The 112,305-nt window shown below is 52.5% G+C and carries 126 protein-coding genes, 1 tRNA gene and 1 pseudogene (1 of these 128 cut by a window edge); 42 read left to right on the forward strand and 86 right to left on the reverse strand.

Going from position 1 to position 112,305, the window contains the following annotated elements; genetic code table 11:
- Positions 1–41, reverse strand: partial view of an NADH-quinone oxidoreductase subunit A gene (locus EDC52_RS03275; protein ID WP_131863888.1) — the 5' portion only. Its footprint begins 403 nt before the window's first position; 41 of the gene's 444 nt are visible here — the first part of the coding sequence; the start codon lies at positions 39–41; its stop codon lies beyond the left edge, outside the window.
- A 656-nt stretch (positions 42–697) separates the two neighbouring features.
- Positions 698–1,633, reverse strand: a complete 936-nt coding sequence (gene lrhA, locus EDC52_RS03280) for a transcriptional regulator LrhA (RefSeq protein ID WP_131863889.1) — start codon at positions 1,631–1,633, stop codon at positions 698–700.
- A 1,037-nt stretch (positions 1,634–2,670) separates the two neighbouring features.
- On the opposite strand from lrhA, the gene EDC52_RS03285 reads away from it, so the two are divergent.
- From EDC52_RS03285 to EDC52_RS19830, 3 genes are all read left to right on the forward strand, one after another.
- Positions 2,671–3,882, forward strand: coding sequence for a pyridoxal phosphate-dependent aminotransferase (locus EDC52_RS03285; protein WP_131864093.1), 1,212 nt, complete (start codon positions 2,671–2,673; stop codon positions 3,880–3,882).
- A gap of 139 nt (positions 3,883–4,021) precedes the next feature.
- A complete protein-coding gene (yfbR, locus tag EDC52_RS03290; RefSeq protein WP_131863890.1) occupies positions 4,022–4,621 on the forward strand; it encodes a 5'-deoxynucleotidase in 600 nt (199 codons plus the stop codon).
- Positions 4,622–4,646: 25 nt separating this feature from the next.
- Positions 4,647–4,805, forward strand: a complete 159-nt coding sequence (locus tag EDC52_RS19830; protein WP_165911640.1) for a hypothetical protein — start codon at positions 4,647–4,649, stop codon at positions 4,803–4,805.
- Positions 4,806–4,879: 74 nt separating this feature from the next.
- On the opposite strand, the gene EDC52_RS03295 is transcribed toward EDC52_RS19830, so the two are convergent.
- The 4 genes from EDC52_RS03295 to yfbV form a co-directional block, all read right to left on the reverse strand.
- The gene (locus EDC52_RS03295; protein ID WP_165911641.1) at positions 4,880–6,712 is read right to left on the reverse strand and encodes an SLC13 family permease; all 1,833 of its coding nucleotides are present in this window, start codon (positions 6,710–6,712) and stop codon (positions 4,880–4,882) included.
- Positions 6,713–6,822: 110 nt separating this feature from the next.
- A complete protein-coding gene (locus EDC52_RS03300) occupies positions 6,823–7,476 on the reverse strand; it encodes a sugar phosphatase (RefSeq protein WP_131863892.1) in 654 nt (217 codons plus the stop codon).
- 17 nt (positions 7,477–7,493) lie between these two features.
- Complete coding sequence (locus tag EDC52_RS03305; RefSeq protein ID WP_131863893.1) at positions 7,494–7,988, reverse strand: YfbU family protein; 495 nt, start codon at positions 7,986–7,988, stop codon at positions 7,494–7,496.
- A gap of 159 nt (positions 7,989–8,147) precedes the next feature.
- The gene (yfbV, locus tag EDC52_RS03310) at positions 8,148–8,603 is read right to left on the reverse strand and encodes a terminus macrodomain insulation protein YfbV (RefSeq protein ID WP_131863894.1); all 456 of its coding nucleotides are present in this window, start codon (positions 8,601–8,603) and stop codon (positions 8,148–8,150) included.
- A 352-nt stretch (positions 8,604–8,955) separates the two neighbouring features.
- On the opposite strand from yfbV, the gene ackA reads away from it, so the two are divergent.
- Both ackA and pta read left to right on the forward strand, forming a co-directional pair.
- Positions 8,956–10,158 carry an acetate kinase gene (ackA, locus tag EDC52_RS03315; RefSeq protein WP_131863895.1) on the forward strand — a complete coding sequence of 401 codons (1,203 nt, stop codon included), beginning with the start codon at positions 8,956–8,958 and terminating at the stop codon, positions 10,156–10,158.
- Between the two features lie 76 nt (positions 10,159–10,234).
- The gene (gene pta, locus EDC52_RS03320) at positions 10,235–12,385 is read left to right on the forward strand and encodes a phosphate acetyltransferase (RefSeq protein WP_131863896.1); all 2,151 of its coding nucleotides are present in this window, start codon (positions 10,235–10,237) and stop codon (positions 12,383–12,385) included.
- A gap of 286 nt (positions 12,386–12,671) precedes the next feature.
- Here pta and yfcD read toward each other — a convergent pair whose 3' ends face one another.
- Positions 12,672–13,244, reverse strand: coding sequence for an NUDIX hydrolase YfcD (gene yfcD, locus EDC52_RS03325; RefSeq protein WP_131863897.1), 573 nt, complete (start codon positions 13,242–13,244; stop codon positions 12,672–12,674).
- Between the two features lie 288 nt (positions 13,245–13,532).
- Positions 13,533–14,990: a PhoPQ-activated protein PqaA family protein gene (locus EDC52_RS03330; protein ID WP_230467933.1), complete on the reverse strand. Its 1,458-nt coding sequence runs from the start codon at positions 14,988–14,990 to the stop codon at positions 13,533–13,535.
- Positions 14,991–15,225: 235 nt separating this feature from the next.
- On the opposite strand from EDC52_RS03330, the gene EDC52_RS03335 reads away from it, so the two are divergent.
- Complete coding sequence (locus EDC52_RS03335; RefSeq protein ID WP_131863899.1) at positions 15,226–16,128, forward strand: TIGR01777 family oxidoreductase; 903 nt, start codon at positions 15,226–15,228, stop codon at positions 16,126–16,128.
- Positions 16,129–16,165: 37 nt separating this feature from the next.
- Here EDC52_RS03335 and hisP read toward each other — a convergent pair whose 3' ends face one another.
- The 14 genes from hisP to pdxB form a co-directional block, all read right to left on the reverse strand.
- Positions 16,166–16,939, reverse strand: a complete 774-nt coding sequence (gene hisP / locus EDC52_RS03340) for a histidine ABC transporter ATP-binding protein HisP (protein ID WP_165911642.1) — start codon at positions 16,937–16,939, stop codon at positions 16,166–16,168.
- 23 nt (positions 16,940–16,962) lie between these two features.
- Positions 16,963–17,670 carry an ABC transporter permease gene (locus EDC52_RS03345; protein WP_131863901.1) on the reverse strand — a complete coding sequence of 236 codons (708 nt, stop codon included), beginning with the start codon at positions 17,668–17,670 and terminating at the stop codon, positions 16,963–16,965.
- The gene (locus tag EDC52_RS03350; protein WP_131863902.1) at positions 17,667–18,353 is read right to left on the reverse strand and encodes a histidine ABC transporter permease HisQ; all 687 of its coding nucleotides are present in this window, start codon (positions 18,351–18,353) and stop codon (positions 17,667–17,669) included. Before EDC52_RS03350 ends, EDC52_RS03345 begins: the two co-directional genes overlap by 4 nt.
- A gap of 77 nt (positions 18,354–18,430) precedes the next feature.
- Positions 18,431–19,213, reverse strand: a complete 783-nt coding sequence (gene hisJ / locus EDC52_RS03355; protein ID WP_131863903.1) for a histidine ABC transporter substrate-binding protein HisJ — start codon at positions 19,211–19,213, stop codon at positions 18,431–18,433.
- Positions 19,214–19,475: 262 nt separating this feature from the next.
- On the reverse strand, positions 19,476–20,060 hold the full coding sequence (locus EDC52_RS03360; protein ID WP_131863904.1) for a UbiX family flavin prenyltransferase: 585 nt from the start codon (positions 20,058–20,060) through the stop codon (positions 19,476–19,478).
- A 136-nt stretch (positions 20,061–20,196) separates the two neighbouring features.
- Positions 20,197–21,714 (reverse strand): amidophosphoribosyltransferase, encoded by a 1,518-nt coding sequence (gene purF / locus EDC52_RS03365; RefSeq protein ID WP_131863905.1) that lies wholly within the window; start codon positions 21,712–21,714, stop codon positions 20,197–20,199.
- A gap of 37 nt (positions 21,715–21,751) precedes the next feature.
- Positions 21,752–22,237: a colicin V production protein gene (gene cvpA / locus EDC52_RS03370; RefSeq protein WP_131863906.1), complete on the reverse strand. Its 486-nt coding sequence runs from the start codon at positions 22,235–22,237 to the stop codon at positions 21,752–21,754.
- Between the two features lie 174 nt (positions 22,238–22,411).
- The gene (gene dedD, locus EDC52_RS03375; protein ID WP_131863907.1) at positions 22,412–23,212 is read right to left on the reverse strand and encodes a cell division protein DedD; all 801 of its coding nucleotides are present in this window, start codon (positions 23,210–23,212) and stop codon (positions 22,412–22,414) included.
- Position 23,213: 1 nt separating this feature from the next.
- Positions 23,214–24,470, reverse strand: a complete 1,257-nt coding sequence (gene folC, locus EDC52_RS03380) for a bifunctional tetrahydrofolate synthase/dihydrofolate synthase (protein ID WP_131863908.1) — start codon at positions 24,468–24,470, stop codon at positions 23,214–23,216.
- Positions 24,471–24,546: 76 nt separating this feature from the next.
- Positions 24,547–25,467 (reverse strand): acetyl-CoA carboxylase, carboxyltransferase subunit beta, encoded by a 921-nt coding sequence (gene accD, locus EDC52_RS03385; protein ID WP_131863909.1) that lies wholly within the window; start codon positions 25,465–25,467, stop codon positions 24,547–24,549.
- A gap of 204 nt (positions 25,468–25,671) precedes the next feature.
- Complete coding sequence (locus EDC52_RS03390; protein WP_131863910.1) at positions 25,672–26,334, reverse strand: DedA family protein; 663 nt, start codon at positions 26,332–26,334, stop codon at positions 25,672–25,674.
- Between the two features lie 43 nt (positions 26,335–26,377).
- Positions 26,378–27,199 (reverse strand): tRNA pseudouridine(38-40) synthase TruA, encoded by an 822-nt coding sequence (gene truA / locus EDC52_RS03395; RefSeq protein ID WP_131863911.1) that lies wholly within the window; start codon positions 27,197–27,199, stop codon positions 26,378–26,380.
- Positions 27,199–28,209: an aspartate-semialdehyde dehydrogenase gene (locus tag EDC52_RS03400; RefSeq protein WP_131863912.1), complete on the reverse strand. Its 1,011-nt coding sequence runs from the start codon at positions 28,207–28,209 to the stop codon at positions 27,199–27,201. Before EDC52_RS03400 ends, truA begins: the two co-directional genes overlap by 1 nt.
- 71 nt (positions 28,210–28,280) lie before the next feature.
- Complete coding sequence (gene pdxB / locus EDC52_RS03405; RefSeq protein ID WP_131863913.1) at positions 28,281–29,417, reverse strand: 4-phosphoerythronate dehydrogenase PdxB; 1,137 nt, start codon at positions 29,415–29,417, stop codon at positions 28,281–28,283.
- Positions 29,418–29,652: 235 nt separating this feature from the next.
- Here pdxB and EDC52_RS03410 point away from each other — a divergent pair, with 235 nt between their 5' ends.
- Both EDC52_RS03410 and flk read left to right on the forward strand, forming a co-directional pair.
- Positions 29,653–30,552, forward strand: a complete 900-nt coding sequence (locus EDC52_RS03410; RefSeq protein ID WP_131863914.1) for a DMT family transporter — start codon at positions 29,653–29,655, stop codon at positions 30,550–30,552.
- Positions 30,553–30,672: 120 nt separating this feature from the next.
- Positions 30,673–31,746 carry a flagella biosynthesis regulator Flk gene (flk, locus tag EDC52_RS03415; RefSeq protein ID WP_131863915.1) on the forward strand — a complete coding sequence of 358 codons (1,074 nt, stop codon included), beginning with the start codon at positions 30,673–30,675 and terminating at the stop codon, positions 31,744–31,746.
- A 98-nt stretch (positions 31,747–31,844) separates the two neighbouring features.
- On the opposite strand, the gene fabB is transcribed toward flk, so the two are convergent.
- Entirely contained in the window at positions 31,845–33,056 is a 1,212-nt protein-coding gene (gene fabB / locus EDC52_RS03420) for a beta-ketoacyl-ACP synthase I (protein ID WP_131863916.1), read from the reverse strand.
- 155 nt (positions 33,057–33,211) lie between these two features.
- On the opposite strand from fabB, the gene mnmC reads away from it, so the two are divergent.
- Positions 33,212–35,248 carry a bifunctional tRNA (5-methylaminomethyl-2-thiouridine)(34)-methyltransferase MnmD/FAD-dependent 5-carboxymethylaminomethyl-2-thiouridine(34) oxidoreductase MnmC gene (gene mnmC / locus EDC52_RS03425; RefSeq protein WP_131863917.1) on the forward strand — a complete coding sequence of 679 codons (2,037 nt, stop codon included), beginning with the start codon at positions 33,212–33,214 and terminating at the stop codon, positions 35,246–35,248.
- 138 nt (positions 35,249–35,386) lie between these two features.
- Here the strand turns inward: mnmC and EDC52_RS03430 are convergent, their stop codons facing one another.
- From EDC52_RS03430 to prmB, 6 genes are all read right to left on the reverse strand, one after another.
- Positions 35,387–35,665 carry a YfcL family protein gene (locus EDC52_RS03430; RefSeq protein ID WP_131863918.1) on the reverse strand — a complete coding sequence of 93 codons (279 nt, stop codon included), beginning with the start codon at positions 35,663–35,665 and terminating at the stop codon, positions 35,387–35,389.
- Positions 35,666–35,695: 30 nt separating this feature from the next.
- A complete protein-coding gene (locus EDC52_RS03435; protein WP_131863919.1) occupies positions 35,696–36,244 on the reverse strand; it encodes an elongation factor P hydroxylase in 549 nt (182 codons plus the stop codon).
- Between the two features lie 15 nt (positions 36,245–36,259).
- Positions 36,260–37,063, reverse strand: coding sequence for a sulfite exporter TauE/SafE family protein (locus tag EDC52_RS03440; protein ID WP_131863920.1), 804 nt, complete (start codon positions 37,061–37,063; stop codon positions 36,260–36,262).
- Positions 37,064–37,153: 90 nt separating this feature from the next.
- On the reverse strand, positions 37,154–37,987 hold the full coding sequence (mepA, locus tag EDC52_RS03445; protein WP_131863921.1) for a penicillin-insensitive murein endopeptidase: 834 nt from the start codon (positions 37,985–37,987) through the stop codon (positions 37,154–37,156).
- A gap of 4 nt (positions 37,988–37,991) precedes the next feature.
- Entirely contained in the window at positions 37,992–39,077 is a 1,086-nt protein-coding gene (gene aroC / locus EDC52_RS03450; protein ID WP_131863922.1) for a chorismate synthase, read from the reverse strand.
- 95 nt (positions 39,078–39,172) lie between these two features.
- The gene (prmB, locus tag EDC52_RS03455; RefSeq protein ID WP_131863923.1) at positions 39,173–40,105 is read right to left on the reverse strand and encodes a 50S ribosomal protein L3 N(5)-glutamine methyltransferase; all 933 of its coding nucleotides are present in this window, start codon (positions 40,103–40,105) and stop codon (positions 39,173–39,175) included.
- A gap of 182 nt (positions 40,106–40,287) precedes the next feature.
- On the opposite strand from prmB, the gene smrB reads away from it, so the two are divergent.
- Positions 40,288–40,818, forward strand: coding sequence for an endonuclease SmrB (gene smrB, locus EDC52_RS03460; RefSeq protein WP_131863924.1), 531 nt, complete (start codon positions 40,288–40,290; stop codon positions 40,816–40,818).
- Between the two features lie 2 nt (positions 40,819–40,820).
- On the opposite strand, the gene sixA is transcribed toward smrB, so the two are convergent.
- The 12 genes from sixA to ccmA form a co-directional block, all read right to left on the reverse strand.
- Positions 40,821–41,303: a phosphohistidine phosphatase SixA gene (gene sixA / locus EDC52_RS03465; protein ID WP_131863925.1), complete on the reverse strand. Its 483-nt coding sequence runs from the start codon at positions 41,301–41,303 to the stop codon at positions 40,821–40,823.
- 422 nt (positions 41,304–41,725) lie between these two features.
- On the reverse strand, positions 41,726–42,022 hold the full coding sequence (locus tag EDC52_RS03475) for a YfcZ/YiiS family protein (RefSeq protein WP_131863927.1): 297 nt from the start codon (positions 42,020–42,022) through the stop codon (positions 41,726–41,728).
- 260 nt (positions 42,023–42,282) lie between these two features.
- Entirely contained in the window at positions 42,283–43,041 is a 759-nt protein-coding gene (gene mlaA / locus EDC52_RS03480; RefSeq protein WP_131863928.1) for a phospholipid-binding lipoprotein MlaA, read from the reverse strand.
- A gap of 31 nt (positions 43,042–43,072) precedes the next feature.
- Positions 43,073–44,293, reverse strand: coding sequence for a c-type cytochrome biogenesis protein CcmI (gene ccmI / locus EDC52_RS03485; RefSeq protein WP_131863929.1), 1,221 nt, complete (start codon positions 44,291–44,293; stop codon positions 43,073–43,075).
- On the reverse strand, positions 44,290–44,763 hold the full coding sequence (locus tag EDC52_RS03490) for a cytochrome c-type biogenesis protein (protein ID WP_131863930.1): 474 nt from the start codon (positions 44,761–44,763) through the stop codon (positions 44,290–44,292). The genes ccmI and EDC52_RS03490 overlap by 4 nt, the downstream gene beginning before the upstream one ends.
- Entirely contained in the window at positions 44,760–45,317 is a 558-nt protein-coding gene (locus EDC52_RS03495; protein ID WP_131863931.1) for a DsbE family thiol:disulfide interchange protein, read from the reverse strand. Before EDC52_RS03495 ends, EDC52_RS03490 begins: the two co-directional genes overlap by 4 nt.
- Positions 45,314–47,281 (reverse strand): heme lyase CcmF/NrfE family subunit, encoded by a 1,968-nt coding sequence (locus tag EDC52_RS03500; RefSeq protein WP_131863932.1) that lies wholly within the window; start codon positions 47,279–47,281, stop codon positions 45,314–45,316. The genes EDC52_RS03495 and EDC52_RS03500 overlap by 4 nt, the downstream gene beginning before the upstream one ends.
- On the reverse strand, positions 47,278–47,766 hold the full coding sequence (ccmE, locus tag EDC52_RS03505) for a cytochrome c maturation protein CcmE (protein ID WP_131863933.1): 489 nt from the start codon (positions 47,764–47,766) through the stop codon (positions 47,278–47,280). Before ccmE ends, EDC52_RS03500 begins: the two co-directional genes overlap by 4 nt.
- The gene (gene ccmD / locus EDC52_RS03510; protein ID WP_131863934.1) at positions 47,763–48,008 is read right to left on the reverse strand and encodes a heme exporter protein CcmD; all 246 of its coding nucleotides are present in this window, start codon (positions 48,006–48,008) and stop codon (positions 47,763–47,765) included. The genes ccmE and ccmD overlap by 4 nt, the downstream gene beginning before the upstream one ends.
- A complete protein-coding gene (locus EDC52_RS03515) occupies positions 48,005–48,742 on the reverse strand; it encodes a heme ABC transporter permease (protein WP_131863935.1) in 738 nt (245 codons plus the stop codon). Before EDC52_RS03515 ends, ccmD begins: the two co-directional genes overlap by 4 nt.
- A gap of 51 nt (positions 48,743–48,793) precedes the next feature.
- Positions 48,794–49,453 carry a heme exporter protein CcmB gene (gene ccmB / locus EDC52_RS03520; RefSeq protein WP_131863936.1) on the reverse strand — a complete coding sequence of 220 codons (660 nt, stop codon included), beginning with the start codon at positions 49,451–49,453 and terminating at the stop codon, positions 48,794–48,796.
- Positions 49,441–50,082 (reverse strand): cytochrome c biogenesis heme-transporting ATPase CcmA, encoded by a 642-nt coding sequence (gene ccmA / locus EDC52_RS03525; protein WP_131863937.1) that lies wholly within the window; start codon positions 50,080–50,082, stop codon positions 49,441–49,443. The genes ccmB and ccmA overlap by 13 nt, the downstream gene beginning before the upstream one ends.
- 295 nt (positions 50,083–50,377) lie before the next feature.
- Here ccmA and EDC52_RS03530 point away from each other — a divergent pair, with 295 nt between their 5' ends.
- From EDC52_RS03530 to EDC52_RS03545, 4 genes are all read left to right on the forward strand, one after another.
- Positions 50,378–51,325: a formate/nitrite transporter family protein gene (locus tag EDC52_RS03530; RefSeq protein WP_131863938.1), complete on the forward strand. Its 948-nt coding sequence runs from the start codon at positions 50,378–50,380 to the stop codon at positions 51,323–51,325.
- A 150-nt stretch (positions 51,326–51,475) separates the two neighbouring features.
- Positions 51,476–51,550: transfer RNA gene (locus EDC52_RS03535), tRNA-Arg, on the forward strand.
- Between the two features lie 164 nt (positions 51,551–51,714).
- Positions 51,715–52,884 (forward strand): tyrosine-type recombinase/integrase, encoded by a 1,170-nt coding sequence (locus EDC52_RS03540; RefSeq protein WP_131863939.1) that lies wholly within the window; start codon positions 51,715–51,717, stop codon positions 52,882–52,884.
- A gap of 73 nt (positions 52,885–52,957) precedes the next feature.
- Positions 52,958–53,665, forward strand: a complete 708-nt coding sequence (locus EDC52_RS03545; RefSeq protein WP_131863940.1) for an SOS response-associated peptidase family protein — start codon at positions 52,958–52,960, stop codon at positions 53,663–53,665.
- Positions 53,666–53,676: 11 nt separating this feature from the next.
- On the opposite strand, the gene EDC52_RS03550 is transcribed toward EDC52_RS03545, so the two are convergent.
- The 29 genes and pseudogenes from EDC52_RS03550 to EDC52_RS03695 all read right to left on the reverse strand — a co-directional run bounded on the left by EDC52_RS03550 (position 53,677) and on the right by EDC52_RS03695 (position 78,239).
- A complete protein-coding gene (locus EDC52_RS03550; RefSeq protein ID WP_131863941.1) occupies positions 53,677–54,438 on the reverse strand; it encodes a hypothetical protein in 762 nt (253 codons plus the stop codon).
- 11 nt (positions 54,439–54,449) lie between these two features.
- Positions 54,450–56,345 (reverse strand): SGNH/GDSL hydrolase family protein, encoded by a 1,896-nt coding sequence (locus EDC52_RS03555; protein WP_131863942.1) that lies wholly within the window; start codon positions 56,343–56,345, stop codon positions 54,450–54,452.
- The gene (locus EDC52_RS03560) at positions 56,345–58,543 is read right to left on the reverse strand and encodes a host specificity factor TipJ family phage tail protein (RefSeq protein WP_456236571.1); all 2,199 of its coding nucleotides are present in this window, start codon (positions 58,541–58,543) and stop codon (positions 56,345–56,347) included. Before EDC52_RS03560 ends, EDC52_RS03555 begins: the two co-directional genes overlap by 1 nt.
- A 43-nt stretch (positions 58,544–58,586) precedes the next feature.
- A pseudogene (locus EDC52_RS20510) lies at positions 58,587–58,868 on the reverse strand (NlpC/P60 family protein); the annotation flags it as partial.
- Positions 58,861–59,334, reverse strand: coding sequence for a DUF1833 family protein (locus EDC52_RS03570; RefSeq protein ID WP_131863944.1), 474 nt, complete (start codon positions 59,332–59,334; stop codon positions 58,861–58,863). The pseudogene EDC52_RS20510 and the gene EDC52_RS03570, both read right to left, overlap by 8 nt.
- The gene (locus tag EDC52_RS03575; RefSeq protein WP_407924189.1) at positions 59,334–59,804 is read right to left on the reverse strand and encodes a hypothetical protein; all 471 of its coding nucleotides are present in this window, start codon (positions 59,802–59,804) and stop codon (positions 59,334–59,336) included. Before EDC52_RS03575 ends, EDC52_RS03570 begins: the two co-directional genes overlap by 1 nt.
- Positions 59,804–63,235, reverse strand: coding sequence for a tape measure protein (locus EDC52_RS03580; protein WP_131863946.1), 3,432 nt, complete (start codon positions 63,233–63,235; stop codon positions 59,804–59,806). Before EDC52_RS03580 ends, EDC52_RS03575 begins: the two co-directional genes overlap by 1 nt.
- Before the next feature lie 61 nt (positions 63,236–63,296).
- Positions 63,297–63,620, reverse strand: coding sequence for a hypothetical protein (locus EDC52_RS03585; protein ID WP_131863947.1), 324 nt, complete (start codon positions 63,618–63,620; stop codon positions 63,297–63,299).
- Positions 63,621–63,632: 12 nt separating this feature from the next.
- Positions 63,633–64,019 (reverse strand): outer membrane protein assembly factor BamD, encoded by a 387-nt coding sequence (locus tag EDC52_RS03590; protein WP_131863948.1) that lies wholly within the window; start codon positions 64,017–64,019, stop codon positions 63,633–63,635.
- 448 nt (positions 64,020–64,467) lie between these two features.
- The gene (locus EDC52_RS03595; RefSeq protein WP_131863949.1) at positions 64,468–65,139 is read right to left on the reverse strand and encodes a DUF6246 family protein; all 672 of its coding nucleotides are present in this window, start codon (positions 65,137–65,139) and stop codon (positions 64,468–64,470) included.
- 352 nt (positions 65,140–65,491) lie between these two features.
- A complete protein-coding gene (locus EDC52_RS03600) occupies positions 65,492–66,247 on the reverse strand; it encodes an Ig-like domain-containing protein (RefSeq protein ID WP_131863950.1) in 756 nt (251 codons plus the stop codon).
- Between the two features lie 58 nt (positions 66,248–66,305).
- The gene (locus EDC52_RS03605; protein WP_131863951.1) at positions 66,306–66,695 is read right to left on the reverse strand and encodes a phage tail termination protein; all 390 of its coding nucleotides are present in this window, start codon (positions 66,693–66,695) and stop codon (positions 66,306–66,308) included.
- The gene (locus EDC52_RS03610; protein WP_131863952.1) at positions 66,692–67,063 is read right to left on the reverse strand and encodes an HK97 gp10 family phage protein; all 372 of its coding nucleotides are present in this window, start codon (positions 67,061–67,063) and stop codon (positions 66,692–66,694) included. Before EDC52_RS03610 ends, EDC52_RS03605 begins: the two co-directional genes overlap by 4 nt.
- 1 nt (position 67,064) lies before the next feature.
- The gene (locus EDC52_RS03615; protein WP_131863953.1) at positions 67,065–67,412 is read right to left on the reverse strand and encodes a hypothetical protein; all 348 of its coding nucleotides are present in this window, start codon (positions 67,410–67,412) and stop codon (positions 67,065–67,067) included.
- Positions 67,413–67,509: 97 nt separating this feature from the next.
- The gene (locus EDC52_RS03620) at positions 67,510–67,911 is read right to left on the reverse strand and encodes a DUF7370 family protein (RefSeq protein WP_131863954.1); all 402 of its coding nucleotides are present in this window, start codon (positions 67,909–67,911) and stop codon (positions 67,510–67,512) included.
- A gap of 60 nt (positions 67,912–67,971) precedes the next feature.
- Complete coding sequence (locus tag EDC52_RS03625; RefSeq protein WP_131863955.1) at positions 67,972–68,199, reverse strand: glycoprotein; 228 nt, start codon at positions 68,197–68,199, stop codon at positions 67,972–67,974.
- A 10-nt stretch (positions 68,200–68,209) separates the two neighbouring features.
- Complete coding sequence (locus EDC52_RS03630) at positions 68,210–69,313, reverse strand: major capsid protein (protein WP_131863956.1); 1,104 nt, start codon at positions 69,311–69,313, stop codon at positions 68,210–68,212.
- An 11-nt stretch (positions 69,314–69,324) separates the two neighbouring features.
- Positions 69,325–69,765 (reverse strand): hypothetical protein, encoded by a 441-nt coding sequence (locus tag EDC52_RS03635; protein WP_131863957.1) that lies wholly within the window; start codon positions 69,763–69,765, stop codon positions 69,325–69,327.
- Positions 69,765–71,027, reverse strand: coding sequence for a hypothetical protein (locus tag EDC52_RS03640; protein WP_131864095.1), 1,263 nt, complete (start codon positions 71,025–71,027; stop codon positions 69,765–69,767). The genes EDC52_RS03635 and EDC52_RS03640 overlap by 1 nt, the downstream gene beginning before the upstream one ends.
- Before the next feature lie 11 nt (positions 71,028–71,038).
- On the reverse strand, positions 71,039–71,959 hold the full coding sequence (locus tag EDC52_RS03645; RefSeq protein ID WP_230467935.1) for a phage minor head protein: 921 nt from the start codon (positions 71,957–71,959) through the stop codon (positions 71,039–71,041).
- Entirely contained in the window at positions 71,916–73,286 is a 1,371-nt protein-coding gene (locus tag EDC52_RS03650; protein ID WP_131863959.1) for a DUF1073 domain-containing protein, read from the reverse strand. Before EDC52_RS03650 ends, EDC52_RS03645 begins: the two co-directional genes overlap by 44 nt.
- A 28-nt stretch (positions 73,287–73,314) precedes the next feature.
- Positions 73,315–74,790 carry a phage terminase large subunit family protein gene (locus tag EDC52_RS03655; RefSeq protein ID WP_131863960.1) on the reverse strand — a complete coding sequence of 492 codons (1,476 nt, stop codon included), beginning with the start codon at positions 74,788–74,790 and terminating at the stop codon, positions 73,315–73,317.
- Positions 74,777–75,349 carry a terminase small subunit gene (locus EDC52_RS03660; RefSeq protein WP_131863961.1) on the reverse strand — a complete coding sequence of 191 codons (573 nt, stop codon included), beginning with the start codon at positions 75,347–75,349 and terminating at the stop codon, positions 74,777–74,779. Before EDC52_RS03660 ends, EDC52_RS03655 begins: the two co-directional genes overlap by 14 nt.
- 221 nt (positions 75,350–75,570) lie before the next feature.
- Entirely contained in the window at positions 75,571–75,867 is a 297-nt protein-coding gene (locus tag EDC52_RS03665; RefSeq protein WP_131863962.1) for a hypothetical protein, read from the reverse strand.
- Positions 75,868–76,359: 492 nt separating this feature from the next.
- The gene (locus EDC52_RS03675) at positions 76,360–76,656 is read right to left on the reverse strand and encodes a hypothetical protein (protein ID WP_131863964.1); all 297 of its coding nucleotides are present in this window, start codon (positions 76,654–76,656) and stop codon (positions 76,360–76,362) included.
- Positions 76,643–76,909: a hypothetical protein gene (locus tag EDC52_RS03680; protein WP_131863965.1), complete on the reverse strand. Its 267-nt coding sequence runs from the start codon at positions 76,907–76,909 to the stop codon at positions 76,643–76,645. The genes EDC52_RS03675 and EDC52_RS03680 overlap by 14 nt, the downstream gene beginning before the upstream one ends.
- Positions 76,909–77,451, reverse strand: coding sequence for a glycoside hydrolase family 108 protein (locus EDC52_RS03685; protein ID WP_131863966.1), 543 nt, complete (start codon positions 77,449–77,451; stop codon positions 76,909–76,911). Before EDC52_RS03685 ends, EDC52_RS03680 begins: the two co-directional genes overlap by 1 nt.
- On the reverse strand, positions 77,448–77,891 hold the full coding sequence (locus tag EDC52_RS03690) for a hypothetical protein (RefSeq protein WP_131863967.1): 444 nt from the start codon (positions 77,889–77,891) through the stop codon (positions 77,448–77,450). Before EDC52_RS03690 ends, EDC52_RS03685 begins: the two co-directional genes overlap by 4 nt.
- 27 nt (positions 77,892–77,918) lie before the next feature.
- Positions 77,919–78,239, reverse strand: a complete 321-nt coding sequence (locus EDC52_RS03695; protein WP_329955542.1) for a phage holin family protein — start codon at positions 78,237–78,239, stop codon at positions 77,919–77,921.
- Between the two features lie 303 nt (positions 78,240–78,542).
- Here EDC52_RS03695 and EDC52_RS03700 point away from each other — a divergent pair, with 303 nt between their 5' ends.
- A complete protein-coding gene (locus EDC52_RS03700; protein ID WP_131863969.1) occupies positions 78,543–78,764 on the forward strand; it encodes a hypothetical protein in 222 nt (73 codons plus the stop codon).
- A gap of 282 nt (positions 78,765–79,046) precedes the next feature.
- Here the strand turns inward: EDC52_RS03700 and EDC52_RS03705 are convergent, their stop codons facing one another.
- The 13 genes from EDC52_RS03705 to EDC52_RS03770 all read right to left on the reverse strand — a co-directional run bounded on the left by EDC52_RS03705 (position 79,047) and on the right by EDC52_RS03770 (position 86,301).
- Complete coding sequence (locus EDC52_RS03705) at positions 79,047–79,742, reverse strand: hypothetical protein (RefSeq protein WP_329955543.1); 696 nt, start codon at positions 79,740–79,742, stop codon at positions 79,047–79,049.
- Positions 79,739–80,344 (reverse strand): recombination protein NinG, encoded by a 606-nt coding sequence (locus EDC52_RS03710; protein WP_131863970.1) that lies wholly within the window; start codon positions 80,342–80,344, stop codon positions 79,739–79,741. The genes EDC52_RS03705 and EDC52_RS03710 overlap by 4 nt, the downstream gene beginning before the upstream one ends.
- Positions 80,322–80,744 (reverse strand): hypothetical protein, encoded by a 423-nt coding sequence (locus tag EDC52_RS03715; RefSeq protein WP_131863971.1) that lies wholly within the window; start codon positions 80,742–80,744, stop codon positions 80,322–80,324. Before EDC52_RS03715 ends, EDC52_RS03710 begins: the two co-directional genes overlap by 23 nt.
- A gap of 166 nt (positions 80,745–80,910) precedes the next feature.
- Positions 80,911–81,213, reverse strand: coding sequence for a hypothetical protein (locus EDC52_RS03720; protein ID WP_131863972.1), 303 nt, complete (start codon positions 81,211–81,213; stop codon positions 80,911–80,913).
- A gap of 9 nt (positions 81,214–81,222) precedes the next feature.
- Positions 81,223–81,672, reverse strand: coding sequence for a DUF1367 family protein (locus EDC52_RS03725; protein ID WP_131863973.1), 450 nt, complete (start codon positions 81,670–81,672; stop codon positions 81,223–81,225).
- Complete coding sequence (locus EDC52_RS03730) at positions 81,673–81,876, reverse strand: hypothetical protein (RefSeq protein ID WP_131863974.1); 204 nt, start codon at positions 81,874–81,876, stop codon at positions 81,673–81,675.
- Complete coding sequence (locus EDC52_RS03735) at positions 81,876–82,220, reverse strand: hypothetical protein (RefSeq protein ID WP_131863975.1); 345 nt, start codon at positions 82,218–82,220, stop codon at positions 81,876–81,878. The genes EDC52_RS03730 and EDC52_RS03735 overlap by 1 nt, the downstream gene beginning before the upstream one ends.
- Positions 82,220–83,629 carry a DnaB-like helicase C-terminal domain-containing protein gene (locus EDC52_RS03740; protein ID WP_131863976.1) on the reverse strand — a complete coding sequence of 470 codons (1,410 nt, stop codon included), beginning with the start codon at positions 83,627–83,629 and terminating at the stop codon, positions 82,220–82,222. The genes EDC52_RS03735 and EDC52_RS03740 overlap by 1 nt, the downstream gene beginning before the upstream one ends.
- A complete protein-coding gene (locus EDC52_RS03745; protein ID WP_230467936.1) occupies positions 83,619–84,503 on the reverse strand; it encodes a DNA replication protein in 885 nt (294 codons plus the stop codon). The genes EDC52_RS03740 and EDC52_RS03745 overlap by 11 nt, the downstream gene beginning before the upstream one ends.
- Positions 84,496–84,636: a DUF2740 family protein gene (locus EDC52_RS03750; protein ID WP_131863977.1), complete on the reverse strand. Its 141-nt coding sequence runs from the start codon at positions 84,634–84,636 to the stop codon at positions 84,496–84,498. The genes EDC52_RS03745 and EDC52_RS03750 overlap by 8 nt, the downstream gene beginning before the upstream one ends.
- Complete coding sequence (locus EDC52_RS03755; RefSeq protein ID WP_131863978.1) at positions 84,633–85,382, reverse strand: hypothetical protein; 750 nt, start codon at positions 85,380–85,382, stop codon at positions 84,633–84,635. Before EDC52_RS03755 ends, EDC52_RS03750 begins: the two co-directional genes overlap by 4 nt.
- A 337-nt stretch (positions 85,383–85,719) precedes the next feature.
- Positions 85,720–86,013, reverse strand: coding sequence for a CII family transcriptional regulator (locus tag EDC52_RS03765; RefSeq protein WP_131863979.1), 294 nt, complete (start codon positions 86,011–86,013; stop codon positions 85,720–85,722).
- Between the two features lie 54 nt (positions 86,014–86,067).
- Positions 86,068–86,301: a transcriptional regulator gene (locus EDC52_RS03770; RefSeq protein ID WP_131863980.1), complete on the reverse strand. Its 234-nt coding sequence runs from the start codon at positions 86,299–86,301 to the stop codon at positions 86,068–86,070.
- 117 nt (positions 86,302–86,418) lie between these two features.
- Between EDC52_RS03770 and EDC52_RS03775 the strand changes: the two genes are divergently transcribed.
- From EDC52_RS03775 to sugE, 23 genes are all read left to right on the forward strand, one after another.
- Entirely contained in the window at positions 86,419–87,090 is a 672-nt protein-coding gene (locus EDC52_RS03775; RefSeq protein WP_131863981.1) for a LexA family protein, read from the forward strand.
- Positions 87,091–87,149: 59 nt separating this feature from the next.
- The gene (locus EDC52_RS03780) at positions 87,150–87,623 is read left to right on the forward strand and encodes a DUF6932 family protein (protein WP_131863982.1); all 474 of its coding nucleotides are present in this window, start codon (positions 87,150–87,152) and stop codon (positions 87,621–87,623) included.
- Positions 87,620–88,552, forward strand: a complete 933-nt coding sequence (locus EDC52_RS03785) for a hypothetical protein (protein ID WP_131863983.1) — start codon at positions 87,620–87,622, stop codon at positions 88,550–88,552. Before EDC52_RS03780 ends, EDC52_RS03785 begins: the two co-directional genes overlap by 4 nt.
- A gap of 744 nt (positions 88,553–89,296) precedes the next feature.
- Positions 89,297–89,581: a transcriptional antitermination N peptide gene (locus EDC52_RS03790; RefSeq protein WP_131863984.1), complete on the forward strand. Its 285-nt coding sequence runs from the start codon at positions 89,297–89,299 to the stop codon at positions 89,579–89,581.
- A gap of 39 nt (positions 89,582–89,620) precedes the next feature.
- Positions 89,621–90,205: a hypothetical protein gene (locus EDC52_RS03795; protein ID WP_131863985.1), complete on the forward strand. Its 585-nt coding sequence runs from the start codon at positions 89,621–89,623 to the stop codon at positions 90,203–90,205.
- A 578-nt stretch (positions 90,206–90,783) separates the two neighbouring features.
- Positions 90,784–91,098, forward strand: a complete 315-nt coding sequence (locus tag EDC52_RS03800) for a hypothetical protein (protein ID WP_131863986.1) — start codon at positions 90,784–90,786, stop codon at positions 91,096–91,098.
- On the forward strand, positions 91,095–91,229 hold the full coding sequence (locus EDC52_RS20225) for a hypothetical protein (protein ID WP_268990337.1): 135 nt from the start codon (positions 91,095–91,097) through the stop codon (positions 91,227–91,229). The genes EDC52_RS03800 and EDC52_RS20225 overlap by 4 nt, the downstream gene beginning before the upstream one ends.
- A 159-nt stretch (positions 91,230–91,388) precedes the next feature.
- Positions 91,389–91,550, forward strand: coding sequence for a hypothetical protein (locus EDC52_RS19835; protein WP_165911643.1), 162 nt, complete (start codon positions 91,389–91,391; stop codon positions 91,548–91,550).
- The gene (locus EDC52_RS03805; protein ID WP_131863987.1) at positions 91,550–91,843 is read left to right on the forward strand and encodes a hypothetical protein; all 294 of its coding nucleotides are present in this window, start codon (positions 91,550–91,552) and stop codon (positions 91,841–91,843) included. Before EDC52_RS19835 ends, EDC52_RS03805 begins: the two co-directional genes overlap by 1 nt.
- Positions 91,843–92,673, forward strand: coding sequence for a phage recombination protein Bet (gene bet / locus EDC52_RS03810; RefSeq protein WP_131863988.1), 831 nt, complete (start codon positions 91,843–91,845; stop codon positions 92,671–92,673). The genes EDC52_RS03805 and bet overlap by 1 nt, the downstream gene beginning before the upstream one ends.
- Positions 92,660–94,252 (forward strand): YqaJ viral recombinase family protein, encoded by a 1,593-nt coding sequence (locus tag EDC52_RS03815; protein ID WP_131863989.1) that lies wholly within the window; start codon positions 92,660–92,662, stop codon positions 94,250–94,252. The genes bet and EDC52_RS03815 overlap by 14 nt, the downstream gene beginning before the upstream one ends.
- Before the next feature lie 42 nt (positions 94,253–94,294).
- The gene (locus EDC52_RS03820) at positions 94,295–94,573 is read left to right on the forward strand and encodes a hypothetical protein (RefSeq protein WP_131863990.1); all 279 of its coding nucleotides are present in this window, start codon (positions 94,295–94,297) and stop codon (positions 94,571–94,573) included.
- Entirely contained in the window at positions 94,560–95,078 is a 519-nt protein-coding gene (locus tag EDC52_RS03825; RefSeq protein WP_131863991.1) for a hypothetical protein, read from the forward strand. The genes EDC52_RS03820 and EDC52_RS03825 overlap by 14 nt, the downstream gene beginning before the upstream one ends.
- Positions 95,071–95,376, forward strand: coding sequence for a hypothetical protein (locus tag EDC52_RS03830; protein WP_131863992.1), 306 nt, complete (start codon positions 95,071–95,073; stop codon positions 95,374–95,376). Before EDC52_RS03825 ends, EDC52_RS03830 begins: the two co-directional genes overlap by 8 nt.
- Positions 95,369–96,148, forward strand: coding sequence for a hypothetical protein (locus EDC52_RS03835; protein ID WP_131863993.1), 780 nt, complete (start codon positions 95,369–95,371; stop codon positions 96,146–96,148). The genes EDC52_RS03830 and EDC52_RS03835 overlap by 8 nt, the downstream gene beginning before the upstream one ends.
- Positions 96,145–96,762 (forward strand): hypothetical protein, encoded by a 618-nt coding sequence (locus EDC52_RS03840; RefSeq protein ID WP_131863994.1) that lies wholly within the window; start codon positions 96,145–96,147, stop codon positions 96,760–96,762. Before EDC52_RS03835 ends, EDC52_RS03840 begins: the two co-directional genes overlap by 4 nt.
- A 52-nt stretch (positions 96,763–96,814) precedes the next feature.
- A complete protein-coding gene (locus tag EDC52_RS03845; RefSeq protein WP_131863995.1) occupies positions 96,815–97,045 on the forward strand; it encodes a DNA polymerase V in 231 nt (76 codons plus the stop codon).
- A 275-nt stretch (positions 97,046–97,320) separates the two neighbouring features.
- Positions 97,321–98,112, forward strand: coding sequence for a chromosome partitioning protein ParB (locus EDC52_RS03855; RefSeq protein WP_131863997.1), 792 nt, complete (start codon positions 97,321–97,323; stop codon positions 98,110–98,112).
- Positions 98,109–98,699 (forward strand): MT-A70 family methyltransferase, encoded by a 591-nt coding sequence (locus tag EDC52_RS03860; protein WP_131863998.1) that lies wholly within the window; start codon positions 98,109–98,111, stop codon positions 98,697–98,699. Before EDC52_RS03855 ends, EDC52_RS03860 begins: the two co-directional genes overlap by 4 nt.
- Positions 98,689–98,919 carry a hypothetical protein gene (locus tag EDC52_RS03865; protein WP_131863999.1) on the forward strand — a complete coding sequence of 77 codons (231 nt, stop codon included), beginning with the start codon at positions 98,689–98,691 and terminating at the stop codon, positions 98,917–98,919. Before EDC52_RS03860 ends, EDC52_RS03865 begins: the two co-directional genes overlap by 11 nt.
- Positions 98,920–99,865: 946 nt before the next feature.
- Positions 99,866–100,618: a glycosyltransferase family 25 protein gene (locus tag EDC52_RS03875; RefSeq protein WP_131864001.1), complete on the forward strand. Its 753-nt coding sequence runs from the start codon at positions 99,866–99,868 to the stop codon at positions 100,616–100,618.
- Positions 100,619–100,986: 368 nt separating this feature from the next.
- Positions 100,987–101,451 carry a hypothetical protein gene (locus EDC52_RS03880; protein WP_131864002.1) on the forward strand — a complete coding sequence of 155 codons (465 nt, stop codon included), beginning with the start codon at positions 100,987–100,989 and terminating at the stop codon, positions 101,449–101,451.
- A gap of 677 nt (positions 101,452–102,128) precedes the next feature.
- The gene (gene sugE, locus EDC52_RS03885) at positions 102,129–102,446 is read left to right on the forward strand and encodes a quaternary ammonium compound efflux SMR transporter SugE (protein WP_131864003.1); all 318 of its coding nucleotides are present in this window, start codon (positions 102,129–102,131) and stop codon (positions 102,444–102,446) included.
- A gap of 203 nt (positions 102,447–102,649) precedes the next feature.
- On the opposite strand, the gene alaC is transcribed toward sugE, so the two are convergent.
- Positions 102,650–103,873 carry an alanine transaminase gene (gene alaC / locus EDC52_RS03890; protein WP_131864004.1) on the reverse strand — a complete coding sequence of 408 codons (1,224 nt, stop codon included), beginning with the start codon at positions 103,871–103,873 and terminating at the stop codon, positions 102,650–102,652.
- A 659-nt stretch (positions 103,874–104,532) separates the two neighbouring features.
- Between alaC and EDC52_RS03895 the strand changes: the two genes are divergently transcribed.
- Both EDC52_RS03895 and EDC52_RS03900 read left to right on the forward strand, forming a co-directional pair.
- Positions 104,533–106,209: a sensor histidine kinase gene (locus tag EDC52_RS03895; RefSeq protein WP_131864005.1), complete on the forward strand. Its 1,677-nt coding sequence runs from the start codon at positions 104,533–104,535 to the stop codon at positions 106,207–106,209.
- 72 nt (positions 106,210–106,281) lie between these two features.
- Positions 106,282–107,022 carry a LytR/AlgR family response regulator transcription factor gene (locus EDC52_RS03900; protein ID WP_131864006.1) on the forward strand — a complete coding sequence of 247 codons (741 nt, stop codon included), beginning with the start codon at positions 106,282–106,284 and terminating at the stop codon, positions 107,020–107,022.
- 37 nt (positions 107,023–107,059) lie between these two features.
- Here the strand turns inward: EDC52_RS03900 and glk are convergent, their stop codons facing one another.
- Complete coding sequence (gene glk, locus EDC52_RS03905; protein ID WP_131864007.1) at positions 107,060–108,025, reverse strand: glucokinase; 966 nt, start codon at positions 108,023–108,025, stop codon at positions 107,060–107,062.
- Between the two features lie 222 nt (positions 108,026–108,247).
- Here glk and mgrA point away from each other — a divergent pair, with 222 nt between their 5' ends.
- Positions 108,248–109,237, forward strand: a complete 990-nt coding sequence (gene mgrA / locus EDC52_RS03910) for an L-glyceraldehyde 3-phosphate reductase (RefSeq protein WP_131864008.1) — start codon at positions 108,248–108,250, stop codon at positions 109,235–109,237.
- 55 nt (positions 109,238–109,292) lie between these two features.
- Here the strand turns inward: mgrA and EDC52_RS03915 are convergent, their stop codons facing one another.
- Complete coding sequence (locus tag EDC52_RS03915; protein ID WP_131864009.1) at positions 109,293–110,531, reverse strand: Nramp family divalent metal transporter; 1,239 nt, start codon at positions 110,529–110,531, stop codon at positions 109,293–109,295.
- Between the two features lie 376 nt (positions 110,532–110,907).
- Between EDC52_RS03915 and EDC52_RS03920 the strand changes: the two genes are divergently transcribed.
- On the forward strand, positions 110,908–112,092 hold the full coding sequence (locus tag EDC52_RS03920; protein ID WP_131864010.1) for a NupC/NupG family nucleoside CNT transporter: 1,185 nt from the start codon (positions 110,908–110,910) through the stop codon (positions 112,090–112,092).
- The last annotated feature ends 213 nt before the right edge of the window (positions 112,093–112,305 follow it).

Consider the following 112,305-nt stretch of genomic DNA (forward strand, 5'->3'; position numbering starts at 1 on the left):
CAGTTATGGGCAGTAACTTCAGTGGCTATTGACATTGTCATTGCTTACTCGTCAAAAGTAGCGTTCGGCACCCTGCTCTTATCTCGGCAGTTGGCCACGCCACATCGATTCACAGGAAGGAAAGTAAAATAACCGCACTTGGCTGATACTACAGCTATACACAGCCATTATGTGGGGTTTTTTACTCCTTTTCATAACCTTTTGTCAATCAAGACAAAAGAAACATCATGGTAATTTACATCTCTGTTAACTGATTAACATATGATGCGGACGGCCTAAGCTTAATCGTGTCAGTTTAAGGGGAGCTCAAACCCTGAGCCCATAAGGTTTTAGCCTTTGGCGCGGTTAATTATAACATCGACATCGTAAATCGGACGATTCCCCGTTATCGGTAAGGATATTTTTTGATCCAGCACACAGTTTAGGGACATTTCAGCACGGATCGAGCGAATTTGCTGTTTGATATTTAGCCTATTTATATTGAAACGCCATTTCATTTATTCAATAGGGCTCGATGTACTGTGAGCTCGAGGCGAGCCCATCTCAGAAAAAATAAAGTGGGATGTAAGCGGATGTAAATATGCAGTTAATGGCGTTTTTCACGGCTTGATAGATGAGTTACTCATGAAGTGTGCCAAATAAACACTTAAAAGAAATAAGCCACTCATAATAGTGGCTTATTACCTTAGGCTTATTTTCACTTATCCACTGCCAGTGAACTCTCGCCCTCACCCTCGACTGATGGGGGCTGCTGCTGGTTGTAAGGATCATTGCCCGACTGCACGGCGCTGAAAATGGCCATGGCCAGCTCATTTTCACAGTGAGGATTTTTACTCAGCACATATTGTGTATCGGGAACCGCAGGCATGCCTTCATTGCGGCCTAACACCCTAAGCTCAGGACTCATCATTTCAACCGGACGCAGAGTAATACCCATCCCTGATTTTACCGCGGCACGTATTGCTGAAAGCGTAGAGGCTATATAGGCAATGCGCCACGGCAGGCCAGCAGCTTCCAGGTATTCAATCGCCAGTGTTCTGAACGGACTCGGCTCATCCAGCACCACCAGAGGAATTATTTCACCAGGAATGAAACGGTAATCCGCTGCGCAGTACCATAGGGTAGGCGAAGTACGTAATGTGACATAGGGATGCTGCTGCAAATTAAGCGTGGTAATCGCCAGATCCACCTCGCCTTTAGTCAGCATGTCTAACATCTGGGGACTGCGTTTTACACAGACATCGACCGAGAGCTTGGGATAGACACGTGTAACACGATTAAGCAAGTAAGGCAGGATAGTATCGGCGGTATCATCAGAAGCGCCGATAGTCAGTACTCCCTGAATGTTGCTGTACATGAGTGAGGTGCAAGCTTCATCATTATAGAGCAAAATTTTCCGGGCATAACCGAGTAATTGTATGCCGTGTTCAGTCAATAGTTTGTTTCGACCATGACGGGCAAACAATTCTTTTCCAACAAGCTGTTCTAATCGTTGCATTTGCTGGCTGACTGCTGACTGTGTACGGCAAACAGAAGCCGCTGCGGCAGCAAAAGTGTTAAGGTCAGCGACGGCAACAAACGTTCTCAATAAATCCAAATCAAGATTGAGCACGGGACGATTTGCATTGGTCATATATTGTCTTCACTTTATGAATTCTAATTACAAACTACTGCCCTGGTGTTTCAAAAAACATGCAACCAAGCAATACTGCTATGAGCCTGGAACCTGCAAGCATGGCGATGCCGTGCCTGGCAATCCGCTATGCTGATATGCGCTTTAATCTGGCGTTAACGCCGCGCTAATCCCCATTCAAGGCTCAACATATATAAAACCTAGCCAGTGTTGTCACAACCCAGCACTTATCATCCGCAAAGTGCTAAATTTCGTAAGGATATCATCCGACCAGCGAGTGGTGAAAATTGAGAACGGCTTTTGTAACGTCCGATTCTTAAATGTCATTAATTGAATTTCACACTAAAAAAAAGACTCGAGACTGAATATTCGAGGCAAATGGATATTCCGCAATTCAGCTTTACTTAATAACATAAGAATTTCTTAACTATTGTTTCTAAACCTAAATTATTACTTTGATGAGAAATGGACTCACAGCTAAATTTATACCATAAATAACTACCATAAACGAAACAACAATAATTTTGAAGGGGCAAATTATTGCGTTAATTATTAAACACCTTACTTTATACAGGTGTTTATTAATACAGGGCATGGCCTGATTCCCTGTTGAATGAGGGTGACAGGCCTTTAACGGCATTACCATAGCCAATAGTGCTATTGGTGCCGCGTTTGCAGTATTCCGCAGAGCACATAGCCTGATTTTTTATGGGGCTATACCTTGGCCGGCCGATAACTCTGTCATTCAGTAGATTATTATTTCCGCTAATAGTTCAAAAAACGACCTGCTCGTTCACTCAGGATCATCTATGTTGCAAAGAGCCATAATGAACATCTGTCATGGTTGGCGCCATCGATAGTCCGGCTCAACCCATGTCCTAAAAGTCCGCCTGCCCCCTTTTCATTTCCTTGGCGGTGATTTGTCGTCAAAGCGGTTTAGCCTCCTTCAAAAACGGCAACGAGAAGAGTACATTAGGCGCATTGCGCGATTCCATGGTGGGAATACGCTGGCTCTTATAAGGCTCAATATCGTGACAATCCCAGTAGAGAAATCCAGTAAGCTTGAAAATGTGTGTTATGACATTCGCGGACCGGTGCTGAAGCAAGCCAAGCGTCTGGAAGAGGAAGGCAATAAAGTCATTAAGCTGAATATCGGCAACCCTGCGCCGTTTGGTTTTGATGCGCCGGATGAGATTCTGGTCGATGTTATCCGTAATCTTCCGACCGCCCAGGGTTACTGTGACTCGAAGGGCTTGTATTCGGCGCGTAAGGCGATTATGCAGCATTACCAGGCGCGTGATATGCATGATATCACCGTCGAGGATGTGTATATCGGCAATGGCGTTTCCGAGCTTATTCTGCAGTCGATGCAGGCGCTGCTGAACAGCGGGGATGAGATGCTGATTCCAGCGCCTGACTATCCGCTGTGGACCGCCTCGGTGGTGCTTTCCGGCGGCAGTGCAGTGCACTACCTCTGTGATGAGGAAGCGGGCTGGTTTCCGGACCTGGCTGACATTCGCAGCAAGATCACGCCGCGTACCCGCGGGCTGGTGATTATCAACCCGAATAATCCTACCGGTGCGGTGTACAGTAAAGAGGTGCTGCTGGAACTGGTGGAGATCGCTCGTCAACATAATCTGATTATTTTCTCCGATGAGATTTATGACAAAATTCTGTATGACGCTGCAGAGCATCATTCTATTGCTGCGTTGGCACCGGATTTGCTGACCGTGACATTTAACGGGCTATCCAAAACGTATCGGGTGGCGGGTTTTCGTCAGGGCTGGATGGTGCTGAATGGCCCCAAAAAACATGCCCGCGGCTATATTGAGGGGCTGGAAATGCTGGCGTCGATGCGGCTTTGCGCTAATGTGCCGATGCAGCATGCGATCCAGACAGCGTTGGGAGGCTATCAGAGCATCAGTGAGTTCATCCATCCGGGCGGACGGCTCTATGAACAGCGTAATCGCGCCTGGGAACTGATTAATGAGATTCCTGGCGTGAGCTGTGTCAAGCCAAGCGGCGCGCTGTATATGTTCCCCCGCGTTGATGCCCGTAAATTCAATATCCTTGATGATCAAAAAATGGTGCTCGACTTGCTGTTGCAAGAAAAGGTACTGCTGGTGCAGGGCAGTGCGTTTAACTGGCCGTGGCCGGATCATTTGCGGATCGTGACGCTGCCGCGAGTTGATGAGCTGGATGTGGCGATCGGCCGGTTTGCGCGTTTTCTGGAAAAATATCATCAGTGAGAGCGGGTCTCCCTTCAACACGCGCGCAGTTCGGCATCGGCGCTGGGCGTTGTTGATGATGGCGGGGGCTTATCGGTTTGCATTCCGCTGGTGTGTTGCCCACAATAGTGTTTCTGCCTTTCAGCTGTAAGGATTCGCTATGTCCCAGAGCCATTTTTTCGCTCATCTCTCCCGTATGAAATTAATTAATCGCTGGCCGCTGATGCGTAATGTTCGCACTGAGAATGTGTCTGAGCATAGTTTGCAGGTCGCTTTTGTGGCCCACGCGCTGGCGGTTATCAAGAATCGGATGTTTGGCGGCACACTGAATGCAGAGCGCATAGCGCTGTTGGCAATGTACCATGATGCCAGCGAGGTGTTGACGGGCGATATGCCGACCCCTATCAAGTATTTCAATGCGCAGATTGCTCATGAGTACAAAAACATTGAGCGGATCGCTCAGCAGAAATTGATTGATATGCTGCCGGAAGAACTTCGGGATGACTATCGTTCGCTGATTGATGAAAATTATCATTTGCCTGAAGAGCGGTCAGTGGTTAAGCAGGCCGATGCGTTGTGCGCCTATCTGAAGTGTCTGGAAGAGATTTCTGCCGGTAACAAGGAATTCCAATTGGCGATGGCCAGACTGGAAAAGACCCTTACCGAGCGCAACAGCCCCGAGATGGAGTGGTTTATGGCGCGTTTTGTGCCGAGCTTTAATCTTTCGTTGGATGAGATAAGCCAGGACAGTCCACTGTAAAAAGACAAGGCAATCCGCTTTAGATATGTCAGAACAATATGTTTTAGATATGTCAGAACAATATGTCTCAGATATGCTAGAACAATATGTTTTACATATATCAGAACAATATGTTTTAGATATGTCAGAACAATATGTTTTAGATATGCCAGAACACTGTGTCTTAGATGCGCTAGAACAATAAGTTTTTGATATGCCAGAACACTGTGTCTTAGATGTGCTAGAACAATAAGTTTTTGATATGCCAGTACGGGCCGCTTAAAACGGAAAAAGTATCGGCACCAGGATAACGCTGGCCCCCATGACCAGTAGTGTGAAAGGGACGCCCAGCCGCACGAAATCACCGAACTTGTAACCGCCGGGGGCCAGCACCAGGGTATTGACCGGCGATGATATCGGCGTCATGAATGCCGCCGAGGCGGCGATGGCGATGATCATGGCGAACGGGTAAGGTGAGACCGACATTTCGCGGGCGGCACCGATGGCAATCGGTGCCATCAGTACGGCGGTGGCGGTGTTGGATATAAACAGGCCAATGACGGCACAAAGTAAAAACAGGCTGATGAGCATGACATGCGCCCCTGCCCCGCCGGAAATCTGCATCAGCATGCTGACGACCAGGGCTACTCCGCCGGTTTTCTGCAGCGCCAGGGCAAAAGGCATCATGCCGACGATCAGTATCAGGCTGGGCCAGTGTATCGATCGGTAGGCGCTTTCCATGTCAATGCAGCGGAATTTTCCCATCAGGATACAGGCGATAATCGCGGCAATCGGGTTGGGTATCTCCTCGGTAAGCATCATGGCGACCATCAGCGCCAGGCAAAACAAGGCATGGGGCGCCTGGCTTACCGCCGGGGCGACATCGTCTACTTCAGCAGGTAGACTGAGCAGGAGGAAGTTATGCTTTTTCTGCTGTAACTGGCGGATTTGCTTCCAGTCGCCAATCACCAGCAAAATATCCCCCAGTTGTAGTTCTTCATCTATCAGCTTGCCGTCAAGCGCTTGACCGGCGCGGCGAATACCAACCACATTGACGCCATAGCGGCTGCGAAAGCCGACTTCCCTCAGGCTTTTACCCAGCAGTTCGGAGTCGGGAATGAGGGTGACTTCGGCCATGCCGACATCTCTTGCCTGGTCTGAAAAATATTCACCGCGCAGGATCATCGGTTCCAGCATTTTTTCACTGCAGAATTGACGCAGATCCATGTCTGAGGACGACATGTCAATCAGTAATACGTCCCGCTGATGCAGTTCGGTATTACTACTGACGCTGACCATGACACGGCGAAACTTGCGCCAGCGTTCTATGGCGACGACGTTGGCGCCGTAGTGATCACGCAGGCCCAGGTCATCGAGCCGATGTCCGATCAGGGGGGAGCCGGGACGGACCGCCAGTCGCCTGGCACGGCCAGACAGGTGATAATCATGAATCAAATCGCGGAAGGTTCGCCGCAGCCATTGCTCACCCTGGGACTGGGTACTGTCAGTGGCCAACCAGTAGCGCGCCACCAGCATATAGCCGATGCCCATCGCCAGTACTACGATGCCTATCGGGGTAACGGCAAAGAAGCCGAAACCCGCGACGCCTTCGCGCAGCAGTTCACTGTTGACCACCATATTGGGTGGCGTGGCGACCAGCGTCATCATGCCGCTGATAAGCCCGGCAAAACTCAGCGGCATCAGCAGTCGGGCTGGGGATGACTTCATTTTCAGCGAGACGCTGAGCACGACCGGGATAAATATCGCCACCACGCCGGTGGAACTCATTACCGCGCCGAGGGCCGCCACGGTTATCATCAGCAGCACCAGCATGCGGGTTTCACTGTTTCGGGCCGCTTTCATCAGCCACTCACCCACCTGATAAGCGATGCCGGTGCGTACCAAGCCTTCTCCTATCACAAACAGCGCCGCAATCAGCAGCACGTTGGGATCGCTGAAGCCGGCGGTTGCCTCCGCCAGGCTCAAGGTACCGCTCAGGACGAAGGCGATGATCACCAGCAGGGCGACCACGTCCATTCGCACCTTGTTGGTGGTAAACAGCACCACTGCAACCAGCAGCAGGGCAAGCACCCATAAGAGTTCGTAATTCACGCAGCGTCCTGAAATGAGGGGATGATCCACGTGTAAATCATGCCATAAAAAAGCCCCGCTGATACGGGGCTGAATCATCTTTTAGGCAATGTGCAGATAACCGTCCGGATTCAGGCCTTGCTGACCCGAAAGCCGTGGTTGTCGGGTTCAACCAGCAGTTGCGTAAGCGCAGAGATATGCATGGCCACCGCGTCCAGCTGTGGGGTATGCGCCGGCGGATTGACGGCAATCACCGGCGAGCCTGCCGCCAGTCCTGACTGGATACCGGCGATGGCATCTTCCACCACGATGCAATCGGCCGGGCTCAGGCCCAGCCGGCTGGCGCCCAATAGGTAGGCGTCGGGCTGAGGCTTGCCCCGCGCCACCTGTTCGGCGGTAATCAGGCATTCCGGCAGCGGTAGATTACCGGCCTTCAGGCGGGAAGACGCGACAGGCAGTGAACCTGAGGTGACGATAGCCCAGGGGATATTCAGCTCGGTCAGGCGTTCAAGCAGGGCAGCGGCCCCCGGCAGCGCAGTGACGCCATCAGTACAGCCGGCTTCGAACGCCTCGAGGAGGCTGAACTCGGACTGGATCTCCTGCTCACTGGCGCCGGGCATGAAATGGCGCAGTGAAGTAATGGCCTGTTTGCCATGGATAAAATCAAACACCTGCTCTACCGGCACGCCACGCCGGGTTGCCCAGTTGCCCCAGGCCAGCTCGACTACCGGCAGCGAATCGATTAACGTCCCATCCAGATCAAACAGAAATCCTTTACCTTGCACTGTCCTACCTCCGGTTTTCAGGCGTTGATGATTTGAGAGATTTCAACGGCGCTCAGATGATACTGGCGCGGGCATGACTGCCAGACAGCGACCATGCGCAGGTATTTATCCCACATTTTGGTCTGGGAGTTAAAGCCGTGGGTACCGGAGTCAAAATGGGTATAGCGCCCTTCGGTGAATACCATGAAGCGGACATAGCCAAGATAGCGGGCTTCGGTGGCTGCATCAAAGCCGAGGAACGACAGACGGCGCTCATCGATATCCTGGCGATCGTTAAGATTCGACCAGGAAACCTGTAGCGCATGATGCATTTCCATAATATCGATGATGGTGCGGCAAACATCTTCGCTCAACTGGCCAAAATCATGATCCAGTTCGCGCATCTGCAGGCCATAGCCCCGCTCGATGATGGTTTGCAGGCGGCGATAACGCTCGCCGTTTTCCGCATCCATCATCGCCATCATTTTGTATTGGTTGGACAGAATCAACCGCTGGGCGTTTGTCATTTCCATTATCCACTCCTGAAGTAGTCACTGATACCGCCAAATTTAGCCGGGTAGCAGCATGGCATAATGTTTGACGCGGCGGTACCGCAAGCCGTTGTTTGTTTGATTTAAAACATCAGCAGATGAAATTTCGTCCGGATGCGGCCGGTGTACGGCGAAGACCGGTTAAAGCTCATCAAGGAACGTTTTGTCAAGCTGCTTGAATGCCCTGCTGAGCGTATCGGCCAGCATCTGATAGGTCGGCGTTCCTTCTACCGGGGCCAGCGACTGCCCAGCGTCGTTAAGCCGGTGGCGCACATCGTGAAACCAGTGCAAAAGCGTAGGGGGCAATGGCGTAATTGAACGCTTGCCCAGCCACCATAGTCCCTGCATCGGCAGGCTGCAGGCGAAAATGGCGGTGGCGATAGCCGGGCCTATCTGCCCGCCCAGCGCAATCTGCCAGCACAGGGTAAAAACCGCCACCGCCGGCATGAAGCGCACGCCGAAGCGGGTGGCAAGGATGACGCGGTTTTCGGCGAACACTGGCGCAAGGCGCTTATCCACCGGCCAGGTTTTCATATAGCGTTGTCCGCGTTGGAAAATCTGGAACCAGCCGACCGAACCTGAAGGTGTCGTTGCCATAGCGGACCTCAACTTTACGAATAAAATTTAAAATTTTTGTGCAAAACCACAAGCTACTTTTATAACATTCAAAAATATTTTGTTTTTAAAGCCGTCAATCGCTATCCTATTGCCGCCATTCGGCATGGAATTCAGTCGTCGTAACCAAACTCAGCCAACATGACTGGCTCATGATGTTAAGATAGGCCTTAAACCGAACGGCATTCATAATAGTGCTCTACACCCGTTTTATTAGTTCATGTCAGGAATTCAACCTGGACATGATGTTAATCATAAATGTCAACGACGATATGCGCTACGCTTAAAGTCCGTTTGACCATTTATTAACCACGCATAACAAATAGGTACTTCCATGTCGAGTAAGCTTGTACTGGTTCTTAACTGTGGCAGTTCTTCACTGAAATTTGCCATCATAGATGCTGCGAATGGTGAAGAACATATCTCCGGTCTCGCCGAGTGCTTCAACCTGCCCGAAGCACGTATCAAATGGAAGCTGGACGGCGGCAAAGAAGAAGCTGCATTAGGTGCCGGCGCTGCCCATAGCGAAGCCCTGCGTTTCATTGTTAATACTATTCTGGCAAAAAAACCAGAACTATCGGCTCAATTAACCGCTATCGGCCACCGCATCGTGCACGGCGGCGAGCACTTTACCCAGTCAGCCATCATCGATGACGAGGTACTGCAGGGCATCAAGGATTCCATCCCGTTTGCCCCGCTGCATAACCCAGCTCACCTGATAGGTATAGCCGAAGCGCTGAAATCATTCCCTGACCTGGCTAACAAAAACGTTGCCGTGTTCGATACCGCGTTCCATCAGACCATGCCGGAAGAATCGTATCTTTATGCCTTGCCGTACCGCCTGTATAAAGATCACGCTATTCGTCGCTATGGCGCTCATGGCACCAGCCATTTCTACGTAACCCGTGAAGCGGCCAAAGTGCTGAACAAGCCGGTTGAACAGTTGAACCTTATCACCTGCCACCTGGGTAACGGTGGTTCTGTCACTGCGGTCCGTAACGGCCAGTGTGTTGACACGTCCATGGGCCTGACCCCGCTGGAAGGCCTGGTCATGGGCACCCGCAGCGGCGATATCGACCCGGCGATCGTGTTCCATCTCCATGATGCCATGGGCATGTCCGTCGAGCAAATCAACCATTTGCTGACCAAGGAATCCGGCCTGCTGGGCCTGACCGAAGTCACCAGCGACTGTCGTTATGTCGAAGACAACTATCAGGAAAAAGCTGACGCCCGTCGCGCGATGGACGTGTACTGCCACCGTCTGGCCAAGTACATCGGTTCTTACGCTGCGCTGATGGATGGCCGTCTTGACGCGGTTATCTTCACCGGCGGTATCGGCGAAAACGCCGCAATGGTGCGTGAGCTATCGCTGAAAAAACTGGCTCTGCTGGGCTTCGAAGTCGATCACCAACGCAACCTGGCTGCCCGTTTCGGCAAAAGCGGCACCATTACCACCGATGCCAGCCGCCCGGCCATCGTTATCCCGACCAATGAAGAACTGGTCATTGCGCAGGACGCAGCGCGTCTTACCGCATAAGCGACTCCCCGTTCCACCGGCCCAGGCCGGTGGAATTATTTTTGACTAACGAGCAACCGTTCAAAGAGGTTTAGCCGTGTCCCGTACAATCATGTTGATCCCAACAGGCACCAGCGTCGGTTTGACCAGCGTCAGCCTGGGTGTCATTCGCGCCATGGAGCAAAAGGGCGTGCGCCTGAGCGTTTTCAAGCCCATTGCACAGCCCCGCTCTGGTGAAGATGGCCTTGATTCCACCACCAATATCATTCGTGCCAATTCGTCCATTCCTTCAGCTGATCCGCTACAGATAAGCTACGCCGAATCTTTGCTGGGCAACAACCAGCAGGATGCGCTGATGGAAGAGATCATCGCCCGCTATCATGCCAACACCCGCGATGCGGAAGTGGTGCTGGTTGAAGGCTTGGTGCCTACCCGTAAACATCAGTTCGCCAATGCGCTGAACTATGAAATCGCCAAGACGCTGAATGCCGAAATCGTGTTCGTGGTATCGCTGGGCAACGATTCGCCGGCTCAGCTAAAGGATCGCGTTGAACTGGCGCGTTCCAGCTTCGGCGGCAGCAAAAACAAAAACATCATCGGCGTGATCGTTAACAAACTGAACGCTCCGGTAGATGAACAGGGCCGCACCCGACCTGACCTGTCTGAAATTTTTGACGACTCCAACAAGGCCAGCGTCGCCAACATCGATCCGGCCCAGTTGTTTGAAAACAGCCCGCTGCCGGTGCTGGGCTGCATCCCGTGGAATTTCGAGCTGATTGCCACCCGCGCCATTGATATGGCCAGGCATTTAGGTGCCAGCATCATCAATGAAGGCGATATCAACACCCGCCGCGTGCGTTCTGTGACCTTCTGTGCCCGTAGCCTGCCTAACATGCTGGAACACTTCCGTCCAGGTTCGCTGCTGGTGACCTCTGCCGACCGCCCTGACGTGCTGGTTGCCGCCTGCCTGGCGGCCATGAACGGCGTCGAAGTCGGTGCCATCCTGCTGACCGGCGGCTATGAGATTGATGCCCGCATCAACAAGCTGTGTGAACGCGCTTTCCAGACTGGTCTGCCGGTATTTACCGTGCAAACCAACACCTGGCAGACCTCCCTCAGCCTGCAGAGCTTCAGCCTGGAAGTACCGGCCGATGACCACAGCCGGGTTGAGAAACTGCAGAACTACGTTGCCGGCCACATCAATAACAGCTGGATTGAATCTCTGACCGCCAGCTCTGAACGCTCGCGTCGTCTGTCTCCTCCTGCGTTCCGTTACCAGTTGACTGAACTGGCTCGCCAAGCGGGCAAACGTATCGTGCTGCCCGAAGGTGATGAACCGCGTACCGTTAAAGCGGCGGCAATCTGTGCCGAACGCGGCATCGCCCATTGCGTCCTGCTGGGCAACCCGGACGAAATCAAGCGCGTGGCTGCGGTACAGGGTGTTGAGCTGGGCCAGGGCATCGAGATAATCGATCCTGAGGTCGCTCGTGAAAAATACGTTCCGCGTCTGGTTGAACTGCGCAAGAGCAAAGGCATGACCGAAGTGGTGGCTCGCGAACAGCTGGAAGACAACGTGGTGCTGGGTACACTGATGCTGGAACAGGGCGAAGTAGATGGCCTGGTGTCCGGTGCGGTGCATACCACCGCCAATACCATTCGTCCGCCGCTGCAGCTTATCAAGACTGCGCCGGGCAGCTCGCTGGTTTCGTCGGTATTCTTCATGCTGTTGCCCGAACAGGTGCTGGTCTATGGCGACTGCGCCATCAACCCGGACCCTACCGCTGAACAGTTGGCCGAAATCGCGATTCAGTCCGCCGATTCCGCTGCCGCTTTCGGCATCGACCCGCGGGTGGCGATGATTTCCTATTCTACCGGTAATTCCGGCGCCGGCAGCGACGTGGAAAAAGTGCGTGAAGCCACCCGCCTGGCGCAGGAAAAACGTCCTGACCTGGTGATTGACGGTCCTTTGCAGTACGACGCCGCCATCATGGCCGACGTTGCCCTGTCAAAAGCGCCTAACTCACCGGTGGCCGGCAAAGCCACGGTATTTATCTTCCCTGACCTGAACACCGGTAACACCACTTACAAAGCGGTGCAACGTTCAGCTGACCTGATTTCCATCGGGCCGATGCTGCAGGGCATGCGCAAGCCGGTCAATGACCTGTCGCGCGGGGCACTGGTCGATGATATCGTTTATACCGTTGCGCTGACCGCTATCCAGTCTCAGCAGGCTGAAGACGCAAAATAAATGGTGAACCGTTGGCGGGCTGCCGGCCCGCTGACTGACGGATAATGCCGCCCAGTCACTCGGCTCGCTGAAAAAAGACCGGACTCGGTACTGTACGGACCCGGTCTTTTTTTATGCGTGTCATCCCATTAGCAGCGAAAGCGCCGCGGCAACATCGACCCCCGCCGAGGAGGCACAGCGGCAAAGGGGCATCGTCGGCTGGACGCCGGTTCAGGTGGGGCGAACGTCGGCGTCGGCTGTACGCCGGTTCAGGTGGGGCGAGCGTCGGCGTTGGCTGGACGCCGGCTCAGGTGGGGCGAACGTCGGCGTCGGTGCTTTCAGGGCTTAACGGTTTGCCATATTGCTGCTGATTATTTCGGCTCATCCACAGTGACAAGGCTTTCAGAGAATCAGGGGTGAACTCATCGCAGCGAGCGGTGATTTCCTCGGGGCTCAGCCAGTAGACCGAGTCGACTTCGGTTTCCTGCAGGGCGAACGGACCGTGGCTGACGCAACTGAACAAGGCGCCCCACGCGCGGCAGTATTCATTTTCGAAATAGAACAAACCGTGATCGGCGAAAGGCACATCGGCAATGCCGAGTTCTTCTTCCGCTTCGCGCCGGGCAGATTCCAAGACGTTTTCGCCACTCTGCACCACGCCGCCAGCCGTGGCGTCCAGATAGCCCGGATAAAAATCCTTGGTTTCAGTACGACGTTGAACCAGAATTCTGCCCCTGCCGTCGTGGACCACAATGTAGGTGGCCCGGTGGCGCAAGCGTTCTGCCCGCATCTGTTGTCGGCTTGCCTGTGCGATAACCTCGTTGTCTTCATTGACGATGTCTACCCACTCCAGACCTGCAGGCTGATTCTGTTGCTCCATCCTCTGAAACCCTTAATGTTAAACGCGGGAGGGCCGCGCATTGGCTGTTGAACATGGCGGCAGATGATGCCACTTTGGAACAATGATGACCTAATGTGTCATAACTTAGAGTGTAATCGAGACTTGTGCAATAGTCTTGCGGACAGTGAAAGTAACGCCTTCCCGCCGCCTAGAGTGAGCCGGCCGCTGCAGCGGGGAAATTCAACGTTTGGCTCACTGGCCGTTATGAAACTAAAACGGCAATAGCGGGGGAATATGCATCACGGCTTCAGCGATGGGGAATTGAGGTCATTGCGGCGATGGCATCCCGGGTAACAGTCCTCGTCCGGGAAGCGTATGGCGGGCTGGGGTGCCCGCTGCCGCGGGATACTGTTCATCGGGAGAGATATAGACCTGAGAAGTCGCAATATAACCGTCATGGAACGTCGCTTCGAGGTAAGTGGCCTGCCATCCGGTTTTCGGGGTCGACAATGGGATGGTAATGTTGTCCCCCATGGCGGCCAGATCGACCGGCGATTCCTGGTAATTTACCCCACTGGCATAGCGGAAATCTCTTGCCTCGGTATTGTGCGCCGTCCATTGTATAACGCTTGTCGGAGGTTCGGAAAAGCGTACCGTCAGCGTATTACCTCGGGTTACATCACGCTGAACATTTTCCGTGAGTTCGGGCAGCTCGATCTGGTGCTGAAAGCGGTTGATAAACGATATCAGTGATTGCTCGGTAATGGACACTATGTCTCTATGTGCGACGTTTGGCACCATCCGGAGCGATTTAACTCCCGGCAAACGGTTATAATAGAAACGACTGTTATCCGGCACATAAAAATCATCGCCACTGGCATTGATAATGTATTTTTTGATATTGAGTCGCTTGCCGAGGGAAGTATTGATATAAGACAAGGGGTCTTCCACCTGCATCAGGTCTTCAAATTCATCAGTGTCGATAAGCTTATCAATACCTTGTTTATAATAGGGATTGAACGCCACCGGCCAACTGCTGCCATAGGATTTATACATGTGTCTAAGGCAATTTTTTGTTCCCAACAGGTCAATGGTGAACGCCACGACGCCGTTGACATCCGGATCGGAAATGGCGGTCAGCCAAGCGGCCCAGCCACGTTTAGACGTCCCGGTAACGACAAACTTATCAATCTTCCATTCGGCCAATTCTCTCTTCGCCAGACGCATTGTCTGTGATACCGCGGCGCACATGGGAATATGCAGGGACTGATCGTGGTTTTGCTGCGGATCCTGCATAAAAAGCGCCCAGCTGTATGCCACGCTATCATCTTCAGCCAGTGGCGTGCTGTTACCCTGATAGTTGAGCGTCTGGTTGGGGACGTTGCTGACAGAAATAACAATGGTTTGTGTGTGGCTGGCGATACGATGGAGTTGGTCCTGAACAAAGTTGGTCGGCGCGGCAGGCTTACCTGACCCGTCATTATTGCCGCCATTATTGATGACCACCAGGGCGTTTTTTTCCTTTGCTGCATCCGGGATATAACATTCAACCTCGTGCTGCCAATGATCCGGAGCGACGATACCGCGCAATGACCATGACTGAGAGTTCAGTTGATAGCGATGCAGCGTCACACCGGAGAGTGGCTTTATTTCCATCAGTGAATAGTCCAGAGGCTGGGAGGCGAGCGCAATTCTGTAATCCGAAATCACTGTTGACAGCGGTGCTACTTGATCATCGGTCGCCAACACAGGCGGTGCCAGGGCGGCAGGAGCGGTTGTGATCATTGCTCGATGATATCCCTCGATATTCATATTAATAATCCTCTTCGAATCGCGACGAACACCACGTCAAGATTATCTGTGTCGATAAGCTGCTCTGTCATTCGGCCGGTGTTGTTGCAAGCATTACTTTTTCACCTTCTTTGTTGCCGACGAGTAACAGCTTATTGCGCTGACCATCATATTTTCCTTAACGAATAGCCTATGCTGTAGTGATACCGCATAACCGGGGGCGTTTGTCATGAAGATACTTATTACCGGTGGAACCGGGCTTATCGGCAGCCGCCTGGTGGCCCGGCTACTCACCCTATCCCATCATATTACCGTGCTGACCCGCGATCCCCAGGCGGCGCAGCGAAAGCTGGGCAGCAATATCGCCACTCTGACGACGCTTGCTTCATTCGATAATCTGGATGGGTTTGACGCCGTCATTAACCTGGCAGGCGAGCCTATCGCCGATAAGCGCTGGACCGACGAACAGAAAAAACGTCTGTGCGACAGTCGCTGGCAGGTGACTGAGCGCCTTAGCCGGCTTATCAGCCAGAGCGTAAAGCCGCCGTCGGTGTTTATTTCCGGCTCCGCTACCGGCTATTACGGCGATCAGGGTCAGACGGTGGTCACGGAAGATGAGCCGCCTGCGTTTGATTTTGCCCATACACTGTGCGCGCGCTGGGAAGCGCTGGCCATGGAGGCTGCCGGCCCGCGTACCCGGGTGATCATTTCCCGCACCGGCGTGGTGCTGGCCCCGGACGGCGGGATGATGGGTAAACTGCTGCCGCTTTATAAACTCGGGCTGGGGGGGCCTATCGGCAGCGGCAGGCAATATCTGCCGTGGATTCATATCGATGATATGATTGATGCCCTGCTGTTCATGCTGACCACTCCCGGCCTGAATGGCCCCTATAACGTCGTTGCGCCCTACCCGGTTCATAATGAGCAGTTCAGCGCCATTTTAGGCCATGTTTTGCGTCGACCGGCTTTTTTAACCGTGCCGGCCTGCGTCATCAAAATGGTGATGGGCGAAAGTGCGGTACTGGTGCTGGGCGGACAGCAGGCGATGCCACAGCGACTGGAACAGGCCGGTTTCAGCTTCCATTATTCAGAGCTTAAACCGGCCCTGAGGCAGATTGTCAACACCCTATGAACAGTGCCGGCGCAGTCAGATAGCGCCGGTGAAGGCTTTATTTTAGCGATCCGGACAGGAATTGCTGCAGGCGCGGGCTTTTGGGCTGGCCGAACAGTTCATCCGGTGAGCCCTGCTCTTCAATTACCCCCTGATGCAGGAAGATGACATGGTTGGACACGTGGCGGGCAAAGCCCATTTCATGGGTCACCACTACCATGGTTTTGCCCTCTTCGGCCAGCTTTTGCATGATGCGCAGCACTTCACCGACCAGTTCAGGGTCCAGAGCGGATGTGGGTTCGTCGAACAGTAATACGTCCGGTTCCATTGCCAGGGCACGGGCGATCGACACGCGCTGCTGCTGCCCGCCGGACAGGTTGATTGGATATTTGGCCCTGGCCCGCTCATCAATGCCAACTTTGTCCAGGTAACGCACCGCGCGCTCCCGCGCCTCGTTTTTGCTCAGGCCCAGCACCTGCACCGGTGCCTCCATGACGTTTTCCAACACCGTCATGTGGCTCCACAGGTTGAAATGCTGAAACACCATGGTCAGGCGGGTGCGCAACATCTGCAGCTGTTTCTTGTCGAATACCTTTAACTGGCCGTCGGTGTCGCGCACCATATGGATATCGACGTTATTCACGCTGATAGTACCTTCACTGGGCTTTTCCAGGAAGTTGATGCAGCGCAGAAAGGTACTCTTACCCGATCCGGAAGATCCGATGATACTGATGACATCGCCGGCACGTGCTTCGAGCGATACGCCCTTCAGAACTTCATGATCCCCGTAGCGTTTATGCAATTCCTTTATCAGGAGTTTGGTTTCTGACATGATTTTATCCTGCTGTTCGTCGCTCATTGCGGTTTGACATGGCGTAGCCAGCGCTTTTCCGCCTGTTTAAATAAAGAAATCAATCCATAGGACACGGCCAGATAGATAACCGCCGCGATACCGAAAGCGTAAAATGGCTGATAGGTCGCCGAATTGATATCACGGGCGATCTTAAGTACATCCGGCACCGTCGCGGTAAACGCCAGCGCCGTAGAGTGCAGCATCAGTATCACCTCATTGCTGTAGGCCGGAATGGCGGTACGCAGAGCGCTGGGCAATATGATGGAACGGTAGAGTTTGAACCAGGAGAAACCATAAGCCCGGGCAGCCTCTATTTCCCCATGGGGCACCGAGCGGATGGCACCGGCAAAAATTTCGGTGGTATACGCGCAGGTATTAAGCGTCAGGGCGAGAATGGTGCAGTTGAGGCCACTGCGGAAAAAGGCGTTAAGCAAATCAGTGCCGCGGACAATTTCCAGGCTGTACATACCGGAGTAAAACACCAGCAATTGCACGTAAAGCGGCGTACCGCGGAAAATATAGGTAAATAGCCATACCGGCAGGCTGATATAACGCCGTGGCGAAACCCGCGCTACCGCCATGAATACCGCCAGCAGGCCCCCCATCACCACCGAAGAAATCAGCAGCCAAAGGGTAACAGCCAGGCCGGTATAGCGGTAACCGTCGCTCCATAGCAGCGCCTGGCCATAGTGTTGCAGTATCTCGATCATAGTTCGGCCTTCTTCACGCCCAGCGAATAGCGGCGGTTCAGCCACAGCAGCACCCCATTGGACAGGGTGGTAAAGATCAGATATACCCCCCCGGCGACCAGGGCAAAGTAAAACGGCTGATAGGTGCCTTTACCGGCAAGCTGGGTCGCTTTGACCACATCATTAAGACCGAGCAGCGAAACCAGGGCGGTGGCCTTGAGGATCACCTGCCAGTTGTTACCAATACCGGGCAGCGCGAAACGCATCATCGCCGGGAACATCACGCGTCTGAAGGTTTGGCTGGCGGTAAAACCAAAAGCGGTGGCCGCCTCTATCTGGCCGCGCGGCACCGCCATAAACGCGCCACGGAACGTTTCAGTAAAATAGGCGCCGTAGATAAACCCCAGAGTAATGACGCCGGCCGCCATGGGATCTATGTCGATTTGATCCAACCCAATGGATTCAGTCAGGCTGTTCAGGGCTATCTGCAGGCCATAGAAAATCAGCAGCATCAGTACCAGATCGGGTACGCCGCGGATCAGTGTGGTATAGGCTTCGAAGACGCCCGCTAACAAACGACTGCGGGCAAGTTTGGCACCGGCGCCAACAAGACCGATGACCACCGATAACAATACGGCACTGAGGGCCAGTTCAAGCGTAACCAGCGTGCCGTTGATAATGAGTTCTGAATAACCGAAAAGCATGCAGCCTGTCCTGTCCTGATGAGGATGAGATTACCGGTTTGCCCGTGCCCCTCACGGGCAAACGCTAGATGACAGGATTAACCACCGTAAACATCAAAATCGAAGTATTTCTTGGCAAAGGTGTCGTAAGTGCCGTCCTTGCGCATTTCGGCAAACGCTTTATCCAACGCCGCTTTGAGTTCGGTATCGGCTTTACGCAGGCCCAGACCGGTACCGACGCCAAAGAATTTATCATCTTTTACCGCCGGACCGGCAAAGGCATACCCTTTGCCCGGCGCCTGTTTCAGAAAACCTTCGCTGCCGGCGACTTCATCCTGAAAGGCCACATCAATGCGCCCTGAGCCCAGGTCGGCATAAATCAGATCCTGGTTCTGATAGGCCACCACATCAATGCCTTTGGGCTGCCAATGGGTATTGGCATAGGCTTCCTGGGTAGAACCTTGCAGTACCCCTACCCGTTTGCCGCGCAGCGACTCGAGCGTCGGTTGAATATCAGATCCGGCTTTGGCGATAAGGCGGGCATTGGCGGCATACAGTTTGTCGCTAAAAGCGATTTCCTGCTGGCGCTTTTCGGTTATAGATAATGAGGAGATGATAGCGTCGATTTTCTTGGCTTTCAGCGACGGGATCAGGGAATCAAAATCGCTTTCAACAAAGGTACACTTGGCTTCGATGCGCTTGCACAGCTCTTTGGCCAGATCGATATCAAAACCGACCAGTTCACCACTGGCGTTTTTTGATTCAAAAGGTGCATAAGTCGGATCAGTGCCAATTTTAATATTTTTTGGAACGGCCGCGTAAACGCTTCCCGCCGACGCCAGAGCTAACACCAGAGGAAGAACTGTAAACAACTTTTTCATACGTTACCCTCGAATAATGATACGTTCAGGCTTACTGTGTGATGTTTTCAGCGGGATCAGTTGCACATTTCATGCCATTTCAATCGGTTTTCTGACAGAAGGCGGCTATCGGGATCAACAGCCTGTCCGCAGGGTTTGGGCTAGGCCGAGTCGATGTCTTGCTGGAGGTAAAACGAACAATCAGTAAAACGGGCAGAACAGGCCCGCCCCATTATGATCCTCGCCTTGATCAATTATGGTGCAATATAATATAAACACACAATTAATTACTTGCCGTGCCGCCTGACCAGCGCACGAACAGATCTTGCGGCAGTTCGATATCAAATTGATCCAGCACCCGATTCACCGTCTGATCGATGATATCCTGCAGCGTGGCGGGACGATGATAAAAGGCCGGCACCGGCGGCATGATAACGGCGCCCAATTCGGCGGCGGCGGTCATCAGACGCAGATGGCCCAGATGCAGCGGCGTTTCCCGGACGGCCAGCACCAGGGTGCGGCGTTCTTTCAGGGTAACGTCCGCCGCGCGCGTCAGCAGTCCATCGGTGTAACTGTGGACGATGCCCGACAGGGTCTTCATCGAGCATGGCAATATCGCCATGCCGAGCGTTTTAAACGAGCCAGAACTGATGCTGGCGGCAATGTCCCGGGCATCATGCACTTCATCGGCCAGGGCCTGAACCTCGCGCACGCTGTAGTCGGTCTCCAGGGCCAGGGTCTGCCGACCGGCGGCGCTGAGCACCAGATGGGTTTCAATCTCTTCAACCGCCTGCAGCACCTGCAGCATTCTGATACCGTAAATGGCGCCGCTGGCCCCGCTGATACCAATAATCAGTCGTTTTTTCATGTGATGTAGCGCCTTGTTCTACTGGGTAAACCCCATAAAAAAACACCTGGCGCACGCAAGCGCAGCAGGTGTTTTTATGACGGTTTTGCTTACCTGTGGTGCAACCCTGCGACGGATTGCACCTGAATTGCACGCCTTATCCTTCGTTGTGCATTTCCAGGTTTTCAACTTCATTCTGCATCCGGATGGCTTTGGAATCGTCATTACGCAGCGACTCAAGGTAATCAAGATAGCGCTGATCCACGTCCTTGGTGACGTAAATACCGTTAAACACCGAAGACTCAAACTGTACCACGTCAGGATTGTCTTCCTGTACCGCTTTTTCCAAATCAGCAAGATCCTGGAAAATAAGCGCATCGGCACCGATGAGCTTGCGGATTTCCTCGACTTCCCGGCCGTGAGCAATCAACTCGCTGGCGCTCGGCATATCGATACCGTAAACATTGGGGAAGCGAATTTCCGGCGCGGCGGAGGCCAGGTAAACATTACGGGCGCCGGCTTCACGGGCCATCTCAACGATCTGTTCAGAGGTGGTGCCGCGGACAATGGAATCGTCCACCAGCAGTACGTTCTTGTCCCTGAATTCTGCGCGATTGGCATTCAGTTTTCGGCGCACCGACTGACGGCGGACTTGCTGGCCCGGCATGATAAAGGTCCGGCCGACGTAGCGGTTCTTCACAAAGCCCTGACGATAAGGTTTGTTCAGGATACGCGCAATTTCCAGCGCGATATCGCACGAGGTCTCGGGGATCGGGATAACCACATCGATATCGAGGTCTTCCCACTCGCGCGCAATTTTTTCGCCCAGTTTCTGGCCCATGCGCACCCGGGCGCTGTAAACCGAAATTTTATCGATAAACGAATCAGGACGGGCAAAGTAGACATACTCGAACAGGCAAGGATTGCTCTTCGGATTTTCCGCGCACTGTCGGGTAAACAACTGGCCTTTTTCAGTAATGTAGACCGCTTCGCCGGCGGCGACATCACGCAGGAATTCAAAGCCCAGGGTGTCAAGCGCGACGCTTTCCGAGGCCACCATGTATTCGTTGCGGCCATCGGCCAGCGTGCGCTTGCCGATGACCAGCGGTCGGATACCGTTAGGATCGCGAAACGCGATAAGACCGTGACCGATAATCATGCCAACGCAGGCATAAGCGCCACGAATCTGCTGATGGGTACCGGCAACTGCGGCGAAGATATCATCCGCTTCCAGCGGGTAGTCAGGAAAACGATCCAGCTCGCGGGCGAAAATGTTGAGCAGGATTTCCGAGTCCGACGTGGTATTAACGTGCCGCCGGCCGCTTTCAAAAAGTTTTTTGCGCAACTCATGGGCGTTGGTCAGGTTACCGTTATGCGCCAGAGTGATGCCGAAAGGGGAATTGACGTAGAAGGGCTGCGCCTCAGATGCGCTTGAGCTGCCGGCGGTAGGATAACGGACGTGTCCGATGCCCATATTGCCCTGCAGGCGTTGCATATGCCGCGCTTCAAAGACATCTTTTACCAGTCCATTGGCCTTACGTAAACGAAAGCAATTCAATGCGTCTATGGTGACGATGCCAGCGGCATCCTGTCCACGGTGCTGAAGCACAGTTAACGCATCGTAAATCGACTGGTTGACCGGCATAAAACCGGCGATTCCGACAATACCGCACATGTTGTCATTTCCTCATCAGCGCTACCCAGGTATGGACTTACCGGGGTAAAAAACTCGACGTGCTTTGCAGATAGCTGAAAAACCATCTGATGATACCGCGGAACTGCGGTATCAGCTGAGACTGTTGCCAGTCCGTACTCTGGGAGAAGCCGGTAAAGGTGTCCAGGAAAAATAATACCGCCGACACAATCAATATGCCGCGCAAGATCCCAAAACAGACACCCAGTACCCGGTCGGTACCGGTCAGACCGGTTTTTTCCACCAGAGAGCCAATCACGTAATTTACGATTGCTCCCACGATCAGGGTCGCCACAAACAGCAGACCAATCGCGATGCCATTGCGAACAAGCGGGTCTTCAAACCGGGTAAAATAGACGGCGAGATACGCAAAATAATGACTGGCGACAAAAAATGCACAGGCCCAGGTCACTAAGGATAGCGCTTCGCGTATGAACCCGCGAATAAGACTTACCAGAGCAGAAAAAGCAATGATGCCAATAATGACGTAATCAACCCAGATCATGCGTGCATCCCTTGGTAATCCGCCCCGTCAGCTGTTCGCGGCGAATTCTAACAGAAAAAGAAAACGTTTGCGTAGCGGAATTCCACTCGACGTTTAAATTAATAATGACAATTAAAAAAAGCTATCAGGGGCAGCAAGATAGAGCGCAACGGCAAGGTTGCGCTCTGTCGCTGGCTACCGCGCGGAATAAGCACGTACCTGACCGCTCAGTCCGCTGGCCTGGTTTAGCTCCGGCAGCGAGGACTGCAGTTTCTGCTTCGAGGCATCCGGACCAACGAATATCCGGGTTATTTCCCCCTGGACCGGGGTTGCGGGCACGGTAAATACCCGGTAACCGGACAACCGCAGTCTGGCGACGATTTCGCTCACTCTGGCGGCGTTTTTCAGCGCCCCGAGCTGCACCACCCACGCCTGTCCCTTGGGCGCCTGCTCCGCCGGCGCGGCCGCCGGTGTGTCGACCGGCGCCGGGGCGGCAGGCCGGGAAACTGGCGTTTCTGCCGGCGTTGCCGGTCTGGCTGCGGGGCTAGCTACCGGCGCAGGCGTTGCCGGTTTCGGCGCAGGCTTGGCCACCGGTTTAGCCTCGGGGCGGGTCTCGGTTTTAACCGGCGGCCGGTTTTCCTGCCTGGGCGGTTTGACGGCAGTAGCGGGCTGACTCGGCCTGACCGACTGCGGTGCCACGGTAGCGGGTTGCGCCGGGGTCTGTGGCAAGGGGATTGAGGCATCTTCCAACGCGGATTTATTGGCTTCTTCTACCGCAGCACCGGCCCCTTCCGGCGGTTGAACCGGCAATGATGGATTTGCCTGCGAAGCGCTGTCGATTTCATCGGTATCCCCGGGTTTAGGCACCAGCGGAATGGCCGCAAATTCGTCCTGATAATGCTTCTTCTTGCCGTCAAGCAGGCCCGGCAGCACGATAACGCCCAATGCCACGATAATGATGGTGCCTACCAGGCGGTTTTGGAACTTACTCGCCACGTTAACTCTCCGCATCCACTAGCGCCATGACCGGAGCCACGGTATGAAAAGAACCAAACACCAGCACGCAGTCTTCAGCGGCGGCATCCGCCATCGCCTGGCGCCAGGCAGTCGCCACATCGCTGAACTGGCGAGCACCGGGCAGATGAGCGGCAAGCTCGGCGGCCTCGGCTGCCCTGGGACCCGTAAGCGACGCACAATACCATTGGTCCACCTGGCCTTGCAGACAGGCCAGCGTACCGGCGATGTCCTTATCGGCCAGCATCCCTACTACCGCCCGCAGTTGTCCGGTCAGGTTCAACTGGCCAAGCCGTTGGGACAGGTAGGCCGCCGCATGGGGGTTGTGGGCTACATCAAGGATTTGCAGCGGTGCCTGGCCGATAACCTGGAAGCGGCCCGGCAGGCTGGCCTGACGTATGCCCTGCCGGATCGCCTGCTCACTGATACTGAGTGGCGATTGCAGTAATGCCGCCAGTGCGGTGGCGGCGTTCGGCAATGGGATCGACGGCAGCGGCAGACCGGTTAAAGCCCGCTCTGGCGAGCGCCATTGCCAGCTGTCATCCTGCTGTTGCCACCACCAGTCACGGTTGCAGCAGCACAGGGCGGCACCGACCGTGTCGGCCGCCAGATCAATCGTCGCCGGGCGATCGGGTTCACCGACGACCGCCGGCTTGCCGGCACGGAAAATACCGGCTTTTTCCCGACCGATGCTTTCCCGGCTATCGCCCAGGTAATCCATATGGTCGAGGGCGATGCTGGTAATCACCGCAACGTCGGCATTGATAATATTGGTGGCATCCAGCCTGCCACCCAGCCCGACTTCAAGGATCACTACGTCCAGTCCAGCCTGCCTGAAAAGCGCCAGCGCCGACAGCGTGCTGAATTCAAAATAGCTTAAGGAGATCGAACCCCGCCCGGCTTCTATCTGCGCCATTGCCGCGGTGTGAAGCGATTCAGGCAATTCCTGCCCCTGAATGCGCACCCTTTCAGTGTAACGCAGCAGGTGGGGAGAGCTGTAAACACCGACCCTCATTCCGGCGGCCAGCAGGATAGACTCAAGCAGACAGCAGGTAGTGCCCTTGCCATTGGTACCGGCAACGGTAAACACCAACGGTGCCGGCGAAAGCAGGGAAAGCGTTTCGGCAACCTGTCTGACGCGTTCCAGCCCAAGATCAATCGGCCGGTTGTGCAGGCGTTCGAGGTAATAAAGCCACGCGGCGAGGGGCGACGTGGCTTCAGGAGTAAGAAGGTTATCCATACGTCCCGTTCATCAACTGAGCGCTTCAACCAGAAGCCTGGTCCCCGAACCCGGAGACCCGCCCCCAGCCGAGCTATTATGCTTCGTCGTGTGCATCCGACAGAGGGTTTTCAGGATGGGATTCCTGCACCGGTGTGGATTCAGGCTGCGGCTGATGAGTCAGCTTGGCCAATACACCGGCGAGCTTTAAACGCATGTCCGGGCGACGCACGATCATATCGATAGCGCCCTTCTCCAGCAAAAACTCGCTGCGCTGGAATCCGGCCGGCAGTTTTTCACGCACCGTCTGCTCGATAACCCGCGGTCCGGCAAAGCCGATAAGCGCTTTCGGCTCCGCCACATTAAGATCGCCAAGCATCGCCAGGCTGGCTGATACGCCACCCATGGTCGGGTCGGTCAGCACCGAGATATACGGCAAGCGGCGGGCACGGAGTTTAGCCAGGGCCGCACTGGTCTTGGCCATTTGCATCAGCGACATCAGCGCTTCCTGCATACGGGCGCCGCCGCTGGCGGAGAAACAGACCAGCGGACAGCCATCTTCCATTGCCTGCTCAACCGCACGGACAAAGCGCGCGCCGACAACCGATGACATCGAGCCACCGATAAAAGCGAATTCAAAAGAAGCCACCACAATAGGCATGCCATACAGCGTGCCTTTCATCACTATCAAGGCATCTTTTTCATCAGTCGCTTTCTGAGCCGCCGCCAGACGATCCTTGTACTTCTTCGAGTCCCGGAATTTCAGGATATCCCTTGGCTCGAGCTCGCTGCCCAATTCAAGTTCGCTGCCTTTATCGAGGAAGGCATGGAGCCGCGCGCGGCCGGTCATACGCATATGGTGGTCGCACTTAGGACAGACCTCCAGATTACGCTCAAGCTCGGCACGATACAGCACCTGACCACAGCTATCACATTTGGTCCACACGCCCTCAGGAATGTTGGCCCGGCGCGCAGGGGTGATAGTGCTTTTATTTAGAATTCGTTCAATCCAGCTCATCGATAACCTTTCTGTTTGAACCCGGCATCCGCCAGTCCGCTATTCATACTTTTAACCGATCCAATCACGCAGTATCCGCTACCTGCAGGGTAATCCGCAACGGGATAGCCTTAAAAAAGGTTGCCTATTAAACCATAACGGCCAGCGTCTTGGGAAAGAAAACTCTGTCTGATGCTCAAAATTCAAACTGCCTGACGCCGGATGCTAAGGCTGACGGCTTTTCGCCGCCGCACGGCGATGGCGCCAGACTTCAATCACACCCGGCAATATGGACACCAGGATAATACCGACGATCAACAGTTTCAGGTTTTCCTGTACCACCGGCAGATCGCCAAACAGATAACCGGCATAGGTAAACAGCAGCACCCACAGCAGAGCTCCGGTAATGTTATACAGGGCGAAATGACGATAAGTCATATGCCCCATACCTGCGACAAACGGCGCGAAGGTGCGCACTATCGGCACAAAGCGCGCCAGGATAATCGTTTTACCGCCGTGACGAGCATAAAACTGGTGGGTTTTATCCAGATAACTGCGTCGGAAAATGCGTGAATCAGGGTTGCTGAACAGTTTTTCCCCGAATAATCGACCGATCATGTAGTTGACCGCATCGCCAAGTATGGCGGCGCACACCAGCAGGAACACCATCAGATGCACATCCAGGCTATTGGACGGCAGTGCCGCCAGCGCACCGGCGACAAACAGCAATGAGTCGCCCGGCAGAAATGGCGTTACCACCAGCCCGGTTTCACAAAAAAGAATCAGGAACAAAATCGCGTAAATCCACATACCGTATTGCGCCACCAGTTCCGCCAGATGGACGTCGATGTGCAAAATAAAATCAATGATGAACCTGATAAATTCCATGATAAGTATCCCTGAAACGCAAAATAAGTATAAACCCCAGTGACTAATCAGCCAGAAACAGCGGGCCCAACGCCTGGTCCGGCAGATGGAACGGGGCTGGGTAATCGACGCCCACCAGATAAAGCCCCTCAGCTCTGGCAGTGGCCGCCGCCAGCGTCCGGTCGCGAGCCGCAAGCAATTCGCCTATCCAGGACTCAGGCCGGTTGTTACTGCCCACTTCCATCAGACTGCCGACAATATTACGAACCATGTGATGTACAAAAGCATTCGCTTTGATATCTACCACGATGTAAGGCCCGTGACGCGTAACCTTTAAATGTTTTACATTTCGCCAGGGCGTACGCGACTGGCACTGCAGGGCGCGAAACGAGGTGAAATCATTTTCACCCAACAGCGCCTGCCCTGCCCGTTCCATGCGTTCGGCGTCCAGCGGATGGTAAAAATGGGTCAGGCCCGGCGAAAGGATCGCCGGCCGAAAGCGATGATTATAGATAATGTAACGGTAACGGCGAGCCGTCGCGCTGAAACGGGCGTGAAAATCTTCGCTGACATGTGTTACCCAGCGTACGGCGATATCAGGCGGCAAATTTGCGTTTACCCCCAGCGTCCAGGCCGCATCCTGTCGATGTGAATCGGTTTCAAAATGGACCACCTGGCCGGTAGCGTGCACGCCGGCATCGGTCCGTCCGGCGCAGAACACCGTCACCGGGCGATCGGCGACTTTGGACAGCGCCAGTTCCAGGCACCCCTGGACACTGGCGACCTCCTGCTGACGTTGCCAGCCGTAGTAACGGCTGCCATCGTATTCAATTCCCAAGGCGATCTTGGCGGGCGAGCGACTGTCGCCTGAAGCAGACGGCACCATTAATAGAAATACTCCCCGGCCAGCGACTCTGCGGTCTGCAGCGTCATCAGCGCACCGCCGAAGCGGACATTATCGGCCACAGACCAGAAATGCAGTAAATCCGGCATGCCATAGTCATTACGTAGGCAACCGATACTCAGATGCGCCTGGCCGGAGGCGTCTTCTACCGGCGTCGGATATTCCTGGCCATCGCTCAGGGCAATATCCTCGTTTTCGGCCAAGGCATCACGGGCTTCTTCTGCTCCCATGGGACGCAGGGTTTCCACATGAACCATCTGTGAATGACCATAGAATACCGGGGCCTGAACACTGCTTACCGAAACCGGCAGACCGTCATCTTGCAAAATTTTACGAATTTCATCCACCAGACGGCGCTCAACCTGCACACTGCCCAGCTCATCGGCCACCAGCGGCATCAGGTTGAACGCCAGTTGGCGATCATAAAACCCGGCTTCGATCGGCAGGCCATTCAGCAAGCGGGCGCTCTGCCCCGCCAGCGCATCCACCGCAACCTTGCCCTGGCCCGAAGCCGAAAGCAGATTACTGACATGCAGGCGTCCGATACCGGCCAGATCGTTAAGCGGTTTAACCGCCAGCAGCACTTGACTGGTGAGACTGTGGGCCACTGAAATCAGGTTGCGGTTGCGGTAATCCGCCAATACCTGGTTATTGACGCCTGGCACCACCAGTGGAACATCCGGCTCAAGGCTGAACAAGCCACTGGTATCGATGACCAGGCAGCCGGCGGCAGCGGCCTGCTCCGCATAGAGGGCGGACGCACCGGCACCCGCGACAAAAAAAGCCATTTGCGCCGACGACCAGTCAAATTCGCGGGCGTCGGTGACCAGCAGGCTTTTGCCTTCAAATCTTACCGTCTCACCAGCGCTGCGTTCGCTGGACAGCAAAAAAAGCTCCCCAATCGGGAACTGACGTTCCTGCATCAGTTCCAGCAGTGCTGTACCCACGGCACCTGTAGCACCCAGCAGTGCAATATTCCAGCCGTCAGACATAGGTTTCTCTCCAGAAAATAAATAACCGGCGTGGCCGTTCGGCGGTCCGGTCGTGGTTATCGCAAAAGATGTTAACGGGAAGGCGCCAGCCCGGCGTTGAATCCCAGTTCGGCAAGCAGTGCCGCACTGGCTGCATTATCGGTCTCAACCCGCAAGGAAGACCATTCGCGTCTCACGGGATAATCCCGGCGCAGGCGGTCGAATTCTCCGGCGGCTGCAGCTGCCCGGCGCAGCATTCCGTCATCGCGGCGCACATCATACACTAAATGCACCAACTGACGGAGCATGCTTTCATCCAGTTCACCGCGGATGGCAACCGATGCCACTGCCGGAGGCGGTAGCAGGCTATCAAGCGCAACCGGGTCGTTTACCCCGATAAACCGGCTGAAGGCGTCATACACCTGCGTGGTGCCCCGGGCTTTTCCCTCCAGGCTGTAACCGGCGATATGAGGGGTCGCCAGGCTGACCCTGGACAGCAGCGGCAAGCAGAGATCAGGTTCCGGCTCCCACACGTCCAGCACCACCGACAACGGCTTACCGGTCTGAAGTACGCGCAACAGCGCGGCATTGTCCACCACCGGTCCGCGACAGGCATTGATAAGAATTGCATTATCGGGCAGGCATGCCAGCAGCGCCTCGTCCACCAGATGCCGGGTCCGATATGCCCCCTGGTCAGTGAGCGGCGTGTGGAAGGTAAGCACGTCCGCCTCGCGCACCAGTGTCGCCAGGTCAGCAAAATCCCCCTCATCGCCGCGGTCGGCGCGCAGCGGATCGCACAGTAGCGTTCGCACGCCGAGAGCGCTGAGGCGCTGATTGAGCCGGCTACCGACATTGCCGACGCCGATGATGCCCACGGTACGGTCTTTCAGTAAAAAATCATCCCGCTGGCCGAGGCTGAGCAACGCCGAGATGACGTACTCAACGACCGCCAGCGCATTGCAGCCTGGCGCTGCTGAAAAACCAATACCCGCCTGCTCAAGCCAGGCCTCATCCACATGATCAGTCCCGGCGGTTGCCGATCCGACAAAGCGGATAGCGCTATTGGCCAGCAATGACGCCGTCACCGGCGTCACCGATCTGACCATCAGCGCATCAGTCTGGCCCAAGGCAGCAGAGTTTATCCGCCTACCGGGCAGCGAGCGCACCGCTCCCAATCGCCCGAATAATTGATGGGCGTAGGGCATATTCTCATCCAGCAGAATGTTCACTTCAGTCTCCCCGGGCAATAGCCCTGTTAGCCGGCAAAACAGGCGGGTATTTTGCCATCGAACGCTAGCAAATCCCAACGGTATGCCGTCATTGTGCGGCCAATGGCCACCGACCGATCAGGCGTTATTCGCACAACATGCGGCTAACATTCCACAAATAACATGATATTAACTTATTGTTTCCCGGCCAAACCCGTAGAATGCCACCGTTACTGTTTATTGAAAGAGGGTATCCATGACGTTTTTTTACCCCCTGGTGGCCGTGCTGTTATGGTCGGTGAACGCCATCGTCAGCAAAATGGCGGCCGGGCTTATTGATCCCGGGGCCATTTCTTTTTACCGCTGGCTTTTGGCGTTCTTGCTGATGACGCCGTTTGTGCTGCCTGGCGTGTGGCGTAACCGTGCCGCGGTGAAACACCATGCGTGGCGACTTTTTATCCTGGGACTGCTGGGCATGGTGCTGTATCAAAGTCTGGCGTACTATGCCGCCCATAGTGTCACCGCCCTGTTTATCGGTATCCTTAATTCATTGATTCCCCTGCTGACGGTGCTGCTGAGTATTCTGCTGCTGGGCATCGCCCCGACACTGGGCGTGCTGCTCGGTGCCTTGCTGTCGCTGGTCGGGTTGGTCTGGCTCATCAGCGAGGGCCATCCGGCGACGCTGATGAGCCAGGGCATCGGCCTGGGCGAGTTGATGATGCTGGCCGCCTCAACATCCTATGCCCTTTACGGCGTGCTCACCCGTCGCTGGTCTATCAATCTGCCTAATTGGCAGTCGCTGTATGTGCAGGTGTTTTTCGGCGTATTGCTGCTGCTGCCCGGCTTTTTACTGGCGCCCGATATCGCCCTGACGCCTCAGAATATCCCGTTGGTGCTGTTTGCCGGCATTGCGGCTTCGCTGGTGGCTCCTTTTCTGTGGATCCAGGGGGTCATACGCCTGGGCGCCAATACCACCTCGATATTTATGTACCTGGCCCCGGTTTTTACCGCCCTCATTGCGATACTGTTTCTGCAAGAACAGCTTCAGGCATTTCATTTGGTGGGAGGGGGCATTACCCTTGCCGGGGTCGTTTTGGCACAGCGATTGCGTATCCCTCTGAAACGGCGCCAGCGCGAAAAACATAAAATGCGCTAGTGTTGGTTGTAGCTACCTTAATATTTCGTGGCTTGTTATTATGCGCCGCATTATCTCAGACGCCGGCCGTGCAGACCGGGTTGAGCGACTCGCAACCCATCAGGTGAAAGGGCCAATTATATGCAACCTGTCAAAGGTCCCGGCACGCCGGCGAACGGCGTACCTCCCCGCAACCCGACGGCGGCGGCCCTACCCGGCCAGCCGCCCCGCGGGCCGGCGGTCGCGCCCCCGACCATCAGTGGCGGCGATGCCCCGCTGACCAGCGTGCAGCGAACGTCCCTGGAGCGGATGGTGATCCGGATCATGGCACTGACCAACAGCAAGGCGGTCGAGATTTGGGCCGCGCTTCGCCATCAGTTGGGCATTCCTGTCGAAGGCGAGCTGACCGCCAGTCATTTCCAGCCGGCACTGCAGCTGCTGCAAACCCGTCTCGACCTGGCTCGGGACACCCATGCCGGCCGGCAGCTGATGCAGCAGCTTTCCGAACTGCTGACGCAGGGCAATAACCGCCAGGCGGTGAGCGATTATATTCGTCAGCAGTTCGGTCATACGGTGCTCAGTCAGCTTACCGCCGCCGAACTGCGCCAGGTGGTCACCCTGCTGCAGGCCGGAAACTTGGCCATCCCTCATCCGCAGCAGGCTGCCCTGACCGACCGCACGCTGCTGCCGGCCGAGCACCACGCGCTAAACCAGCAGATCACCCGTCTGGCAGCCGCCACCGGTGAATCGCCGGCCACGCTTTGGCAAAGCCTGCTGGCCATGATGGGGCTGAAGGCCGGTGATCCTATCCCGGCGCGTCACTTTACTCTGCTGATGCAGTTCCTGCAGGGGCATGTGACGCTTGCCCAGCAGGCATCCCCGACCCTGGCCACTATTTTGGCGGTGCTGAAACAGCCGACCAATCGCAATGAGCAGCAAGCGGTAGAGGCCTACTGCCAACAGCACTTCAATGCCGGCATCGCCATCCCGCTGAGTTCGACGCAGGTCAGCGCAGTGATGCAGTTCCTGTTTATCTATCGGCTGACGCGCACGCAAAGCCAGCATCAAACACCGGACGCCAGACTGCTGCAGCCGGCAACCAGCCCGCTTATTGATACCGGACAGCCTCATCCAGCGCAGCGTAAACCCCCGGCTTTGTGGCTGGCAGCATTGATAGTGGCGGTAGCGGCAGCATTGTTGGCGCTGCTTATCTAGCTGTTATCGGGATTTTAAAAGCTGCAGGCATAAAAAAACCACCCGCTATAGGGTGGTTTTCTGTTCAGCGCGGCGACATTGGCCGCACGGTCTGGCCATTACTGATAACGGCGCATCACCAATGTGGCATTGGTGCCGCCAAAGCCGAAGCTGTTGGACATCACGGTGGTCAGCGGACGTTCGGTCGGCGCGGTAATCAGGTTCATCCCTTCGGCCTGCGGATCCCGCTCCTCGACATTGATACTCGGGGCAATGAAGTTATGCTCCAGCATCAGCAGAGTATAAATAGCTTCATGTACGCCGGCGGCACCCAGCGAATGACCGGTCATTGCCTTGGTAGATGAAAATGCCGGTTGCTGGTCGCCGAAGGTTTCGCGAATGGCCCACAGTTCCTTCACGTCGCCGACCGGAGTGGAAGTGCCATGAACGTTGATGTAGTCGATTGGCGTATCAACACCGTTCATCGCCATCTTCATGCAGCGAATAGCGCCTTCGCCTGAAGGCGCGACCATGTCGGCGCCGTCCGAATTGGCGCCGTAGCCGACAATCTCAGCATAAATGTGCGCGCCACGGGCCAGGGCGTGTTCCAGCTCTTCGACCACCACGATACCGCCGCCGCCGGCTATCACAAAGCCGTCGCGATTAACGTCATAAGTCCGGGATGCTTTGGACGGCGTATCGTTGTAACGGGTAGACAAGGCACCCATGGCATCGAACTCACAGGCCATTTCCCAGCACAATTCTTCACCGCCGCCGGCAAAGACGACATCCTGTTTGCCAAGCTGGATCATCTCAACCGCGTTACCGATACAATGCGCCGAGGTCGAACAGGCCGAGCTGATGGAGTAATTGATGCCACGGATTTTAAACGGTGTCGCCAGGCAGGCGGATACGCCCGACGCCATGGCCTTGGTCACCATGTAAGGGCCAACGCCGCGCAGGCCGCGAGCGCGCATGCCGTCGGAACCGGCAACCTGATTGCGCGGGGAACCGCCGCCGGAACCGACAATAAGGCCGGTACGGTCATTAGATACCTGGTCATCAGTCAAACCTGAATCTTTGATCGCCTGTTCCATCGACAGATAAGCATATACAGAAGCATCACTCATAAAGCGCGCAATCTTGCGATCAATAAGCCCGGTGGTATCGAGTTTAACGTCACCCCATACATGGCTGCGCATACCAGAATCTTTCAGTTCCTGAGAAAAGGTGATTCCGGAGCGGCCTTGCTGCAGAGAGGCCAGAACTTCTTTCTGGTCGTTACCGATACTCGATACGATCCCCAGGCCGGTAATCACTGCACGTTTCATTTAATACCTCTTGAATTGATATATGAGATTCTGTGACGCACTTTAGCGTACAGTTGTAAGCTGAACAAGTCCGATCAGACAAACTTTGTAAAATTTGCGCCCTTGCTCTTACCCCGTTAAAATCGCCCCACTTCTGGTATTAAGAGCCTATTGCCGTGAATCGCGCCGTTATCAGCCCCGCCACGCTTGATTGGAACGAACAAGGTACACCTGTATCCCGACAGTTTGATGACGTTTATTTCTCCAATCAGTTCGGATTAGAGGAAACTCATTACGTTTTTTTACATTCCAATGGACTGCCGCAACGCTTTAACCCTCATCCTAGGCCGGTATTTCTGGTGGGCGAAAGCGGATTTGGAACCGGACTCAACTTCCTGGTCCTTTGGCAGGCGTTCAATCGCTTCCGGCGCGATAACCCCGGAGCAGAGCTTAAGCGACTGCATTTTATCAGCGTCGAAAAGTACCCTCTCAGCGAGCAAGACCTGGCCAGCGTTCATCGGCAATGGCCGGAACTCGACGATGTTGCCCGCCGGCTTCGAGCGCAGTGGCCGCAGCCGGTTGCCGGCTGCCATCGGCTTATACTCGACCAGGGTGCAGTTACGCTGGACCTGTGGTTTGGCGATATCGCCGAGGTGCTGTCCGAGGTGGATGATAGTCTGTTGGGTAAAATCGATGCCTGGTTCCTGGATGGCTTTGCCCCGTCAAAAAATCCGGCAATGTGGAGCGAGCAGCTATTCAGCGCCATGGCCCGGCTGATGCGGCCCCAGGGCACCTTCGCCACTTTCACCGCCGCCGGTTTTGTGCGCCGGGGGCTGCAGGCGGCGGGATTTACCGTCAACAGGGCCAAGGGCCACGGCCTGAAGCGGCAGATGCTGACCGGCGTCCTCACCGATGGGCCGGCGCCAGAAAACCACGCCCCCTGGTATCGACGACAGCCGGCGTCGCGACCTGAAGAGGTGGCGATTATCGGCGGCGGCATCGCCAGCGCATTAACCGCGCTGGCGTTGCAGCGCCGGGGCAGCGCCGTTACGCTGTACTGTGCCGATTCGCTCCCTGCCCAGGGTGCATCCGGTAATCGGCAAGGCGCGCTGTATCCATTGCTCAATGGCCGGGATGACGCCGTTGGGCGATTTTTTTCGGCGGCGTTCAGTTTTGCCCGCGCAGGATTTCAGCAGTTTAGCGAGCTGGGCCTGGCCTTTGAACACCAGTGGTGTGGGGTCGCCCAGTTGGCCTGGGATGAAAAAAGTCGACGTAAAATTGATGACATTCTCGGCGCAGGCTGGCCTCAGACGCTGGTGCAGGCGACCAGTGAGCAGGCGATGCTCGAGCAGACCGGCGTCAGCACCGGCACCGATGGCGTGACGTATCCGCTGGGGGGCTGGCTTAATCCGGCCCAACTTACCGCCGCCCTGCTTGAACTGGCGCAAGCTCAAGGCGCCGTTCTGCATTATGGCGCCGAGTTGACCAGGCTGACGTCCAACGCCGACGGCTGGCTGTTGGATTTTTCTGGCCGGCCGCAGGCCTGCCACGCCACCCTGGTGCTGGCGAATGGCCATCGACTGCCCCGATTTGAACAGACCCGACCGCTGCCGCTATACAGCGTTCGCGGCCAGGTGAGCCACGTGCCTGCAACGCCAGGCCTTGCCCGGCTCAGGCAGGTGCTGTGCTATGACGGCTACCTGACGCCGGCCAGCCCCGGCTATCAAACCCACTGTATCGGGGCCAGTTATCTTCGGGGAGACGACGGCGTTGACTATCGTGATGAAGAACAGCGGCAGAATCGGGACCGACTTATCGCCTGCCTGCCCGGACAGGATTGGACGGCAGGTATTGATATCAGCCAACGGCATGCCCGCAGCGGCGTGCGGCTGGCGAGCCGCGACCATCTGCCTCTGGTGGGTAATGTGCCGGATTATCAGGCTACTCTACAGGCATATCACCAACTGGACCGGCTTATCAAACGGGACGGCCCAATAGCTGATGCGCCGAGCTATCGGGATTTATTTATGATAGGCGGTTTGGGATCCAGAGGCTTATGCTCTGCCCCGTTGGCGGCGGAAATCCTGGCCGGACAGATGTTTGGCGAGCCTTTGCCGCTCAGCCGGGCGCTTTCTGCCGCCCTCAGCCCACATCGCTTCTGGGTACGTAAACTGCTGAAGGGACGTCCGGTGGTACCGGCCAGAGAAAGATGACCATACCGGCCAAGAGAGCAAGGATGCAAGGATGCAAGGATGCAAGGATGCAAGGATGCGAGTGTGCAAGGATGCGAGTGTGCGATGGAAGGCACCGTTAATATCAACGATGCCGTTCACATCATGCCAAGCCTGCCATCACTCGGTCTGAGCGCGGAGATAAAGGCTTTGCCACATCTGCTGTACCAGCACTTGATCAGGGGGGGAGAGTTCCCCGTTGCCGATAGCTTTATCGATGCTGCCCTGAACCCGCTGATGCAAGGCTTCAAGGCTATGTTCGCCGCTGAGTTCGGTTTCGGCAACCGCCAGGGTCAAATGACCACGCAGGTAGCCGCCGGCAAACAGTTCATCGTCACTGGCATGTTCTACCATGTCATCTATCAACGCCAGAATGCGCGCTTCAAAATCTGTGATCATCAAAAATCCTCTTGTTTGCTGTATCCCCTGCTAACCTAAATCAGCCGGATAAGGGAACTGCTGTCTGTTAAACGGGGGGGTATTGTAGAACGAATGCAACCCATTGATAAAGATAGCTGCGCGCTCAGGAATGCCCTGTTCTAAATAGTGCATCAACCGGGCATGTACTTTTCGCTGAAAGGCGATGCGATCGGGTTCACAGCTGCCATTGAGATTATCGCAGCTCACATTGAAGGGGAAGCCTGCCGCCACGCAAAAAAGCCATTCAAGAGCCTGCGGTTTGATTTCAACATCCTCAAACTGGTGCTGGGTCACTTGGTCCCTGCCGTCCGGACAATACCAGTAGCCAAAATCCACCAGCAGACGTCGACGCGCCCCGGCAATGCACCAGTGAGATATTTCGTGCAGTGCGCTGGCATAATAGCCATGCGCAAACACAATCCGGTGATAAGGGAGATTATCATCAGCAGGTAAATAAATGGGCTCATCATCACCCTTAATCAAACGGGTATTAAGGCTTTGGGCAAAACAGCCATCAAATAGGGCGATAAGCTGCTGATAGTGGTGTTGTTCAGACATAGCTTCAGTAGTGACTCACGCTAGAAAAGTATAAAACCAGTGGCTGATGGCGGCGCCGTGATTGTCATAAACCAGTTTGATGCTCATTACCAGGGAGACGATAACGATCATCGGCCGGATAAGCCGCTGGCCTTTTTCCAATACCATTCGCGCGCCGATCCGAGCGCCGATAATCTGCCCGGCGAGCATCACCAGGCCAACCACCCAGACGACTTTACCGGACAAGATAAACAGCAGCAGACCGCCGAGATTGGAGGTAAAGTTCAGCACCTTGGCATGAGCGGTGGATTTGGCCAGGTTGAAGCCACTCAACGTCACATAAGCCAGGGCGTAAAATGATCCGGCGCCAGGGCCGAAAAAACCGTCATAAAAACCGACACCGCCGCCCGCAATCAGAGCAAATCCCAGGCCGCCGAGCCGGTTTTGCCGATCTTCCTCGCCAATTCGCGGCATAACCAGGAAATAGACGCCAATGCCGATAACCAGCAGCGGCAACGCCTGGCGCAATAGGCCAGCATCAAGATGCTGGATAAGGATCGCGCCGGCCATGGATCCGACCAAGGTCAATGCGATATTCAGCTTTTGATCATTGAGATCCACCGCTTTACGGCGAACGAAATACAGACTGGACGAGAATGCGCCGCCCACTCCCTGCAGCTTATTGGTGGCCAGCGCCTGAGCCGGCGGCAGGCCAGCCGCCAGCAAAGCGGGCACTGTCAGCAGACCGCCGCCGCCGGCGATGGCATCGATAAAACCGGCCAGCAGCGCCACCAAAAACAGTACCAGCAATATCAGCGGCGAAAGAGTTAACCATTCCATTTCTTATCCAATGAACATGTCGAGCAGCAAAACGGCCGGCCAGCGGATACATCAAACGCCGGCCCGCCGGAAAATCCGTCGGCCGGCAACTCAAGGCTCGATCAGATGCCGGTCAAGCAGCGCCTGGCAGGATCGCGGCAGCGGTGGAGGCGGCTTTTTAGCAGGCGAGCCCGAGCCAGGTTTAGCCGGTTGGAACCAGCTCTGCAGCTCTGTCCCACAGCCATCCCCTGCCGGTACCGGCGCCTGTTCTACGCATTCCAGGCTGCTGGGCGGACAACGTAGACGCACGTGCATGTGCGCCCGATGGCCAAACCAGGGCCTGACCTTTTGCAGCCATTGCCTGTCGCTGCCTGCACTGGCGCACAGCTGCTGCTTGATTGCCGGATTAACAAATATACGCGTCACTTCATCATCCTGGGCCGCCAGCTTTATCAGCATGCCAAGCGCCGGCTTCCACTGGCGGGCGGAAATATCTCGGCCGTTGGCGGCAACCAGATCAATAGGTTGAGGCTTGAGCAACTGGGCTGCACTCCAGCGGCTTTTGGGTAACTGCAGCCAGATATCAACATCCAGGCCCGACTGATGGCTGGCATGTCCGCTGCTAAACCGTCCGCCGGCCGGCATCGCCATGTCGCCGACCAGCAATTCACCCAGTCCCAGGTGAGTTACCTGGTTGCTCAGTCGATGGATAAACATCAACAAATCAGGATGACCATAGTAGCGCCGTTGATCCGGACGCAGGATTTGATAATTGGCCCCCTGCAGCGGCAACGGTTCTGCCCCGACGACACAGCCATTGGCAAACTCGCCAATCGCCTGGGCGCTGCCCGCCACCGGATGGGTGATTTTCTGCCACGGCGATGGCGCCGCCAGTGCAAAAGACGATATCAGCAGTGCCGTCAGGCCCGCAATCCATTGACGCATGAATTCATTCCACCCTTGATGAAGGGGATACTCCACCGCACTGGGCGCGCTGGCGCAGCAGGTGATCCAGCAGCACGATAGCCATCATGGCTTCGGCAATCGGCACCGCCCTGATACCGACACAGGGATCATGTCGACCGCGGGTGACCATGTCGACCGCTTCGCCCTGACGATTAATGGTGCGGCCAGGCACCATAATGCTTGAGGTCGGCTTGAGCGCCAGGTGGGCGATCACCGGCTGGCCACTGCTGATGCCCCCCAGAATGCCCCCCGCATGATTGCTGGCAAACCCTTCCGGCAGAATTTCATCCCGGTTCTCGCTGCCGCGTTTGGTGACTACCGCAAAGCCGTCGCCAATCTCAACCCCTTTGACCGCGTTGATGCTCATCAGCGCATGGGCTATATCCGCATCCAGGCGATCGAACACCGGCTCGCCAAGCCCGGCGGGCAGATTTTCTGCAATGACCGTCACTTTAGCGCCGATCGAATCACCGTCTTTTTTCAAGTTACGCATCAACGTATCCAGAGCCTCGAGCTTATCGGGATCAGGACAGAAGAAGGGGTTTTGCTCTACCTGGTCCCAGTCTTTCAGTTCGCAGCTGACATCCCCTATCTGGGCCAGATAGCCGCGAACGGTAACGCCATAGAGGCTGGCCAGGTATTTTTTGGCTATAGCGCCGGCCGCCACGCGCATCGCGGTTTCCCTGGCCGATGAACGGCCGCCGCCGCGATAATCGCGTATGCCGTATTTTTTCTGGTAGGTAAAATCGGCATGGCCGGGGCGGTATACCTCTTTGATAGCACCGTAATCCTGGGAACGCTGGTCGGTATTTTCGACCAGCAGCCCGATGCTGGTGCCGGTAGTGACGCCCTCGAACACCCCAGACAGAATACGAACCTCGTCGGGTTCGCGCCGTTGAGTGGTGTAGCGCGATGTCCCAGGACGCCGCCGGTCCAGGTCATGCTGCAAGTCCGCCTCGGTAAGGGGAATGCCCGGCGGAACACCATCGACAATACAGCCCAGCGCCACCCCGTGGGACTCACCGAAGGTGGTCACCCGAAAAAACTGACCAATACTGTTCCCTGCCATCAGGACTCCTTTACCTACTTGATAAATTTTCAGGACTGCAAAGCTGCAGATGTCTCGCCGCCGGGACATAAAACCACGGCGGCGGTTTGCCAGACTCAGTCGCGGTAGAGCTCAAAGGCTTTACTGCAGGCCAGCAGTTGGCTACGCGTAAGCATAAATACCCCATCGCCGCCGTTTTCAAAATTCAGCCACTTAAACGGTATTTCGGGGTAGCTCTCCGTCAGGTGCACCATGCTGTTGCCCACTTCGCAGATAAGCACCCCATCGTCGCTAAGATAATCCGGCGCACTGGCCAGGATACGCCTGACCAGTTTCAGGCCATCGCTGCCGGCCGCCAGTCCCAGTACCGGCTCGGCATGAAACTCCTCAGGCAGGTCGCCCATATCTTCTTCATCGACATAAGGCGGATTTGTCACGATCAGATCATAGCGCAGCGCCGGCAGATCGCGGAACAGATCAGAGCGCAGTGGCGTTACCTGATGCTCCAGGTGATGGGCCTGAATGTTATGTTCAGCTACCGCCAGCACATCAGCGGAAATATCCACCGCATCCACCTCGGCCTCAGGGAAAGCAAACGCACTGGCAATAGCGATACAGCCACTGCCGGTACACATATCCAGAATGAGCGACGGCGGCGAGGGCAGCAGGTCGCGGAAACGGTCGATTATCAATTCGCCAATCGGCGAACGGGGAATCAGCACTCGCTCATCGACAAAAAACTCCAGTCCGCAAAACCAGGCTTTGTTGGTCAGGTATGGCACCGGTATGCGTTCATTGACCCGCCTGACCACCCGTTCGACAATGCGATAGCGCTCACTGGACGTCAAGCGGGACTGATGCATCTCGGACGGGAGATCCAGCGGCAGATAGAGGCTGGGCAGTACCAGTTGCATTGCCTCGTCCCACGGATTGTCCGTACCGTGACCGTAATACAGTTCAGCGGCATTAAAACGGCTGACGGTCCAGCGCAGCATATCCTGAATGGTATGCATCTCAGCTACCGCTTCATCTATAAAAATTTTGTCCAATCGGCCCTCCGCAGGCACTGTGCTAATGTTTCCTGGTGACTAGTTTGCCATGAAGCGCCAGACAAAGCAGCATCCTCCGCGTCGTCAACCGGGCATGACGGAGACATTTTTTCGCATCGGGTCGGCATCTCAGGGTAAACTCACGTCTAAACCACAGATGAACAGCGATAACAGAGCGGAGAATGAAGAACAGATACAAACTCGGTGAGGATGACCGTCACCTGTTTCGCGAGTCAATCGCCGGCGCCCGCCCCCTGGTGCAGGATAAAATTGCGCCCCCCAAGCCCAAACTTAAAAAGCCGGTGCCGCCCACCCGTCGATTGATTCAGGAGCAGGTAGACGCCAGCTTTTATTTTTCTGATGAATTTCAGCCACTGCTGAGCGATGAGGGACCGGCGCGCTATGTCCGGCCAGATGTCAGTCAATATGAGGTGAAGAAGCTCAGGCGGGGTGATTATACGCCTGAGCTGTTTCTTGATCTGCATGGGTTGACCCAGGCGCAGGCCAAGCAGGAACTGGGCGCGTTGATTGCCGCCTGCCGCAGAGAACATGTGCACTGCGCCTGCGTGATGCATGGTCACGGCAAACATATTCTCAAGCAGCAGACCCCGTTGTGGCTGGCCCAACATCCCGATGTGCAGGGCTTTCACCAGGCTCCCAAACCGTTCGGCGGCGATGCCGCACTGCTGGTGCTGATCGGCCTGGAAGAATAGTATCAGGCCCGGGCGGTTAACTGGGCCGGGCCAACCTGCCAATGCAGTTTGCCCTTGCCGCTGGCGCTGTCCAGTTCGACGCAGGCAACAGCTGAGGTAGAAAACATCGGCGGCTGCTCGTCAGGACATAAATCCGCCACCAGATAGCCGACCAGCGGCAGATGGGAAATGACCAGCACAGATTCAAGTCCTTCATTGGCCAGCGTCTGCAGATAGCAGCACACCAGATCCGTATCGCCGCCGGGCGTCAGTTCAGGCAATACTTCTTCCCCATCAGGCAGCACCAGCTCGCTGCGCACCACGGCAAGCGTCTGCTGAGCACGGAGATACGGACTGACCAGAACTCTGTCGGTATCCGCCACCTGCGTATTCAGCCAGCTCGCCATTTGTCGGGATTCATCCTGGCCGCGCAGGGTCAAGGGCCGTTCCGCATCGCTGGCTGCGTCTGGCGCAGCGTCGCCGTGCCGCATTATTAAAACTTGCATAGTACACCAAAGTTGTTTGACTGAACGCGCAGCTGAAAAAGCCATCATGAGTTTATTATCCTACCCCCATCAGGCAGTAATAACAGCTCCGGACAAGGGTAATTAAACCTCTGCTCCAGGCGTTCGCGTCAAGAAAGCATGAATAAAACGCTGTTTTTTACATCAATACCCGTGGCGGAGTCAACAGATAGAGTAGGTTTACACCCGGGCATCAGCGAATTTGCGGTCTTGGTTCGGCCGAAAGCCTGCCGTGCCTGCTTTGCAGGTCAGCATCTGGCTATGGATTTAAGACAACGCTATTATCTAAAGGTGCAGATGAGGGGACAGGCTTATTAACGTAGAGCGCAGGTCACATGGAGCGCAGGCCGGGGTTAACCTACCGCGCTGGCCCGGCCTGCGTATATTTTATAGCGAATAGCGGATTAACGCAGTCCCAACTGGAAAATAAGGGTTTCCGCCTGGCAGCTGAAGGTGAAATCGGCATTCAGCACCACGCCGCCGTCGGCAGGATCAATCCGGCTCTCAATCAGGCACGGATCTGACTCCACCGCCCGGGCTTTATCGGTCAGACCGGCCAGCATCTCTTCTGCCTGATGACGTTTTTCAAACGTCTTGCTGAACGATGCTTTGCAGTCTTCATTATCGATAATAGTGCCGACATCGACGCAACAGCAGGCTGCTGTTTCCTGGGCGCTGCATTTATTCAGTGAATTAGCCATGATAATTTCCTCTCCGGTATGACCGGTATGACAAATTTATTCGAACACAAAGTTGCTATGGTTATTATACGCCCGCATCGCCTGCGTTAACAGTTTTTACTGGGCGATCGACCCTTTAAGTCACGGAAAAATAGAGAAAAGTTAACGGGGCTGGTTAAACATATCCTGCTGGTTATCAATGTAACCAGCAGGTTAATTTCGCTCGGCCGCAGCCAGCCGGGCTGAGCCAAGCTCGCCAGCGCAGGCAGTCGAGTCAGCGCTTACTCGGCATCGATATCGTTCAGATCGCCCTGAATCAGCTGTGCATTGGGATTATCCTGCGGTGTCAGCGTACCGTCGCTGGCCAGGAAGTCATGGCGCTGGAAATAAGCCGCCCGGACCATGGCATACGGATCGGATGAGTTATGCAATATCGCATCGGAGTCGAGCAGTTGCGCCCGGGTTTCAATCCCCTCAATAACCCATTTACCGGCCGACATCCACCAGGTCAGATAGCTCAGTACCGGATAGAGGCCATCTACCGCGCCGCCGATATCTTCGCGCGGGGTAAAACTGCCGTAACCTGGCAGTTCCACATAAGGTCCGTAACCCACGCCATAATTACCCAGGGTACTGCCGAATCGACGGCTCTCTTCCTTGGCCAGTTTCGGGTTCGCCATGCTGGCCACATCGATAAGTCCGCCCATACCCAGCAGGGTATTCAGGAAAAAGCGGTTGAAATGGATCATTGCTTTGTAGGGCTTGCCCTCGACGAAATAGTTGACCATCGTGGCCGGCTCTTCGAGGTTGCTGAAAAAATTGCTCAGCCCGTTTCGGGCCGGGGTCGGCACATAATCGCGCCATGCTACCGCTACCGGACGGAGCACATAGGGGTCCAGCAGATTGTAGTTGAAATTAAACATCGTCCGGTTAAACCCTTCCAGCGGGTCTGAACGCCCTTCTGGAGAGTCGGCGTTATGACTGGCACATCCCAAAAGCAATACACTGGCCAGTGCTACACCTGACAGGCGGTAGTTCATTATTCAGCTCCATTTTTATTTTTTATGCGTTCTATTGGGATACTTGCCGATCTATCTGCACTTGAATTCGATCGCCATCGTTAAAATCCTGCAAGGCACTTTCACCATACCATTCTCCCGCCTCTGGCTCTGCGCGGCCGTCAGACGAAATTCTTACACGTACTTTTACCTGCTTCTGCGCAGAAAGCAAACGTTCGGGTAGCATGGCATCACTGTCATCTAACGACAACGATAACGGAAAGCGGCTTAATGGCAAAGATTTTACCGCAACCGGCGTTGAACTCATGCCGTCGGTCACCGAAACCAGAACCCGGCCCGGCCGCGGCAGATGATATTCAATACCGGGCAGCAACGAGACCTGCAGGTTGAGCCGGGTCATTTTCTGTCCCGATAGCTGGCGGGCGCGGAGCAGGGCCTGGCGTATGTCAACAGCGTGGCTGTCTTGGGTTGGCAAGCGGTCCAGCACCTGCTGCCACAATGCGATGGCCTGCGGATAATTTTCAGCGGTATATTCACCATATGCCAGCAGACTCATGGCCTGCAGGTTGCCAGGACGATCGGCCACCAAACGCCTTAATAACTGGATTCCCTGCTGGTTATCACCGGCGTCATTGGAACGTATAAGCACCTGGGCATAGTCCAGTGTGACCGCCGCATCGTCCGGGTTGAGCTGCCAGGCGCGTTCAAAAGCACCGCTCGCGGTGGCTACGTCATTCATCACCACGCCGATCCGGCCAAGGATTAACCAATCGGCTTTGTTTTCAGGTTGCGTGAGCAGCCCGGCGCGCAAGCCGATAGCGAAGCGGGCCAGCTCAGCGGCAGAAAGCTGGGGAGCCTTGGCATCCATGATGCGCATCCGCAGTGCCGGCATTTCGCTAACCGTTTGTTGCCAGGCGAGCTGTTTAGCGGCGCCCCCTGTCAACAGGTACAGACCGGCTGTGACCGCCAGTAATACGATGATGCCTGGCGTCAACAGCCAGAGAGATAGGGGCCTGACAGCCGGTACGGCATCCGGGGGGACATCTGACAGTAAGGCCTGGCGCAGCTCCAGAATATGCTCATTTCGATGGTCGACCACCCCTTCGGCTTCATCATGAGCCAGTTCATCCAACCGGTGCTGATAAAACCGGGTGTTCAATGTGTCACGCGTGACCGGGCTGATCGGATGCCGCCCCCGTCGCCAGGCCGGCAGGATAAATAACGCGCAAGCGCCCACCAACAGCGTAAGACCAAACAGCGCTGATGCGATCATGGTTTTTTCTCTTCTGTTTCAGCCAGCAGTTGATTAAGCCGCTGCTGTTCCGGTACTGACAGTGACGCCGTGTTGCGGCCAGTGCGTTTCACTGCCCGGGCGATCACCAGATAAGCGCCCACCAGGATGAAAATCAGCGGTCCGGCCCAGAGGATGAGCGTCAAAGGATTGAGCGGTGGCTGATAGGTAACGAAATTGCCGTAGCGCGCCACCATATAATCGATGATTTCCTGGCGACTTTTGCCTTGCTGCATCAATTGGTAAACTTTGGCTCGCATATCGCCGGCAATGATGGCGTTAGAATCGGCAATACTGTTGTTCTGACATTTGGGACAGCGCAGCTGTTCGGTTAATTGCCGATACTGCTGCTCCTGATCAATGCTCTGAAACGAGTAAGTATCGATTGACGCAGCGGCACCGCCGCTCAGGACGGCGCTCAGCAGCAGTACCCGCCAGATGCCAGTTTTCATAACCCGGCCTCTCGGGCGTATTTTTCATACAGCGGACGAACTTCTTGCAGCCATACCGTTTCGTTTAAATCACCGGCATGGCGATAGCGGATGATGCCATGACCATCGATCAGGAAGGTTTCAGGCGCGCCATAGACTCCCAGGTCCAGTCCCAGCATACCGCTGCCATCGTAAAGACTGAGGGCATAAGGGTTGCCCAGGCTATTGAGCCAGGCGACCGCTTTTTGTCTGTCATCTTTGTAATTCAGTCCGATGACTCTTACTCCTTGTGCCGCCAGGCTATTGAGATATTGATGCTCGGCGCGGCAAGTTGGACACCAGGTAGCCCACACATTCAGCAATACCGGTTTGCCGTTGTGTAATACTGATTGATCAAAGGTTTTGCCGGGGACGTCCAGTGATTCCAACCTGAATAGCGGTACCGGCTTGCCTATCAGCGCCGATTCCAGCCGGGTGGGGTCATCCCCATCGGCATTGCGCGTCAGTTGGAGGATAAAGATGCCGGCTAAAGCCAGAAACAGCACCAAGGGAATATACAGCCACTTTTTGGTCATATCGCCGGTCCTCCTGTCGACAGACGACGCTGCTTACCTGCGCGGTAGCGAGGATCGCAAATACAGCAAAGGCCGCCGACCGCCATGAATAACCCTCCCAGCCAAATCCAGCGAACAAATGGCTTGTAATACAGCCGGACCGCCCAGGCATTACCGTCAAGCGGTTCGCCCAGCGCGGCATAGAGATCGCGAGTCAGGCCACCGCTGATAGCGGCTTCAGTCATCCAGGTGCGGGTCACGCTGTAATAACGCTTTTCTGCACGCAGCGTCGCCTCGGGCTTGCCCTGGCGGGTGACATCCAGCAGGGCTGCAGTACCAGAATAATTAGCGCCGTTAAGCGTTTGCAGGGCGCGGAACACAAAATGATAGCTGCCTATATCCACCTGGTCGCCGGGCTGCATCCTGACATCGCGTTCAATACTGTAATTCTGGCTGAAGGCAATACCGATAACCGTCACCGCCACGCCCAGATGTCCCAGGGCCATGCCCCAGTGGCTGGGCGTCAGTTGCCCCAGGCCGCGCCAGAAACTGTAGCGGTGCGTCGCCCGTTCATGGATCTCGATAAAGGTCAGGATCACCACCCACAGCGACATCATCAGGCCGACCACCGTCATAGCGCGGATTTCATTGCCCAGCAGCCAAGGCAGTAACAAGGACAGCACCAGGGTTAACGCCATGGCAATCGCCAGGCGTTTAAGCTGTTTGCCCAGAAAATCGCGCCGCCAGCGTATCAGCGGCGCAATACCGAGCAACAGAGCAAAAGGCGCCATCAGCAGACTGAACAGGGTATTGAAGTAAGGCTCGCCGATAGAAATGCTGCCCATGCCCAATTGCTTATGGATTAATGGCAGCAAGGTACCCAGCAGGACGACCAGCATAGCAGCTATCAGCAGGATATTATTGCCCAGTAAAAAGGTCTCTCGTGAAAACACCTCATTGCGCGCCCGGCTGCGCACCTGCCCACCTTTAATGGCATACAGCAGCAACGACCCCCCGATCACCAGTACCAGGAAAGCCAAAATAAACATCCCCCTGGCCGGATCGGAGGCAAAGGAGTGCACCGAGACCAGCACCCCCGATCTCACTAAAAAGGTGCCCAACAGGCAAAGGGAAAAGGCGGCGATCGCCAGCAGAACCGTCCAGGCTTTAAACGTGCCGCGTTTCTCGGTGACCGCCAGCGAATGCAGCAAAGCGGTGCCGGTCAGCCAAGGCATAAAAGACGCGTTCTCAACCGGATCCCAGAACCACCACCCTCCCCACCCCAGTTCATAATAGGCCCAGGCGGAGCCGAGAACGATGCCCAGCGTTAGAAAGATCCAGGCCGCCTGCGTCCAGGGTCGCGACCACCGGGCCCAGGCGGTATCCAGCCGACCGGCGATAAGCGAGGCGATAGAGAACGAAAAGGCAACCGAGAATCCGACATAGCCCATATACAGCAACGGCGGATGGAAAATCAGACCGATATCCTGCAGCACCGGGTTCAAATCCTGTCCATCGATTGGAATAAACGGCAAATTGCGACTGAAGGGGTTGGACGTCAGCAGGATAAATGCCAGGAACCCGGCATTTATCATTCCCATCACCGCCAGTACCCGGGCTATGGCCTCATCCGGCATGGCGCGGCTGAACAGCGCCACCGCCAGCGTCCAGACGCTGAGCAGCAGCACCCAGAGCAGTAGCGAGCCCTCATGGGCGCCCCAGGTAGCGGCGATGCGGTAATAAACCGGCAAACGGCTGTTGGAGTTATTGGCCACATAGGCTACGGAAAAGTCATTGACCACAAAGGCCCATACCAAACAAATAAATGCCCCGGCGATAGTGATAAATACACCGTATGCCAGTGGCCTGGCCGTCGCCATCAGCCGGATGTCCTGGCGCGCAGCCCCCCACAGCGGATAACTGCTGAGCAGCAGAGCAAGGCCGGTGCCCAGACACAATAAAAAATTACCCAGTTCAGGTATCAAAGCTGTCCCTCTTTTTCGGTCGTGGCAAGCGTATCGACGGTGCGAGGTTGCGATTTCATGGCATTGGCAACTTCAGGCGGCGTATAGTTTTCATCATGTTTTGCCAGCACTTCACGGGCTATCACCACATGGCCGGCACCGAGCACACCTTGCGCGACCACGCCCTGACCTTCTCGGAACAAGTCCGGTAAAATGCCTTCATAACTGACCCCGATTGCCCCAACGGCATCGTAGATTTTAAAGCTCACTTTCAAGGTCTGGGGATCCCGCCTGACTGAACCAGGCATCACCATGCCGCCGATACGCAGCCGCTGGCCGACGGTCGGCATTGCGTGCCCTTCGCCTTTGCCCTGCAGAATTTCACTCGGGGTATAAAACAGATCAATATTGGTTCTCAGGGCATACAGCACCAGGGCGCAGGTCACAGCCAATCCCAGCAGAATCACCAGCACCAGATAAAGCCGACTCTTACGACGAGGATTCACTGCGCTTTACTCCGTCTGTCCGCCGAGCCGTCACTGACATCAGCAGCGGCTTTGCGACGCCCCATCCGTTCGGCACGTCCGGCCTCCCGCTGTATCTCCTGCAGCAGATGACGATGATACCAGCAAGTATGCACCACCAGTCCAAGCAACGATAACAGCGCAGCGGCGGTCGCCAGCCAGATATAAAATGCATAACCGCCCATGGCGAAAAAGGCGGTCCAGGAAGTAAACGCCGGCGTCATTTGTTACGCTCCTCAGGTTTGATTAACGCCGCCCAGGGGCGATGGCGCTCCTGCAGCAAGATAAGATTGCGCAGCCTGGCGAGGGTAAGAGTAACAAACACCAGCAGATAACCGACAATGGCCCAGCGCAAGGGTGTACGCATTGAAGGATCGATACTTTGCTGCATATTGGTCGATCCCTGATGCAGCGTGTTCCACCATTGGACTGAAAAATGAATGATCGGAATATTGACCACCCCGACCAGGATCAGAATGCCGGCGGCCCTGCCGGCCAGACGGCGATCTTCAAAGGCGTTGTACAGCGCCATGACGCCCAGATAGAGGAACAGCAGCACCAGTTCGGAGGTCAGGCGAGCATCCCATACCCACCAGGTGCCCCACATGGGTTTTCCCCAGGCGGCACCGGTGATTAGCGCGATAAACGTAAAAACTGCGCCAATCGGCGCCATGGCCGCGGCAGTCAAATCGGCCATTTTCATTTGCCAGACCAGACCGATGAATGCGGCAATCGCCATCGCAGCATAAATCCCCATGGACCACATAGCGGCAGGCACATGCAGGTACATAATGCGCACGCTGTTCCCCTGCTGGTAATCCGGCGGGGCAAAGCCAAATCCCCACCCCCAGCCAAGCAGCAGCGACAGCACGGCGGCAACAGCAAACCAGGGTAGCAGCCGGCCACAGAGCCGGTAAAGTGCCTGGGGTCTGGCCCATTGATGAAGTGTTTTCCACATGATCGTCAGTTGCTCACATTCAACAGATTAAAAAGGCAGCGGCCGGCAGCATTACTGCAGGCTGATGCGCAATGCCGCAGCGGCGGCAAAGGGTGTCAGCGTCAGGCTGCCCGCCAGCAGCGCCCCCAGAATCGCCAGATAGCCATCGACCGGTAGTCCCAGTGAGGCATTATCGATAGCCGCGGTGGCAAAAATCAGTACCGGCACAAACAGCGGCAGCAGCAGTAGACTCAGTAGCACCCCGCCTTTGCGCAGGCCTACCGTCAATCCAGCACCGATGGCCCCCAACAGGCTCAGCGTCGGCGTGCCGAGCAGCAGCGTGAGGGCCATCGTCCACCAGGTGGTCAGATCGAGCGAAAGAAACAGCGCCGCCAGCGGCGAGAGCAGCAGCAATGGCAGGCCAGTCACCAGCCAGTGGGCGCAAACCTTGGCCAGTACCGTTATCGGCATTGGCTGGGGCAGCAGCAGCAGTTGCTCAAGGGATCCATCAAGCCGGTCTTCCTGGAACAGCCTTTCCAGCGACAGCAGGCAGGCCAGCAAAGCGGCCACCCAGATAATGCCCGGGGCAATGCGCCTGAGAATCGCCGGGTCCGGTCCTATCGCCAGTGGGAACAGCGTCACCACCATCAGAAAAAACCATAATGGATTGAGGATCTCGCTGCGATTGCGGCGGGCCAGCAGCAATTCCCGACGGACTATCAGCCAGAACACGCCATCGCCTCCATCGCCGACAGATCAAGTTTCCTGACCGGCACGCCACAGTCGGGCAGCGGCTGATGGGTCGTCAGCAGCACCATCCCCCCGGCCCTGCAGTGGCGGCCGAACAGCGCGGCCAAAGCCAAGACGCCATCACAGTCAATGGCCGTCAGGGGCTCATCAAGGATCCACAGCGGGGCGGCACTCAGCCACAGGCGAGCCAACGCTACCCGCCGCTGTTGTCCGGCCGAAAGCTGACCTGCCGGCAGTTCTTCGAGTCCCAGCAGTCCTACCTGCTCAAGCGCCAGCCAGAGCGAGGCATCAGAACCGCCACCCCCCTGTAACGCCTGATAAAAGCTGAGATTCTCCAGCGGTGTGAGCCGTTGCTTCAGGCCGGCCTGATGACCGATATACAGTAATTGGCGGTAGTAAGCCTGCCGTTGATTGAGTATCGGCTGATGCTGCCAAAGCACCCTGCCCATATCAGGTTCAGCCAGACCGGCCAGAATGCGTAACAGGGAAGTTTTGCCTGCGCCATTGGGGCCTGCCAGCTGCACGATCTCACCGGGAGACAACTGTAGCTCAAGCTTCGCAAAGAGGGTGCGATTATCACGGATACAGGCCAGATTTTCAGTTGCCAGCATTGGAAGCTCAACTCACTATTTGATAGGCAGCGCATCATAACATAGGTGACTTATCTCACACACTCAGGGTGGGCATAAGTCTTAAGTCCTATTAAGCAAGGGGGTATTAGATCAATTTACCGACCAGATAGCCAGCGAGGTTAAGATTTTGTTACGCATTGGCGGTCACGGTGACAATTTTGGTTATTAATCACTCGACCGGTGTACTGGCAGCAGTTTTCTTTCCTGACAGTTTAAAACCCCGCTACGCTTAGGTTAAATCGGCGCTTAGCGCTTTGAATACAGGGGTAAACCGATGGGAAAATCAGCCGGCCAACAAGATACGCGCCATTCCACTCGCGATTCCGAGGTAAAAGTGGACAGCGAGGAGAGTGAACAGGGGCGTGAGATAGAAGTAGAGGAGGAAAACCTCCCCTCTCCCGCCGCAGCCATTCATGAAGAGATCCGCCAGGAAGGCGAAAAGGAGCTTGAGCGTGATAGCCAGGCCCTGCTGTGGTCAGCGGTTGCCGCCGGGCTGTCGATGGGCGCGTCACTGATGGCTAAAGGCATCTTTCACGCCAAACTGCCAGAAGGTCCAATCGGGTTCTTTTTAGAAAACATCGGCTATACCTTCGGCTTTATCATTGTCATTATGGCTCGCCAACAGCTGTTCACTGAAAATACCCTGACAGCTGTGCTGCCCATTATGCATAAGCCGACCGGTCACAACTTTCTGATTTTGCTGCGTCTCTGGGGCGTGGTACTGCTGGGCAATATCATCGGTACTGCGCTCGCCGCCCTGGGATTTATTCATCTGCCGGTGTTTGATGAACAAACGCGTCAGGCCTTTATCACCCTGTCTGAAGAGGTGATGTCTAATAGTGCCTATGAAATGTTTGCCAATGGCTTGATATCAGGGTGGATTATTGCTTCGATGGTCTGGATGATGCCCTCATCGGGAGCTGGAAAGCTGATTGTCATCATCCTGATGACCTATCTGGTGGGTATCGGCGATCTCACGCACATCGTCGTCGGCTCGGTCGAGATCCTTTATCTGGTTTTTAACGGCAATATCCCGTGGTATGAATTCTTTTACCCTTTCGCGGCGCCTACCCTGGCCGGCAATATTGTCGGCGGTACCTTTATCTTTGCCTTGCTTAGCCATGCGCAGATACGTAACGACCTTAGCAAGGCGCGCAAGGAAGAGGCAAAAAAACTGCTTAATAAAGGTCATACTGGCACGCAGGACGGGCCCTGCGCCTAAGCCGCCAGATTCCGCCTTAAGGGGATTAATCAGCAGAGGCTGCAGGGCTCTCGCTGATAATTATTGCCTGATTGTCGATAGATTGACCAATCAGGCTGACCAGTGCTTATATTTGGGGGCAAATCAGGTATAATCACCGCCGCTTGACCAGTCTCCGTAGTTAAACGGATATAACAAGCCCCTCCTAAGGGCTAGTTACAGGTTCGATTCCTGTCGGGGACACCATAATCTCATTACCTGCCATCACCTCACATTACCGAAATCCCCGCCCAACAAGCCCTTCACGCTAAATCACGTTACCTGACATTACCCAAAATCCATTGACAGCACCAAACTTTTGCGGGCATTCTTGCGGGCATCTTTCAATGCCCACACGTCGATGCCCACATATGCTAACCGCCAAACAGATAGAGCAAGCCAAACCCAAAGAGAAAGGTTACCGCATGGCTGACATGGGCGGCCTGTTCCTGTTTATCACTCCCACTGGCGCTAAGGTCTGGCGGTTGCGTTACCGGTTTGGGGGAAAGGAGCAAACATTGAGCATTGGCAATTACCCGGATGTTTCTTTGTCTGAAGCAAGGGCGGCTCAAGCGGCGACTAAATTGAAGATAAAATCGGGCATCAACCCAGCTGGCGAAAAGAGAGCGTTGAAATATCCCGAACTTAATCCATCGGCCCCCGATACCTTTAGAACCATGGCTATCGAATGGTTCAGCAGCAGGAAAAAGACCTGGTCAGATAAATACGCAGACGAAATGATGAGCATGTTCGAAAAGGACATCTTTCCATATATAGGTAATATGCCCATTACTGAAATAAAGCCAATGGTGCTATTGGGTGTGTTGAGAAAGTTTGAAGAGCGCGGAGCGATGGAGCGGGCAAGGAAGGCGCGTAGGCGTTGTGGGGAAGTGTTCCGGTACGCTATCGGTACCGGCAGGGCCGAGTATAACCCGGCACCAGACTTATCAATTGCTATGGGTGCGCCGAAGCCTGAGCATTATCCCTTCCTGCAGGAGTCGGAGGTTGGGGTATTCAACCAAGCCCTGGCGGGTTATGGTGGCAGTGTGTTGGTGAAGGTGGCCACACAGCTTCTACAGCTTACAGGCCTGAGAACGGTCGAGCTGCGGCTATCTCTCTGGTCATTTATCGACTTCGATAATAAGACGTGGGAAATCCCCGCTGAATTGATGAAATCTCGCCGGCCGCATATTGTTCCTATGTCCAGGCAGGTGATCGCCTTGCTGGAATACTTAAAGCCGATTACTGGCCACGGACAATTCATCTTTCCTGGGCGCAGCGATAATACGAAGCCTATCAGCGAAAACTCTATCCTGGGCGTGATACGGCGCATAGGGTTTGATGGCAGGGCCAGCGGGCATGGATTCCGGCATCAAATCAGTACTATTTTAAATGAACATGGTTTCGAGCCGGATCTGATTGAGCGTCAGCTTGCACATGTTGACCGTAACAAGGTGCGAGGCATTTATAACCACGCTCAGTATCTGGATAGGCGCAGGGAAATGATGCAGTGGTATGCTGATTACCTTGATGGGCTGTAAAGTCCATCATGCCCCCGGACTATCATCAAATTCCCTCCTATACTTAAATCCCAACCCGAAATGAAGAACGAACATGTGCGGCAGATTCGCTCAGTACGATCCGCGTGAGGACTACCTCGACTTTCTGAAACCAGAGGTCGAGTACAATGGTGCTTTGAACCTAGAGCCCATGGGCCGGTACAACGTCGCGCCGGGCACCCGCGTACTGCTGCTGAACCAGCGAGTTGCAAATTTGCAACTCGACCCAGTAATGTGGGGATATCAGCCGGCATGGGCTAAAGAAGCACACCGGCCGCCGGTGATTAATGCCCGTGTTGAAACAGCAGCAACCAGTAGGATGTTTAAACCGCTGTGGAATAGTGGCCGCACCCTGGTGATGGCCAATGGTTGGTACGAGTGGCGCAAGCATCCCAATGACGCCAAGATAAAGCAGCCTTATTTCATTTATCACGAAAACAAGAAACCGATATTCTTCGCTGCAATAAGTCGATTTCATCCGGATCCCCTAGATCCGCCAGAGGATGACGGCTTTGTGATTGTCACGGCGGCGAGTGATAAGGGGCTGCTGGATATTCACGACCGGCGACCGCTGGTCATGACGCGTGAGGCTTCGCTGGAGTGGATGTCACCGGACACCACTCCGGAACGGGCGGAAGAGCTGGCCCATGATGCGGCTATACCGGCTGATGAATTCGAATGGCATCCAGTGAGCAAGGAGGTGGGGAATATTCGCAATAATGATGAGTCGTTGATACAGGAGATTCAGAACCCTGTGGCGTGATTGGCTCATTGTTAAACGATAACGCCCTTTTTAGTGGCGCTTTCACGCATAAATTGTGCTGCTGTAGAAAATTTGGTATCAGAAAGGTATTCGCTCCAGATTGCCAATTCACAAAGCCTGACTTTTCCGGGAAATTGGTTGCTGTACGCCGAACCGATGCGCATTACATCGCCTAGGTCAGCGTCATTCAATGCAGGGGTATTGGTACCTGTAGTGCCGGCACTTAAATTATAAACCGTCCTGACTCGGGCAGTGTTTAGTACACGTCCGCCTATTAGATACCATTGATTGATTTGCGCCCCCGTTGCGGTTTCTGCGGCGGCACCAGAAGACACCCCGTTAATCAGAACTCCATGATTAAAGCGAGTGATGACATTGCCATCGGAGGCATCCGCACCAACGTCAAACCCCAGCGTAGTCCCAATGCAGAGCCCTGTTTCATCCTTTCTATTTGACTGATAGTTTGACATCACAGCAATCCCCTTTTCTTCCAAGGGCATCACGCTGGCAATAATAGTCATATCGGTACTATTTTTGATCGCCGTCACTAGGTAGGCCACTTGGGCCCCGGTCAACTCGATATAATTTTCATCATAAGTTGGCGTACCGACAACTGACAGTGCAGCTTTGTCGCGGATAAGGTTGCGTATCGATGTGGCCGCATCTATACCGAACGAAAAATACCCCTCCCATGCAGCAGGAAACGGAATAGAAAGCTTCGATTTGGGGGAGGCCCAAAGCACAGCGTTTTTATTGATGAGGCGAGTAGCCATTATTAAGTTCCTTAGTAAAAGTCCTGGGGGATATTGCCTACAGTAAGAGATAGCCGATCGAACGTGCACCAATTTCCGGGGGCGCCCCCGGAGGTATCCAAGACTGCGCGGACAGTTAATGCGTTTACAGTCGTCGGGATGGTGATGACCGTAGCCTTCCAAATAAAGGCACCTCGGCCCCCTTCTGGTGTTCCATAAGGCCTGGTATTACCGGCCTCTGGGATTTGGATTTGTCCGCAATTGCCGCGAGTTGACGTAGTTGGAATAAACACCCGGGCCGCTAAAACAACGGTCCTGCCCTTGAGTCGTTTCACTAGCGATGACGAAAGCGAAATTGCAGCATAGGTCTCGATGGTGCCGGACTGCACCAGTTTCAACCCATACTCCCCCGTCTCGACATTGATTGTATCCTTCTGGGCCGTACAACCAACAAGGGTCCATCCATTGGGAGCGGAATTTTCCGCATCCCAAGTGCTGAAATCAGCGTTCAATAACAAATTGGTCCCGGCAACCAGTCCGGGGATATACCGATTTGGGCTTGCCGGCCAAACAAAGAGATTTTTAACCAGATCAAATATTTTCGCATCACCCATGGCGCTCGGATGGATATTATCATTTCCCATATACCAATCTGTTGGCTTCCCGGCTTGTTGAAAGAGCTGGAATACATCAACAAGACTAAAACCAGCAGCGATAGCTGCCTGGCGCGCACCATTACTTCGTGTCGTCCCGTTGTCACTGTCTCGTAGTGGATTTTGAGAAAAAATAATGGCACCAGCATTTGGGTGCCTCTGGAGCATAGTGTATAAGACGGCCAAATCCATGCCCATGTGGGTGCTAGCTGGCACTGCATTATCAGTATTATGGCCGTGATTCATGATGACCAAGTCGGCCTGGCGTGGCATGTAAGCTATTTCGAAATATTGTCCCATTAAGTACAAAGGTTGTTTTCCGGCAACAGCGGCATTATAAAAATACAAAGTCTTACCGGCAGTGCCGACCTGTATTGTTATTGCGTTATTATAAGTACTACCTGTCCACGTGTAATAATTTACCGTGTAGGCTGGATAATTTGCCGCCAGAAATTCGGCAAGCTTTCGCGTCCACTTATTAAATATCTTTCCGGTCGTTGGGTCTGTATCGTGGTCGATACCCGTGGAGTCGCTGTTAACAATAATGCATACGTCATCCAATGCGGCGCGCATTTTAGACAAAAGGCCATAGGCAGCGGTCTGCGGTGGTAAATCTATTGTAACCTCACCAGGGCCTGTTCCTCCACCTGACACTTCATTTGAGATCGGAACATAGAAACCTAAACCATCTGAAATAATTATTTCATCGCTGGATATGGAGGCATCATTAACTATACCCATATTTCCGGAAATCATTTCATTCAGGTCGAGGGAGACTAATGGTGTTTCAAAGCCGCCCTCCGGTTTGATGCGAGAATGAGAGAAACCAAGCGTATCGGTGAACACTGTTAAGTCATCGGATTCATCTTGCTGGATGCTGCCCGCTATAGCATCCACCACTTTATTAGATGGTTCTGCCTTTTGCGTCCCATCCTCGTTAAATACTGGAGTCACTACCCCGCCGATGTTTCGATAATAAAGCACGGTTTCTTCATCATTTGGGCTGATGATGTAAACGATTTGGTTCTCAGGGATAGATCCGTCATCTATACGAAATTGGGCAGCAGTGGTATCCGTGAATACCTGGTTTAATATAGCCACCAGGCCGTTATTGGCCTCAACCAATCTTGCCTTGACGCCAGTAATAGTTTCCCGTTCCTCTCCCAGCCTGTCAGTGTATGTTTCAGCAGAGGAAGAGACTATTTCATCAATTTTCTGCACGTTAAATTGCAAATCCCCTGGCTCTGCACTTGGAACAGGATTATTTGTTGCCATTATTCTGACACCTCGTATTCATACATTTTTTGGTTATATTCTGAAACGGTGATTGAAGTCTTTCCGTCTGCTGAGGTTTGCTTTTGGGTAATTGTCCAGAGTGTTTCATCCATTTCCCCGGCGGTGGCAATAAAGTAACGGGACGCAGATTGGACATCCTCGCCATTCCAGATATTGAGAGATATATTGGGTACGGGGGCATTGAACCCGGAAGACGTATTGCCATTGAAGTGAACAGGTATCCGATCCGTAGGAACCCCGTCAGCATCGGTGATAACGACAAACATTGAACCTGAAAATTCTATCCGTTCGCTCGTCGTGAAATCATCGCCATTTCTGCCGGTTATCTTTCCAGATTGCTGATTGGTGTCATACCAATCCACAACCTGGATCATGTCGCCAACGTTAACCCATTCGCCATCCGACAGGGCCGTGATGCTCATCGTTTTGCGTGAGAACATAATCCGCAGGCATTCTTTCATCGCTCGGTCTACTGCCTGATAGCGATTCCTGATGTACAGCAACTGGAATTTTTTTGGCTTGGCTGGCTCTCCTTCTTCTATAGAGTCATTGTCGGTTATGCGGAAGTAGACATAGGACTGCTTATTGGTGAGCGGATCCTTATATTGCAACTCGACGCCATCAAAGCCGCCGTTTAATGTCATGTCGTAGGTGAGCCGATAGCCATCAGCCATAGAGTTGGCCGTATTAAATACCGTGGCCGGGTATTGGCGTGGCTCATCACGGACGAATGACATATAGCCATCTTCACAGAACACCGTGACGGTGGCGGCGTCGCAGATGCGTTGTAACCGCTCACCCAGAGAGATATCGGCATCGTCAAAGGTATAATCGAAGTAACCCAGGCGCGGGTCTGGCAGATTGTCATAAATCTGATAAAGCATATCAGCATCGATATTATCGATGCTTTGTTTGCCGGTTATTATCCAGTTATGCAGGACAATATCGGGAAATATGCGGGAGGGCCGGAGCATGTAATCAACCTGCTGGGTATCTCGATTAAACGTAATGACGTGACGGGTGATCAGTGCATTATATTTACGGTCCTTGGCGCTGGCCCCTTCAGCTGCTTTAATCCGAATCAGAACGGTCGTATCATTCGGGTGAACAACGTTCTGGCGAAGCGTCATCGTTCCGATAGACTCAAGCGTCAACTTACTGGCTGCGTCTGCTCTATCATTACGCACAAGTTGCACCGCGTAACGACCTCGCCCAGCCAGGGGATAAAATTTGTCCGTTCTGTAAAAAGTCTCTTGGCTTACATCATGGGGCGTGGGCTGGCGAAATACACGCGACTCTCGGGTGCCCTGAATCTCGTTGTTATCGTCGTCCACCTTCCAGAACGTTACCGTCCAGTTGGTTTCTGTATTGCCGGGTAGCGCGGAGTTAGTGTTAATCCACAGCTCATCACCATCAGTAGGTGAAAAATACGGTCCTGTAATGATCGTGCTGCCATCGTCATTCTTTGGATTGACCTCCTCGCCACTTACGTCATCAAAATAATAAGGCTCATAAAGCTGGCTAATGACTTCGCCAGGTTGGAATACCTGAGACGTAGCCCCCTGCAAAGCATCAAGCGAGCTCTCAGCGTAACGGATTGAACTCACGTCATAGCGGCCAAGGCCAAAATTCATGAGCTCGGTGACATATTTGACGTTATCAATATATTCGGTGAGGGATTCCTGAAGCAAATCTGGAAACGCCCGAACCTGGCCGAAATTATCGGGCCTGGCCTCTCCGTTTCGGGCAATATTAGTTTGTGACTTGAGGTTATTATTGGGTGATGTTTTTGTCTGGGCAGTATTTGTCGCATTCGCATTAGTGTTATAAAGCGACGACATGACTTTCTGGGTAAATTTTATTGGGTTTAGATGTTCAAGGGGATTAAGTAGGGTTTTGACTAATCCACCATCTTGCGGTTGATCGTAAATATTGACGATGTCACTTGCAGTCAAGGTAAATCCGATTTCATCGTCAGGGCCAATATACTTGCCATTAATGCTGATTTTGGCATCACCGCTAAAATCTAACCCGTCTAGCGCTTCACATAGTCGCACGCCAGCCGCAAATATCTCCTGCTGCTTCGGCAGTCCCGGTATTCGCTGAATATTGATTATCGGCATAAGAATAGAACTCAAGTCGTGTGAATATTTTTCGCCAGGCGGCCAGGCGATCAAGTCTTACGCTGCTGCTGCGCTGACGCGAGTGGAGCACTTTGTCACCTATGACTATCCCGACATGAACTGGCCGTGAGCCGTGATAACCAACCAATAACCCGCCATCCAACGGCTGATCAGTACTTCGCCAGTGAGTCACCTCATCGCTAAAGCAAGTAATGAAGTCTTCACAGGCCTCATAGTTCGGTGAGTGATGAACCTCCACGCCGGCCACGTGCCGGAAGTACAGCACAATCAGCCCCCAACAATCTGCGGCCTCGAAAGAACACACCCGATTCCGCCAGGGTATGCCCATCACTTTGTCGATAAATTCTTGCCTATACATTTTTCAGCCCCGGAAATTCAGACGTTTTGTACAAAACAGCCACGTTGTTGTTCATAGGGTTCTTGATGGTCAATGAGACAGTTACGTCAGACTCATCCATCGTCACGGAATCAACAAACAAGGACCAGGGTTTCAAGGGGGTATTCATGTCAGAGGAGTCATAGCGCCTGTACAGTGCCGTTATCGGCGTCAGCCGTGATGATCCCTGCCACAGCTTGAGCGTTTGTTTAAAGTCGGCTGCAATGCGCGAGAAGCGTACACTGGCGGTAATAACTGGTGTATTGCTCTGCTGGCTCGGTACGACCTCCATCCTGATCCCCATGAATTCCTGGCCCTGAAAAACCAAAGGTTTTATCTGATTAGCCACGAAATATTTGTAACCAAAAGAGGGGTGATAGAAGGTTATGGTGTGGTACAAGATGCGGTTTGCAGGTCTTCGTGATTGAAATTCACGCAGTGTGGGCATCAGTCTGACCTCGGCATAATCTGATTAACAACCCGGTCAAGGATGCTTTCCCAGCCCTCAGGCAACATGACAAGCAGATCATCATACTGGTCATCCTCATTATTGAGCTCGCGGGCAATGACGGTCGCCGTCCAGGTGGTTATTGAGCCATTGATGGAAGTTTGCACCGGCATGGTCACAAAATGCACTTGCTGCAACTGGGTTTCGCCACCGCCTATCTTGATGCGGATATCGAACCATTTTGTTCCGTTATCCAGATATTTAGGGCTGCGTATCCACTGTGCGAATGCCCGCTCTTCTCTCGGCTTAAATTTCCACACCAGGCTCCAGGTAACCGGCAAATCATCTGTGAGTTTTTGAAAAATAGGCTCACCGACTACAGGCTGATCTGCCCTGAAGCCAGTGGCCTTGGTCATGGATTTATTGTCTTTCTGGGCCAGGGGTAGCCAGTCGGGGTAAGGTATGGCCATTATTCATTAGCCTTTCTCTGGGTGTTGTAATTGCGGCTTATGGCCTGCCCAATCTGGCCGCCTTGATCGATATCGCTGACGATGGTTTCAAGCGTCAGCGTGCCATTACCATTCATCCTTGCTGATGAACTTACCTGAGCATTTGGAACGCTGTTGTGAATGATGTTATTTACGACCAGGCCACCGCCGCCGCTTAAATCCTTATTACTGATAACTTTTCCATTATCACCAGGGATCATGTACTGACTGCCGTTAGATGCCCGGTAGATTTCAGGCATGCCGCCCTCGCCCACCTGGTACATCGAGCCAGCAGATACCGGGCCGCCGTTCTTGCGCTTGCCAGCCAGTCCCCCGGAAAGTGCCATGGCCGCGACAACAGCGCCAATACCAATCGCCGCAGCGCCACCGAATGAACCGATGGATGCTACGATGGCCGCAGGCGTCCATGCGGCTGTAGTGGCTACTGCTGATGCCGTGCTGGCTGCCGTGGTCGTCGCTGTTCCTGCTACAGACGCAGCAGTGGTCGCGGATGTGGCCGCAATTTGAGCCGCGCTCCCCGTCACTGCAGATTTAACCCACTCCACGCCCATTTGAACAAAGGCATTCACCAGGCTATTCAGAACAGTGCTGGATATAGAAGAAAGCGCCTCATTGGCCGACATGCTGCCGGTTACTATGCCGGTAAGTGCGTTGGAGGCATTGCCGGACAGGGCGTCGAAGGATGCTGCCAGCGCCTCATTACCCGTGCTCTGGTTGCGCCACAGCTCCCACATGGCCGCTGTACGCTGCTCCTCATACTGTTTATTGGCTGCATTACGTAAGGCAATGCCTTGCTGCTCGGTAATGGTCTTATTAGTTTCGAATTGCTGGATGAGTGCGAGCTTACGTGCGTTCTCGTTTGCCAGCGCCTGAACCGGGTCTACCTTAGCGGCATTTTCCTGCTGGGGCGTAACAACTGCATTGGCATTCGCTTCAGCTATTTTGCTGGCATATTCACCGGCAATTTCAGCGCGGCGCTTTTGGCTCTGCTCGTAACTAATATCCCCAGCGGCTAATTGCCTCTCTAACTGTGACAGATCAAGGGCTCGCTGCTTCTCTGCATTCGCAACCTGATCACTATCGATGGCTGCTTTTTTATCCTTCATCCGCTGCTGGATGTCGAATATCTTTCCTGCCTGTTCTGAAGCTGCAGCAATCTGTGCCTGGCTGGCTCCAGAGCCAAGATCCTGCACTGCTGAGAGTTGCGCGGCTTCACGATTAAGGTTTTTATTATTGAGTTCAGCAACGGCCATCTCATTGCTTAAATCTTGGAGAGTTTTAACCCGGCGTTTTTCTGCTGCCTCGGCTTGTGTCTCAGCTTTAGCGGCTGCCTTGACCTCCCTCCCCCTGCTCGCTTCAGCTTGCTGCAAATCATAATTCTTACCAGCAAGCTCGCCGGCTGAATTAATCTGGTTCTGGTTGCCGCCTTTTGCCTCATTATCCAACCGCGCCTTAGTAACAGCCCTTAGGCGTTTATCAGTAATGGCGAGCAATTCGTTTTCCTGTTCTATTTCCTTATTATATTCATCAGCCTTTTCACTCCTTGGGAGCATCAGGCTATTTGAATTGAAGTTATCTTTTGCCCGCGATGCGATATCTATCGCCTCACCTAGTTGCCCCATGACACCTGCAACAACCCCAGCTTCATGCCCATCACGCTTAAGCAGCTCTATGCCTTGAGCAAATGTGCCATTGAATTGAGCGCGTATAATACCGACCTTGCTCACTGTCTGGCTGAGCTTGTTCTGCTGGCGATCTTCTAATGCCAGCAATTGGGTATGCTCTTTTTGGACGTCAGAGAGCACGCTCAGTGTTGCCCGATAAGCACCACTATCCTCTTTCAGGAAACTCAGCGTCCGGCGTAGCTTATTTTGCTGATCCTCATTTGCCTTAATGGTGCCCTGAGTATCGTCAATGGCCTCTTTCTGGTCTGTTATAGACTTTGTAGCCTTATCGATCTCAGCCGCAAGCTGCACTTGGCTCATGGTCTTCATTTTACCAATGACGCTATCAAGGGTGTCAGCAAAAGCGATTGATTCATCCCTTGCCTGTTGGGCCTTCTGATAAAAATAGAACAATGCAGCGCCGGCGATTACTGCCGCGCCAACTGGCCCCCCAATAAGGGCTAATGCGCCAGTGGCGAGAGAGCCGATGGTTGTTGTTGCGGCCGCAGCTGCAGCCGTAGCCGCACTGGCGGCGGCACCTTCAGCAAGAAGGGCTTCAGCATAAGCAGCTGATCTTTGAATGGCGATCGACTTTGCCGCTACAAGGGCATCTAAAGCCAGCGCCTCGGCGAGCGTTCCCCTGGCAAGGTTATATTCCGTCTGAGCCACAGCCACATTTGATAATGCCTGCTCTCTATCCAAGGCCAATTTTCTGACGGTGACAGTGGCTGCTTCTGCTGTGGCTGCCGCCGCTGCGGCCGTTGCTTTTCCTTGTGCTATCGCAGCATGCATGTCTGCCGCTCTGGCGCTTGCCGAAGCAAATAAAGCTCCTGCAAATCTGCTCCCTACCAACACAGAGGCAGCAGCGATTACGTTTGTCACTACGTCCATATTTTCGCTCAGGGTAACGATAGCTGAGTTAAAAATTCTTATTACAGAGTTAGCGCTTGAGTTTTCCCCAACAAATTTTGTGATGTTATTAGTGGCGACAGTATAAGCTTGGCCCATGGTCGCTACCGTCTTGGCAAACTCTTTGCCAATAGCATCGCCTTGCTTTAGTAGCCCATTTACAACAACATCGGTTGTCAGCTTTCCTTGGGCTGCCATCGACCTTAGCTGCCCAATCGTAACGCCCATAGAATCAGCCAGGGCTACAATTAGTCTGTTACCCTGTTCATTGACTGAATTGAATTCTTCACCTCGTAAAGCACCTGAGGCTAGCCCCTGCGATAGCTGGATTACAGCGTTTGACGCTTCTTGAGCGGTTGCCCCTGAAACGACGAACCCCTGATTAATAATTGTCGTCAATCGGGCAATGTCATTGACGCTAGTGCCGTAGCTTCGAGTGGCACGCTCCAGGCGGGCATAGAGCGAGGCCGTTGCATCCAGCCCCGCACGGGTGTTTTGAGATATGTCGAATACGCGCTGAGTTACAGCAGCGAGGTCTTCATTGGCTCTGACGGAGTTTGCCAATTTATTATTTACGACCGTCCAGGCTTCAGCATATTGCGCCACCTGTTGAACCGAAATTGCTGCAGCCAGCGCCGAGGCTACTTTTGACAAAGAGGCAAATGATCGTTCCGCATTATTCGCGGAGCGGGCGGTATTGTTAAAACCCGCATCAAGTCGGTCTAATCGCTCATTAACTTGGCGCTGTCCCTGTAGTAGGCCGGCAATGTCCATCTGGACCTGGTAAACGATATTGCCAACTTGAGTTTCACCTGCCATTTACTTTTCTCCAGGCAATAAAAAACCCCGCCGAGGCGAGGTTTATTTTGATTCTGCGAATTTATTTAAGTAGAGCGCTAAGCGAGTAGATTATCTTGTCAAAATTCTTCTGATGCTTATGCATTCCTGCAATGTTTGGGCTGAATTTAAGAGATGAATCGATAGATATAATCGATGATTTATCATCTACATCTGTGACAACGATCGTCATATTTTCTCCCCATGAAAATAGAGACATCCCAACGCTTACTGTTAGCCGACGGAGAATTTCATCTTGATTTTTGATTTTCATTCCGGCAGAAGGTACCGCCTCCAAGAGCTTGGCAAAAACTTTGTCGGCTGGGTATGGGAATTTTTGTTGTGTAGATTGGCTGGTTAAGCTCATAAATACCTCACTCTAATCCGAAGCCAGACCTGTTCGGGTGTTTATTTCTGATTCTGACATTGAATATTTGGCAACTTTATCGCCATCAAACAATATCACAAGCTCTTTTTTTGTTCCCGTCACAGTGTTGTTAAACAAACCATAAAATGGGATGAATGCCTTACCGCTCACCTTCGCCTTGGCAAAAGAATATTTCCATATTTCTTTGCCGCCATCCGTGAAATTAACGTTATCCGGCGATCCGAAGTAAGCCTTAACCTGAGCTTTTGTCGTGACACCTTCTTGCAGTCTAGTTTGAACGCTGGTTTCGCTCTCTTTTTGAAGTTGCTTATTGCCTGATGATGAGCAGCCTGCAAGCAGTAAAGATGCACTTATCGCCAAAATGACAAACTTTTTCATTCCCTTCCCCCACCGCTACATTTTGCAACAGCATATCACTAGGGAATCGCAAAGGAACGCAAAATGCTGAACCTACTTCTCAGTTTTCCAATCCGCATTACCCCAATTCCCTCGCCACCGCCAGCCACTTAATCAAGCAGCGGGATTATTGATGTAGGTAACGTTTTTCGCTCGTCTGCAGGAATAGACTCCCGGGAGTTCGACCATCTCGGCCGACACCCATCCATCAAGGCCCAACATGAAAAAAGCAATCGCACTGTTATTAATAGTGGTTTTCAGCGGAATGTCCGTTTCAGCCATGGCATGCCCGAAAGGACAGCACCCTCATGGCGGTACGGGATCACACCATAAGGGTGGTTATTGCTCTGCAGACTAATGAGCGCACTGCTTTATCTTGGGCGCTCTGGAGTGTCCGGGATAAAGGTCATGCTCATGCAGTAAGCTCAACTTAACGTGCTTCCGCTTTTGCTATCCGAGCCGCCTTTTTCCTGAAGTGTTCATCGGTCGAAGCGTCATACTCTTCTCTGGTAAAGCCTTTCTGGTCTGGATATTTTGCACTAAGCAAAAGTTGAAACTCTGTCATTGTTAGCTGTTCTGCTTCAATTCTTGGCATGGAAAAGTGATTCCTAGCAGCGCTGATGTAATCGAATGCCCTGAACTCGCTGACATAATCGTTTGTTTCGTGCCGCTGCAGCTTGCGTACCTTAGCCTGACCGATGATCCCATGGTCAAGCAGTGACTTAGCCAGGATGATGATATCCGCCATGGGCATCTGACCGCTGCGATAAACGATACCGCTATGACCCGGCCGCCATTCGCCTATTAGCGAGGTAATATCCTCATCGCAGCAGGACTGCATAACCAGCATGGATGTTGATAGAACCTTGCGGCCAAACGCTGGCTTATTTAATGCCTTAATTAGCCACTCAGGAATAGACCTGTAAGCCCCCATGGCGGCAGAAATTATTTGTGTCACCTCTGCACCATTTAATATCGAGTAAGCCTGAACGATGTCACCTGGCGAGCCTATCCGCGACATATTTGCAAAGGAGGGGCGAATAAAGTAATCCCGCTTCGTATCGGATATCAGCATTTCGCCAATTTCGGTAAGTGGTGTCATTTTACGCCCTGAATACGTTTAGAACTTAGCGGGCATTCGGAAAATGTCCACTGGAATGGACATGCGGTAAAACCACGAATCTGCGGTGTTTACATAACGTATTGAATTTGTTCTAGAGTGCAAAAATGCACTCTGGTGTATGCTGATTAACATGAGGAACACACTCATGCCGCCGCATAAAGAAGTTTCATTTGTCCTTTCACAGGGAACGCGGACATGCACCGATAGCCAACCGGTTCCTCAAGGGTCATCCTGAAAGGTTCTGTGTGATTAGCCGTGCGAACGGCATTGAGGGAATTGCAGGTATAAAAAACCCCAGCAGGTGCCGGGGTCGTTGGTGCAAGAAGAGTTATTACACGGTGACAGTGGCCACGTGTGTCGCCACGAACTCGCCATCGTTGGTTTTAACCGTGATCGTTGCTGCACCTGCCGTAGCGCCGGGAGGCGCGGAGACGGTTACCGTATTACCTGCAAACGCTGCGGTAGCTCGAGAGGGTATAGAGGAGGTGACGACGAATGTTTTGTCATCAGCGTCGGCCGGGGCGACTGTCACGGTAAAAGTTTTGCTAGTGCCGGCGGCGATATTACTCGTAGCAGGTGTTACTGTGACACCCGTAACAGGAGTTTCAGGATCTGCCTCGACGATTTGGAAAGTGTTGCCGTCTGCCAGTTTGAATTCCAGACTATACGTGACAATGTCTTTTACGCCGCCGCCATCACTCATGCCGGTAGTATTCATATAACCGATGTGATAGCTATCGCCCCAATGAAACCGCATCCATACCGTCGGTTGCCGACGAGCGCGGATCTCGTCAACGACATACTTCACATACTGCTGGATCCCGAACTCATCTGCTCGGTCATTCACCCGAACCTCCCCCTCAATGGTGTACGTAGGATCGAGGTTGGATATCATTGTCGATGAGAACCCACCGTCATCAGCATCTGAAGAAAGCGATTCAGGGCTTAAGTTCCATGACGCAGTGGTCGGCAGTCCCATCAATTTCCAGTCTGTTTCACCGGGAACCGTATCAGGGCAGCCGTAAGCCAGTTCGAGAGTTTTAGCGCGACCGATGAGGCGGTCAAAGCTGGTTGGACAACCTTTCATTGTAACCTCTTAAAATAAAAAAGGCCGCACCAGGCAGCCATTGGAAGTGGAATAGAATTTATTCGCCGTAGGTCACAGCAAATTGGAGACGATAGACGAGCCTGCCCTCAGTTGTCTGAACTGGCGAAGGAATGCCGCCTAGATTTTCGATATATCCGATGCAGTCATTGGGCTGCGGGTTATCCTGCACGTACTGGATTATTGCCTGGACAGTGTCGTCAGCTCTCTGGAACTCGGTTACCCCTTTGGCTGATACGACATCAACCAAAACGTAATATTCCGCCGCGAGCTCGCTATGGATATTGGCCCCACCATTGGGGCGAAATACAATGAATCTATCAGCTAACTTGCCAGTGTCATTCCATGCCAGCACTTGCACAATGAAATTATCCGTTAGCCCGGCGTCTACCATCCAGTTACGCACACGCTTGTGCATGGGTGGAGTCATAGGCTCAATTCCCTTGCAACAGCGGCGTCAATCTGACGTAACTCCTCATCGAAGCCCTTGGTCAGGAATTCTTTGGTCGCTGTGGACCGCCGGAATGTCTGCTTGTGATTCGGGCCATGTACATAAACGGCATAGTTGGCTGAATAACCCACCCTGCCGGTGATTCGGGTCCCGTTGATCGTCACTTCTCGGAACTGGCTATTGATGAGTGTTGATGTGTCGATAGGGGTCAGCAGTGAAGCGTGAGCGCCGCCGATAAGCATCGCCACATGCAAGGCACGCACCACCTTTCGGCCTCGAATATCGCCAACCAGGCTATCCAGATTACTTTGTGCCTGGCGGATGCCCGTTACCCTTACTCTCGCCATGTTAGACTCCGGTAATGACGGCAAAGTCATCTGCAATGCGGTCAAAGGTGTCGGCATAGCGGATCACATGCCGTACTTCGTCTGCGCCGGCAGTAACCGGGTCAGCCTCGATCGATACGCCCAGCAGGATATAATCACCCTTCTCTGCCCCAGCGAACTCCGTCCAAAACGTATCCTTGATAACCAGCTCTATGCCGATATCGCCCAGCCGAGACGTGGCATCACCGCCGTAGTCGCAGAGGATAGTTACCGGGGCGGCGTAACCCAGCGGATCACCATACTCATTGATGCCTAGGTTTTTCCAGAACGTGGCCAGGGCGGTGTAGCTCCAATTAGCATCTGCGCTCATGAGAGATAACCCTCGTATTGGTCTGGGCAATCCGGGCAATCTGGACACTTCTCGCAATCGGGCTTTTCTTCTTTGTCGTCCTCTTTCGGTTCAGACATTATTCACCTCCGCAAAAACACCCGCCCTTGCCAATCCAGATGCCAGCAAAGGCAGGGTTAGCAGTGGGGTCAGGTGGGATTAAGCCGACAGCGCATCCGTATTTATCCAGCCCGCGTAATAGTGAAAGCGATCCCTTCCACCTGTCGCCAAATGATTGATAGCGAAACGACCGCGAGGCACCGGACGGGGCTGTTTGAGAGCTGATATATTTATCGCCCTGGCCCAGCCCCATCAGCCCTATTAAATACAGTTGAATCAATAACGCGGTAGACGCCGGGTAATGTTCATCCAGGCAAGGCTGAATACTGCCTACCTGATCTATCAGTGCCTGCAATAGGAAGTCGGGGAGAGTGACGCCAACTGTCTTCAGATATTCTTTAGCCTGTTCGATGGTCAGCATAACTGGCTCCAGTAAAACCCTCCGGGGAGGGCATTAAAAAAGCCGCTCATTTCTGGCGGCTTATTCGGCTTCTTTTTTCTTTCGCCCAGGCTTGGGCGATTCGTCCTCCTGCTCCGCATCTTCTGCGGAAGGATTACTTACCGCTTCAGGCGTCGCCGGGGACAGTTCGCCGGCTTCACCTTTCAAAAGGCGAACGTTAGGCTCAAGAGCCATGTGCAGCTTATCGAGTTCAACAATGTCGCCAATGACCACGCCGTGCCATGGGCGGATAACTTCATACTTTGCCATGGATTCCCCCTTATGCCAGATTGGCGCCGTACAGCACACCGGACAGGCCGGCACCATCACGCTTAACCTGTAAGCCTTCCGCTGACATGATCTGGAAATTGTAGTTATTCTGCGGCATCGGACGAGGCAGAGGCACTACACCCACAGCCATGCCAATCAGCGGCGAAACAACGTCCTGACGACGCTGATAGGCCAGGAATTCATTGCCAGACAACGCATAGGTCGGCTTGATGACCTTTGCAGGGATGAACGGCATGATCGCCGTCATTACGGAACCGCCAATTACGCCATTGGCCCCATTGTTGATGTTAATCAGGTACGGTCGAGCTAAGTTAGCCCAGATTTCGTAACTGACCCACAGCACATCATAGGCATCCACCTGATTAGCGCGGGCGCGAGCACCGAACGCGCCCGCCTGACCGAAGAAGGCCAACAGAGCATCAGTTGCGGCGGTGGTTAGGTCGATATTAACGCCGCCAGCACCGGCACCGAGATTGATCTTGATGGTGTTGCGGTGATTTTTCAGCCCTTGCGCAGGATAGTTCTGCACCTGAATAGTTGCGTCGCCGTTCAAGTAATAGTTAACACGGCGTTTGTGAAACTTGCGCATTTTTGCAGCTTGAGAGTCCAGCACCAAATCGATGCCGACAGTGTTCAAACCAGCGGCGACGCGCCAGTTAACGCCATAGCCCGCGGTGAATACCGGGATCGGGTCACCGTCACTTGCGTATTCGGTGTGGTCGAAAGAATAAGGCGGCTGCCCATCCAGGCTAATAGACACGTCATCGGCGATATCCCCAACCACGTTGTACAGCTTGGCGGTCTTGCCAACCGGCAGGATGGTTTGCACGCTCATCAGGTCGTTGATGATTTCCATACCGATTTCTTGATCGCGCATCTGGACAATCTGGCGGTCAATCTCTGCCCAGAAATCACGCCCCAAACCATCGCCCAACAGAGCATTGGATGCCAGCGTTTCCTGGTCCATCGCCCCCTTGTAGGCGTTGGTCATAAGCTTATGGGACTTGTCCCAGATATTGCGCTGCGCCCAAAGCGATTCCCATTGGCGAAGCAAGCGACCGTTTGTAGCCAGCGTTTCAGCGGTAAAATACATTCTGTTCTCCTTTAGGCCACGACGACAGATGAAGCGCGGGCACGAATGCGGATAAAATCAACCGCCGTCGTCGTCACTGCATCTTGGCTGTAGCCAATAATCTGATAAGTGCCTGCCGTTGCTGGCACGGCTACGGCCTGACCCGCTATAACGGTAATTGGCTGGTCTTTGGTGTATGTTCCGGCCGCAACACGAACGGCGAATTCGCGGCCTTCCTCCAGGTAGTTGCCGATGGCGGAATGACCAGCGGGGATCTGGTCAGTAATGCCCAGACCTTCGTGATAGGCACAGTCGATGACGTACAGGCGGCCGACTACGCCAGTTGCTTGGGCAAACAGATTGCTGCCGTTAATGACGGCCAGGGTGCCGGGATAAAGTGCCGCTGCGGTTTTGCGAGTCTCGGCCTTATACAGCGATTGACCGTCAATATTCACACGGTGATAGCGTGCCATTATTTAGCACCTCCGAAATAGGTGGCCGGGTCCGGCGCGCCGGTTTGCTCAGGCTGCTTGCCTGAATTGGTGCCAAGCGGTGTAGGCTCGCCTAGGCTTTTAAACATGACATCCAGCGCTTCACCGGACAGCGAGTTAGCCACAATTTCGCCGTGTTTTGCCGCCACGGCGTCGCGCTTGGTTTTTTCTTCGGCGCGGGTGTTTGCGGTCAGCGATTCGGCCAGTTTGGTTTGATTGGTCTGAAGGGCTTCCACCTTTTCAGTAATGGGTTTAAGCGCGTCAGCAAAGTTAGCGGCGATGCCTTTGCCAATTTCGCTGATCAGCTCGTTCTTTTCTTCTGTGGTAAGAGGCATATCGCCCTCCGGGTTGGTTGCAGATTCAATCTGCGGGTTAAAAAGCTTTTTGATGTGGTTTACAGCAACGGATACCCATGATTCCTGTCGTGCTACGGCGGTGCCGGTATCATCGAAGGTGATCTTGCCTCCTTCGCTTTTGTAACCGTAAACCTCGGCCTTCCCGCCATTCCTGACGATGACAGCCTGTGAATCGGTGAAATCAGCAATCCAAGCGTAATCATCACCGCCGGGGGCAAATCGTTCCTTTGCAGCGCGGTCGAGTCTGGTCTCGCGCTCGCGGTAGGATTCACCTACAAGCGCGCCTGAATTAGCTTGAAGTGGTGTAGCGAGATCAGCATTAACCATTAAGCCCACACCTTGCTCCGGTGTGGCTGCGCCGACTTCGTTCAGTAGGATTGCGTCGTGGTCCATGGCTAAGATTTTCACCACCCAGTCAGCTCCCTGCGCCTTCTGCTCCGGGCTCGCTTCTATTTGCTCACGGAATACCGCGACGCTGGTATGGATTGGCGGAACGTCTTCACCACGCTCGATTGCTGCTACGCGATCGAGAAACTCGCGCCCACCTTCCGATTGCTGCGCGTTGGACACATCCACCCACTTCTCCAGATAGACACGGTTACCTGATTTTTTAACGTTGCGATTCCAGGCCCCGATATGTCCCACGTTGATACCCTCGGGCGAGAAGGCAGAAACGAACTGCCCGTTTACTGTCGGGTGGCCAAGTGGGGCGAGAGTGCCCTCCAGACCTTGATAATGGGCGTCAATCTCGGAAGCTGGGTACAGCTCCTTATTCATGATGACATTCGCCGGGAGGGTGTAGCTTGGGATGATGATATGTTCGCGGCCGTTGTAGGTTTCCCGCCGGATAGACGCACTGTTAACCTGTGTGGTTACGTTGACTTGCATAGCTGTCATGGTTATTCCTCAGCCCAGGGATACCCGCGCTTAGCCATTTGCTTGCGCTCCTCTTTGAGCTTTTCGATTGAAGATGGGGAGATGGGACGGCCTTTGTCATCGACCAGCGTTTCTATCTGGCTGCAATGACAGTTGATGGAATTCCCGTTCACGGAATACCACTCCCTGACCTCTTCCACCGTATAGAGATTCGAGTGGCGCGCCGCATGGGTTCGCCGGGTCGTTGGAAGTAATGCGGAGATGTGAACGAGCATCGTTTTAAGCCCCAGCTTCTGGGCCTCTTCCGTCTCTTCCCACCGCGCCCTGCGAAGCGCGCCGGTAATTTCAGTCTGCGCTATACGGTTCGCCCTGCGTGTTTCTATCCCGATCTGATCTCGGAGATTTCGAGCAACATCGCGTGGGTTAAGGCCCCTGCCGATACCTTCAGTCAAGACGCGGGCCATGTCGCGCTTAGTGTCAGCGGTGAAGCCTTTCATCTCCTCAAACTCGCGGGCGTAGGTCATTGCCATGCGCCGCTGATAGGGGGCGCTTAGCAATATGGCTTGTAGTGATTCGCGGCCAGCGGCATAGGCTTCGGATTGCTGGCTCATGTTGGCGTAGGCTTGCGCTGTACCGCGTATGGCTGCGGTCTCGACATAGTCTTCTGAGAACCATAAATTATCTTGCCCACCTTCCAGCAGGACCGCATCGACCAGAACGCTTGCATCATCCAAAACGATTGACAGAAATAGCGGGTCGAGTTGGTATTCGTAACGGCGGTTCACTGCGGGGGAAGATGGGAGCCTATAGAGTGCGTCGCTGTAGATTTTACTAATGCGCTTCATGCGTCTTGCGAAATCGGCCATTGCCTTTCGTTCTAACGCGTTTAGTCCGGCTGGGTCAGCCTTGTTTTTCGGTATTATCGCTGGCTTCGGCTTCTTCATCGTCTTCCTCGTCATCTTCCAATTCCGGCAGCGGGTAATCAGATTCAGCCTCATAACCAGCAGCGACGCGGATCTCTTCATTGCTGAAAACAGCCTCACCAGTAGCCATAGATGTACCGTTGATTTGACTCATCTTGACCGCGCTATCCAGCCTGTCGGATGCTGATTGCTCATTCAGATCATCCCACATAACCGCCTTCTCAGTAATGGGTCTGATGATTTGCAGATCGGTTAGCTTGTCGGTGAAGTCTTCGATGTCATAGGCAATCTCGCCTACCCTGCGCGACTGGCAACGGGCATTCATATACTTCTGATCTTCTGAGCTGGCCCGCTCGCCCGTCTGCATACCTACCAATACCTTTGTGGGAATATCAACGCCGGCAGCAGCGGTTTGCAGGTTTACATCGTAGGTTGGGCCAGGGTCAGCAACGGCAGTTACCAGGGGCGTGACACTCGCCCCTTGAGTGGTCAACAGTACGTCATTGCCGCGATTTACCTCGACGGCCGCTTCGTTAAACTTCTCCTGCAACTCACTAACGCTTACACCATATAGAGAGGCCAGATTATTGAAGTTGATTTCTTTCTCGAAATTAACGTTAAGCTGCCGTGCCGCGTTCTTGAGGAATGACTCCCCGGAGCCGCCCTCTACTTTCTCCAGGCTGACGAATGCGTTGTAGGATGGCTCCAGAAAGCCGATAGCATCCTCTGAGTAGTCACCCAGGATAAACACCCGGTCAGGGTGGATTTGAACACGCCGGCTCGCGCCGTTGGGTAAATTCTCGGCGTACTCCCACATGGTCGGTTGGCCGTATGTGGTCGAATTTATGTTCGTATCGAGGGTATAGGGTTTGAGCGCGCCAGCCCACACCGCACTGATTTTGGCAAGTCCACGCCCTCTCGTTGCTGGGAGATTCCATGCTTTGTTATCACGGATGTGTAGCAATATGCCAGACCATCGCCCTACCAGCCGACGCCGATCCGCCTCCGAAAAGGTAAGCCAGAATCGATTGGTGAAAACAGGCTTAAGCGACCTCTCCCAGGTTGTTGGGTTTGAATCTTTATCGTACTTGTCACCCTCGATAATTTCTGGGGCGGTTTTCCAACAATGGGATATGATTTTGTTGACGGCGCCGAAGGCAATCCCACCCCGGCGATAAAGTTTGTAGAGGTCTTCAAAGGTCAATTCATCCTTGAAACCATATTCGCACCATGCGGTATTCCGCTTGGAATCAAGCCCCATGCCTGGGTTAATCATCCCCATCCGGGCCCGCGCCATCCTTGCGTCATTCAATGCGTGATTGACGGCAAGCTGTAATTTGTCGTTCATGCTATGTCCGTTTTATCAATGAGGGTGGTTATCTGCCGAGGATTCGTTTCGGGATCATCATGCCAAGCGGTTGAGCACCACCTAATTCGGTGAGTGCATAAACCATGGCGTCTAGTCTGTCCGGTGACTTTTTGGCGGTAGCTGGAATGTATTCCATAAGCTGATTTTCAAGGATATAGAGGTTGCCAAGGTTGGCTACGCGGCCCTGCTCGTACAGCGCTGATATTGGTTCAGCCCTCGCATATTTCCCTTTGCTGGCGTGGACACGAATTATGCGGCCTTTGAACCCAGCGTTTTTTAACGTGTCCTCAGCCATATCTCCGCCCTGGTTCGTTTCTATCACGATGGCGTCGGCGTTATGGTGCTCATAAGCCCACATGGCTTTCTTTGCCCATCCTGCCGGAGAGAATTTGCCGCTGTAATCTGCATCGACTGAATACTGTACGTCGTCGCCAGCACCATACGAACTGGCTACCGATATCCCTGTTTCGTCGCTTTCATCGCTGTTCGTGGCCTGCGGGTCGATAGCTACCACCGTGCGCACTTTTTCGAACCTGATTTGCAGTGCGTGCGCTGCGGCTATCATCTGCTCAGTCCACAATGCGCCCTCAGCATTAAACCGCCGCGGTGCCTGCATGTACTGCGCTTCTGCTGTGCGCCGATGAGAGAACAGTGATACCCGATGTGATTCGTTGTGCTTATAGGGCCACAGCCAGCCATCAGGGAGGCCGTGTTGAATAGGGATACCGTGCGTATTCTCTTCCGGGTATGGCAGAGAATTGTCGATAATCACCGGCAGGTTGAGGTGATACCACTTTTCCCCGGAGCCACCGCGCAACAGGTAGCCGCTCAGGTCGTGATAGTGGATGCGCTGCATGATGACAATCATCGGCGTGGTTTCGACGGCCAGGCGCGATTTTATAGTTTCATTGAAACGGTTGTTCACGCCATCGCGGACGGTTTCGCTGTATGCGTCATCAGGCTTAACCGGGTCATCGATAATGAGTGCGCCCTGCCAACCTGGCTCCATATGCCCGGCGCGAAAGCCAGTTACCTGACCTGCAGCTGATGACGCGTAGACGCCGCCGCCATGCTCGTTCCACCACATGGCTTTGCTGTCAGCATCGTCGCGCAGCTCCATCGGCCACATGGCCTGATACAGCTTTGACTTAATCATGCCACGCGCGGTGGAGGAATTTAGCAAGGCAAGATTATGTGAGTAGGACAGATGCATGAAGCGAGCGCGATTATTTAGCGCCAGACCCCGGCCCATCATATTGATGGTCGCAAGTTCAGTCTTGGTATAGCCAGGCGGCACGTTGATAACGAGGCGGGTTATTTCACCGCTGATTACACGGTCAAGCGTCTGCTGTATCACCTTATGATGTGGCGCTACAATCATCTTGCCGCCAGTGCGCTGTTTGAAGAAGTAGCGGGAGAAGTATAGGCCGTCTTCCTCACATTCTATTTTGCGGGCATAAGTCCGCTGCTCAACAGTCGTCATCCTCCAGCATCTCCTGTCGAGCCTGCTTGTATTCGTCTTTGCTCAAAGTAGCCGTTTCGATAGGACCGCCGTTCGGGCCTGAATGTGTGTTGCTTACATTCTCTTTGAATGCCTGGACGCTGACATGCTTCCCGAGCAGCTCAAGGTTCTTAACCTTGTCAGGCCACTTTATCTTTTTGAGGATGCCGACCATCTCACGGTCTTCGCCACGGCCTTCGAACATGTCGGCAAGATCGAATCCGCTTAGGTAACGACGCCACACAGCTGGCCATTGCGACACAGGTTTAATGCTCATGTCATCGGTCATGATGTCCAGTACGTCCATCTGGTCAATTTCAACCAGACGCTTAAGCACATATGCCGCATCAATACCGATTTCCTCATTGCGTTCCGCTTTGAGTTCGGTGATTCTGTTTTGGATGTCAGGTTTCGTAAGGTTCTCGCAGCCTGTGGCGCGGGCGGTCTTTTCGCTGTACCCCGCCCGAATTGCCGCTTGCGTGGCGTTCAAATCGATGAGGTACTCGCGACAGAACATTTCTTGTTTGTCGGTGAGTGCCATGGTTATGCCTTTAAGGAAATAAAAATGAAAAGATGGCTTTTGATTATTGTTATGCTTGTTATTTCTGGCTGCGCTACTTCACAAAAAGTTATTCGCCCTGATGGTGCGGGGGAATATCTGATCCAATGTGGATCCGGGACTGGATGGAACGTATGTTACTCTAAAGCAAATGAAGTATGCCCGGCTGGCTATACCGATTTGGAAAAAGATGGTGGCTTCAACTACATCTGTTTTTTTATAAAATCTATTAAGTCATGGATGGATTTTGTCGGTCTATCACCATAACCGTACTTCTCGGATTCGCTTAACTCCTTAAAGTATTCTTCTGTAGAGAAATCAGAATTGATCAACTCATACTGTTCATGAGCTGCTTTTGATTTAATCAAATACTCCATAACACGAACGTCTTTTGCCTCAATTGATTGACGAGATGTATTTTGGCTAACATCTGAATAAATCTCAAACTTTGCGATATTTCCATTTTTTTTCTGATGAAGGAAGGATTCGGTTAAAAGCATTATTGACTCTCCTAGTTAGGGTTAGCCCAAAGATAGTGGGGCGAAAAAATTAAGTCAACCCGTTGTTTTAGAAGACTAAACGTCAAGCGTATTTTATCATTCCGCTTGACGTTTATCACGTAAATTTTAAGTGATTAAATAAATTGAAGTTAACACCAAACCAATGAGAGAATCAGCAGATGCATAAGCCTATAATTTATTTTCAATAACTTTCACCCCGTGCCGCCCGATGAAATTTCCCACCACTTCATAATCCGGCTCAGTTCTGAAAATATTGCAGAATAGCGTCAGAGTGTTGATATAAGGTATAACCCACCAACTCACCCGAACGGTTAATGTGATTGCCATAGCTTTCTTTTCCCCTCCGCCGGCGCTTCACAGTTCGCCTGCCACGTTTCGTTATTCGCCAAGATAACTCGCTTAGTGCGAGGATCAAGATGGTCTATATCACTGTCGGTCAGGTAAATGGGCTTAACCCAGGAACAGCCGGTATCAATGACCGCCGGCGTCGTCGGGGTATTTCCACTTCTGACGCAACTGGTCATCAACGGAACTATCAGGCAGACGGTTAACAGTGTCCTGAACATGTGCGGCCTCTTTGATCACAGTTGTTTCGCGTTCGGCAATGTCTTTAATGGTCTGGCTTTCAGCTTCCACCTTTTCGACTTTCGCTTGTGTCTCAGCGGTCGCCTTGCCTTTTGACTTACCGAAACCAAATGCGCCAGCGACCACGGCAATGAGCGCCAGAACGGCTACGCCGATGCCTGTCAGGTTTTCAATTAGCCACATCGCTATTTCCTCCCGGGGCCGCTGCGTCGATTTTCTTTTCCTCGACGACTTTATCGACCGCGATTTTCTTGTTGAGCACGTTCGCACCAACCGCAACACCGAAGTAAAGGCCGAACATCCATTCGCTAAGCTCAAGCTTGTATGCGTACCAAGCAATAACACCTGTACACGTCAGGAACGCTATTACCTGAGTCCATTTGCTCAGTGAGTGCTTGCCGTCGCCGACGCTTTTGACGATGTCAATAAGTGCCATCAGACACCTATCCGGTTAGCCAGCCAACCATACACAAACGTTTCGTTAGCCATGCGGGCTTCAGCCAGTTCGATATAGCGGGAACCCTGCAGGCAGTTCAGAGAGCGCAGCATGATGGTTAAGCTGTCCGCGCCGCGTTTTGACAGGTAAAGCTTGAGCGCAGTGATTGTCCTGGGGCCTATCTGACCATCAGCAATCAGGTCAGGGTAAAGCAGCCCAGAGTTGTTCATCACATTGAGCGCACGTTGCAGGAATTTTGCAGCTACCGATGGCCCCATGTTCACGCCGGTGTCTGCAAGCTCCGCCGCGATAGCTGAACTGATCGTCGCCACCTGGTCGAATCGCGGACCATACCAGTAATCAGCTTCAAGAATTGCCAGAGCCTGCGAACGGGTCAGGTTTCGCATGTCACCGGTGAATCCATGGGCGCGGGCGACAGTCTGAGTAATACCCCAATTAGTTGGCCCGCCCCGGTCTGCAGGGTTATTCACGTAGCCGCCCTCTTTGCCGAGGATTTCGTTGAAAATATCGTCTTTTGTCACTTCGGTATTTCCTCGGTTTCGGTTGCGGGGCCAATCTCAAGCCTTCCCGTTGTCTTTGCCGGGTCAGACGGATCACCAGGTATCAGAGCTATCGCGCATTTGTTCGAGCGCAGCAGCTTTTTCATTTCTTCCTGCAGTCGGTGACTTTCATTTTCTGCCGCTGCACGCCGCCCAGTTTCCGCTGCCAGCAAGCTGTTATATTTTTCAAGCTCTCCCGCGAAGCGTTTGAATATTTCATGCGTGTCGTCCCCTCGAGATCGAAGGTTATCTATCCGTTCAACTTTCTCCCGGATGGAGTTCTTCAGGATGACATTTTCAGCAGTGATAGCCTGATTGGTCTTATAGAGACTGAAAAGGAAAAACAGGATGACAGCGGCAAATATCAGCGGAATGTAATACCTGAGCATGTCGAGTAGAGTGTGCTTGTGGTCGCTCAGCATGGTGATCTCCTGGCAGTTCGATTATCGTTAGTTGCCTGATCCTGCTGGTGGGTTACCGCCGGCCTTATTTAAGAATCGGGTTTCGAGAGCTTTAACAAATGCAGCGCCAGACCAGCCTGCCATGCCACACGATCCGCCAATGACTTCCAGCGGCCAGGTGTAGTGATAGGCGATCATCATCATCATGGCCCCAGCAAACAGGCAGACAATTATCTGTAGGCACAGCGTGCGCCAGCTAAAAGCCTGCCCGCTCAATACGCGATATGAATAACTTCCCAGTGCGCCAAGCAGGGTCATACCCAGCGCAAGTAACGCCGATAGCAGCGTTGTGTCACTTTTCCACGGCATTTTCATATCCACCCCCCTTTACCGGGGCATAGCTCACCGGCCGAGATATGGCAGATGCTTGTGAGGGTATATTTGGCCGCTTGGTTGCTGCCAGAAGAGGTTCGGCCCCGCAGTCACATGGCGCGACGATTGAGGGAAGTTGGGCGTCAGAAGTTTACTGAGGGCCGAGAAGCAGAAAAGGCCGCGATATGCAGCCCGGTTTTAATGTATAAATAAATGAAAATAAGTGTTGCTTGATAGTCGATAATCGACTATATTGAATTCATCGAAACGAGATAACTAATCAAACACCGGAGACACACAATGAACGCATATGAACTCTATGAAGCAGCAATCGATAACGACAGTTCAGACCTGAGCGCCAAGAATTTCTCTGACTATGCAGATGGTGCACTCAATACTTTCATCACCAGTGAAGTGGCAGAAAAGATATCAGCTTGCGCCATTAATTTTCGTGACAATGGCGATGGCTCAAATGACCTTTATCACATGGTTGAAAAGCCATTAAGTGAGATTACGCTGTAATGATGTTGACGGACTTCATAGATAAGACGTTTGGCGGCAATAAAGCCGCCTTTGCTCGTCACATGGGAGTAGACGCGCAAACGGTCAATAAGTGGGTAAAAGCTGGCTGGCTAGTTATTGATGATAAGCTCTGTTCACCCAGACGTGATATCCCGCCTGTAAGCTGATAGCGCGGTAACGCTGTCGTACGCGCTGTGTACTCGTGGCACATGCGCCTGAAATGAGAAAACCCCGGCTTTTGGCCAGGGTCTGTAGTTTGGTTGGTGGTACCGCTCTTACGCTTTACGCTCCCGAGCATAACGCAAAATATACACTCTCATTTTTCGCTTTGCAACTATTTACAAAATTATTTTCTATATTTGAATTATTATCAGAATATTCTTTCTCCATTTCACGCCTTATAGAGTAATACATTACTTCTTCCAGGAGAGTTTCGCACCACGCTATTCGTTTCCTTGCAAGCTGAATATCACATCCTGTCAGCCAAACCAAGTCCTTCGCAACTCCTTGCGTGTCTTTGCGGTCGCAATATCGTTTAATGGCTATCAAGCGGATCGGGCTGTCCCTGTGAAATGCTTTGGTAATTACCCCTTCTACAAATGCGGCATCATCTGATTCTTTGGCGAGAGCGATGATGTTGCTTGCGGAACTGTTGGGGATAACTATGTCTCTGGCCTTCTGGAATAGCTCGTTCCCGCGATAGCCCTCTTTGTGCAGACGGTCAACCACTTCAAGAATTCGGCCCCCCTGCGCTGAATTCCATTTTGTTCTAATCATCAGGCGGCCAATGATGTTTATGCAGCCGCGCGGTGAATCATCCCCGGCGTTTTTGCTGCCCCATAGCGCTAACATGTAGCGAGTCCAATTGCGCTGGCCCGAATCAATGGTTTTCCATCCCCGACCCCACACGCGCCGAATATCGGATTTTCTTGCTACATAAACGAGAGACATAAAATTATCGGTCTTTTTGTTCATCATGCTGCTACCTCCCGGCTCGCTATGAGCGCCTTACGTTTAGCCCTGTACTCGTCCCGGATCCGCTCAAAGTCTTCTCGGCGGTATCGCTTAGCCTCATGCGGCCCCATTAGCGCGTCGAATCTAGCCTGCCCTATTTTGGAAATAAGGTTGGGTGTGTAGCCGCCGATGTTGCCTGAAAAATGGTTATTGCAGGGGGCGCACTGTCGATGGCAGTTATCCTCATCGAAGCGAAGCTCAGGGTTGCTGCCTACGGTGCGGTAATGCCCGGCGTGGTGCTGGCCGTCGTGGTACCGGTCGCAGCTGATGCACGGCAAGCCGGCGTCACGCTCCCGGATGTAGGCGTTGAATTCAGCCTGGGCCAGCTTGGCGAAGTAGCTCAGCGGCTTCACGGCCAGCCTTCGGGCCTTCAGTTTATCCTTTTGCTCAACAAGCTCCTTCTTGCGCTTCTTCTCCAGCCTGGCGATGGCCTGCTGTTTTTCTTTGTCGCGGCGCTTTAAGGCTATTGCCGCCCCACACTCGGGAGTGCACCAGACAACATTGCTGTACTGAGGGATAAACCATTCCCGGCATTCAAGGCATTTACGCCTGGGTAGCTTTGGCATTGCTCGCCTCCTTATCCACAACCAGCCTTTTGTAAGCCTCGATATCCCTAGCCTGCTCTTGGCACCTCTGGCTCAGTGAATAATTTTTATCGCGAAGCTCATCTAATTGCTTTTGATAATATGTCTGGGCCTCTTTATGTGCCCCACTCCAGGCAATGTGCTTGTTGATCATTGCCTTTCGCTTGGCCTGTCTCACAGCGACATGATTATCAATAAACCACCGGGGGTCATTGAAGGCATGCCGGGCAACCTCATACCAATATTCACTGGCCGCCTTGTTTAAAATGTGAATCGATAGAAACGGTATTTTTATCGTGAGCATTTTGCGCTGTGATTCTTTCTGGCCAAACATATGCCCGCGCCGAATGCTCAAACCAAAACCTACCTGAAGAATTATCATGGTTTTGCTCTCCTGTTCCGGGTGCGGTCCCACCTGGCCTGCAATAGCGGCGCGAGGTAGTCGTAAGTTTTGATTTCGGGCTCTGGAATGTGGGGTTTACTGCGAGGGTTTGGACGGCGGAATATTAACTTTTCCTCAAGCCGTTCCCATTGCGATTTCCTTCTCTTCATAAGCGCGCCCTCGCAGCAGCTTGCAGTTGATTGAACCGCTCCATCGGATTCACCGGAGCGACGGGGCCGCCAACAATCCCCTCCTGTATCTCAGTTCCCGCCATGAAGTATTTGCGGTAAAATGCCCTGCCCCGCTTGTGCGTCTCGAATGTGATAACGCCATCGTCAACCAGCACCGATATGACTTTGCCTACGTAGACCGGATGCCCGTTTACTCTCGCGGCCAGCTCAATAGTCGTTATCCCCGGATGGTTGCGGATTTCTGCGATAGCGAGTTCTCTGAATTTTGACTTTCTCATGCTGACCCCTTAAAAAAATGAATACAGCTGATTGATGATGCCCTGGTTAGTTGTGCCGCCGAAGATCCGTTTGATGGCCGCGTTTATCAGGGCGCTATAGCAGCGTTCGAATTCTTCTTGCTCCATGTTCCCGTAAGCCAGGCTTTTGGCTTCGGTTCGAATGGAGCCGTCGAGGCGAACTGTTTGTTCGTAATAGCCCGCAAGGATGGTTAGGTCTTTGCGGAACCGGTCAAACTGGGCTGACTCATCCATGAATTGCAGGTTCGTTTTGTCAGCGGACCAATGTGAGAAACAGAAATTGAAGAAGGCGAACACCTTTCTGTGAAATTCGGGGTTTCGGGTGGTCTTCACTTCGACCGTGTATTGGCCGCCGTTCCTGAACCTGGTTAGACGTGGGATTTCGCTTTCCAGTGCTGGTACAAATACGCCTCCGGCAGACTTAATCATTTCAACTTGCATCTATCCGCCCTCATCTGCCTCGATGTAGTCCTGCAGAATGTCGTGAGCCTCTGCCGCGCGTTCGGCCATGACGTCACGGATAAACCGGCCCGAGGCGCTCTCAATGGGGATCGATTCGAGAGATTCAGCTATGCCTGCCAGCAAATCCCGCGCCGCCTCCAAGGGCCGTGCCGGGCGGTGAAATTTGATAACGTCACCCATCATTACCCCCTGGGCATGTAACCATGCTGTGATGCCGACTTTTCCCTTAAACGCTGATGGCGAGCCATGAAGTAATCCATCAACTCACTGAAGCGCTTATCGATGATTTCGCACTCGCGATTAAAATATGCCTGGGCATCAGTTTCACTATCTGGAGCAAACTCTCCCGGGCCGGCAAGTGTGTTAAAAATCCAATCCATTCCCGCTGTTACACCCTCGCCATGCTCTGCCTCGATGATTGCCGCTCGCATAGCCAACATCAGCTTTCCGAAAAGCAGGTCTGCTTCTTCAAGTCGGTGGCGCAAGTATTCATTTTCGTCTTTAAGTTGCTCGATATTGAGTTCCATCAAAATCCCCCTTTGCCTGCATAACGTTGGTTTTTCTCTTCTCTCCGATCCTTGGCCTGGCGAGCTACGTCCTGATCGACGTCATAGATAGCCCCGTATCGCTGCTCAACAAACACAACGCCGGATTGCCCATGCCGGTTAAGCCGTAGGAGCAGCTCGGTATCCTGCTGATTGGCGTTTTCGTCATAAGCCCCTTCCCGATAGATGCCCAGCCAGTAATCGCAGTCCTGTTCGATCTGCCCGGTGTCGCGGCTGTCGCTGGGCTGCGGTCGCTTGTTGGTCCGTTTTTCCAGATCGCGGTTAAGCTGAGTCAGCAGCACCACTACACAATTCAGCTCTTTAGCCAGCGCCTTGAGCCCCTTGGTGATAATCCCGTAGGCCAGATCGTTACGCTCAGCCTTCTCGGCTTTCATCAGAGTGAGATAATCGACCAGCACCATTCCGACCACGCCCCGCTCCCGCTTGATGCGTCGGCTTTCCGAGACGATGTGAGAGAGAGATAGACCAGGTGTGTCGTCGATGTAGAGATTGCCGTTCTGCGCCAGCTCCAGCGCCCTGGCGGAAGCCAATGCGAACCGGTTATCGTCGTACCCTTCGAGGTAGAAATTTGTCGAGCTGACGCCGGAGAACTGCGAGATAGCACGTTCCACGATTTGCTCTTCGGGCATTTCCAGACTGAACGCGATGGCCGGCAGGCCTTCAGCGTTGGCGCAATTCAGAGCCATGTTGAGATACAGCGTGGTTTTCCCCATCTTCGGGCGAGCACCGACAACGAACAGGGATCCGCGAACAATGCGCTTCGGCTCCAGCATGTCATCCAGGGACTTGATGCCGGATGTGAGCCCGATTGCCCGAGCGTCACCACTCAGTCTTCGATCAACCACATGCGTCCAGCGCTCGAAAGCATCAGCGAATGTAACTGCGCCCCGAGTGTTTCCCGACTTGGTGCGATCATCCAACTGCATGGCCAGCGTTTGGATAGCCCCCAGCTTTTCATCCGTGCTCATGCCATTGCGGGCATAAAGCACCTCCAGCATCCGGTTGGCCTGCTCGATTCCGTATCGCTCGATGGCGGTGTCACGCACCTTGAAGGCGTAGGCCATCACGTTTGCCGTGCTGGGAATGCCGCGGCTGATCTGCATGACGTAACCCAGTCCCCCCACCTGTTCAATCAGCCCCCGGCTTTCCAGCTCATCGGTGACCGTCAGGCCGTCGATAGTCTGATGCTTGGCGTTCATGTCGCGGATCACGCCGAAAATCGCCTGGTGCTGCCGGCTGTAGAACGTCTCGGGCTTGAGCATGGACAGGACGCGCTGACAGTTGTCGCTCTGTGGGTCAAGCAGCAAGCTGCCGATAACGCTTTGCTCTGCTTCGGTGCTGTGCGGCGGCAGGATCATTTCAGACGTCATCGCTTACCCCCTCACGAACCTTGAGATAAACCTCGTCCTGCAGGAAGAACTCAATATTCTTGCATCGCCAGGTCTTACCGGTTTTGCTGTCTGGTCGGGTGCCGAGCATCCAGCGGCAGTTTTGAGAGATATACCGGAGATAATCTTCCCAGGCCTGCATGCTGAAGGGCTTCTCATCCAGCTGACGAGTGATCTTCCCAGCCTTGACCCAAAAGGTTCTTATCAAATTGCGTCGCTTCTCGCTCAACGCCCTGACGCTTGGGCATTCCGGCAGTAGTCTGTGATAAACATCAACAACGTCCTGGCAGGAATGGGTTGGTGCTTTCCTTTCAGCCTTGCTTGTCGATGAGACACTCTCAATACCGTTAGGTATTGAGTTAAGTAGTTCTTTATTAGTTATGGATTTCCTTTGGATTTCCTTTGGATTAAATGGCTCAGGAGCCGCATTTTCATTGGGGTTCCCGTTGGATTTTCCTTGGACTTCCGTTGGATTAAAATTGGACTGAAATTCGTCATATTTCAGGATTGAAATACGGGTAAAACGGCGTCCTGTTGCTTCGCGCTGGATCATGCCCATGCGCTCGAAAGTGTCGAGCAAGCTCTTAACTTTCGAGTCGCTGATATGGGTTTCAGTAACAAGCGTTGGTCGCCCGGTTAAGAACTGCCCGCGTCCTACCAAGACATCCCCAAGATCAGTTTTAACCAGCTTTGGCTTATAGTTGGCGTTCAGTATTAAGTGAAGCCATAGGTGTACGGCCTGGGAGTCCTTGTACAGCTTGCTGTCCATGAATTGTCTATGCATGAGAGCAAACCCCTTACCGTGTTCCTCCGGCGTTGCCTCGGCCTGCTTACGGAATGCTAAAACGTTACTCATGATGACCACCGCCTGTTTGTTTCTTGACGTTATCAAGCTCCTGGCGGAGCCGGTTCGCTACTTTGGTGAAGCCAGACAAGAGGCGGTCACGAATGATGTGTTTATGCATTTTTTCTTGCGGTTTGGTATTCATTGCCCACCATCCTTAGCGAGCCGCTCAAATTCAACGACCCACACCCAGGGGTTGGAATGCCAGCTTTCAGAGCCGTAGATGGACCGCCACAGACTCTGAAAGCTGTGTTTTGCATGCGAGTACCACTCAGCAGTGTCATTCAGGTCAGGAAGTAAATAATCGCAATACGCGGGGCCGTTGCCGCAATTATTCTCAATGCGGGTAACTCCCTCGGCCTTTGCGTCCTCTTCGCTGATATCCTGCAACCGTTCTACCCGGACGCCAGTGATCAGCAGGTCAATGCGGCTGGCTTTGCGGGGCATATGAAGCGATGGATGCCACGCTGTCCTTTCGCCGTCGCCGTCATCGTCACCGCTCCAGATAAAACCGCCGTCAGCTCGATAAATGACATGACCGGAGTAATAGCCATTGCCGAACGGCAATTCGTGAACTGGTGTTGCTGGTCGCTGGGGAGTCCAGGGAATCCGAAAGCCGTCATCGTTGAATGCATGACTTACAACGCCCCATGTCTCGCGAACCCAAAGCCGATCGCCGGGCTGGCCGAGGGGTGAATTGCGAAAGCGACCAGCCTTCAATTCTCCGGCCAATTCATTGCCTGCTAACTCGCACTCCATATCTTTATCGTGGAAAGGGAATTTCACAGCCCGTCTCGTCTGCGTCTTCCTGCCGTAGAGAATTGCTCGCACCATTTCGGCGTTGAATAAAATCGGTCGCTCTTTACTGTTTGTTCGTTCAGTACTTTGCATGTATAATTTCCTCGCTAGATACAGATTTAATGAGCCCTATCAGTTGCTGCTGATTGGGCTTTTTGTTTAGAAAAGCGCTGCAGACCTCGCAACTTTATTTCCCTTAGCCTTCTTCGCTGGCTTCTCTGCCGGCATGCTGTATTTCGTGGCCCACACCTTTCCCATCCGCAGACAGTCATCAAACATTGCCCCTTTCTTGCTGGCCTGAGAGCACCGGTGATAGTAATCAACTGTCTCATTTGCCCCCCCCCTGCGCGATTGACGGAGTGAAACCCTGGTCTATCAGTTGCTGCCTGACGTGCTTTTCGATGAATTGAACCGGTGTCATGAATCACTCCTATGCTGTTCCTTTCGGCTCGCGGATAAACCCGAGCATTTCGGTTAACATCTTCGCTATCTCTGCTGTTCCCTCGCCCTGAATCACCAGGCTGTTATCCGGCTCATCAAATCCAATCGCTGCCAGTAACTTGGCTGCCTTGCTTACTACGTTGTCACCTGTCTGCCAGCGACTGACCTGGGATTGGTGCACCCCGACTACGTCAGCCACCCTGCAGACCCCCATGGCGGCTATCTTCCCTCTGATGCGCGTTTCAATTTCCCGCGCCTTATTGCGTGAATATGCGATGTCCATTTGTGATAATTCCTTTGGTGTCAGATTGTTAAAGAGCGGATATACAAAAGTTGGTTATGCTGCGCTTATTCTTGGGTTTGCAAAAACCAAGCTCTCTTTAGTTACCGGCTCACGATTTTTGAAGTTCTTGGTAGCTGTCTCGATCTCAGAAGCCTTCGAAGGTGATGCCCTTCGGAACGCATAGGCGATCTGATCGAGGTAGCCCACCGACGTATTCGCCAAAGTTGCAAGAGACTTCCACTCTTCAGCAGTGGCCTCCTTGCGCCAGCGGAGCAAATCGTTACTCATGGTTATCTCCTGGTGGTTGCTTCTAATGCTGAGTTTAGCGTTATGCTAAATAATAAGCAACTGTGATTTAGCGTTTTGAGTATTTATCAACTTGCTAAAAAGTGGGATTATCGGTAGATGGAAAATAAAGAAATCCGAAAGATGAACCTTGAGAACCTGATAAATGAATATCAGGCAAAAGGTTTGAACAAAGCCCAGTTCGCAGAAGCGTGCGGTACAAGTGCGTCCACGCTTAGCCAAGTTATTGGCAATAACCCGACGCGTAATGTCGGGGATAAGATGGCCCGCAAGATAGAACTGATGCTTAACCTTGGATCGGGCTGGATGGATAAAGCCCATTCGCCACAAGAAGCAGGGAATGTGACTTATGCTGGCCCTTATAAGCCTGGAAAGCGTTACCCCGTGTTAAGCGCAGTAAGCGCCGGGGCGTGGTCTGAGGCCAATGAGCCCTATTCGATAGAAGATGTCGGCGAGTGGCAGGAATCTGATGCAAAGATACAAGGTACGGGGTTCTGGCTGGTTGTTGAGGGTGATTCGATGACGGCACCAACCGGCGTCAGTATCCCAGAGAACTCACTGGTCCTCTTTGACACTGGGCGCGAGCCAGTAAACGGCAGCTTGGTGATAGCAAAGATGGTTGATGCCAACGAAGCGACGTTCAAGAAATTTATAATCGACGGCGGACAGCGCTATCTGAAAGGTCTTAACCCAGCCTGGCCACTAGTCCCAATCAATGGCAACTGTAAAATCATAGGCGTGGCCATTGAGACTAGGATGAAGCTGGTTTAGACGGCGCGGGTGTCCATTATAAAAAAATATCTTTCTATACATTCAGCTAAGGCTTTTTGATGGAAAAATTGTGTTTTCCACCTCTGTTTACGCCAGGTTTCCATGACGTATTAGATTATGATTTGAAGGTGCTTTGTGTTGATAGATTTCCATCCTCAACTCGCCGGGGCATGCTATACTGTAATTATGTACAGTTAACATCCCAGATCAGAAGCATAAATTCACAATTTAAATGCTTTTTGGAGCTATGGGTAGACGGCTCATTTACAACTGAAAAGCCAGAACCTGATGATATAGATCTGCTTTTGGTGGCGGACTATCACGCGCTAAACACTGTTCCCCCAATGTTTCAATCGCAGCTAGAGTTATTAGTAGATCGTGATTATATAAAGCAAAATTACTCCATTGACTTGCTGCTTTTGTACAAAAATAACCCATCAAGTAATTATGAGAATGATAGAATGTATTGGAGAGGATGTTTTGGTTACGACCGAAACGAACATCCTAAGGGCTTAGCGAGGGTGACGTTATGAACGAAAAACCAGACATGATCTCCCTTAAGGAGCGCATAGGGTTCGTTCAAAAAAAGGTTGAAACCCTCTCAGCCCTGAAAGATCAATCCTTTGCAGATAGATTACTATTCCGTTCTATGGATTCACATCTTAGTGATTTGAGGGCTCAGCAGCGGGAAATCGACAACCGACATCCCCTAATGGATTTTATGGAAATCAGGCTTAAAGGTGATCTTGTTGACATAGGAACCATACCCTTAGAAATACTTTCACTCATTTCTGGCAATCTTGCTGGGTTGGTGCAAAAGGCAACGCATAGAATTTCATCAGGGAAAGACTCTCAGAGAGTGCCAAATGATCTAAGAAATTCTCTCAATATGCGCCTAGCTGATCTCACTCCTGGTTCGACAAGGTTAGGTGTTACCTTTTCCACGGGTTCTGGCGATCTATTCGATACGGTATCAAGCCAAGCCATGAAAGAAATATTTTCAATGCTTGAGGCTTCTGACGAAGAAACCTTTATGGCAAAGGTGGCTGAAATTGGTTCAAATTCAACATACAGCCTCAAAAAAATTGTAGATGAATGCGAAAAAAATAGCCTCAATTTTGATATGACCTGGATGGGCCCGTTAAGCGGCGGTAGAAGAACCATTTCATTAAGTAGTCAGGAAATTCATAAGCTTACATCTAGACTGTCGTTGACCCAAATTTCGAAGCCCTGGGATGAAAGTTTTTCTGGCGAGTTGTCATTGCTTTCAATGTATGGGAAGCTGGAAATAGTCAACAAAAAAGAAAGAATAAAAGCATCTTACCCGATAGAAATGTTAACTGAAATACAGAAAAATCATAAGGTTGGCGAGCATGTTTCTGTCGTAGCAAGCGTTACAGAGATCCACAACGACAAACTTGGCATCATGCGAAGAAACTACATGATCAAAAGCTTGAAATAGGTAATACCGACTTTAATCTCACCATAGCCCGCCCTCACGCGGGCTTTTTTGTGCCTGAAATCCGCTAATCCCCTCCCCTGGCCGGTCGGCTAAATCAATATCAAAAAATTAATTTGTATATTAATCAAAACGCTAAACAAATCACGCTAATTATTTAGCATATTGCTATTGCCATATATTTAGCATTACGCTAAATTCTATCCATCGGCAGCGAATTGGCAGGACGCCAAGCGGTACGACAGGTTGGATGTGCTCTTTAACAATATGCGATAGGCCAGAAACAAGCGTGCCGCTGTCTGCCCTGTCGTGTGACGGATTCCCGATTAATTTCGGGAGAACAAATCAACCAATAGGAGATAAGCCAATGCAGCAGTAAAGCGGATAGACCGCAGCCATTGATGGCAGTGCAACGCAGTAGCTCAGAAGAGCGAGTAAGGCCAGTGAGTCGGCAATGGATAGGGTACGGGTGAAGGCGCTGACCGACACCGGGAACATGTCAAAGGCAAATAGACTGGATGTGTATGCAGAGTCATTAAGGCAAATGCCGGATGAAATCCGGCACGCGACGACGGTGTTACAGGTCGGGTTCCCACTGCGACGGACTCGGGGAAAGGTGGCGCATGACGCGCGAGTGAGTTTGGGGTGGCATCCCATTAACGCAATCAATCAGCCTTAAAGAGCGGATTTACCCTGCCGTTGCCAGTAGCGGCGGCAGGCATAAAACCACTGAAACGGAGTCACACCATGACAACGATTATCTGGAAGGAATCGCACGGAACCGCGAAGAGTCGCCACAAGGCACGGAGAGCCGAGGTGGTAGAAAGTAGGCGTAAGGATGCCAAGTTGGAGAGAATCATTGCCAGGACGCTGAATGGATGCGGCAATAATGTGGTTAACGCGATTATCGATAGGCCAATACGCAGCGCGGCAGTGGTTAAGGCAAGCGATGACAATATTTGCATACCGGATGTGGCTTTATTTGCTGCCGGCCATCGCAAGGTCAAGGGCGAAGTCAGCGCAAGGGCTTAGGGATTAACGCCAGGGGATGGCTCAACATTCAAGGAATTAATGATGAAACTTAATATTACGGTAGATTTGGAATGGTTGGGAGAAGACGGCGACATGGATGCCGAGGTTAAAAATGAAATTATCAGCGGCGTAAAGAATGCCATTTCGCGTGACTGTCTGGCAAAAGTGGAAAAAGAAGCATCAAAGCAGATTAATGAAGCCATTACCGCATCAATTGCCAGCGCCAAAAAGACCATCGAACAAAAGGCTATTCAATTCGCTGATGACTGGTTAGAAAAAGAAGTCACAGTCACTGATAAATGGGGTGATGTGCAGGACTGTCTTACTATTACCGACCTGATAAAGAGCAGCTTTGATAAAACGTTGGAAAAGAAAGTGGATTCAAGCGGTAACTTTAGTAACGATTATAACGCTGTACCACTCGTTAAATATTTGATGGGTAAGCGCATGGAAGAGCTGGTTCAGCAAAAAATCAAGCCCATCCAAAAAGAAATTGATGCCGCTATTACCGCAGCAGTAAATGCCGGAATAAGAAAAAATGTCTCTGACAAATTTGCTGAAATGGTGGTTGCCACCGCGCAGCATAACCATCGAGCTATAGAAAACAAAAATAACGATGCATAGGTATGCGTTAATCAGCCAGGGGATGGCTAACGAGAGGGTGAGGGGATGAGCAGGAGAGAATTAGAAGAGGCAATAATTCAACATGTGGCTAATAACTACGACATTGATTTTTTCTCCACATGCATGCCTTTCGAATTCTGGTCTGCTGAGGAGTTGAATGAATACTACAGCGACCTAAGTTAATTTTGGGATGTGGTGAGGGTTAAATTGTCAGGAGCTTACCTGGTATTAAGTTACTTAAAACAAGCGTTGGCGAGTAGGCGCGCCAGCTTTCACCACATCCCTAATTTAACTAACGGCGCTGCGGCACCTGGAGAATGAAAGATTGATATTGCTTAACAGGCCAGCATGACGCCTTACTTTTCTCATGCATATCTTAGAGGGTGCAGCCATGTGAACCGTAACGCTGGCGAGCGAATACGCACCAGTTAATTTCGGGATGTGTGAATGCATAGCATACGGGCTGAATGTCGTTAATTGATGCCGGTAAACAGCGGTCCTCCGGCCACACATCACTCAAATCAATTTCCTCTCACCGCTTCGGCGGTTTTTTTTTCGCCTTTCACACAGGAATAACCATGACCGAAACAATCAAAGTCACGTTTGCTGACCGTGGGCAAGACTTCATCGCGTGGTACATCCGCAATAAAAAAGTAATCGACTGCCAGCCATTTCAGGGCAGCGTCTGGGTAGGTACGCGGATAATTGGCCGCCCAATCGTAGGCAAACGGTTAGCTATCATTACCAGGGATGGATGTATGGGCCAGCTCGGCTATCCAGTTGAGTGCATCGAAACCCTTTCAGTGGACGAAACCGATAAAGTCGAAACTTACTATCAGGGCTGGCTAGAAATCATCAACCGCAGATCAAAGCAGCCTCGGGCGACTTCATGAAAAACCACCATCACGTCGATTACCAACCTGACGGCGCTGAATCACACAAGTCCAACGGCTATTTCGGCTGGCGTGATTACGCCTTTATTGCTTTCGTGCTGACAGTTTCAGGCTTCTGCCTGCTGGGGTGAATCATGATCACAAATTACGGCGCATGGAACTGCGTCATTATCCTCTGCCTTATGTTCTGGTTTTTCGTCATCTATGCGGCTCTGTGAGTAAGCCAAGGTGCACTTTAACTGAGTACGCCTGACCATATTCATTCACACACACATCAATCGGAGTATCTCATGCAAGAAGAACTTGCCGGGGCATCCTGCATGGGACGCCCCTTTGACGCTATCAAATTCATCCAGCATCACCCCCTCAACCGCTTAACCAGCCAGTCATTCAAGCACAAAAGCTTATTGGCGAAGCTGGTCGAATTCCTCAAGCAAGCCGGGAGGCCGTAATGGACACAAAAACAGAAAACGCTGTTATCAAAGCGGTGAAAAATTTCACTCCCGAGCAAATGGAAACCTGCGACAAGGACGCTGAGTGGGAGAACGGCAATTGGACCAACGAGCGCCTAGCCAGGGCAATGGTAAAGCAACTCTCTTACTGCTCATCTGAGGCCTTACAGCTTGCTATGGAGCAGAGCGAGGCTTTTGAGTTAGCTATGTATGACGTGGTAGCCGCAGCGGTTTGCAACCAGCATGCGCTCGACATGATCAACTATTCGGCAACGTTTGATGAGGTGGCCTGATGGCTAACGAAGTAATGAATGTGCCGCAGGGTGTAACCGCTCGCGGAATTGACGAATCAACCTGGAGCGCCCTTAAAAACTCAATCTATCCCGGCGCAAAGGATGAATCGGTGCTGATGGCGATTGACTACTGCAAGGCGCGCAGCCTGGACCCGCTGATGAAGCCTGTGCATCTGGTCCCGATGTACGTCAAAGACGCCAAGACAGGCAAGGGAGAGCAGCGTGATGTGGTTATGCCTGGTGTTGGGCTATATCGCATCCAGGCTGACCGCTCAGGGAATTACGCCGGCGCAAAGGAGGCGGAATTCGGGCCAGACGTGACACAGCGCCTGGGGGAAATCGACGTGACGTTCCCGCAGTGGTGCAAATACACGGTCTGCAAGATGATGCCCGGCGGCCTGGTTGTCGAATACAGCGCAAAGGAATACTGGATCGAGAACTACGCCACGGCCGGCAGAGACACAACCGCACCTAACGCGATGTGGAAAAAGCGTCCATACGGCCAGATAGCGAAGTGTGCTGAGGCACAGGCATTACGCAAGGCTTGGCCGGAGATAGGCCAGCAGCCGACCGCTGAGGAAATGGAAGGCAAGACATTGGATGTCAGTGAGTACAGGGATGTTACCCCGAAAGACCACGCGATCGCCCATGCTCACCCGGAATACCCTGCCGATGAGTTTTCAGCAAACCTGCCTACCTGGAAAAAATATATTGAGGCTGGAAAGAAAACCGCAGCAGCCGTGATCGCCACCGTAGGCAGCAAATACACCTTAAGCGAACAGCAAATTAAATCCATCAAAGATCTGGAGCCATCAAATGCAAGTAATTAACGTCCAGCAAGGCACCGACGAATGGTTGTCATTGAGAGCAAAGCATTTCACCGCCAGCGAAGCGCCGGTGATGATGGCGGCGTCCAGCAAGGCTACTCGCGATGAGCTTTTGCGAGTGAAGGCAACCGGATCTGATAAGAAAATCAGCGAGTGGGTGCAAAAATATCTTTTTGACAAGGGCCACGATTACGAAAACATGGCGCGTCCCATTGTAGAGGCGCTGATCGGTGAAGAGTTGTTCCCGGCCACAGCCATTGATGATGATGGTTATTTGCTGGCATCGTTTGACGGCATGACGATGATGGAGGATACGCTGTTCGAGCACAAGATGTGGAATGGCACCCTACCCGATGCCGTGAGGGCCGGCGACCTGCCGGCGGAATACTACTGGCAGTTGGAGCAGCAGCTACTTGTCAGTGGCGCAGAACGGGTAATTTTCGTCGTCTCTGATGGAACAGAGAATAATTTCGAGCAGATGGAGTATCGTCCCGTTCCCGGGCGCGCAGAAGAACTTATAGCGGGTTGGCGGCAATTCGAGACGGATCTCAATAACTATACGGTTACCGCTGCAAAAGAAGTGCCGGTCGGAAAAGCCATCATGCGACTTCCAGCTCTAAAGGTGGAAATTGAAGGCGACGTTAAACAGTCCAATTTAGCGATTTACCAAAGCCAAGCGCTGGCTTTTATCCAGTCGATTAACACTGAGTTGACCACTGATCAAGATTTTGCCGACGCTGAAGAAACCGTGAAATTCTGTGAAAAGGCCGAAAGCGAACTTGATCTGATAAAACAGCAAGCGCTGTCTCAAACAGAAAAAATCGACCTCCTGTTTCGCACGATCGACACGCTGCGCGAGGAAATGCGTAGCAAGCGCCTTACGCTGACCAAGCTCGTAAAGACACGCAAGGATGAGATTCGCGGCGAAATCGTGATGAGAGCTAAAACGGATTTGGCTCAACACATTGCTGAACTCAATAAACGCCTGGCTGTAGTATCCCTGCCTGTCATTCAAGCTGATTTTGTCACCGCTATCAAGGGAAAGAAAACGCTGACATCGCTACAGGGCGCGGCTAATGACGAACTCGCCAGGGCCAAAATCGAAGCGACCCGGCTATCTGAAAAATACGCCTCTAATCTGGAATTGTTTACCGATATCGAACCGGCGTATCAAAACCTGTTTGCTGATAAAGCCCAGCTTGTCGCCCATGATAAGGAGCATTTGCGACTTCTGATTGAGCAGCGTATCAGTAAGCAAAAAGAGGCTGAAGAGCAACAAAAGGAACGCGAACGCCAGCTTATCATCGCCCGAGAAAAGGAGGCCGAGGATGCCCGTTTATTGGCTTCGACTGTTACTCCAGCAGAACAATCCTACGCCCAGCAGGAACACGCACAAACGAGTCAAGGCGATACCGCAACAATTATCCGACCGACCGAGCGCGTCGTCAGTAAACCCACCTTATTGCAAGGCATCCAGGCTGATATTGCGCGCGCCGGCATCACAATGAACCTCACTGACGTTGAGAAATTATCGACAGCGATCAAGGCCGGAAGGGTACGGGCGTTCTCTGCAAATTACTGAGCAGGAATAACAACGCGCCGGTGAGCCGGCTGGAGAATAACGATGGGTGACGTTGGCGATGATTACCGCGCGTGGGATGCGATGAAAAAGGAAGAAAGGCAGAAAAGGAAGTCTGCAAATATGGAGATAATTAACGCTTGCGCCCTGCCACATAAAATCGATGCCAGCGGAACGGTGTTATTAAAGACAGAACAAGGGACTGTCTGCTTTTATCCCACAACAAACACAATTATGCATAAGCAGAAAATAATGCATGGCGGCGCTAAGCGGGCCGTTGCTTATGTGCAAAATATTAGCGAGGGGAACGATGAGCAAAATTAAACGCTGGAATGCTGTAGGGCTACAAGGGCCGGTGATTAATGGCGGATATGTCGCGTATGAATATTACGCAGCGCTCAAGGATGATTGCGCACGACTGGCGGCGGAGAGTGCAGCATATGAATCATTTTTCGATTCTATGATTGAGGTCGCATGGGATGGCGACAGTATCGATGGTGGCGATATAGAGCAGATAGCTTTATCTTGCGGGCTTATCCATGAGGAAAGTTATTCGGAAGAAAAGCATGGAGAACTTAACGAGCACGGAACGCTCTCTGATGTCGATGTTATTTACGTCAAGACAAAGCAGCCCGCCACCGACGCCTATTTTGCCGAGATTCGCGCCGTGGCGGTGGAGGATGCGGCAGATGAATTGGAAACAAAAATAAAACAAGACGGTAATTCAATAGTTAGAGCAACGGTTGAAACAGTTGTTCAATATTTGCGCCTAATTTTATCCAAAGATATCCGCGCCGCAGCCAAGGGTGAAGGGGTGAGCCATGAGTGAATTTAAAGGAACGCCGGGGCCTTGGGAAAATGTAGGTGGCTGGGTTGACTCAAAAGGTAAAGACTCGAAGATAATTTGCGCAATTGCTAGCGTAAGCACCCAGGAAGAGGGAATACAAGAGGCCAACGCCCGCCTTATCGCCGCCGCACCTGAGCTGCTGGAGGCTTTGCAAGATATGGTTGCAATAGTTAAGAAAAATAGCTACCCGTGTCCGGATAAACCAAATTCAACTTGGGGCCGCATGGAAGCCGCTAAAGCGGTGATTAACAAAGCGCTAGGGGAGAAAGGCGATGAATAAATTATTAACGCAGGACGAAATAAGTTATGCCGTTGGTAACATAACCATGGCTACCGACGACGACGGCGCATTAAATTCATTAATAGATTTAGCGCACCACATCGACGCACTGGCTTCTGAATTAAAATCCACGGAATCACGACTACACGAAGTTGCGACGGCCTGCGCTAATGCTGAGGGGAAATTAAAGTCTCTATTTGAGCGGGTATCTGGTGAAACCGTAGGCAGCTACCCAGAACATTACATCGAGTGGCTTGGAGATATGATTGAGGGTGAGCTGGATGCATCTGAGGGTGCATTACATAAAGCCCAGCAAGAACTAAAGCGGCGCGATGAGCTGGCGGGTGAGCCAGTGGCGTATTTTGCAGCAGCTCCTGACTATGGCTGGGACATATTCAAAAATAAAGAAGATGCCATTGCAACCTGTCAGGCAGAAATTGATGCATATCGAGACTGTCGTGACGACGGTTGGGATGACGACGTGCGGCGTGTTTGTTGGGGCATTGTCCTTCAAAAGGCAGAAGGCTTTGACCAGCGAGGCATTCACGCCAGCAATAGCAACCACACTTACCAGACCTGCGATTACCGGCTGGAGCCAACTACCTACGCAGCACCGCCGTCGCCAGCCGTGCCGGATGATCTGCGCATAAGGAAAGCTATCGCTCGCTGTTTTGATTGCGGTGCTCAAACAGGGCAGTTTGTTAATAGCAAGACTGAAGCCAAATTACGCATGGCGGCGCGCGCCTGGAATGACCGGAAGGAGCAGAAATGATGGATAACCACACCGCAGAAGAGCGTCAGGCGCTGATAGTTCGCCTTGAAACAATCGCATCATGGCGAAAAAAATATGGCGAGAACGTTAACGTTATGCTGCCCGCCGAAGAGGCAGAGAAGATTGCAAATATAGCCCTTGCGTCGCTGACGGCTGAGCCAGACTATCAACTATTAAGCCCCGATGGTGATTGGCTTAGTGTTGATGCTGAGATTTGGCATAAAGGGAAATCAAAATTAAAGCATCAAGTTGTTTATCCCTTCCCGCCCGTAGCAAGCGCGGTGCCGGATGAACTTATCCCTGTCCCTGATGAATTTCTTGATGCAGATCAGAACGAGAAGGGACTATTCGAGCTGAGCGAAGATTGCATGTGTAGGCTGGCTGTGGCGCTGGCTCAGCAAAGCAAGGGAAGAGTTATTCCGCCCGCAGAAATCCGGGTGCCGGATGGGTGGAAATTGGTTCCAGCCGAACCGACTGATGAAATGATAGCAGCAGCGATGGATTGCGATGATGTTTCGTTCGATAAGGATGACGATTCGTTATTCTATGTTCATCACAACTCTATTTATACAGCCATGCTCGCCGCCGCACCGTCACCCATTGCTAGCGAATAACACTGTTCATTCATACAGTAAAATGGTTATACTCCCCGCAGGAGGAAACCACATGCCAAGACGTTCTGACATACCAGTTGCATTCGATGCAGCGATGAAAAGAGACGCAGCTGGCCGCTATACGGTTACTGTTCGCGACTTCATCCATCAGCTTACTGCTGTGAATCATCACTTTTCGCCCAGCCAAGCCAACGCCTGGATTCGCCAATATAAAATCAGTTGGCGACTGTATGAAGAGGGCGAGCACGGTTTCAATATTTACAGTCGATACAACCCGAATTAACCCGACCCCAAATCTAGATAGCCTGGCCTCCGCGCCGGGCTTTTTTACGCCCGGAGATAAGCCTATGTGTGCCGACGAATCAGACAATGCAACAGCACTGGAGCAGCATTACCTCGATGTTGCGTTGCAGAACCGCCCTCGCCCGTCCATGCCATTCACTGGAAAGTGTCACTACTGCGATGAGCAGATTGATGCTGGCCACTTTTGCGATGCTTTTTGCAAGACTGACTACGAGCGCCATCTGCGGGCGCAACAGCATGGGAGAGCTAAATAACATGGCCGTAAATTCGTTCAAGAAGATGCGAACTGAGAGCGTAATAAAACGCACCGATTCAGGCATGCAGATTCGCCTGTCTGACATCCACGTTAAGCCTGGCTTCAATAAGCGTGACGATGACGAACGGACGCGCCAGGCAGATGATGAGTTGTTCACTTTCCTGATGGCTGGCGGTATCGTGCCGGCACTGGAAGTACAGGCGCGGGACGAAGGCGGCGTATGGGTGATTGAAGGACACCGGCGTCAGCGCGTTTATCTCCGCTGCGTTGAGGCTGGCAAGCCCATCGAGTGGATATCTATCACTCCCTTCACAGGCAACGATGTTGAACGTCTGGCCCGTATCATGACCAGCAACAATCAGCTCCCACTCACTCAGCTTGAGCAAGCGGCAGTCGTGAAAGAGCTGGCAGCATTCAATCTCACCCCAGACGAGATAGCCAAAATCATCAACAAAAGCCGCGCCACGGTCGATAAGCTGCTCATTCTCTCCCGCTCTAACCATGACGTTCAGATGCTAGTTAAAGAAGGCAGCGTTGCGGTTGATGTGGCCGTTGACCGGGTGCGCAAGGAAGGCGAGAGCGCGGGGGAATCACTGGCCGTCGATGTCGAGAAGGCCAAGGCCGCAGGTAAGACGAAAGTCACTAAGTCCATCGCGCAGCCGCAGTTTAGCGCCAAGCTGGCCCGCCGGCTGGTAGAGCTACTTTATGACGCACCGGCAGAACTGTTTGCGGGCGTTAATGGCAGTGAAGAAATCCAGTCCATTCTTCAGGCTTACCGGGAGGGGAGATGACATATCGCCTAATTTACGCCGATCCTCCCTGGACATACCGCGACAAGGCCGTAGACGGTAATCGTGGTGTCGCTTTCAAATACCCAGTAATGACCGTGCCTGATATTTGCCGGCTTCCAGTCTGGGAACTGGCTGATCCGTCAGCCTGTCTGCTGGCTATGTGGTGGGTGCCCACTCAGCCGCTTGAAGCATTGGAAGTGGTTAAGGCGTGGGGGTTCAGGCTGATGACTATGAAAGGTCTGACATGGATGAAGACCAACAAGAACAAAGGCAATCCAGCCATAGGAATGGGCCACATGACGCGGGCCAATTCTGAGGATTGTTTGTTCGCGGTACGTGGCAAGTTGCCGGCGCGCATGGATGCGTCAATCTGCCAGTACTTCACCGCGCCACGCATGGAGCACAGCGCAAAGCCACCGGTTGTGAGAGAAATGCTGGAGCGGCTACTCGGTGATGTTCCCCGAGTTGAGCTATTCGCTCGTCAGCAAATCCCTGGTTGGGACAGTTGGGGCAATGAGCTGAAGAATAGCGTCGAACTTGTTCCGGGAAGGATGGAGATTAACGGAGAACAGGAGCATGTCACCTGAGATAGAGAACGCTATCCGATCCGTCGCCAGGAAATGCCACCGCGAAATAAGACAAGCCATCGACGGCAAGCCACTTTCAGAGCGCGACTCAATCATCACAACCCTTCTCGATAAATACGCCAAACAGATCCAGTGTCTTCCACCTAATGACTTCCCGCCTAAGCGCTGGCTGGCGTACTACATCAGCAGAATAGACAAAGAGCAGCGAGGTAAGGCATGAAACATCAAACCGGCGAACTGTCGCCAGATTCACTGATCGACATTAAGTACATGCAAAATGATTCCAAATTCACCGCAAAGTATTATTATTCACAGATTAAGGCTGGCAAACTCGCTTCTCCGATAAAAATTGGTCGTTGCTCCAGATGGAAGTTATCGGACTATCTGGACTGGAAAAACAGTCATATCCAGCGAATGAGGGCATAATGCTGGGCATCGCAGTAATTTCAATAACAACAATTAAATATATTACAGCAACTTACCCGACAGGTTCGATTCCTGTCGGGGACACCAGCACTGCCTAATTCTGCGTAACCTCACCTAAACAAAAACCGCTTAACCTGCATGCTCAAGCTAACTCAACATAATCATTGTCTAGACAACAAACAAGTGGGGGTATTATCTGGGGTATGACAACCGCCATAACGCCACGATAACGCCAACTGCCTTTCTCGGTCCGTCGAGTTGAAACGCTAAAGCCAGAGGATAAACCCTATAGGCTGGTGAGGGTGGTGGCCTGGTTCTACGTGTAACGCTAATAAAAAGTGACGGTTGGCGTAGGGAACGCAAAAGCACCGCGAAATCATATGACTTAATCTCGGAAGCATGCCCACTTATCTTGGAATTTGGGCCGACAGCAGTCAGCCCGAACAACCCTGGCTGGTTTAGCACTAACGAGGTTGCTCGCTCAGCGATAAAACGTTCATCGGCTTTTTGATTAACAGTCAGATGAAATAACCGGCCAATAATTATTCTCCCCGGCACTGTTGGGTTTTATCTAACAACAATCTTCGATATGATAATTAAAAAATATCGCTTACGGTATTATTAATGCAATTCACTCACTTTTATTAACCTAAATACAGTTTCATGCACCATAGCATGCTGGTATAGCCAAATAAAAAAACCACTACTTATTTTTAGAGTAAACAATGGATGTTAGTTAAATGAAAGTCTTTATCATTAATATGAAACGCTCTACAGCTCGAAGAACAAATATAGAAAAAGAATGCATGACCTACAAATTAGAATATGAGTTTATTGATGCTGTAGATGGAAGACTATTAAGCCCCCCTGAAATTAAACAACATACACGCGAACTCAATTATGCTTATAGACCTGGCGAAATCGGTTGTGCGCTAAGTCATATTGAGGCATATCGCCTTATGTGCGCTCGAGGCATTGATTCTGCGCTTATTCTGGAAGATGATGCAAAACTGATGCCTGAAATTGTGGATGTTTTAACCGAACTCGATAAAGTTGGCAGCAGCGAAAAACCGACCATAACGCTACTGACAGAAACGTTTCAATATCAGGATAAATGCTTGTCACAGCTCGACCTGAAGCACAGTATTTTTCCTGTCATTGAGGCGTGTATGTCGCATGGTTACGTGATTAATCGCCCGGCGGCAAAGAACGCGCTGATGGCTCTTTATCCCGTCTGGATGGTAGCAGACCGCTGGAACCTGTTTAATGAATATTCTATCTGCGATGTGAATGCTGTGATTCCCCCAGTTATTGTACATTCTGACCTTGCTAGTGAATCGACAATAAGCACGCCATCAGACCATCAAACACAGCCTTTTCTAAAGAATGAAATCTGGGAAAAATTGCGGAAAAAACGACCTTTTGCTGTCAGGCTGAAAAGGATGGTATGGCTAACGTGCAAAAGAAAGTTTATTAAGATAATTAAGAACTGAGGCTATGATGGCACCAGCGTCGCAAATGAACTGTTGATTACCGAACAATCATCTTGGATGTTCGCAGAAAAAATGAGATTGACGGTGCGACACTCGATGGCATCATGTATACCGTTCATATAACATTTCAGTGTTAGATTGTTCGCTACCGCTTGCAGGTAGTGTTTACAGATGGTGTCGGCGGCATATGCTGTATTGTATCAAGTTAACGGTTTGGACGGATCTGAGCATGTTTCAACTGCCGCAGGAAAGAGGGTCTAAATCTACACAACATAGCAGCATATTAATATCCTAAGTCATAAATTATCAACAACAGGCCACAGCCACAAAGTAAACGTTGAAATATTATCTTCGTTAAGGGAATAACTATGGATAAGTTATCGTTAATCGCCAGTGGGTATGCTGATAATCTTTCGCGAAGTACCAACGCTGATGATATAAAAGACAATTTTTCATTTTTCATCACCAATCTGCAATCTGTGGCTAATAGCTCCGACACACTGAGAAGCAGGATCGATGGTATTACCAAGTTCGCAGATGAAAATACTCAAAAACTTGATAGTTTTTTTTTACATGCTAACAAAAAGTCTCCCGGCGTCATTGCAACAAACAAAGCGATAAATGAAGGTTGCAAATTAACTGATATTCTGTCTGCTGTAACGCAAGACGACGCTGATGGATTCAAAAAGGCGGATAATGAACTTAATAAAAAGATAGCAGCAATTAAACATAGATTATCAAAGCACATTGAAGGTGATGGAAGTGGCAATGATAACATATTTACAGAAGACAAAATTCAGGGAGAAATCAAACGATTTTTTAATAGATTTTAGTTTATGAGCAGGTTGATTTCTCGCTCTATCTTTCAGAATAAAATAAAAACCGCAAGCTAGCTGGCATTATGCTGGCTAGTTTGCTAACTAATTACCACAATGCAATTTTCCATTATCATCATTTTTTCCTTTATGAAATCCCAGATTATGCTGCATTCAGCCTTGCTGAAAGTAGGTCAGCACACAGCCGATATGCTGCCGAGCAAAAAACACCCTGTAACATTTCATAACCAACGTATTTCATTAAAATTTTATCTCCATCGCATTCTGGAAAAAAATCCCCTAAAGTTCTGATTAATCATACCCGATAGACTATTTTAATCATTCAGATGGCCCGCTGGAGTCTTCATGAAAACTATCATTCTCTTTTTAAGTCTGGCATTGACCGCTTGCGGTAGTGCGCCGGTAAGCTCCATATTGAAGCTGGTTCCGGTTGGCAGCGAGGTTTGTCCGCGCGGTAATGATGTGTTTACCAACCAATGCCATAACTAATCGTCCCAATAAGTTGTTTATAATGATAATTTCCACCCTGGGCCTTTCAGCATTTGCCTATAGGCTGGTGTAGTTGTTGACTGGTCAGTGCTGTGCTAGAGTTTGTTCTCATCCACATCGTTGCCGGACGACCGGTAGACGGATCTTATCTTGGGGACGACCCCGTATATTAAGGGAAATTCTCCATGGCATGGTTAGTTTTACTGGTTGCCGGGCTGTTCGAAGTGGTTTGGGCTATCGGATTGAAGTATACCCAGGGTTTCAGCCGATTGGTGCCGAGCGTGATCACGCTGGTCGCCATGATCATCAGTTTTGCCTTACTCAGTCATGCAATGAAAAGTCTGCCGGCAGGCACGGCATATGCGGTCTGGACAGGTATTGGCGCGACAGGCGCGGCCATTACCGGGATGCTGTTGCTGGGTGAATCTGCCAACGCGGGGAGAATATTCAGCCTGCTGCTAATAATCTGCGGCGTCATTGGGTTGAAACTCTTCACCCGTTAACCTTGATGAGCTGTAACGCGATATGACCTGGTTCACAGCCTAAAAAAAAACCTGCTCCAGAACGGTACAATAGCAGATAATCCGCGGCTGATGGGTCGACGCGGCTGAATATGCTTTTTGGCGTTGAAAGATATTGCTGCCCCTTCAAATGGTGAAAAACCGGGCCTAAGCCCGGTTATTTCATTATCGCGACGTATCGCTATTCATATCCTGACGAAGGAAGGAGTCATTAATCCATCGGCACGAAACATCGCTTTGATACCGCGCACTGCCTGGCGGATACGGTCCTGGTTTTCGATCAGCGCAAAGCGGACATGGGTATCGCCATAATCTCCAAAACCGATACCCGGCGAAACACAGACTTTTGCCTCGGCAAGCAGCTTTTTAGCAAACTCCAGCGAGCCTAACTGCGCATAGTGTTCAGGGATCTTTGCCCAGACATACATCGAGGCTTTGGGGTTCTCTACCATCCAGCCCGCTTCATGCAGTCCGCGCACCAGCACATTACGCCGTTGACGATACTGTTCGGCTATATCCAGCACACACTGCTGATCTCCTTCCAGGGCGGCGATAGCCGCCACCTGCAGTGGCGTAAAAGTGCCGTAGTCATGGTAGCTCTTGATTCTTGCCAGCGCGCTGACCAGCTCAGGATTGCCCACCATGAAACCGATGCGCCAACCGGCCATGTTGTAGCTTTTAGACAGAGTGAAGAACTCCACCGCAATGTCCTTCGCACCCGGCACTTGCATGATAGAAGGCGCTTTCCAGCCGTCATAGACGATATCAGCGTAGGCCAGATCATGAATCACCAGCACATTATACTGCAGCGCTAATGCCACTACCCGTTCGAAAAAGTCCAGCTCGACACACTGGGCGGTCGGGTTGGAAGGGAAGCCGAGGATCATCATTTTAGGCGTGGGAATGCTCTCACGAATGGCGCGTTCCAACTCTTTGAAAAAGTCTACCCCCTCTACCAGTGGCACCGAACGCACCTGGGCTCCCGCGATCACTGCGCCATAGATATGGATGGGGTAGCTGGGATTAGGCACCAGCACAGTATCACCGTGGTCAAGCGTGGCCAGCATCAGATGGGCCAGCCCCTCTTTGGAACCAATGGTGACAATAGCTTCACTTTCAGGATCAATCTCTACCGCGTATCGATCAGCATACCAGCGGGAGATCGCCCGTCGCAGACGCGGAATGCCGCGAGAGGTGGAATAGCCATGGGTGTCTTGCCGCTGGGCGACGGTGCAGAGTTTTTCGACAATATGTGGCGGCGTTGGCCCGTCAGGGTTGCCCATACTGAAATCGATAATATCTTCGCCGCGCCGACGCGCAGCCATTTTCAATTCAGCGGTGATGTTGAAAACATAGGGAGGGAGACGTTCAATACGTGTGAAACGACGAGCAGAACCGAATTCGGCCATGATGTCCTCGATGATTACGTAAGCGCCCGGACCGTCCGAGCGACGCTGGCCCCATTGGGGAGCCTGAATGACGAAATTATCTCAACTTTGAACGTCTGTCGAGTGGCAAGAAGCACTCTTTTTTTTCAGAGGCGAGCCGCCTTGCCTTTGGCCTCCCCTTACAGCCAAATGCTCTTGGACTGGCGCGGGGATTGCACCCTCGGTGCACAATTTACCTCTTTCTTCCTTCTTTGGTTTGAAAAGGCCATTTTGCTTCCCGGTTAGAGGTTCGGGGCGAGGATGACGTTAACTTCGCTGTGCCACATATGACCGTGACATATCACATAATGTGGCAATCATAAAAATGAAATGGTACATATTTCCGCTTTTAAGGCAAAAAGCGCACGCCACAGGGGGAGTATAGCTTGATAATGCCTCCCCTTAACTGGACTTGGATTTCCGCATTTATCGGCTTGAGTCGTTAAGGGTCGCATCTGGCCCGGCCCGTTAATGATTCTTCGGTATGCAGTATTTATTGCCTAACGCCTAACGCCCAACGCCCAACGCCCAGCGCCCAGCGCCCAGCGCCTAGTAGCGAACACCACCGCAGGTGGCAAATCTGGAACATAGATCACATTTTGCTTATAGTAGTGCCTCACCCCCTCATGACGGAATCTGCCGTGAACCAAATGTTCGAAATGTTGTTGGCGGTCTATGAACGCGCGGCATTGATGTTGATCTGCCTGTTTTTGCTGACCCGTACCCGACAGTTCCGCCAGTTGCTGCAAAAAGAGGAGCATACCCGTCAGGAGCTGGTCGCAGTTACCGTCATATTCTCTTTATTTGCCATTTTCAGTACCTATTCTGGCATTCATGTTGAAGGATCCTTGATTAATGTTCGGGTTATCGCCGTTATGTCAGGCGGAATTCTGTTTGGTCCCTGGGTCGGCATAGCAACAGGTATCATCGCCGGTATCCACCGATTCCTGATTGATATCGATGGCCCCACCTCTGTCCCATGCCTGATAAGCAGCATCGTCGCCGGCTTCGTTGCAGGTTTTATCAAGCTGAAAATAAAAAAGGAACATCGCTGGGGTATGGGGATCCTCGGCGGGATGCTGTGCGAATCATTGACCATGCTGCTGGTGGTTATATGGGCTGAACCCACGGCTCTTGGGCTGGATATCGTGTCCAAAATCGCTATTCCGATGATACTGGGCGCGGTAAGCATTGGCCTTATTGTTCTGCTGGTGCAAGGGGTCGAAGACGAGAAAGAGGTGATTGCCGCCCGGCAGGCCAAGCTGGCGCTTGATATCGCCAATAAAACGCTGCCCTATTTCCGGCACATTAACAGCGACTCCTTAAGCACCATTTGCGATATCATCCGCACCGATATCAAAGCTGACGCCGTGGCTATCACCAACCAGCATAATATCCTGGCTTATGTGGGTGTCGGCGCTGAGCAATATAATATCGGCCATGAAATTATTAGCGAGACCACCAAGGAAAGTATCCACAGCGGCAAGATAACCATCAAAAATAACGATGAAGCCGACCGCGTACCGCAGATTCACTCCCTGATCATTATCCCACTGTGGGAAAAGGGCATCGTCACCGGTTCATTAAAAATTTACTATTGCCATGCTCATCAGATAACCAACTCCCTGAAGGTGATGGCGGTCGGTCTGTCGCAGATTATCTCCACCCAGATTGAGGTGTCCCGCATTGAGCAGCTGCGTGAAATGGCCGATCGCGCTGAACTCAGGGCATTGCAGAGCAAGATCAATCCGCATTTCCTGTTCAACGCATTGAATGCCATTTCATCATTGATCCGCATCAATCCCGATACCGCGCGGCAATTGATCATCAATCTCTCACGTTACCTGCGCTACAATCTGGAATTGAACGATGAGCAAATTGATATCAAAAAAGAGCTGTATCAGATACAGGATTATATCGCCATAGAGCAGGCGCGTTTTGGCAGTAAGCTGTCGGTTATTTACGACATTGATGAGGAGTTGTCTTTTACCATTCCCAGCCTGCTGATTCAGCCGCTGGTGGAAAATGCAATCGTCCACGGCATACAGCCCTGCCGCGGCAATGGCGTGGTGGTCCTGTCGATTACCGGCACCGATGAGCGTATTCGAATCTCGGTTAAAGATACCGGCAGCGGTATCAGCGAAGATGTCATCGAACAGGTTAAACGTAATGAGCAGCCGGCCAAGAAAATCGGGCTGCTGAATGTGCATCATCGCGTATCGCTGCTCTATGGCGAAGGCCTGCACATTCGCCGTCTGGAGCCGGGGACTGAAATCTGGTTCTACATTAATCGCAGTAACAATAAACAGGCTGCCTGATTTTCAGGGATCCTGGCGTCCCGTCGGCTATGCCATGATTGCCTGGACTAACCGGGGCTAAGAGTGAGACCCATGAAAGCAATTATTGTCGAAGATGAATTTCTGGCTCAGGAAGAGTTACGTTTTCTTATTGAAAAGCACAGCAGCCTGACTATCGAAGCCACCTTCAGTGACGGACTGGATGTACTGCGTTACCTGCAAAATCACCAAGTGGACGTGATTTTCCTGGATATCAATATTCCTTCCCTAGATGGTGTGCTGCTGGCACAAAATATCAGCAAATTCATCCATAAACCGGACATCATTTTTATTACCGCCTATAAGGAGCACGCGGTCGAGGCATTTGAACTCGAGGCGTTCGATTACATCCTCAAGCCCTATCACGAGTCCAGGATTGTCACCATGCTGCAAAAGCTTGAGAACCTGCGCGGACCGGGGGCTGCCGTTCGACCAAACACCCTGCCCGCAGCTGCCAGCCGGCATAGCGCTACCATCAATCTATTGAAAGACGAGCGGATTATCGTTACTGATATCAACAATATCTACTACGCCGCAGCGCAGGAAAAAGTGACCTTGGTCTATACCAGGAAAGAAGAATTTACCATGCCGATGGCGATCACTGAGTTTTCTACTCGCTTGCCGGAAACGCCTTTTTTTCGTTGCCACCGTTCCTATGTGGTCAATCTTAATAAGATCCGGGAAATCGTGCCGTGGTTCAACAATACTTACTTGCTGAGATTGAATGATTTGGATTTTGAAGTGCCGGTCAGTCGGAGCAAGGTCAAGGAATTCAGGCAGTTGATGGGGCTTTGATTCTTGCCCGGCAAAAGTGCCTTGCCGGGCGGGGTCATCAGAGTTCGTGTCCCATCGTCTGGCGAAGGTAGGCCCCGGCGCCAAGCAGACCCGGCTGTTCATGACTTATCAAATAGACGGGAATATCGGTGAGATAGCTTTTAAAGCGCCCCTTGTCTTCAAATGCAGCCCGAAAACCGGACGCCCGGAAGAAATCCAGAAAGCGCGGTACGATGCCGCCGGCAATATAGACGCCGCCAAAGGTGCCTAAATTCAACGCCAGATTGCCACCAAAGCGCCCCATCAGTACGCAGAACAGCGAAAGCGCGCGTCGGCAGTCAGTGCAGGCGTCTTCGAGCGCACGCTCGGTAACCTGCTTAGGCTTGAGATTTTCCGGTAGGCGCTGGTCGGCTTTAACGATGGCTCGATAAAGATTGACCAGCCCAGGCCCGGACAACACCCGTTCAGCTGAAACGTGGCCCAATTCCTCACGCAGCACACTTAAAATCGCGTCTTCTTCTGCACTGTTTGGCGCAAAGTCAACATGCCCGCCTTCACCCGCCAGACTCAGCCAGCGCTTATCCACATGGATCAGATGACTGACGCCAAGACCGGTTCCCGCGCCATAAATGGCAATTGGCCGATCCGCTATCGGTTCGGTACCGCCAAACTGTATGACATCCTTGGCGGTAAGCATCGGAATAGCCATGGAAACGGCGGTAAAGTCATTGATGATTTCAAGTTTGGACAATGCCAGACTTTCTTTCATTGCCTTGATAGAGAATGCCCAGGTATGGTTAGTCATCTCTACCCAATCCTCGGTGATCGGGCAGGCAATAGCGATGCAGGCTTCACTGACCTCCTGTTTTTGCCCGGTCAGGAAATGACGGATAACCCGTTCGAGGGTTTCATAATCATCTCCGGAATAAGTATGGATATGGGAAATTTCCCCGGTGTCCACATCGCATAACGCCAGTCGTGCATTGGTTCCACCAACATCACCGACCAGGGCATATTTTGTCATTGTTCTGGGCTCCACTTACGCTCTTGATGGCCATCGCTCATTTCTTAGCCGGACGATAGCTAAATGAATCTTCAATCATTGATAATAACACTTATATAAGACATTACTATATGCCCTCCAGGCATTAACCACCGATGTCTCACCGCTGGTTTGAGACGGCGGTCATTGGCGCAGACAACAGAAGCGATGATCTGCCCCGACAAAAAAATGTAAGGAAACCCTATGGTTTACTCAGCACGTTCCGCCCGCTACGAAAAGATGGACTATCGCCGCTGTGGTAACAGCGGGCTCCGGCTACCGGCTATCTCCCTGGGTCTGTGGCATAATTTTGGCGATGCCACCCTGCTGGAAAACAGCCGTGCATTGCTGCGACATGCATTTGATTTGGGGATTACCCATTTTGACCTGGCTAATAATTATGGCCCTCCGCCCGGATCAGCAGAGGAAAATTTTGGCCGATTACTGCAACAAGATTTCCATCCTTATCGTGATGAACTGATCATTTCAACCAAAGCCGGCTATACCATGTGGGATGGCCCCTATGGCGATTGGGGTTCAAAAAAATACCTGGTAGCCAGTCTCAACCAGAGTCTGCGACGGATGGGGCTGGAGTATGTGGATATCTTTTATCATCATCGCCCAGATCCCGATACCCCGCTGGAAGAAACCATGGCCACGCTGGATTTGCTGGTTCGCCAGGGCAAAGCGCTTTATATCGGTTTATCCAATTACCCGGCAGAACTGGCCCGTCGCGCAATTGATATTTTAAACGCCCTTGGAACACCTTGCCTGATTCATCAGCCTAAATACTCTATGTTCGAACGCTGGGTAGAAACGGATTTGCTGGAGGTGCTGGCAGAGAAAGGCGTCGGCTCCATCGCCTTCTCCCCCTTGGCTGGCGGCGTATTGACCGACAGATATCTGACGGGGATTCCCCAAGACTCCAGGGCCGCCAGCCAAAGTCGTTTCTTATCCTCCGAACAGTTGACCAGCGATAAGATGGACAAGGTGCATAAGCTGAATGATATCGCCCGCTCCAGAGGTCAGAAGCTGTCGCAGATGGCGCTGGCATGGGTACTTCGCCGCGACCGGGTCACCTCAGTGCTGATCGGTGCCAGCAAGACCGGCCAGATTGACGATGCCGTGGGTATGTTGGAAAATCGTCAGTTCAGTGAGGAACAATTACGCCAGATTGACGCCATTCTGGGGTAAAGATCGCCGCCCGGGTGCGACGCCATCCGGGCCAAAGCAATTAAAGGGGAAAGACTTAGCGCCCCAGCGCCATTCCCACCAGCAGATAGGCATTTAGCGCAACCACCACCGCGACAATACACCAGCCGATCACTTTGATAGCGGGCGAATTCACCATGTCGCTCATCAGATCTCGATTACCGGTAAATGCCAACAGCGGCACCAACGCCAGCGCGATGCCGAAACTCAGCAGCACCTGGCTCATGACCAGGATACGGGTCGGATCAAGGCCCATCAGAATAACGATAAATGACGGCATCATCGTAATGACGCGACGTACCAGCAGGGGAATGTGAAAATGAACGAACCCCTGCATCACTACCTGTCCCGCCATGGTGCCTACCACGGTGGATGACAGCCCCGCCGCCACCAGACTTAAGCCGAATACCGTGGCTGCTGTCTGTCCGAGTAACGGCTCCAGGGTCAGGTAAGCCTCATCCAGGCTGGCGATACCGGTATGCCCGCTGAAATGAAATGCCGCCGCTGCCGTGCCCATCATCGCCAAATTGACGAACCCGGCGATGGTCATGGCTATCGCGACATCCAGTTTGGTTGAAGAATAACGTTCAGCCTGATTAAGCTTCCCGCCATTCTGGGTCAAGGAAGAATGCAGATAGATAACGTGCGGCATGATGGTCGCCCCCAACACGCCAGCGGCCAGATAGACGGCTTCACCATTGGGCAGGCCCGGTATCAGGACGCCCTTCATTAAGGGTCCCAGGCTTGGCCGGGTAAAGAACAGTTCTGCAATATAGGCGGCGGCAACAAACAGCAGCAAACCGCCAATCACCAGCTCGAGGGGTTTCTGGCCACGGCGCTGCAGCATCAATATCAGAAAGGTGATGATACCGGTCAGGACTGCTCCCTGAAGCAGGGATACCCCCAACAGCATCTTGAATCCCATCGCGGCACCGATGAACTCGGCCAGGTCGGTTGCCATGGCGATGATTTCCGCCTGAACCCAGTAAGCCCAGACGGCGGGCCTGGGGAAGCGGTCACGAATATGTTCAGCCAGGTTTTTGCCGGTGGCTATGCCCAGCTTGGCTGACAGCAATTGTATCAGCATCGCCATCAGATTAGCCCATACCACTACCCACAATAGCTGATAGCCGAAACTGGCTCCGGCCTGAATGTTGGTAGCGAAATTGCCTGGATCGATATAGCCGATAGCGGCGATAAACGCGGGTCCTAGCAAGGAAAGCTTTATTTTCCTTGAAACTCGACTGACCCCATCCCTGGCACGGCTATCTTGCATATTGGTAACCCTTATAAAGAAATACGGCAGCACACCCCATCCAAACAGCAGGAGTCACCCGTTGCCAGTAACTTTATTTTTGACATGTTGCTGCAACGGAATTGACTCATATCCTGCCGGTCCAGTGCGGATTGACCTTGTCGCGTAAGGTTCAGCAGGTAAAGGAAAGAGCTAACTAACGTTAATAAACTGTAGCATAAGCGAAAGTATAGCAAAGGCTAAATTACGGTTTTTTATGACTAGATGTTACAGGACGAAATAAAAACATTGCCGTTAGAGGATTTATCTATATTTGCAACTTATAACTCGTTTTTAATCCCGTCCTTATTTAAAATGTCCTGCCGAATCTATTCCCTGCCTGTTTACTGGAGCAATCATGTCCCGCATTTTTCATTTTATCCTGGCGCTTGCCGTTGTTGCGCTGTTGGCGCTGTTAGTCAGCCATGACCGCAAACAAATACGACTGCGCTTTATTGCTCAACTTTTAGTCATAGAAGTGTTATTGGCTTACTTCTTCCTCAATTCCGAGATAGGTTTGGGATTTGTTAGAGGGTTCTCAGAACTGTTTGACAAACTGCTTGGTTTTGCCGCAGAAGGCACCGGCTTTGTGTTCGGTAATATGAACAAAGGTGGATTGGCTTTCTTTTTCCTGAATGTTTTATGCCCAATCATTTTTATTTCCGCTCTTATTGGTATTCTGCAGCACATACGCGTCCTTCCGTTCATCATTCGCATCATCGGCACTGTGCTTTCTAAAATTAACGGCATGGGAAAACTTGAATCCTTCAATGCGGTAAGCTCGCTGATTTTGGGACAATCGGAAAATTTTATCGCTTATAAAGACATTCTGGGCAAGATGTCCGAACGCCGCATGTACACCATGGCGGCAACCGCCATGTCCACTGTCTCCATGTCTATCGTCGGCGCCTATATGACGATGCTGGATCCGCGCTATGTGGTGGCGGCTTTGGTACTCAACATGTTCAGTACCTTTATTGTCCTGTCGCTTATCAATCCCTATCAGGTCGATAAAGAAGAAGACCTGCAGATAGGTGCGCTGCATGAAGGCCAGAGCTTTTTTGAAATGCTGGGCGAATATATCCTGGCCGGTTTTAAAGTGGCGATGATTGTCGCCGCGATGCTTATTGGCTTCATTGCGCTGATTTCAGCCGTCAATGCGCTTTTCAGCATGCTGTTCGGCATCAGTTTCCAAGGCATCCTGGGTTATATTTTCTTCCCATTTGCCTGGGCAATGGGTATTCCTGCCCATGAAGCGCTGCAGGCCGGCAGTATTATGGCCACCAAACTGGTCTCAAATGAATTCGTCGCGATGATGGACCTGCAGAAAATTGCCGGCCAGCTGTCTCCACGTTCAGAAGGTATCCTTTCGGTATTTCTGGTGTCGTTTGCCAACTTCTCCTCTATCGGGATTGTTGCTGGTGCAATTAAAGGCCTGAATGAGCATCAGGGCAATGTGGTATCACGCTTCGGTCTTAAACTGGTCTTTGGCTCTACGCTGGTCAGCGTATTGTCCGCCGCTATCGCCGGACTGGTGCTTTAACCCGACTTGCCCAAGCGGTAAAGCCGGTCTAAGGCCGGCTTTACCCGAACAGGGTCGCAAAATAACCTTGCTCTTACCCCACCGATTTCCTGTCACTCTCCAGACAATATTTGTTGACTCAACTGCCTTTTACATTCTGCTATAACATGAGCCTCTTAGTGACCTTGAGGCGTAAGTTAATGGGAATAGTTTCATCAAAAATAATATCGAATT

The sequence above is a fragment of the Biostraticola tofi genome (assembly GCF_004343195.1).
Classification (GTDB): Bacteria; Pseudomonadota; Gammaproteobacteria; order Enterobacterales; family Enterobacteriaceae; genus Biostraticola; species Biostraticola tofi.

Coding starts and splice junctions, on each gene's coding strand:
- fabB (WP_131863916.1), bottom strand. CDS start 33,056: ATGAAACGTGCAGTGATTACCGGCCTGGGGATCGTATCGAGTATCGGT.
- EDC52_RS03835 (WP_131863993.1), top strand. CDS start 95,369: ATGAATAAATTATTAACGCAGGACGAAATAAGTTATGCCGTTGGTAAC.
- EDC52_RS03490 (WP_131863930.1), bottom strand. CDS start 44,763: ATGAAAACTGGCATCTGGCGGGTACTGCTGCTGAGCGCCGTCCTGAGC.
- EDC52_RS03530 (WP_131863938.1), top strand. CDS start 50,378: ATGGGAAAATCAGCCGGCCAACAAGATACGCGCCATTCCACTCGCGAT.
- EDC52_RS03725 (WP_131863973.1), bottom strand. CDS start 81,672: ATGCAAGTTGAAATGATTAAGTCTGCCGGAGGCGTATTTGTACCAGCA.
- EDC52_RS03615 (WP_131863953.1), bottom strand. CDS start 67,412: ATGAGCGCAGATGCTAATTGGAGCTACACCGCCCTGGCCACGTTCTGG.
- bet (WP_131863988.1), top strand. CDS start 91,843: ATGGCTAACGAAGTAATGAATGTGCCGCAGGGTGTAACCGCTCGCGGA.
- EDC52_RS03750 (WP_131863977.1), bottom strand. CDS start 84,636: ATGAATACCAAACCGCAAGAAAAAATGCATAAACACATCATTCGTGAC.
- EDC52_RS03600 (WP_131863950.1), bottom strand. CDS start 66,247: ATGAAAGGTTGTCCAACCAGCTTTGACCGCCTCATCGGTCGCGCTAAA.
- yfcD (WP_131863897.1), bottom strand. CDS start 13,244: ATGGAGCAACAGAATCAGCCTGCAGGTCTGGAGTGGGTAGACATCGTC.
- EDC52_RS03710 (WP_131863970.1), bottom strand. CDS start 80,344: ATGCCAAAGCTACCCAGGCGTAAATGCCTTGAATGCCGGGAATGGTTT.
- EDC52_RS19835 (WP_165911643.1), top strand. CDS start 91,389: ATGCAAGAAGAACTTGCCGGGGCATCCTGCATGGGACGCCCCTTTGAC.
- EDC52_RS03705 (WP_329955543.1), bottom strand. CDS start 79,742: ATGATGAACAAAAAGACCGATAATTTTATGTCTCTCGTTTATGTAGCA.
- EDC52_RS03800 (WP_131863986.1), top strand. CDS start 90,784: ATGACCGAAACAATCAAAGTCACGTTTGCTGACCGTGGGCAAGACTTC.
- truA (WP_131863911.1), bottom strand. CDS start 27,199: ATGGTGCCGTCTGCTTCAGGCGACAGTCGCTCGCCCGCCAAGATCGCC.
- EDC52_RS03550 (WP_131863941.1), bottom strand. CDS start 54,438: ATGGCTACTCGCCTCATCAATAAAAACGCTGTGCTTTGGGCCTCCCCC.
- EDC52_RS03650 (WP_131863959.1), bottom strand. CDS start 73,286: ATGAACGACAAATTACAGCTTGCCGTCAATCACGCATTGAATGACGCA.
- yfbV (WP_131863894.1), bottom strand. CDS start 8,603: ATGGCAACGACACCTTCAGGTTCGGTCGGCTGGTTCCAGATTTTCCAA.
- EDC52_RS03795 (WP_131863985.1), top strand. CDS start 89,621: ATGATGAAACTTAATATTACGGTAGATTTGGAATGGTTGGGAGAAGAC.
- EDC52_RS03900 (WP_131864006.1), top strand. CDS start 106,282: ATGAAAGCAATTATTGTCGAAGATGAATTTCTGGCTCAGGAAGAGTTA.
- EDC52_RS03700 (WP_131863969.1), top strand. CDS start 78,543: ATGAACGCATATGAACTCTATGAAGCAGCAATCGATAACGACAGTTCA.
- cvpA (WP_131863906.1), bottom strand. CDS start 22,237: ATGATCTGGGTTGATTACGTCATTATTGGCATCATTGCTTTTTCTGCT.
- EDC52_RS03865 (WP_131863999.1), top strand. CDS start 98,689: ATGTCACCTGAGATAGAGAACGCTATCCGATCCGTCGCCAGGAAATGC.
- alaC (WP_131864004.1), bottom strand. CDS start 103,873: ATGGCCGAATTCGGTTCTGCTCGTCGTTTCACACGTATTGAACGTCTC.
- smrB (WP_131863924.1), top strand. CDS start 40,288: ATGAAGAACAGATACAAACTCGGTGAGGATGACCGTCACCTGTTTCGC.
- EDC52_RS03430 (WP_131863918.1), bottom strand. CDS start 35,665: ATGATCACAGATTTTGAAGCGCGCATTCTGGCGTTGATAGATGACATG.
- EDC52_RS03410 (WP_131863914.1), top strand. CDS start 29,653: ATGACGTTTTTTTACCCCCTGGTGGCCGTGCTGTTATGGTCGGTGAAC.
- EDC52_RS03545 (WP_131863940.1), top strand. CDS start 52,958: ATGTGCGGCAGATTCGCTCAGTACGATCCGCGTGAGGACTACCTCGAC.
- sixA (WP_131863925.1), bottom strand. CDS start 41,303: ATGCAAGTTTTAATAATGCGGCACGGCGACGCTGCGCCAGACGCAGCC.
- EDC52_RS03555 (WP_131863942.1), bottom strand. CDS start 56,345: ATGGCAACAAATAATCCTGTTCCAAGTGCAGAGCCAGGGGATTTGCAA.
- EDC52_RS03360 (WP_131863904.1), bottom strand. CDS start 20,060: ATGAAAAAACGACTGATTATTGGTATCAGCGGGGCCAGCGGCGCCATT.
- EDC52_RS20225 (WP_268990337.1), top strand. CDS start 91,095: ATGAAAAACCACCATCACGTCGATTACCAACCTGACGGCGCTGAATCA.
- EDC52_RS03605 (WP_131863951.1), bottom strand. CDS start 66,695: ATGACTCCACCCATGCACAAGCGTGTGCGTAACTGGATGGTAGACGCC.
- EDC52_RS03815 (WP_131863989.1), top strand. CDS start 92,660: ATGCAAGTAATTAACGTCCAGCAAGGCACCGACGAATGGTTGTCATTG.
- EDC52_RS03575 (WP_407924189.1), bottom strand. CDS start 59,804: ATGGCCATACCTTACCCCGACTGGCTACCCCTGGCCCAGAAAGACAAT.
- EDC52_RS03840 (WP_131863994.1), top strand. CDS start 96,145: ATGATGGATAACCACACCGCAGAAGAGCGTCAGGCGCTGATAGTTCGC.
- mgrA (WP_131864008.1), top strand. CDS start 108,248: ATGGTTTACTCAGCACGTTCCGCCCGCTACGAAAAGATGGACTATCGC.
- EDC52_RS03875 (WP_131864001.1), top strand. CDS start 99,866: ATGAAAGTCTTTATCATTAATATGAAACGCTCTACAGCTCGAAGAACA.
- EDC52_RS03570 (WP_131863944.1), bottom strand. CDS start 59,334: ATGCCCACACTGCGTGAATTTCAATCACGAAGACCTGCAAACCGCATC.
- EDC52_RS03620 (WP_131863954.1), bottom strand. CDS start 67,911: ATGCTGACCATCGAACAGGCTAAAGAATATCTGAAGACAGTTGGCGTC.
- ccmD (WP_131863934.1), bottom strand. CDS start 48,008: ATGACGCCGGCGTTTACTTCCTGGACCGCCTTTTTCGCCATGGGCGGT.
- accD (WP_131863909.1), bottom strand. CDS start 25,467: ATGAGCTGGATTGAACGAATTCTAAATAAAAGCACTATCACCCCTGCG.
- mepA (WP_131863921.1), bottom strand. CDS start 37,987: ATGCGTCAATGGATTGCGGGCCTGACGGCACTGCTGATATCGTCTTTT.
- EDC52_RS03400 (WP_131863912.1), bottom strand. CDS start 28,209: ATGTCTGACGGCTGGAATATTGCACTGCTGGGTGCTACAGGTGCCGTG.
- EDC52_RS03660 (WP_131863961.1), bottom strand. CDS start 75,349: ATGGCACTCACCGACAAACAAGAAATGTTCTGTCGCGAGTACCTCATC.
- lrhA (WP_131863889.1), bottom strand. CDS start 1,633: ATGACCAATGCAAATCGTCCCGTGCTCAATCTTGATTTGGATTTATTG.
- EDC52_RS03740 (WP_131863976.1), bottom strand. CDS start 83,629: ATGACGTCTGAAATGATCCTGCCGCCGCACAGCACCGAAGCAGAGCAA.
- EDC52_RS03790 (WP_131863984.1), top strand. CDS start 89,297: ATGACAACGATTATCTGGAAGGAATCGCACGGAACCGCGAAGAGTCGC.
- EDC52_RS03350 (WP_131863902.1), bottom strand. CDS start 18,353: ATGCTTTTCGGTTATTCAGAACTCATTATCAACGGCACGCTGGTTACG.
- EDC52_RS03475 (WP_131863927.1), bottom strand. CDS start 42,022: ATGGCTAATTCACTGAATAAATGCAGCGCCCAGGAAACAGCAGCCTGC.
- ccmA (WP_131863937.1), bottom strand. CDS start 50,082: ATGCTGGCAACTGAAAATCTGGCCTGTATCCGTGATAATCGCACCCTC.
- EDC52_RS03695 (WP_329955542.1), bottom strand. CDS start 78,239: ATGCCGTGGAAAAGTGACACAACGCTGCTATCGGCGTTACTTGCGCTG.
- yfbR (WP_131863890.1), top strand. CDS start 4,022: ATGTCCCAGAGCCATTTTTTCGCTCATCTCTCCCGTATGAAATTAATT.
- EDC52_RS03595 (WP_131863949.1), bottom strand. CDS start 65,139: ATGACACCACTTACCGAAATTGGCGAAATGCTGATATCCGATACGAAG.
- EDC52_RS03635 (WP_131863957.1), bottom strand. CDS start 69,765: ATGGCACGCTATCACCGTGTGAATATTGACGGTCAATCGCTGTATAAG.
- EDC52_RS03785 (WP_131863983.1), top strand. CDS start 87,620: ATGAACGAAAAACCAGACATGATCTCCCTTAAGGAGCGCATAGGGTTC.
- EDC52_RS03880 (WP_131864002.1), top strand. CDS start 100,987: ATGGATAAGTTATCGTTAATCGCCAGTGGGTATGCTGATAATCTTTCG.
- EDC52_RS03540 (WP_131863939.1), top strand. CDS start 51,715: ATGCTAACCGCCAAACAGATAGAGCAAGCCAAACCCAAAGAGAAAGGT.
- EDC52_RS03720 (WP_131863972.1), bottom strand. CDS start 81,213: ATGAGAAAGTCAAAATTCAGAGAACTCGCTATCGCAGAAATCCGCAAC.
- EDC52_RS03825 (WP_131863991.1), top strand. CDS start 94,560: ATGAGCAAAATTAAACGCTGGAATGCTGTAGGGCTACAAGGGCCGGTG.
- ackA (WP_131863895.1), top strand. CDS start 8,956: ATGTCGAGTAAGCTTGTACTGGTTCTTAACTGTGGCAGTTCTTCACTG.
- EDC52_RS03675 (WP_131863964.1), bottom strand. CDS start 76,656: ATGTGGCTAATTGAAAACCTGACAGGCATCGGCGTAGCCGTTCTGGCG.
- EDC52_RS03580 (WP_131863946.1), bottom strand. CDS start 63,235: ATGGCAGGTGAAACTCAAGTTGGCAATATCGTTTACCAGGTCCAGATG.
- hisJ (WP_131863903.1), bottom strand. CDS start 19,213: ATGAAAAAGTTGTTTACAGTTCTTCCTCTGGTGTTAGCTCTGGCGTCG.
- mlaA (WP_131863928.1), bottom strand. CDS start 43,041: ATGAACTACCGCCTGTCAGGTGTAGCACTGGCCAGTGTATTGCTTTTG.
- EDC52_RS03765 (WP_131863979.1), bottom strand. CDS start 86,013: ATGGACATCGCATATTCACGCAATAAGGCGCGGGAAATTGAAACGCGC.
- EDC52_RS03820 (WP_131863990.1), top strand. CDS start 94,295: ATGGGTGACGTTGGCGATGATTACCGCGCGTGGGATGCGATGAAAAAG.
- EDC52_RS03730 (WP_131863974.1), bottom strand. CDS start 81,876: ATGATGGGTGACGTTATCAAATTTCACCGCCCGGCACGGCCCTTGGAG.
- EDC52_RS03845 (WP_131863995.1), top strand. CDS start 96,815: ATGCCAAGACGTTCTGACATACCAGTTGCATTCGATGCAGCGATGAAA.
- EDC52_RS03590 (WP_131863948.1), bottom strand. CDS start 64,019: ATGAAAAAGTTTGTCATTTTGGCGATAAGTGCATCTTTACTGCTTGCA.
- EDC52_RS03435 (WP_131863919.1), bottom strand. CDS start 36,244: ATGTCTGAACAACACCACTATCAGCAGCTTATCGCCCTATTTGATGGC.
- EDC52_RS03715 (WP_131863971.1), bottom strand. CDS start 80,744: ATGATAATTCTTCAGGTAGGTTTTGGTTTGAGCATTCGGCGCGGGCAT.
- EDC52_RS03610 (WP_131863952.1), bottom strand. CDS start 67,063: ATGGCGAGAGTAAGGGTAACGGGCATCCGCCAGGCACAAAGTAATCTG.
- hisP (WP_165911642.1), bottom strand. CDS start 16,939: ATGTCAGAAACCAAACTCCTGATAAAGGAATTGCATAAACGCTACGGG.
- EDC52_RS03770 (WP_131863980.1), bottom strand. CDS start 86,301: ATGAGTAACGATTTGCTCCGCTGGCGCAAGGAGGCCACTGCTGAAGAG.
- EDC52_RS03860 (WP_131863998.1), top strand. CDS start 98,109: ATGACATATCGCCTAATTTACGCCGATCCTCCCTGGACATACCGCGAC.
- sugE (WP_131864003.1), top strand. CDS start 102,129: ATGGCATGGTTAGTTTTACTGGTTGCCGGGCTGTTCGAAGTGGTTTGG.
- EDC52_RS03780 (WP_131863982.1), top strand. CDS start 87,150: ATGGAAAAATTGTGTTTTCCACCTCTGTTTACGCCAGGTTTCCATGAC.
- EDC52_RS03680 (WP_131863965.1), bottom strand. CDS start 76,909: ATGGCACTTATTGACATCGTCAAAAGCGTCGGCGACGGCAAGCACTCA.
- EDC52_RS03755 (WP_131863978.1), bottom strand. CDS start 85,382: ATGCAAAGTACTGAACGAACAAACAGTAAAGAGCGACCGATTTTATTC.
- glk (WP_131864007.1), bottom strand. CDS start 108,025: ATGACAAAATATGCCCTGGTCGGTGATGTTGGTGGAACCAATGCACGA.
- aroC (WP_131863922.1), bottom strand. CDS start 39,077: ATGGCAGGGAACAGTATTGGTCAGTTTTTTCGGGTGACCACCTTCGGT.
- EDC52_RS03640 (WP_131864095.1), bottom strand. CDS start 71,027: ATGCAAGTCAACGTAACCACACAGGTTAACAGTGCGTCTATCCGGCGG.
- EDC52_RS03915 (WP_131864009.1), bottom strand. CDS start 110,531: ATGCAAGATAGCCGTGCCAGGGATGGGGTCAGTCGAGTTTCAAGGAAA.
- EDC52_RS03735 (WP_131863975.1), bottom strand. CDS start 82,220: ATGGAACTCAATATCGAGCAACTTAAAGACGAAAATGAATACTTGCGC.
- EDC52_RS03830 (WP_131863992.1), top strand. CDS start 95,071: ATGAGTGAATTTAAAGGAACGCCGGGGCCTTGGGAAAATGTAGGTGGC.
- EDC52_RS03665 (WP_131863962.1), bottom strand. CDS start 75,867: ATGCTTTTAACCGAATCCTTCCTTCATCAGAAAAAAAATGGAAATATC.
- EDC52_RS19830 (WP_165911640.1), top strand. CDS start 4,647: ATGTCAGAACAATATGTTTTAGATATGTCAGAACAATATGTCTCAGAT.
- EDC52_RS03390 (WP_131863910.1), bottom strand. CDS start 26,334: ATGGAATTTATCAGGTTCATCATTGATTTTATTTTGCACATCGACGTC.
- EDC52_RS03625 (WP_131863955.1), bottom strand. CDS start 68,199: ATGGCAAAGTATGAAGTTATCCGCCCATGGCACGGCGTGGTCATTGGC.
- EDC52_RS03345 (WP_131863901.1), bottom strand. CDS start 17,670: ATGATCGAGATACTGCAACACTATGGCCAGGCGCTGCTATGGAGCGAC.
- EDC52_RS03645 (WP_230467935.1), bottom strand. CDS start 71,959: ATGAAGAAGCCGAAGCCAGCGATAATACCGAAAAACAAGGCTGACCCA.
- EDC52_RS03630 (WP_131863956.1), bottom strand. CDS start 69,313: ATGTATTTTACCGCTGAAACGCTGGCTACAAACGGTCGCTTGCTTCGC.
- EDC52_RS03440 (WP_131863920.1), bottom strand. CDS start 37,063: ATGGAATGGTTAACTCTTTCGCCGCTGATATTGCTGGTACTGTTTTTG.
- purF (WP_131863905.1), bottom strand. CDS start 21,714: ATGTGCGGTATTGTCGGAATCGCCGGTTTTATGCCGGTCAACCAGTCG.
- EDC52_RS03335 (WP_131863899.1), top strand. CDS start 15,226: ATGAAGATACTTATTACCGGTGGAACCGGGCTTATCGGCAGCCGCCTG.
- EDC52_RS03585 (WP_131863947.1), bottom strand. CDS start 63,620: ATGAGCTTAACCAGCCAATCTACACAACAAAAATTCCCATACCCAGCC.
- ccmI (WP_131863929.1), bottom strand. CDS start 44,293: ATGATCGCATCAGCGCTGTTTGGTCTTACGCTGTTGGTGGGCGCTTGC.
- EDC52_RS03690 (WP_131863967.1), bottom strand. CDS start 77,891: ATGCTGAGCGACCACAAGCACACTCTACTCGACATGCTCAGGTATTAC.
- EDC52_RS03775 (WP_131863981.1), top strand. CDS start 86,419: ATGGAAAATAAAGAAATCCGAAAGATGAACCTTGAGAACCTGATAAAT.
- EDC52_RS03515 (WP_131863935.1), bottom strand. CDS start 48,742: ATGTGGAAAACACTTCATCAATGGGCCAGACCCCAGGCACTTTACCGG.
- EDC52_RS03330 (WP_230467933.1), bottom strand. CDS start 14,990: ATGATCACAACCGCTCCTGCCGCCCTGGCACCGCCTGTGTTGGCGACC.
- EDC52_RS03805 (WP_131863987.1), top strand. CDS start 91,550: ATGGACACAAAAACAGAAAACGCTGTTATCAAAGCGGTGAAAAATTTC.
- EDC52_RS03920 (WP_131864010.1), top strand. CDS start 110,908: ATGTCCCGCATTTTTCATTTTATCCTGGCGCTTGCCGTTGTTGCGCTG.
- EDC52_RS03495 (WP_131863931.1), bottom strand. CDS start 45,317: ATGACCAAAAAGTGGCTGTATATTCCCTTGGTGCTGTTTCTGGCTTTA.
- EDC52_RS03655 (WP_131863960.1), bottom strand. CDS start 74,790: ATGACGACTGTTGAGCAGCGGACTTATGCCCGCAAAATAGAATGTGAG.
- EDC52_RS03745 (WP_230467936.1), bottom strand. CDS start 84,503: ATGAGTAACGTTTTAGCATTCCGTAAGCAGGCCGAGGCAACGCCGGAG.
- flk (WP_131863915.1), top strand. CDS start 30,673: ATGCAACCTGTCAAAGGTCCCGGCACGCCGGCGAACGGCGTACCTCCC.
- EDC52_RS03855 (WP_131863997.1), top strand. CDS start 97,321: ATGGCCGTAAATTCGTTCAAGAAGATGCGAACTGAGAGCGTAATAAAA.
- EDC52_RS03305 (WP_131863893.1), bottom strand. CDS start 7,988: ATGGAAATGACAAACGCCCAGCGGTTGATTCTGTCCAACCAATACAAA.
- folC (WP_131863908.1), bottom strand. CDS start 24,470: ATGGATAACCTTCTTACTCCTGAAGCCACGTCGCCCCTCGCCGCGTGG.